Source organism: Christensenella tenuis, from assembly GCF_014287795.1.
Classification (GTDB): Bacteria; Bacillota; Clostridia; order Christensenellales; family Christensenellaceae; genus Christensenella; species Christensenella tenuis.
Map to the genome: position 1 here is coordinate 229,424 of NZ_JACOON010000002.1, position 115,343 is coordinate 344,766.

110 protein-coding genes, 1 other RNA gene and 2 pseudogenes (2 of these 113 running past the window's edge) are annotated in these 115,343 nt (G+C 50.9%); 90 read left to right on the forward strand and 23 right to left on the reverse strand.

The features are described from left to right. From H8S18_RS04810 to H8S18_RS04820, 3 genes are all read right to left on the reverse strand, one after another. A protein-coding gene (locus H8S18_RS04810) for an MFS transporter (RefSeq protein ID WP_186857167.1) crosses the window boundary here: on the reverse strand, window positions 1-740 show its 5' portion. It extends 724 nt beyond the left edge of the window; 740 of the gene's 1,464 nt are visible here — the first part of the coding sequence; the start codon lies at window positions 738-740; the stop codon falls past the left edge of the window. A gap of 76 nt (window positions 741-816) precedes the next feature. After that, window positions 817-1,566, reverse strand: a complete 750-nt coding sequence (locus H8S18_RS04815; protein WP_243165075.1) for a metallophosphoesterase — start codon at window positions 1,564-1,566, stop codon at window positions 817-819. Between the two features lie 130 nt (window positions 1,567-1,696). After that, window positions 1,697-2,527: a metallophosphoesterase gene (locus H8S18_RS04820; RefSeq protein WP_186857169.1), complete on the reverse strand. Its 831-nt coding sequence runs from the start codon at window positions 2,525-2,527 to the stop codon at window positions 1,697-1,699. A gap of 146 nt (window positions 2,528-2,673) precedes the next feature. Between H8S18_RS04820 and rpmE the strand changes: the two genes are divergently transcribed. The 12 genes from rpmE to H8S18_RS04880 all read left to right on the forward strand — a co-directional run bounded on the left by rpmE (window position 2,674) and on the right by H8S18_RS04880 (window position 12,174). Continuing rightward, complete coding sequence (gene rpmE / locus H8S18_RS04825) at window positions 2,674-2,874, forward strand: 50S ribosomal protein L31 (protein ID WP_066523466.1); 201 nt, start codon at window positions 2,674-2,676, stop codon at window positions 2,872-2,874. A gap of 177 nt (window positions 2,875-3,051) precedes the next feature. Continuing rightward, a complete protein-coding gene (locus H8S18_RS04830) occupies window positions 3,052-4,080 on the forward strand; it encodes a DUF1385 domain-containing protein (RefSeq protein WP_186857170.1) in 1,029 nt (342 codons plus the stop codon). Continuing rightward, window positions 4,073-4,915: a peptide chain release factor N(5)-glutamine methyltransferase gene (gene prmC, locus H8S18_RS04835; protein WP_186857171.1), complete on the forward strand. Its 843-nt coding sequence runs from the start codon at window positions 4,073-4,075 to the stop codon at window positions 4,913-4,915. Before H8S18_RS04830 ends, prmC begins: the two co-directional genes overlap by 8 nt. A 110-nt stretch (window positions 4,916-5,025) precedes the next feature. Then, complete coding sequence (gene prfA, locus H8S18_RS04840; RefSeq protein ID WP_186857172.1) at window positions 5,026-6,090, forward strand: peptide chain release factor 1; 1,065 nt, start codon at window positions 5,026-5,028, stop codon at window positions 6,088-6,090. 90 nt (window positions 6,091-6,180) lie between these two features. Continuing rightward, window positions 6,181-6,942 (forward strand): ZIP family metal transporter, encoded by a 762-nt coding sequence (locus H8S18_RS04845; RefSeq protein WP_186857173.1) that lies wholly within the window; start codon window positions 6,181-6,183, stop codon window positions 6,940-6,942. Next, window positions 6,939-7,994 (forward strand): L-threonylcarbamoyladenylate synthase, encoded by a 1,056-nt coding sequence (locus H8S18_RS04850; RefSeq protein ID WP_186857174.1) that lies wholly within the window; start codon window positions 6,939-6,941, stop codon window positions 7,992-7,994. Before H8S18_RS04845 ends, H8S18_RS04850 begins: the two co-directional genes overlap by 4 nt. A gap of 4 nt (window positions 7,995-7,998) precedes the next feature. After that, window positions 7,999-8,493 carry an arsenate reductase/protein-tyrosine-phosphatase family protein gene (locus H8S18_RS04855; protein WP_186857175.1) on the forward strand — a complete coding sequence of 165 codons (495 nt, stop codon included), beginning with the start codon at window positions 7,999-8,001 and terminating at the stop codon, window positions 8,491-8,493. A 118-nt stretch (window positions 8,494-8,611) separates the two neighbouring features. Continuing rightward, a complete protein-coding gene (gene rpiB / locus H8S18_RS04860; RefSeq protein ID WP_186857176.1) occupies window positions 8,612-9,064 on the forward strand; it encodes a ribose 5-phosphate isomerase B in 453 nt (150 codons plus the stop codon). A gap of 16 nt (window positions 9,065-9,080) precedes the next feature. Then, complete coding sequence (upp, locus tag H8S18_RS04865; protein WP_186857177.1) at window positions 9,081-9,710, forward strand: uracil phosphoribosyltransferase; 630 nt, start codon at window positions 9,081-9,083, stop codon at window positions 9,708-9,710. A 157-nt stretch (window positions 9,711-9,867) separates the two neighbouring features. Further along, a complete protein-coding gene (locus tag H8S18_RS04870) occupies window positions 9,868-11,190 on the forward strand; it encodes a hypothetical protein (protein ID WP_207721648.1) in 1,323 nt (440 codons plus the stop codon). Continuing rightward, entirely contained in the window at window positions 11,190-11,858 is a 669-nt protein-coding gene (locus tag H8S18_RS04875) for a DUF6320 domain-containing protein (protein WP_186857179.1), read from the forward strand. Before H8S18_RS04870 ends, H8S18_RS04875 begins: the two co-directional genes overlap by 1 nt. Window positions 11,859-11,877: 19 nt before the next feature. Then, window positions 11,878-12,174 carry a Dabb family protein gene (locus H8S18_RS04880; protein ID WP_186857180.1) on the forward strand — a complete coding sequence of 99 codons (297 nt, stop codon included), beginning with the start codon at window positions 11,878-11,880 and terminating at the stop codon, window positions 12,172-12,174. Window positions 12,175-12,228: 54 nt separating this feature from the next. Here H8S18_RS04880 and H8S18_RS04885 read toward each other — a convergent pair whose 3' ends face one another. Further along, complete coding sequence (locus H8S18_RS04885) at window positions 12,229-12,648, reverse strand: hypothetical protein (RefSeq protein WP_186857181.1); 420 nt, start codon at window positions 12,646-12,648, stop codon at window positions 12,229-12,231. 83 nt (window positions 12,649-12,731) lie between these two features. Here H8S18_RS04885 and H8S18_RS04890 point away from each other — a divergent pair, with 83 nt between their 5' ends. The 4 genes from H8S18_RS04890 to H8S18_RS04905 all read left to right on the forward strand — a co-directional run bounded on the left by H8S18_RS04890 (window position 12,732) and on the right by H8S18_RS04905 (window position 16,021). Next, the gene (locus H8S18_RS04890) at window positions 12,732-13,562 is read left to right on the forward strand and encodes a 4Fe-4S double cluster binding domain-containing protein (RefSeq protein ID WP_186857182.1); all 831 of its coding nucleotides are present in this window, start codon (window positions 12,732-12,734) and stop codon (window positions 13,560-13,562) included. A gap of 137 nt (window positions 13,563-13,699) precedes the next feature. Then, window positions 13,700-14,977 (forward strand): adenylosuccinate synthase, encoded by a 1,278-nt coding sequence (locus H8S18_RS04895; protein ID WP_186857183.1) that lies wholly within the window; start codon window positions 13,700-13,702, stop codon window positions 14,975-14,977. A 25-nt stretch (window positions 14,978-15,002) separates the two neighbouring features. Then, an RNA gene (gene ffs / locus H8S18_RS04900) (signal recognition particle sRNA large type) lies at window positions 15,003-15,270 on the forward strand. Window positions 15,271-15,400: 130 nt separating this feature from the next. Next, window positions 15,401-16,021: a flavodoxin family protein gene (locus H8S18_RS04905; RefSeq protein ID WP_186857184.1), complete on the forward strand. Its 621-nt coding sequence runs from the start codon at window positions 15,401-15,403 to the stop codon at window positions 16,019-16,021. 105 nt (window positions 16,022-16,126) lie between these two features. Here H8S18_RS04905 and H8S18_RS04910 read toward each other — a convergent pair whose 3' ends face one another. The 4 genes from H8S18_RS04910 to H8S18_RS04925 form a co-directional block, all read right to left on the reverse strand. Further along, window positions 16,127-17,107: a hypothetical protein gene (locus tag H8S18_RS04910; RefSeq protein WP_186857185.1), complete on the reverse strand. Its 981-nt coding sequence runs from the start codon at window positions 17,105-17,107 to the stop codon at window positions 16,127-16,129. A gap of 224 nt (window positions 17,108-17,331) precedes the next feature. Beyond that, entirely contained in the window at window positions 17,332-18,063 is a 732-nt protein-coding gene (locus tag H8S18_RS04915) for a class I SAM-dependent methyltransferase (RefSeq protein WP_186857186.1), read from the reverse strand. Between the two features lie 66 nt (window positions 18,064-18,129). Then, complete coding sequence (locus H8S18_RS04920; protein ID WP_186857187.1) at window positions 18,130-18,648, reverse strand: FUSC family protein; 519 nt, start codon at window positions 18,646-18,648, stop codon at window positions 18,130-18,132. 85 nt (window positions 18,649-18,733) lie between these two features. After that, a complete protein-coding gene (locus H8S18_RS04925) occupies window positions 18,734-19,981 on the reverse strand; it encodes an MFS transporter (protein WP_186857188.1) in 1,248 nt (415 codons plus the stop codon). Between the two features lie 203 nt (window positions 19,982-20,184). On the opposite strand from H8S18_RS04925, the gene H8S18_RS04930 reads away from it, so the two are divergent. From H8S18_RS04930 to H8S18_RS04985, 12 genes are all read left to right on the forward strand, one after another. Then, window positions 20,185-20,505: a PadR family transcriptional regulator gene (locus H8S18_RS04930; protein ID WP_186857189.1), complete on the forward strand. Its 321-nt coding sequence runs from the start codon at window positions 20,185-20,187 to the stop codon at window positions 20,503-20,505. A gap of 22 nt (window positions 20,506-20,527) precedes the next feature. After that, complete coding sequence (locus H8S18_RS04935) at window positions 20,528-21,172, forward strand: permease prefix domain 1-containing protein (RefSeq protein WP_186857190.1); 645 nt, start codon at window positions 20,528-20,530, stop codon at window positions 21,170-21,172. Window positions 21,173-21,182: 10 nt separating this feature from the next. Beyond that, on the forward strand, window positions 21,183-21,536 hold the full coding sequence (locus H8S18_RS04940) for a hypothetical protein (RefSeq protein WP_186857191.1): 354 nt from the start codon (window positions 21,183-21,185) through the stop codon (window positions 21,534-21,536). 33 nt (window positions 21,537-21,569) lie between these two features. Further along, on the forward strand, window positions 21,570-22,568 hold the full coding sequence (locus H8S18_RS04945; protein ID WP_186857192.1) for a DUF4097 family beta strand repeat-containing protein: 999 nt from the start codon (window positions 21,570-21,572) through the stop codon (window positions 22,566-22,568). A gap of 88 nt (window positions 22,569-22,656) precedes the next feature. Beyond that, entirely contained in the window at window positions 22,657-23,931 is a 1,275-nt protein-coding gene (locus H8S18_RS04950) for an alcohol acetyltransferase (RefSeq protein WP_186857193.1), read from the forward strand. After that, window positions 23,918-24,586, forward strand: coding sequence for a DUF6320 domain-containing protein (locus H8S18_RS04955; RefSeq protein WP_186857194.1), 669 nt, complete (start codon window positions 23,918-23,920; stop codon window positions 24,584-24,586). Before H8S18_RS04950 ends, H8S18_RS04955 begins: the two co-directional genes overlap by 14 nt. 12 nt (window positions 24,587-24,598) lie before the next feature. Next, window positions 24,599-25,099: an HD domain-containing protein gene (locus H8S18_RS04960; protein ID WP_186857195.1), complete on the forward strand. Its 501-nt coding sequence runs from the start codon at window positions 24,599-24,601 to the stop codon at window positions 25,097-25,099. A 1-nt stretch (window position 25,100) separates the two neighbouring features. Beyond that, window positions 25,101-25,556 carry a GNAT family N-acetyltransferase gene (locus H8S18_RS04965; protein ID WP_186857196.1) on the forward strand — a complete coding sequence of 152 codons (456 nt, stop codon included), beginning with the start codon at window positions 25,101-25,103 and terminating at the stop codon, window positions 25,554-25,556. Then, a complete protein-coding gene (locus tag H8S18_RS04970; protein WP_186857197.1) occupies window positions 25,553-26,281 on the forward strand; it encodes an SDR family oxidoreductase in 729 nt (242 codons plus the stop codon). Before H8S18_RS04965 ends, H8S18_RS04970 begins: the two co-directional genes overlap by 4 nt. 111 nt (window positions 26,282-26,392) lie before the next feature. Beyond that, window positions 26,393-26,623: a hypothetical protein gene (locus H8S18_RS04975; RefSeq protein ID WP_186857198.1), complete on the forward strand. Its 231-nt coding sequence runs from the start codon at window positions 26,393-26,395 to the stop codon at window positions 26,621-26,623. Window positions 26,624-26,826: 203 nt separating this feature from the next. Continuing rightward, window positions 26,827-27,177: a hypothetical protein gene (locus H8S18_RS04980; RefSeq protein ID WP_186857199.1), complete on the forward strand. Its 351-nt coding sequence runs from the start codon at window positions 26,827-26,829 to the stop codon at window positions 27,175-27,177. Between the two features lie 309 nt (window positions 27,178-27,486). Then, window positions 27,487-29,151, forward strand: coding sequence for a sensor histidine kinase (locus H8S18_RS04985; protein ID WP_186857200.1), 1,665 nt, complete (start codon window positions 27,487-27,489; stop codon window positions 29,149-29,151). Here H8S18_RS04985 and H8S18_RS04990 read toward each other — a convergent pair. Next, window positions 29,148-29,858, reverse strand: coding sequence for a LytR/AlgR family response regulator transcription factor (locus tag H8S18_RS04990; RefSeq protein WP_186857201.1), 711 nt, complete (start codon window positions 29,856-29,858; stop codon window positions 29,148-29,150). The genes H8S18_RS04985 and H8S18_RS04990 overlap by 4 nt on opposite strands. 194 nt (window positions 29,859-30,052) lie before the next feature. Between H8S18_RS04990 and H8S18_RS04995 the strand changes: the two genes are divergently transcribed. The 5 genes from H8S18_RS04995 to H8S18_RS05015 all read left to right on the forward strand — a co-directional run bounded on the left by H8S18_RS04995 (window position 30,053) and on the right by H8S18_RS05015 (window position 34,057). Then, window positions 30,053-30,340: a hypothetical protein gene (locus H8S18_RS04995; protein ID WP_186857202.1), complete on the forward strand. Its 288-nt coding sequence runs from the start codon at window positions 30,053-30,055 to the stop codon at window positions 30,338-30,340. A 69-nt stretch (window positions 30,341-30,409) separates the two neighbouring features. Beyond that, window positions 30,410-31,135 carry a nucleotidyltransferase family protein gene (locus tag H8S18_RS05000; RefSeq protein ID WP_186857203.1) on the forward strand — a complete coding sequence of 242 codons (726 nt, stop codon included), beginning with the start codon at window positions 30,410-30,412 and terminating at the stop codon, window positions 31,133-31,135. Then, entirely contained in the window at window positions 31,132-31,899 is a 768-nt protein-coding gene (locus H8S18_RS05005; protein WP_186857204.1) for a nucleotidyltransferase domain-containing protein, read from the forward strand. The genes H8S18_RS05000 and H8S18_RS05005 overlap by 4 nt, the downstream gene beginning before the upstream one ends. Further along, window positions 31,896-33,035 (forward strand): RtcB family protein, encoded by a 1,140-nt coding sequence (locus H8S18_RS05010; RefSeq protein ID WP_186857205.1) that lies wholly within the window; start codon window positions 31,896-31,898, stop codon window positions 33,033-33,035. The genes H8S18_RS05005 and H8S18_RS05010 overlap by 4 nt, the downstream gene beginning before the upstream one ends. A 20-nt stretch (window positions 33,036-33,055) precedes the next feature. Beyond that, entirely contained in the window at window positions 33,056-34,057 is a 1,002-nt protein-coding gene (locus H8S18_RS05015; RefSeq protein ID WP_186857206.1) for a hypothetical protein, read from the forward strand. Between the two features lie 56 nt (window positions 34,058-34,113). Here the strand turns inward: H8S18_RS05015 and H8S18_RS05020 are convergent, their stop codons facing one another. Both H8S18_RS05020 and H8S18_RS05025 read right to left on the reverse strand, forming a co-directional pair. After that, the gene (locus H8S18_RS05020) at window positions 34,114-35,124 is read right to left on the reverse strand and encodes a carboxypeptidase-like regulatory domain-containing protein (RefSeq protein WP_186857207.1); all 1,011 of its coding nucleotides are present in this window, start codon (window positions 35,122-35,124) and stop codon (window positions 34,114-34,116) included. Between the two features lie 96 nt (window positions 35,125-35,220). Continuing rightward, on the reverse strand, window positions 35,221-35,454 hold the full coding sequence (locus tag H8S18_RS05025; RefSeq protein ID WP_186857208.1) for a hypothetical protein: 234 nt from the start codon (window positions 35,452-35,454) through the stop codon (window positions 35,221-35,223). Window positions 35,455-35,679: 225 nt separating this feature from the next. Here H8S18_RS05025 and H8S18_RS05030 point away from each other — a divergent pair, with 225 nt between their 5' ends. The 9 genes from H8S18_RS05030 (at window position 35,680) to nrdG (ending at window position 49,080) form a co-directional block, all read left to right on the forward strand. After that, window positions 35,680-35,868, forward strand: a complete 189-nt coding sequence (locus tag H8S18_RS05030) for a hypothetical protein (RefSeq protein ID WP_186857209.1) — start codon at window positions 35,680-35,682, stop codon at window positions 35,866-35,868. Window positions 35,869-35,898: 30 nt separating this feature from the next. Next, window positions 35,899-36,801, forward strand: a complete 903-nt coding sequence (locus tag H8S18_RS05035; RefSeq protein WP_186857210.1) for an efflux RND transporter periplasmic adaptor subunit — start codon at window positions 35,899-35,901, stop codon at window positions 36,799-36,801. A 13-nt stretch (window positions 36,802-36,814) separates the two neighbouring features. After that, window positions 36,815-38,941 carry an NHLP family bacteriocin export ABC transporter peptidase/permease/ATPase subunit gene (locus H8S18_RS05040; protein ID WP_186857211.1) on the forward strand — a complete coding sequence of 709 codons (2,127 nt, stop codon included), beginning with the start codon at window positions 36,815-36,817 and terminating at the stop codon, window positions 38,939-38,941. Between the two features lie 24 nt (window positions 38,942-38,965). Beyond that, window positions 38,966-41,104 carry an NHLP bacteriocin export ABC transporter permease/ATPase subunit gene (locus H8S18_RS05045; RefSeq protein ID WP_186857212.1) on the forward strand — a complete coding sequence of 713 codons (2,139 nt, stop codon included), beginning with the start codon at window positions 38,966-38,968 and terminating at the stop codon, window positions 41,102-41,104. 33 nt (window positions 41,105-41,137) lie between these two features. Further along, a complete protein-coding gene (locus tag H8S18_RS05050) occupies window positions 41,138-42,271 on the forward strand; it encodes an ABC transporter substrate-binding protein (RefSeq protein ID WP_186857213.1) in 1,134 nt (377 codons plus the stop codon). 112 nt (window positions 42,272-42,383) lie between these two features. Then, the gene (locus H8S18_RS14795) at window positions 42,384-44,138 is read left to right on the forward strand and encodes a hypothetical protein (RefSeq protein WP_186857214.1); all 1,755 of its coding nucleotides are present in this window, start codon (window positions 42,384-42,386) and stop codon (window positions 44,136-44,138) included. A 117-nt stretch (window positions 44,139-44,255) separates the two neighbouring features. Beyond that, window positions 44,256-45,974, forward strand: coding sequence for an autotransporter outer membrane beta-barrel domain-containing protein (locus H8S18_RS05060; RefSeq protein WP_186857215.1), 1,719 nt, complete (start codon window positions 44,256-44,258; stop codon window positions 45,972-45,974). A gap of 327 nt (window positions 45,975-46,301) precedes the next feature. Continuing rightward, entirely contained in the window at window positions 46,302-48,476 is a 2,175-nt protein-coding gene (gene nrdD / locus H8S18_RS05065) for an anaerobic ribonucleoside-triphosphate reductase (protein WP_186857216.1), read from the forward strand. Between the two features lie 76 nt (window positions 48,477-48,552). Next, window positions 48,553-49,080 (forward strand): anaerobic ribonucleoside-triphosphate reductase activating protein, encoded by a 528-nt coding sequence (nrdG, locus tag H8S18_RS05070; RefSeq protein ID WP_186857217.1) that lies wholly within the window; start codon window positions 48,553-48,555, stop codon window positions 49,078-49,080. Window positions 49,081-49,577: 497 nt separating this feature from the next. On the opposite strand, the gene H8S18_RS15030 is transcribed toward nrdG, so the two are convergent. Further along, complete coding sequence (locus H8S18_RS15030) at window positions 49,578-49,967, reverse strand: TetR-like C-terminal domain-containing protein (RefSeq protein ID WP_186857218.1); 390 nt, start codon at window positions 49,965-49,967, stop codon at window positions 49,578-49,580. A gap of 24 nt (window positions 49,968-49,991) precedes the next feature. Here H8S18_RS15030 and H8S18_RS05080 point away from each other — a divergent pair. Then, window positions 49,992-50,327: pseudogene (locus H8S18_RS05080) on the forward strand (ATP-dependent zinc metalloprotease FtsH); the annotation flags it as partial. A 384-nt stretch (window positions 50,328-50,711) separates the two neighbouring features. Next, window positions 50,712-52,772 carry a leucine-rich repeat domain-containing protein gene (locus H8S18_RS05085; RefSeq protein WP_186857220.1) on the forward strand — a complete coding sequence of 687 codons (2,061 nt, stop codon included), beginning with the start codon at window positions 50,712-50,714 and terminating at the stop codon, window positions 52,770-52,772. Between the two features lie 547 nt (window positions 52,773-53,319). Here the strand turns inward: H8S18_RS05085 and H8S18_RS14800 are convergent. Continuing rightward, the gene (locus tag H8S18_RS14800; protein ID WP_186857221.1) at window positions 53,320-54,078 is read right to left on the reverse strand and encodes a 3D domain-containing protein; all 759 of its coding nucleotides are present in this window, start codon (window positions 54,076-54,078) and stop codon (window positions 53,320-53,322) included. Window positions 54,079-54,380: 302 nt separating this feature from the next. Here H8S18_RS14800 and H8S18_RS05095 point away from each other — a divergent pair, with 302 nt between their 5' ends. The 10 genes and pseudogenes from H8S18_RS05095 (at window position 54,381) to H8S18_RS05140 (ending at window position 63,550) form a co-directional block, all read left to right on the forward strand. Continuing rightward, a complete protein-coding gene (locus H8S18_RS05095) occupies window positions 54,381-56,072 on the forward strand; it encodes a D-alanyl-D-alanine carboxypeptidase family protein (protein WP_186857222.1) in 1,692 nt (563 codons plus the stop codon). A gap of 281 nt (window positions 56,073-56,353) precedes the next feature. Further along, on the forward strand, window positions 56,354-57,244 hold the full coding sequence (locus H8S18_RS05100; protein ID WP_186857223.1) for a LysR family transcriptional regulator: 891 nt from the start codon (window positions 56,354-56,356) through the stop codon (window positions 57,242-57,244). A gap of 94 nt (window positions 57,245-57,338) precedes the next feature. Further along, window positions 57,339-57,698, forward strand: coding sequence for a MerR family transcriptional regulator (locus H8S18_RS05105; RefSeq protein ID WP_186857224.1), 360 nt, complete (start codon window positions 57,339-57,341; stop codon window positions 57,696-57,698). Window positions 57,699-57,717: 19 nt separating this feature from the next. After that, complete coding sequence (locus tag H8S18_RS05110; protein WP_186857225.1) at window positions 57,718-58,287, forward strand: flavin reductase family protein; 570 nt, start codon at window positions 57,718-57,720, stop codon at window positions 58,285-58,287. A gap of 5 nt (window positions 58,288-58,292) precedes the next feature. Beyond that, window positions 58,293-58,967: a flavodoxin gene (locus tag H8S18_RS05115; protein ID WP_186857226.1), complete on the forward strand. Its 675-nt coding sequence runs from the start codon at window positions 58,293-58,295 to the stop codon at window positions 58,965-58,967. A 15-nt stretch (window positions 58,968-58,982) separates the two neighbouring features. Next, window positions 58,983-60,449, forward strand: coding sequence for a flavodoxin (locus H8S18_RS05120; RefSeq protein WP_186857227.1), 1,467 nt, complete (start codon window positions 58,983-58,985; stop codon window positions 60,447-60,449). A gap of 40 nt (window positions 60,450-60,489) precedes the next feature. Further along, the gene (locus H8S18_RS05125) at window positions 60,490-61,479 is read left to right on the forward strand and encodes an aldo/keto reductase (RefSeq protein ID WP_186857228.1); all 990 of its coding nucleotides are present in this window, start codon (window positions 60,490-60,492) and stop codon (window positions 61,477-61,479) included. A 15-nt stretch (window positions 61,480-61,494) separates the two neighbouring features. Next, a pseudogene (locus H8S18_RS15035) lies at window positions 61,495-62,238 on the forward strand (cupin domain-containing protein). 26 nt (window positions 62,239-62,264) lie between these two features. Beyond that, window positions 62,265-62,804 carry a flavodoxin family protein gene (locus H8S18_RS05135; RefSeq protein WP_186857229.1) on the forward strand — a complete coding sequence of 180 codons (540 nt, stop codon included), beginning with the start codon at window positions 62,265-62,267 and terminating at the stop codon, window positions 62,802-62,804. A gap of 2 nt (window positions 62,805-62,806) precedes the next feature. After that, on the forward strand, window positions 62,807-63,550 hold the full coding sequence (locus tag H8S18_RS05140; RefSeq protein ID WP_186857230.1) for a DUF4405 domain-containing protein: 744 nt from the start codon (window positions 62,807-62,809) through the stop codon (window positions 63,548-63,550). Here H8S18_RS05140 and H8S18_RS05145 read toward each other — a convergent pair. From H8S18_RS05145 to H8S18_RS05155, 3 genes are all read right to left on the reverse strand, one after another. After that, window positions 63,544-64,965, reverse strand: a complete 1,422-nt coding sequence (locus tag H8S18_RS05145) for a sensor histidine kinase (RefSeq protein ID WP_186857231.1) — start codon at window positions 64,963-64,965, stop codon at window positions 63,544-63,546. The two genes, H8S18_RS05140 and H8S18_RS05145, sit on opposite strands and share 7 nt — an antisense overlap. Continuing rightward, window positions 64,949-65,617, reverse strand: coding sequence for a response regulator transcription factor (locus H8S18_RS05150; protein WP_186857232.1), 669 nt, complete (start codon window positions 65,615-65,617; stop codon window positions 64,949-64,951). Before H8S18_RS05150 ends, H8S18_RS05145 begins: the two co-directional genes overlap by 17 nt. A gap of 193 nt (window positions 65,618-65,810) precedes the next feature. Beyond that, a complete protein-coding gene (locus H8S18_RS05155; RefSeq protein WP_330598708.1) occupies window positions 65,811-66,296 on the reverse strand; it encodes a MerR family transcriptional regulator in 486 nt (161 codons plus the stop codon). A gap of 507 nt (window positions 66,297-66,803) precedes the next feature. Between H8S18_RS05155 and H8S18_RS05160 the strand changes: the two genes are divergently transcribed. From H8S18_RS05160 to H8S18_RS05180, 5 genes are read left to right on the forward strand one after another with little or no spacing between them, the layout of a single operon-like run. Continuing rightward, window positions 66,804-67,766 (forward strand): AAA family ATPase, encoded by a 963-nt coding sequence (locus H8S18_RS05160; protein WP_186857233.1) that lies wholly within the window; start codon window positions 66,804-66,806, stop codon window positions 67,764-67,766. Window position 67,767: 1 nt separating this feature from the next. Further along, on the forward strand, window positions 67,768-68,769 hold the full coding sequence (locus tag H8S18_RS05165) for a DUF58 domain-containing protein (RefSeq protein WP_186857234.1): 1,002 nt from the start codon (window positions 67,768-67,770) through the stop codon (window positions 68,767-68,769). Further along, a complete protein-coding gene (locus H8S18_RS14615; protein WP_186857235.1) occupies window positions 68,769-71,219 on the forward strand; it encodes a transglutaminase-like domain-containing protein in 2,451 nt (816 codons plus the stop codon). The genes H8S18_RS05165 and H8S18_RS14615 overlap by 1 nt, the downstream gene beginning before the upstream one ends. Window positions 71,220-71,252: 33 nt before the next feature. Then, window positions 71,253-71,777: a flavodoxin gene (locus H8S18_RS05175; RefSeq protein ID WP_207721651.1), complete on the forward strand. Its 525-nt coding sequence runs from the start codon at window positions 71,253-71,255 to the stop codon at window positions 71,775-71,777. Between the two features lie 7 nt (window positions 71,778-71,784). Continuing rightward, a complete protein-coding gene (locus tag H8S18_RS05180) occupies window positions 71,785-72,414 on the forward strand; it encodes a class I SAM-dependent methyltransferase (protein ID WP_207721653.1) in 630 nt (209 codons plus the stop codon). 433 nt (window positions 72,415-72,847) lie between these two features. On the opposite strand, the gene H8S18_RS05185 is transcribed toward H8S18_RS05180, so the two are convergent. Next, a complete protein-coding gene (locus tag H8S18_RS05185) occupies window positions 72,848-73,846 on the reverse strand; it encodes a GGGtGRT protein (protein WP_186857237.1) in 999 nt (332 codons plus the stop codon). Between the two features lie 14 nt (window positions 73,847-73,860). Beyond that, window positions 73,861-74,553 carry an iron-sulfur cluster assembly scaffold protein gene (locus tag H8S18_RS05190; RefSeq protein ID WP_186857238.1) on the reverse strand — a complete coding sequence of 231 codons (693 nt, stop codon included), beginning with the start codon at window positions 74,551-74,553 and terminating at the stop codon, window positions 73,861-73,863. 215 nt (window positions 74,554-74,768) lie between these two features. Between H8S18_RS05190 and H8S18_RS05195 the strand changes: the two genes are divergently transcribed. The 7 genes from H8S18_RS05195 (at window position 74,769) to H8S18_RS05225 (ending at window position 82,045) form a co-directional block, all read left to right on the forward strand. After that, the gene (locus H8S18_RS05195) at window positions 74,769-75,722 is read left to right on the forward strand and encodes an alpha/beta hydrolase (RefSeq protein WP_186857239.1); all 954 of its coding nucleotides are present in this window, start codon (window positions 74,769-74,771) and stop codon (window positions 75,720-75,722) included. Between the two features lie 14 nt (window positions 75,723-75,736). Further along, window positions 75,737-75,949, forward strand: a complete 213-nt coding sequence (locus tag H8S18_RS05200; protein WP_186857240.1) for a zinc ribbon domain-containing protein — start codon at window positions 75,737-75,739, stop codon at window positions 75,947-75,949. Between the two features lie 138 nt (window positions 75,950-76,087). Next, on the forward strand, window positions 76,088-77,272 hold the full coding sequence (locus H8S18_RS05205; protein WP_186857241.1) for an aminotransferase-like domain-containing protein: 1,185 nt from the start codon (window positions 76,088-76,090) through the stop codon (window positions 77,270-77,272). Between the two features lie 33 nt (window positions 77,273-77,305). Continuing rightward, window positions 77,306-78,538 carry a tyrosine--tRNA ligase gene (tyrS, locus tag H8S18_RS05210; RefSeq protein WP_186857242.1) on the forward strand — a complete coding sequence of 411 codons (1,233 nt, stop codon included), beginning with the start codon at window positions 77,306-77,308 and terminating at the stop codon, window positions 78,536-78,538. A 2-nt stretch (window positions 78,539-78,540) separates the two neighbouring features. Then, on the forward strand, window positions 78,541-79,173 hold the full coding sequence (locus tag H8S18_RS05215) for a YigZ family protein (protein ID WP_186857243.1): 633 nt from the start codon (window positions 78,541-78,543) through the stop codon (window positions 79,171-79,173). 50 nt (window positions 79,174-79,223) lie between these two features. Next, window positions 79,224-80,288 carry a branched-chain amino acid aminotransferase gene (locus H8S18_RS05220; protein WP_186857244.1) on the forward strand — a complete coding sequence of 355 codons (1,065 nt, stop codon included), beginning with the start codon at window positions 79,224-79,226 and terminating at the stop codon, window positions 80,286-80,288. 29 nt (window positions 80,289-80,317) lie between these two features. Next, the gene (locus H8S18_RS05225; protein ID WP_186857245.1) at window positions 80,318-82,045 is read left to right on the forward strand and encodes a COG1361 family protein; all 1,728 of its coding nucleotides are present in this window, start codon (window positions 80,318-80,320) and stop codon (window positions 82,043-82,045) included. Between the two features lie 473 nt (window positions 82,046-82,518). On the opposite strand, the gene H8S18_RS05230 is transcribed toward H8S18_RS05225, so the two are convergent. Then, complete coding sequence (locus tag H8S18_RS05230) at window positions 82,519-83,115, reverse strand: TetR/AcrR family transcriptional regulator (protein ID WP_186857246.1); 597 nt, start codon at window positions 83,113-83,115, stop codon at window positions 82,519-82,521. A 182-nt stretch (window positions 83,116-83,297) separates the two neighbouring features. On the opposite strand from H8S18_RS05230, the gene H8S18_RS05235 reads away from it, so the two are divergent. Next, window positions 83,298-83,882, forward strand: coding sequence for a hypothetical protein (locus H8S18_RS05235; RefSeq protein ID WP_186857247.1), 585 nt, complete (start codon window positions 83,298-83,300; stop codon window positions 83,880-83,882). 199 nt (window positions 83,883-84,081) lie between these two features. On the opposite strand, the gene H8S18_RS05240 is transcribed toward H8S18_RS05235, so the two are convergent. Beyond that, on the reverse strand, window positions 84,082-84,351 hold the full coding sequence (locus H8S18_RS05240) for a hypothetical protein (RefSeq protein ID WP_186857248.1): 270 nt from the start codon (window positions 84,349-84,351) through the stop codon (window positions 84,082-84,084). Window positions 84,352-84,767: 416 nt separating this feature from the next. Between H8S18_RS05240 and H8S18_RS05245 the strand changes: the two genes are divergently transcribed. The 23 genes from H8S18_RS05245 (at window position 84,768) to H8S18_RS05355 (ending at window position 112,436) form a co-directional block, all read left to right on the forward strand. Continuing rightward, window positions 84,768-86,006, forward strand: coding sequence for a uroporphyrinogen decarboxylase family protein (locus H8S18_RS05245; RefSeq protein WP_186857249.1), 1,239 nt, complete (start codon window positions 84,768-84,770; stop codon window positions 86,004-86,006). Window positions 86,007-86,017: 11 nt separating this feature from the next. Beyond that, a complete protein-coding gene (locus H8S18_RS05250) occupies window positions 86,018-86,902 on the forward strand; it encodes a ribokinase (RefSeq protein ID WP_186857250.1) in 885 nt (294 codons plus the stop codon). Window positions 86,903-86,956: 54 nt separating this feature from the next. Next, complete coding sequence (locus H8S18_RS05255) at window positions 86,957-88,012, forward strand: LacI family DNA-binding transcriptional regulator (RefSeq protein WP_186857251.1); 1,056 nt, start codon at window positions 86,957-86,959, stop codon at window positions 88,010-88,012. A 151-nt stretch (window positions 88,013-88,163) separates the two neighbouring features. Continuing rightward, on the forward strand, window positions 88,164-89,207 hold the full coding sequence (locus tag H8S18_RS05260) for a substrate-binding domain-containing protein (protein WP_186857252.1): 1,044 nt from the start codon (window positions 88,164-88,166) through the stop codon (window positions 89,205-89,207). An 86-nt stretch (window positions 89,208-89,293) separates the two neighbouring features. After that, the gene (locus tag H8S18_RS05265; protein WP_186857253.1) at window positions 89,294-90,274 is read left to right on the forward strand and encodes an ABC transporter permease; all 981 of its coding nucleotides are present in this window, start codon (window positions 89,294-89,296) and stop codon (window positions 90,272-90,274) included. A 10-nt stretch (window positions 90,275-90,284) separates the two neighbouring features. Continuing rightward, window positions 90,285-91,775, forward strand: coding sequence for a sugar ABC transporter ATP-binding protein (locus tag H8S18_RS05270; protein ID WP_186857254.1), 1,491 nt, complete (start codon window positions 90,285-90,287; stop codon window positions 91,773-91,775). Window positions 91,776-91,786: 11 nt separating this feature from the next. Continuing rightward, window positions 91,787-93,064: a hypothetical protein gene (locus H8S18_RS05275; RefSeq protein ID WP_186857255.1), complete on the forward strand. Its 1,278-nt coding sequence runs from the start codon at window positions 91,787-91,789 to the stop codon at window positions 93,062-93,064. A 54-nt stretch (window positions 93,065-93,118) separates the two neighbouring features. Next, window positions 93,119-93,514 carry a D-ribose pyranase gene (rbsD, locus tag H8S18_RS05280; RefSeq protein WP_186857256.1) on the forward strand — a complete coding sequence of 132 codons (396 nt, stop codon included), beginning with the start codon at window positions 93,119-93,121 and terminating at the stop codon, window positions 93,512-93,514. 29 nt (window positions 93,515-93,543) lie between these two features. Next, window positions 93,544-94,623 carry a uroporphyrinogen decarboxylase/cobalamine-independent methonine synthase family protein gene (locus H8S18_RS05285; protein WP_186857257.1) on the forward strand — a complete coding sequence of 360 codons (1,080 nt, stop codon included), beginning with the start codon at window positions 93,544-93,546 and terminating at the stop codon, window positions 94,621-94,623. A gap of 34 nt (window positions 94,624-94,657) precedes the next feature. Next, window positions 94,658-95,962 carry a uroporphyrinogen decarboxylase/cobalamine-independent methonine synthase family protein gene (locus tag H8S18_RS05290; RefSeq protein WP_186857258.1) on the forward strand — a complete coding sequence of 435 codons (1,305 nt, stop codon included), beginning with the start codon at window positions 94,658-94,660 and terminating at the stop codon, window positions 95,960-95,962. Between the two features lie 150 nt (window positions 95,963-96,112). Then, window positions 96,113-98,050: an aconitate hydratase gene (locus tag H8S18_RS05295; RefSeq protein ID WP_186857259.1), complete on the forward strand. Its 1,938-nt coding sequence runs from the start codon at window positions 96,113-96,115 to the stop codon at window positions 98,048-98,050. A gap of 421 nt (window positions 98,051-98,471) precedes the next feature. Beyond that, complete coding sequence (locus H8S18_RS05300; protein WP_186857260.1) at window positions 98,472-99,422, forward strand: 3-oxoacyl-ACP synthase III family protein; 951 nt, start codon at window positions 98,472-98,474, stop codon at window positions 99,420-99,422. A 56-nt stretch (window positions 99,423-99,478) separates the two neighbouring features. Beyond that, complete coding sequence (locus H8S18_RS05305) at window positions 99,479-99,697, forward strand: acyl carrier protein (protein WP_066523299.1); 219 nt, start codon at window positions 99,479-99,481, stop codon at window positions 99,695-99,697. A 77-nt stretch (window positions 99,698-99,774) separates the two neighbouring features. Beyond that, window positions 99,775-100,698 (forward strand): ACP S-malonyltransferase, encoded by a 924-nt coding sequence (locus tag H8S18_RS05310; RefSeq protein ID WP_186857261.1) that lies wholly within the window; start codon window positions 99,775-99,777, stop codon window positions 100,696-100,698. 366 nt (window positions 100,699-101,064) lie between these two features. Next, window positions 101,065-101,796: a 3-oxoacyl-[acyl-carrier-protein] reductase gene (gene fabG, locus H8S18_RS05315; protein ID WP_186857262.1), complete on the forward strand. Its 732-nt coding sequence runs from the start codon at window positions 101,065-101,067 to the stop codon at window positions 101,794-101,796. Between the two features lie 230 nt (window positions 101,797-102,026). Further along, window positions 102,027-103,271 carry a beta-ketoacyl-ACP synthase II gene (fabF, locus tag H8S18_RS05320; protein WP_186857263.1) on the forward strand — a complete coding sequence of 415 codons (1,245 nt, stop codon included), beginning with the start codon at window positions 102,027-102,029 and terminating at the stop codon, window positions 103,269-103,271. A gap of 23 nt (window positions 103,272-103,294) precedes the next feature. Then, window positions 103,295-103,765 (forward strand): acetyl-CoA carboxylase biotin carboxyl carrier protein, encoded by a 471-nt coding sequence (gene accB / locus H8S18_RS05325; protein ID WP_186857264.1) that lies wholly within the window; start codon window positions 103,295-103,297, stop codon window positions 103,763-103,765. A 44-nt stretch (window positions 103,766-103,809) separates the two neighbouring features. Further along, the gene (fabZ, locus tag H8S18_RS05330; RefSeq protein ID WP_186857265.1) at window positions 103,810-104,244 is read left to right on the forward strand and encodes a 3-hydroxyacyl-ACP dehydratase FabZ; all 435 of its coding nucleotides are present in this window, start codon (window positions 103,810-103,812) and stop codon (window positions 104,242-104,244) included. Window positions 104,245-104,379: 135 nt separating this feature from the next. Beyond that, complete coding sequence (gene accC / locus H8S18_RS05335) at window positions 104,380-105,729, forward strand: acetyl-CoA carboxylase biotin carboxylase subunit (protein ID WP_186857266.1); 1,350 nt, start codon at window positions 104,380-104,382, stop codon at window positions 105,727-105,729. Window positions 105,730-105,732: 3 nt separating this feature from the next. Beyond that, window positions 105,733-106,647 carry an acetyl-CoA carboxylase, carboxyltransferase subunit beta gene (gene accD / locus H8S18_RS05340; protein ID WP_186857267.1) on the forward strand — a complete coding sequence of 305 codons (915 nt, stop codon included), beginning with the start codon at window positions 105,733-105,735 and terminating at the stop codon, window positions 106,645-106,647. After that, window positions 106,644-107,462 carry an acetyl-CoA carboxylase carboxyl transferase subunit alpha gene (gene accA / locus H8S18_RS05345; protein ID WP_186857268.1) on the forward strand — a complete coding sequence of 273 codons (819 nt, stop codon included), beginning with the start codon at window positions 106,644-106,646 and terminating at the stop codon, window positions 107,460-107,462. The genes accD and accA overlap by 4 nt, the downstream gene beginning before the upstream one ends. Window positions 107,463-107,931: 469 nt before the next feature. Then, the gene (locus tag H8S18_RS05350) at window positions 107,932-110,121 is read left to right on the forward strand and encodes a DUF4214 domain-containing protein (RefSeq protein WP_186857269.1); all 2,190 of its coding nucleotides are present in this window, start codon (window positions 107,932-107,934) and stop codon (window positions 110,119-110,121) included. Between the two features lie 494 nt (window positions 110,122-110,615). Continuing rightward, entirely contained in the window at window positions 110,616-112,436 is a 1,821-nt protein-coding gene (locus H8S18_RS05355) for a carboxypeptidase regulatory-like domain-containing protein (RefSeq protein ID WP_186857270.1), read from the forward strand. Between the two features lie 80 nt (window positions 112,437-112,516). Here H8S18_RS05355 and H8S18_RS05360 read toward each other — a convergent pair whose 3' ends face one another. The 3 genes from H8S18_RS05360 to H8S18_RS05370 form a co-directional block, all read right to left on the reverse strand. Continuing rightward, entirely contained in the window at window positions 112,517-113,140 is a 624-nt protein-coding gene (locus tag H8S18_RS05360) for a DUF47 domain-containing protein (RefSeq protein WP_186857271.1), read from the reverse strand. 41 nt (window positions 113,141-113,181) lie between these two features. After that, complete coding sequence (locus tag H8S18_RS05365) at window positions 113,182-114,234, reverse strand: inorganic phosphate transporter (protein WP_186857272.1); 1,053 nt, start codon at window positions 114,232-114,234, stop codon at window positions 113,182-113,184. Between the two features lie 334 nt (window positions 114,235-114,568). After that, a protein-coding gene (locus H8S18_RS05370) for a YhgE/Pip domain-containing protein (protein ID WP_186857273.1) crosses the window boundary here: on the reverse strand, window positions 114,569-115,343 show its final stretch. Its footprint extends 1,640 nt past the window's final position; the window shows 775 of its 2,415 coding nt (coding positions 1,641-2,415); its start codon lies beyond the right edge, outside the window; it ends in the stop codon at window positions 114,569-114,571.

Consider the following 115,343-nt stretch of genomic DNA (forward strand, 5'->3'; position numbering starts at 1 on the left):
AAAAGTGCAAACAAAACGGTACAGCCAATGAACGCCAATATAATGTAATATTTGTCATAGCCCGCGCTTTGTCCTGTCAAAAGCGCGTAAAAGAAAAGGACTACCGCCGCGGCAAGCGTGGCGGCGCCGCGGTAGTCCACTTTTTGTTTGGTTTTCATACCGCGCGGCAAAAGCTTTAACGCAAGCAGGAAACCCACGATCCCCACGGGTACGTTAATCAGGAAAATATAATTCCAACTGAGATAGGAAACGATCAGCCCGCCGATAGGCGGCCCGAGCATTGTACCGAGCGCTACAGAAATACCGGAAATGCCGAGCGCGCGCCCGCGTTCGCCGGCAGGGAAAACTTCAGTGATGATTCCCTGGTTGTTGGCCATAGCTGCCGCACCGCCGATTCCTTCGATTGCCCGGGCAATAATCAGCGTATTGAGGTCGTGAGACAGTCCCGCCATCAGTGAACCGGCTGTAAATACTACCGTACCAAACATAAACAGGCGGCCTTTGCCCTTGATATCCCCAAGACGGCCAAAAAGCAGGATAGAGGCGACTACGGCAATCAAGTATACGATTACTACGAGCTGAATCGATTCCATGTCCGTTTTCAGGTCCTTTACCATGACGGGCAGCGCCACGTTTACAATCGTGCCGTCGAGTGTTGCCATAAAGGGCATAAAAATAAGAACGGCAAGAATCGACCATTTATGTTTTGCATAATATTCCGGCGAGGTACGGTTCGGCATTGTCTGATCTTCCTTTTTTCATTAGAATACTAACTATATACCCCATGGAAAAAGGAATAATCTAAAAATTGCCCGGTCAGGCATTTGGGACAAGATGAATAAGCAGCACTTCGCTTGGCGCAAACAGGCGGAAAGGAATGACAGAAACCCCAAGCCCCATGCTGATAATCATTTTGACGGCGCCGCTTGTGTAAAGTCCGTCCGAATACTTGGGAAAAAGCGTATGGCTCCCCGGGGAGACGAGGGCCTTACCGCCCGGAAAACGGATTTGCCCGCCATGCGTATGTCCGCACAGGACAAGATCGGCGCCCGTCCTGTCATACCCGCCGCGAAAGGGCAGCGGATCATGTGCCAATAATAAATTAAAGCGGCCGTCCTGCGGGAACCGCAGGCGGTCTGCGGCGCCTGCATCGATAGTCGGGTCGTCCACCCCGCCAATATAAAGCACCGTATCGCCTACGGCGCATGGAACATAGTTTCCGTCCAGTACGGTTACGCCGTTTTCCATAAAAATTGCCTTGGTGTAGTCCGTCCACACACGCTCATGGTTTCCTGTTACAAAAAAAGACGAAAACATTCCAGCCCACACGGCGACGTTTTCGATATATGCCCGGTTGGGATGCTTGGTATGGGAATGATAGATCATGTCCCCGGTAATTGCCACAAGATCGGGCCGGAGACCCTCCACCGTCTCAAATAAAATCCGGTTGTCCCTGCCAAAGGATTTTTCGTGCAGGTCGGAAACCTGGGCAATCCGCACAGGGGTCTCGATCTTTTCGCTTTTTACGGTATATTCGGTCACGCGGAACATTGGCTTTTCCCTCATCTGTTTCAATTAAACGACTGTTCTACCGCTCCGATGGACAAACATTAATTAGGATGCGATATACTACGTTTGGACAAACATTTTGAAGATATTCGTCATTGATATGTTTGTCCGTCTCCGTAATATCATACTACGATCCGGCCGTTGCAGGCAACAAGCGGGTAACTGTGATTTCCGGCTGCGCGAAAAGACGGAAGGGAATCACCGAGGAACCCAGCCCCATACTGATAATCATTGTGGAGTTATCCCGGGTATAAAGCCCGTCCGAATACTCCGGGAAAAGGCCGCCGTCCGCATAAAAGATGGCTTTCGTCCATGGAAGACGGATTTGCCCGCCGTGCGTATGGCCGGTGAGCACAAGGTCCGCCCCCGCCCGGGCATATTCCTCAAATGCCCCCGGACGGTGCGCAAGCAGGAGACGGAATTGTTCTCCGCCGCCGAAATCAATTTTGGCAAGGCTATCCGGGTCGATATCCGGGTCGTCAATCCCGCTGATGGAAAGCGTCGTATTCCGGACAGAAAGAGAGGTTGCCGTTCCCTCGAGGACTGTAACGCCCTGCCTCGAAAACGCTTCTTTCACCGCCTGTGGATGATACCGGTCATGATTCCCCGTCACAAAAAAAGTCGGTGCGATTTCAACGCAGTTTTTTGCAAGGTTTTCCATGTAAGCAAGGTTTGGGGAATCGGTATAGGAGTTATAGATGATATCGCCCGTTATGGCAATCAAATCCGGCTTTAGGCTGCGTACTGCTGCAAACAGGCTGGCGTTGTCCGGGCCAAAGGATTTTTCATGAAGGTCAGAAAGCTGGACGATCGTCACCGGGTCCGAGATTTTTTTGCTTTGGACCTCAAATTCCGCAATGTTCAGCACCTCATTTTGACCGAGGATGAATACCCAAATATTGACCGCGAAGAAGGCGGCGAACAGGAAAAAGAGGATTCTTCCGCCGTGTTTTTTCATAGACGTCTCCTTTTTTTATATTATATATTCAACGCGTGGGAGAAAGTGTAAAGAAACTATGAATTTTCTTCCGAAAAAGTGTTGCTTTTTGGAAAGCGTGTGATATAATAAATAATGCTACTTTGTGGAAAAAGAGGTGAAACGCAATGAAAGAAGGAATTCATCCGAAGTATGGCGAATGCACAGTGACGTGCGCCTGCGGCGAAACTTTTAAAACGGGCTCTGTAAAGTCTGAGATGAAGGTGGATATCTGCTCGAAATGCCATCCGTTCTTCACGGGAAGACAGAAGCTTGTGGATACAGGCGGTCGTGTGGATAGATTTAAGAAGAGATACGGCATGAAATAATGCCTGTCTTGTTAATGTGTATGAAAAGACTGCAGACCGTTCTTCCATAAGAGGTACGGTCTGTTTTTCTTTTTCTGGCAGCTTGCCAAAAGCTGGCTATAGTTTTTTGGCATTCATTGCATATACAAGCGGTTTATCAGCGGACCGGTAAGCCTGGCCGCTGTAGAAAGGAATCGAATGAAACGTACTAGTATTGGCGGTCAAGGCGTTCTTGAAGGCGTCATGATGCGTTCGCCGGAAACGACAGCGATCGCGGTCCGGAGGGAGTGCGGCGAGATTGTGACGCAAAAGGAAGGGACAAAGTCTCTTTCTGCACGCTATAAAATTCTTGGCGTTCCGGTCATCCGCGGCGTGGTAAATTTTGTGGAGATGCTTGTTTCAGGCGTCAAAACGATTACAGACGCTGCAAAGATGTATGATCCGGAGGACGAAGAACTCGAGCCTTCCAAAACGGAAAAGGCAATCGCGGAAAAAACGGGTAAGAACCCTATGGACGTGGCGATCTTCTTTGCCGTGCTCATTGCCATTGTGATAGCAGTGGGAGTATTCTTCATTCTGCCGAACCTAATCACCGGATGGATTACGCCCTATGTGGATTCCTCGTTCGGAAAAAACCTGATCGACGGCATTATCCGCGTGGCGATGTTCCTGATTTATTTGTTCGCTATATCAAATATGAAGGATATCAAACGCCTGTTCGGCTACCATGGCGCGGAACATAAGGTTATCAATTGTTTCGAGCACGATATGCCTATGGATGTAGAGCATGCGCGGCAGAATACGCGCCTGCACCCGCGCTGCGGGACGAGCTTCCTGCTGATTGTGATGATTATCTCTATCCTGCTGTTTACATTGCTTGGGTGGAGTGACAATTGGCTCATCCGTATTGGCCTGCGCCTTGCGATGCTGCCTGTTGTGGCGGGAGTTTCCTATGAAATATTGAAACTTGTGGCTAAATACGACAATAAATTCACGATGGCGCTCAGGAAACCCGGTATGGCGTTGCAGTACCTTACAACGCGCGAGCCGGATGACGGCATGATTGAAGTTGCCCTCGTCTCTTTCCTTGCGGCGGAAGGAAAAATGACGGACGAAGAAATTGATGCGCTCGCAGAAAAGTATGGGCACAAGATCGACGGATCCCCAGTGGAAAAAGGGGAGTGTGCGGCAGATGTAAAGGAAGCGGTCATGGAGGCCAATGAGTAATTGGGGAGAGGTTTTTAGGCAAACCACTAAAACGCTTGCGGAAGCGGGATTTGCGGAAGCGGAAGCTGAGGCAAGGGTGATTACGGCGCATGTGTACGGCGGGGATTTTTCCTCGCTGTGCCTGCGCTTTTTCGATGTGTGCGGCAAAGAAGCGGAGGTAAAACGGCTTTTAAAGGACCGCCTTGCAGGAAAGCCGCTCGCGTATGTGCTGTGCGAAAAGTATTTTTACGGGCGGCCGTTTTATGTTGACGAACACGTACTGGTTCCGCGATATGATACGGAAAGCGTGGCGGAGCGGGCGCTTCTTCTGGCCCGGGAAAACGGCTATCAAACCGTGCTCGATTTATGCTGCGGAAGCGGCGTGCTCGGGGTGACGCTCGGCGCAGAAGGAAATTTCAGCAGGATTTGTTTTGCAGATATCTCTGGGGAGGCGCTCGCAGTTGCACGGCGGAATGCAGAACATTTGATTCCGAAGCAGGAAATCCGCTTTGTACAGGGGGATTTCCTTGAAAATATCTGTGGACACTACGATCTGGTGGTATGTAATCCGCCGTACATCAGCGCTGCGGACTATGCCGGGCTCGAGCCGCAGGTAAGGGACTACGAACCGCAAACGGCGCTCCTTGCGGGCCATGACGGCTATGCCTTCTACGAAAGGGCGGCAAAGGAAATTCCCACAGTTTTGAATGCGGGCGGAGCACTCGTTCTTGAGGTTGGAGATACGCAGGCAGGGCGTGTGCGATCCTTGCTAAATGAAGGCGGATTTGTTAAAATCAGTTGTGGCTGTGATTTGGGCGGGAGGCCCCGCTGGGTATCGGGCTTTATGCGCGTATAGCCGGGCTTTGGCGGCATGCCTTCTTGTAGAAGGAGAAGCGGAATGAACCCCGCAGCGTCCGTTTCGGGCTCTATCCTGAAAAAATCAGGCCAGAAGATGAGGAGACATTTATGCTGGATAAACTGAAAACGATCAAAGATAGATACGATGCATTGTCAAAGGAGCTTTCCGACCCGGAAGTCACCCGGAACCAGGAAAAATTTCGTACGCTTGCACAGGAACAGTCCTCGCTGACGGAAATTGTAGAGGCATACGATCAATATGCGACGGTCCTCGACCATATCGCGCAAAACAGGGAACTGATCGAAACGGAAAATGACGCGGAACTCATTGCACTGGCAAAAGAAGAACTTGCCCCGCTGGAAAAAGAACGGGAAGAGCTTGAAGATGCACTCAAAGTTTTGCTGATCCCCAAAGACAAAAACGATGAAAAGAATGTAATCCTTGAAATCCGCGCGGGCACCGGCGGCGATGAAGCCGCTCTTTTTGGCGGGGATCTTTTGCGGATGTACCTGCGTTACGCGGAACGCCGCGGATATACGGTCGAGACCATGTCTTCGAATACGACGGAACTGGGCGGAGTCAAGGAAATGGTGGTTTCGATCGCCGGCAAGGGCGCGTATGCGCGGCTGAAATACGAAAGCGGCGTGCACCGCGTGCAGCGTGTACCGGACACGGAGTCATCCGGGCGGATCCACACCTCTGCGGCAACGGTAGCGGTGCTGCCCGAGGCGGAAGAGGTGGAAGTGAATATCGACCCGAACGATCTGCGCGTAGATGTATTCCGCAGCGGCGGACACGGCGGCCAAAGCGTCAATACAACGGACAGTGCCGTACGCATCACACATCTTCCCTCGGGTCTGGTAGTGACCTGCCAAGACGAAAAATCGCAAATTAAAAATAAGGCGAAAGCGATGAAGGTGCTTGCTTCGCGGTTATATGATTTGTATAAAGACGCGGCAGATAGTGAACTGTCGGAAAACCGCAGGAATCAAATCGGCTCGGGAGACCGCAGCGAACGCATCCGCACCTATAATTTTCCACAAGGGCGGGTGACGGACCACCGCATTGGGCTTACGCTTTACAAGCTGGAGGCTTTTCTCGATGGGGACATGGATGAAATGATCGACGCGTTGACCCTCGACGAACGGCAGAAAAAGCTGCAGGAGCAATAAACAGCCCCTGGATGCTTTGGCAGCGCCGGGGGCATCGTTTCCGGCAGGCGAACCGGAACCCGGTGAAGCACAAAAAGGGGGAGCGAATAAATGAATCCGGTTTTATATGCAACGCTTATCGGCGCGGCAGTTGGTGCGCTTGGCACAGGCATCGGCGCAATTGCCGTCTTTTTTATCAAGATTAGGGGAAAGTGCCTTTCCGCCGTGCTGATGGGCCTTTCCGCAGGGATTATGCTTTCCGTGGTGCTTTTTGATATGCTGCCCGAATCGGTCGGGAGTGCCGGTTGGCTCCTTGCGGTCGTATGGTTTGCCGTTGGCGCGGCCGCACTGTTCCTGATCAATAAATTGATGCCGCACCACGATGTTTCCACTTCGAAAGATTCTGAATTGATCCGGAACCTGAAGCAGGACCGTTTGGTGAGGTCGGGGCTTTTGCTTGCCATGGGCATTGCGGTGCATAATCTGCCGGAAGGTCTTGCGCTCGGCAGCGGACTGGTGTCCGCAAGCAGTTTTGGTTTTGGGCTCGCGGTATTGCTGTTTGTACACAACATTCCCGAAGGTATGGGGCTGGCGGTACCCTTGAAGCTCGGAGGAGTGAGCTATGGCCGCATTTTTCTCGTAGCAGTGCTTGCGGCGCTCCCAATGGCTGGGGGCGGGGCAATCGGAGCGCTTGTGGGCAATATTTCCCCTGCGGTGCTTGGAGGAAGTGTTGCTTTCGGCGGGGGTGCGATGCTGTACCTGACATTCAGCGAATTGCTGCCACAGGCAGCCGGACTTTATAAGGGATGGCCAACATGGGCCGGACTTGCGGCAGGCATTGCGCTTGGCGGAGTATTGGTGGCGTTTGTATGATAAAAACAAAGACGATATTTGCATGGAAAGACAAAGAAAGCGCGGTCAGCGAAGGCGCGGAACAGCTGCGAAACGGCGGGCTCGTCGTATTTCCCACAGAGACCGTATACGGCCTTGGAGCAAACGCGTTTGATGCAGAAGCGGTAAAGCATATTTTTGAGGCAAAAGGCAGGCCGCAGGACAATCCTCTGATCGTCCATATTGCCGCCATAGAACAAATCGGGGATATCGCGGCGGAAGTAAGTCCGGTCGCCCGCACACTGATGGAGGCGTTTTGGCCGGGACCGCTTTCCGTAATTATGAAAAAATCGGCCCGCATTCCAGATGAGGTAAGCGCGGGCCTTGAAACAGTCGCGGTGCGCATGCCTGGAAACGACCTCGCGCGGGAGCTCATTGCCCGGGCGGGCATACCTGTGGCTGCGCCAAGCGCGAATACTTCAGGGAAGCCAAGCCCAACGCTTGCGCGGCACGCATATGAGGACCTGTGCGGAAAGGTTCCGTTGATTATTGACGGCGGGCCGTGCCGCGTGGGGGTGGAATCAACTGTGGTAGACGCAACGGGGAAAGTCCCCGTGATCCTTCGGCCGGGCGATATCACACCCGGAATGATCCGGGAAGCAGTTGGCGGAGTACGGGTACACGACGGCGTGATGAGCGAAATGAAAAAAGATGAAGTATGCGCGTCTCCCGGGATGAAATATAAGCATTATGCCCCGCAGGCAGGCGTTACCGTATTCACAGGAGATAAAAAAGAGGTTGCGAAATGCATCAATTTTCGGTATCATATTGATAGTATGCAGGGCAAAAAAGCAGTCGTCCTGTGCCTTGACGAGTGCGCCGGGCTTTATGCGGAGTGCAGCATTCTGCCGCTTGGGAAAAATGCAGGAGATGCAGAAGCAGCATTGTTCCGCGTTTTGCGTGAAATTGATGAGCAAGGGTTTGATGCGGCGTATTTTCATGCACAGGAAGAAAAAATGGGCCTTGCGGTCATGAATAGAATGATAAGGGCGGCGGGACACCACATTGTGGCCGCCGGGGAGGAAAAAGAATAAAGATATGAACGTATTGTTTGTTTGCACAGGCAACACATGCAGAAGTCCTATGGCGGAAACGCTGATGGACGATGCGGTGGACCGAAGTAGAATCCTTCACGGTGAAGTGAAGATTAAATCGGCAGGGACGTTTGCCTGCGAGGACGCCGATCCAACGGAAGAAGCGGTGCGCACGATGGAGGAAATGGGCCTCGAGCTCGAAGGCCACGGCGCAGAGCAATTTACAGCGGAACTTGCGGAGTGGGCCGACATCATCCTTGCAATGGGCAAAGAGCAGCTCGAACATATGGAGGTGCTCGCGCCTGAAGAAACAGGCAAGATGCATACGCTGCTCGGGTATGCGCAGGGCGTTATGGGTGAGCCTGCAACAAATTCTTACGACATTATGGACCCCTTTGACGAGGGTATGGAAGAATACCGCGAGTGTGCGAAGCAGCTCGCGCAGGCGGTGGATCTGCTTGTAAAACGGCTGGAACATGAATATGAAGACAAGGCTTGATGCCTTGTCTTTTTTTTGTGGAAAACGCGGGGAAAATATTGTATAATAAAAAAGTCATTTATAGATATAGAGACTGCGTCTTCCGTTCCGGACAGCGTATATTAAGGAGTGTGGGAGTATGAAAATAGCATTTGGCTGTGATCACGGCGGCTTTGTTTTAAAAGCTGAGATCATTGAGTATTTGAAAAAGAACGGGCATGAAGTCATGGATTTTGGAATTAATGACGGCCATTCGGTAGATTATCCGGATTATAGTCTTCCCGTTGCAGAATGCGTGAGTGCCGGGCAAGCGGATTTTGGAATCGTTGCCTGCGGGACAGGTATCGGCATCTCCATTGCGGCAAATAAAGTTCCGGGAGTGCGCTGCGCGCTTTTGTCAGATACTTTTTCTGCGCACGCAACGCGTGAACATAACAACGCCAACATGATGGCGCTCGGAGGACGGACGATCGGCCCCGGCCTTGCGGTAGACATTGTGGACGTATTCCTGAATACGCCTTTTTCGGGAGACGAACGCCACCAGAGGAGAATCGACAAAATAACGGCAATTGAAAAAAAATATTCTAAATAATTCGGAGGAGAGAAAAATGGCGTCAGCACACGTATTGGATCATCCGCTTTTGCAGCATAAAGTATCGATGATCCGCGACAAGAACACAGGAACAAAGGAATTCCGCGAACTCGTAAAAGAGATCGCTATGCTTATGGTATATGAGGTAACGCGCGATATGCCTTTGAAAGAGGTCGAAGTGGAAACGCCGATTACGATGGCGCGCACCAAGGTAATTGCAGGTAAAATGGTAGGGATCGTCCCGATCCTGCGTGCAGGACTTGGAATGGTGGAGGGTGTACTGAACCTGATCCCCGGTGCGAAGGTCGGCCATATCGGGCTGTACCGCGATCCGGAAACGCTTGAACCCGTGGAATATTACTGCAAGCTGCCTGTGGATGCGCAGGAACGCGAACTGATTGTACTCGATCCAATGCTGGCGACGGGCGGAAGTGCTTCCGATGCAATCACTTTGATTAAAAAGCGCGGTTGCAGCAATATCAAGCTGGTAAACATCATCGCCTCCCCGGAGGGAATCGAGGCGGTTCGCAAGGCACATCCTGATGTGGACGTCTATGTGGCGGCCGTAGATGAAGGCCTAAATGATCATGCCTATATTGTACCGGGGCTCGGAGACGCGGGAGACCGGCTGTTCGGCACAAAATAGTTTTGCCTGGCCGTACGGCGCTTTTTCAATGTTTTAATTGTGTACTTAATTCCGGCATGGGCAAAGGCGCGGTTCCGATCACAGTTGGATTGCGGCCACGTGTTTTTTGCCAAAGAAATGTGTAGTAAATGATGAGCGGATAAAAGGCGGCATCCATATGCCGCCTTTTACAAAACGAAGAGTCAAAGGAGCCAAGATGCCCGATAAACGGGAATGGTACCGCCTTGATACGGCGGCAAAAATCTATCCGTCTATTTCACAGACGCATAACAATACGACGTTCCGCCTGGAGCTGGAGCTTGACGCGCTGGTAGACCGGGAAAAATTGCAGGAGGCACTTGTCAAAATCATGCCGCGCTTCCCGACCTTTGCCGTGACGCTGCGGCGCGGGATGTTCTGGTATTACTTCGAGCCGAATCCGGCAATCCCTGTAGTGAAGGAAGAAAGCGGTTTTCCGTGCAAACGCCTTAAAGATTTCATCAATCACGGCTTCCTGTTCAATATTATGTATTACAGGAAAAACGTCATCATGGAATGTTTCCACGGCCTTGCGGATGGGGCGGGCGCTATTGAATTTTTCAAAACGCTGATGTACGAATATTTTAAGCTGTGCGGCTATGATATGGATGCAGAGGGTATGGTACTGGATGCGGAAGGAAAGGTTCCGGCCGAAGAACTGGAAAACAGCTTTAACGCGTATTACGACGCAAAAGGCGAGGCGAATAAGCTGCGTGTTCCCAAGGCTTTTCACATCATGGGTACGCCCAATCCGGACAATGGCATTTTTCTCACGCACGGCATTATTGACCTAAAGGAATTCCTCAGCCGGGTAAAGGCGCGCGGGGTAACGGTGTCGGCTTATGTTGCGGCTCTGCTCATTGCATGCACGGCAAAGGATCAGGGGCTTGAATACAAGAAAGATAAGAGGCCGATTATTATTTCCGTGCCCATGGATCTGCGGGGAATGTTCCCATCCCATACCCTGCGGAATTTTATTTCCTTTGCAAACGTGGGCACGGTTATCAATGGGGAAATAGACTTTGACCGTATCCTTACGGATGTGTCCGGGCAGCTGAAAGCAGGATTGTCAAAGGAAAGTATTTCTGCCAATATCAATAAAAATGTCGGATTTGAAAAAAATCCGTTTATTCGTATGACTCCGCTGTTTGTTAAAAATCTGGTGGTGTCGAGCAGCTACAAAAACTATGGAGAGGGCGGCTATACGATGGTTCTTTCCAACCTGCGCACGGCGCAGTTTCCCAAAACCATGCAGGCGCATATCAAACAGGTTTACTATGCGCTTGGTGTGAGCGATATGAATCCTATGAATTGCGTCGTCGTATCCTATCAGGATAAGATGGTGATTACTTTTGCGCGCGGTATCAAAGAGACGGGCATTGTCCGCCGCTTTTTCGAACATTTTTCAAAAGACCTCGGCATGCGCGTTGAAATACGCGGAAACGAATGGAGCGGACAGTGATGAATTATTGTGACGATTGCAAGGTATATGTGGATGATTGCCTCAAATACTGTCCCCTGTGCGGCAAACGGCTTACGAACCACCCCACGGAAAACGAACTTTACCCGCATGTGTCCAAGAAGAAGTTTGTAGACAGGCGCAGCCTTACCATGGAATATATGTCTTTTGCAACCTTTGTGGTGATTTGTACGTGTATTGTGGTGAACCTCTTTACATGGGATGGGCATCCATGGTTTTTGGCGGTAGCAGCCCCCGTATTATATGCATGGGTGCTTATTTATATTGTAATCCTGTCCGATGTATCCGCCGGGCTAAAAACATTACTCCAGGTTGTTACGCTTACCGCTATGTTTATGGCCTTTGACTATGTGGGAGGCGGAATCGGCTGGTCCTATCAGGTGATGATGCCGCTGTTCCTTGCAATTGGAATCGCTTATATCGATTTTTATTCGTATTACCATAAATCCTATTGGCGGGATAATCTGCTCTTCGCTTTCCTGTTGCTTTTGCTTGGCTTCATCCCGCTGATTCTGCATTTGGCAGGAATACGGATTGCCCTTGTCCCGCTGGTTTTATCAACTTTCGCAAGCGCGATCACGGTGCTTGGCATCCTGCGCTTTGCATTCCGTCAACTGAAATCGGAAATACAGCGGCGGTTTCATATGTAAAATTTTTATGGAGGAACGTATGGTACGGCATATTATTTTGTGGAAAATCAAAGAAGAGGTAAAAGACCCCGAAGCGGCAAAAGCGGCGATGAAACGCGAATTGGAAGCGCTGATGGGAAAAATTGACGGACTTTTGGAAATGGAGGTCATAACCCGCCCGCTTCCCTCCTGCAATGCGGATGTGATGCTCAAAAGTGCATTCACAGACGCGCAGGCGCTTGCGGATTATATCATCCACCCGGAACACAAACGGGTGGGGCAAACCTTTGTTCGCCCCGTGGTGACGGGCCGGATGTGCATGGATTACGAAGACTGAAACGGACACCCGCATAAAAAGCCCGGCCAAAAACCGCCGGGTTTTTTATGTGGCTTATTTCTTCAGGGCCACAGGAGAGAAGGCGCCTCCGCCGAGGCTGAATTCTTTCCCGCCCGATGACCAGTCGGAGGGGACTTCAAAAAGCAACACGGCCTGCACGTCGCTTCCGTTTGATTCGAATGCAAGCGTAGCGCAGGGGTACTGCTCTCCGCCGTCCGTAACATAGCACGGTTCGCCGTCTACGGGCATAAACGAGTTTTGGGCGTCATCGAGATTCGAGTCGGAAGTTTTGAGCAGAATTGTAAGCAGGGTATTCCCGCTTTCCGCCGTGCGGCTGAGTGCCTGCTCCCCTGTTTCGACCGCAACGACCTCATATCCGGCGCCGGAAGTCTGGAATGTCACCGCAGGCGAACATGCGCACAGAATCAATGTTAATACGAGCAGGGTACATATGATGGAAATTAATTTTTTCATGGATCCTCCGAAATTATTTAAGGAATGATGTATTCAATGTTATACTATTTCTATGATAGTACGAAAGGAAGAGAATTGCAACCTTGATTGAACCGGGAAAAGCGGAACTTGTAAAAGAGCTTGCGTATGAAGCGGGTTTTGCAGACGTGCGGATGTGCGCCCATGAGAGCGGGTCGCTTTTTTTCCTCTTCCTGCCCTACCGGCCGGCAAAACCGGCGGGCTATGGAAAAGTAAACCTTTCCAATTACTATATCACGTCGCAAAAAGGTTATCTTTTTATGAAAAATCTGCTTTTGCGGCTTGCGCAGGAAGGCGTGTATGCGGAAGAGTTTCAGGGGACGGGGGTAAAACAGCTTGCCCTTAAAACAGGAGGCTTTATCGGCCTCAATTCACTGTACTATCATGAACAGTACGGTTCTTTTGTCAGTATCCATGTGGTGAAAACAAATATCGTATGCGGAGATTCGGGCGCACCGGGGCAAAGCGAATGCCCGAAATGCGGAAATTGCATTGCTGCGTGCCCCGCAGGAGCGATTACTGGCCGCGGCCTGTGCGTTTCAAGGTGTGTGCGAGCCCACTCAAACGAACGCAGGATTCCCGCCGGGTATCGCGGATTCATTTACCAGCTCCTTGGCTGTGAACGTTGCCAGGCGGCATGCCCGTTCAACCGGGCAGCGCCGGGGGAAGCATACTCCTTTGACCTTGTGGAATTGCTGGAAGGGAAGCATTTAAAACAGATACGCACCCTTGTCGGGCCAAATTATGGACGGCGGCGTATTATTGTCGGGCAAGCCGTGATCTATGCGGCAAACGCGCATTATGCACCCGCACTTGCGGCTGTAGAAGCGCTTGCCGGGGATGAATTTGTGGGAGAAACTGCACGGTGGGCAAGGGAAATCCTGAAAAAAAGTTGACGGAAAACGAGTGATTTGTTAATATTAGGTAGGATATTGCTGTGGAATGTGCGAATGTTCCATGGCTTTTTTATGTTCCAGTTGGGGAAATCCCGGCTGGCGGCCCAAAATTTTGAAACATGTTAGGAGTGAACGAAATGTCCGGTATCGTGGTGTTCGGCGCCCAGTGGGGCGACGAAGGAAAGGGCAGGTTTGTAGATTATCTGGCGTCCAGGGCAGACGTGGTTGTTCGTTACCAGGGGGGGAACAACGCGGGCCATACCGTCGTTGCGGACGGCGTGACGTATAAGCTTCACCTGATTCCATCAGGCATCCTGTCCAAGGGAAAGGCATGCATCATTGCCAATGGCGTGGTGATTGACCCATCGGCGCTGAAAAAGGAGATTGATTACCTTGCGGAGCGCGGCGTAGCGGTGGATAACCTCTACATCAGTGATAGGGCGCATATGATTATGCCTTATCACAGGGAATTGGATATTCTGAATGAGAAAAAGCTGGGGGACTTTAAGATTGGCACCACGGGCAATGGCATTGGCCCCTGCTATACGGATAAGGTTGGGCGCACGGGGCTTCGTATGTGCGACTTGATGGACGAGGATTCTTTTCCGGCCAAATTGAAAAAGTGTGTGGACGATAAAAACGAAGTTATCACCAAAGTATACGGCGGCGATCCGCTTGATTATGAAGCGATCCTTGAGGAATATAAGGCGCATGCAAAGTATTTCCGGCCGTTTGTGTGCGATACGGTCTCTATGCTCCAGGAATACAGGGAATCAGGAAAAACGATGCTCTTTGAAGGCGCGCAGGGAATGCTCCTCGATATTGATTTCGGCACGTACCCTTATGTTACGTCTTCCCATCCGAATACAGGCGGCGTATGCGCGGGGGCGGGCGTTGGCCCGCAGGTTATTACAGACGTAATCGGAGTGGTAAAAGCCTATACGACGCGTGTAGGCGAAGGGCCGTTTGTGACGGAACTTCTCGATGCGACGGGCGACACGATCCGCGAAAAGGGGCATGAATACGGCACGACAACGGGGCGTCCCCGCCGCTGTGGCTGGCTTGATCTCGTAATCGTCGATTTTGCGGCAAAAACGAGCGGTATCACCGGCTTTGCTGTGTCCCGCATGGATACGCTCGGCGGTCTTGACAAAGTTTATGTTTGCACTGGATACGATATTGATGGTAAAATAATAAATACCTATCCGGCATCGTTGGAGACTCTTGCAAAAGCGAAGCCGGTTTATAAAGAGTTCGAAGGATGGACCTCCGATCTCTCGCAGATCCGCAAATATGAAGATTTGCCGGATGCAGCAAAGACCTATATTGAGTTCATCGAGCAGCAGACCGGTGTCCCGGTAGTGATGATCGGCGTAGGCGCGGGCCGTGAAGAATGTATCTTCCGCGGCCTGTAAAAGTAAATATTGTGTTCAAAGTTTGCCGTACTAGACGGGGAGTTAGCGGTGTCCTGTAACCCGCAAGCCGCTATAGCGGGGTTGAATTCCGCGCGGAGGTTCTTCCCGGCAAGGTATGGAGTACGCCTATCGGTGTTGATGGATGGGTCCTGTGCAATGCTGCGCTGTGAACCCTGTCAGGTCCTGACGGAAGCAGCAGTAAGCAGACTGCAGTGTGTGCCGCAGGTTCGCCTGTTCTGAGCTGGTGGCGTAATTTCCTCTTGTGGGGTTAAGGTTCGATGCGCGGTGTACGGCTTCTAATTTAAAAAAGAAAGACAGCTCGGCTGTCTTTCTTTTTTATGCCGCCCCAAGCGTGATATCCGGGTCAACTGTGGGATTCCATTTGGAAAAATAAGTGTATAATAAATTTAAGAGGTGATTCAAATGAAAGTTTTGTTGATTAACGGAAGCCCGAAAGAACACGGCTGTACCGATACGGCCCTGCGGGAAGTGAAAAAAATACTCGACATCCATAAAATTGAAACGGAAATGCTCTATCTGGGCAAAAAACCTGTTGCAGGCTGCATCGACTGCTCCGCTTGCAGGAAGACGGGGAAATGCGTCTTTGACGATTCGGTGAATGATATTCTTGCGCGGCTTGATTGCTTCGATGCCATTGTAGTCGGGTCGCCCGTTTATTACTCCGGGCCAAGCGGACAAATCACAGCGTTCCTCGACCGGCTGTTCTATGCGTCGAAGGGCAGGATGGCGGGCAAGCTGGGCGCGGCGGTCGTGTCCTGCCGGAGAGGAGGGGCGACAGCGGCCTTTGACCGGCTGAATAAATATTTCAGTATCAGCAACATGCCGATTGTTACCTCGCAATATTGGAATCAGGTACATGGATTTACGCCTGAGGATGTGATGCGCGATGAGGAAGGCCTGCAAACCATGCGCACATTAGGGGAAAATATGGCGTGGCTCCTGGCGTGTATTGAAGCGGGGAGAAAGTTGGGAGTGCCTAAGCCAGAATATGAGCCCCAGGTCATGACCAATTTTATACGCTGACCAAATCGCCGGAGCGGGGAAAGACTGCGTCTGGCGGATAAAAGCAGATGGACAGGAATGAAAAACGCCTACCGTGTTGCCGTAAATGCGGTGCGGCAGGGAGCGTTACTTTTTTTCGCTGAACAATTGCTCAATCATTGTTTTTTGCTCCGGAGAAACGATGGAATCCATCACGCGGATCGTTACGCGGCCATCATTGCCGCGGTAAACCGCAAGCTGGTCCGGCGGGATGGCGGCAATGGGAAAATCAGGATCTTTCCCACGGAAAAAAAGGCGGTCTCCTTCGCCAACGGTATCTGCAAGCGTTTGTTCGGCCATCGGGTAAGCAGGAGTATAAGGCGTCTCCACCTCATAATATCTGCCCGCCAGTCCGTCGATAAAATCGTCCAGGCCTTCTACCTCTATTTGCATTTCCAAATCGATCCGGCTGCCATAAGTCGTCCCGCTTCCTTCGTGGTAAGAGATTTTGGCAATCCGTCCTTCTATAGAGTCTTCGTCAAGCCCCATTGACCGCAAAAGAGGCTGGGCTTCGTCCGGCGCGACATACTGCATCGAAATGCCGTTGCTTAGTGCCTTGCGTTTTTGTAGATCGGAAAAGATAAAGACGGCGGCAAAGCAGAGTGCCGCTGCCGAGAGGATAAAGGCAACCACACGCAGCACGGTGCGCCGCCTGCGCAGTGTTTGTGCTTCTTCAAATCCATCCGCATCCAGAAGGAGGCCATGCCGAAAGGTCAATAAAGCCGTTTGGCCTTCCCGCAAGCCTTTGTAAAGCGTATAAGGCATTTGCAGTTTGAACGCACGGCCCTGTTCATCGAGAAAAATACCGTAAAACAGGGTGAAACGCGGTTGGCCCGAAAGCAGTGAACGGGTATAGTATGCGCGGGTCAGGCAGATATTTTTAAAATAAAGGAGAAGGCGGGATTCGTTTTCCATGAACTGTTTCTCTTTGGCAATCAGCGGAGCCTTTTGTCTCTCCCGTTTGCCGATGAAAAAACGCATATCAGTCACAAGCCGCCAAATGGCAGGCAAAAACAGGATACCAATCAAAATCCAGAAAACAGGAGTTTTTAAAATCGTTTCAGCCATTGCGCCTCCTTCTTGAATGGACGGTATGGAAAAGCTTTCGTATCGAATACCACAAGACAAACGCTGCGCGGCCCACGCCATTTTATACAGGAGGGCGTGGTTCTATTCCCGGTGGATTCTTCGAAAAATTATCTGCAAACAGCTTTGTGTTTTTAAAGAGATATGGGAGAAATAGTTCTCCGGGCATCAGGGACAGGGATTGTGTCCGCCAAAGAAACACATTTTCACCGTTTGACCGCCGACACAAGCAACATCATAGGCCGCCGCAGTTCGTCTTTCATACCGGGAAGACCGAGCATCCCGGCGTCCGGCTCCGGTTCCACAAGCCCGTTCAGCTCGAAGCCTGCCAGAAGAAGCGTATTCACATAAGTTGTAAGCGTCTTGTGATATTTGAGAACCTGCTCGCCGAGAAAGTTTGCATTGCGCCTGCCCTCGGTAAAATAATGGTCCACGGGCCAATGGAGGATGCTGCCGTCCTCATCATAATACCAGTCTTCCGCTCCCTGCGCCGTAAATATGGGATGCTCCACCGAAAATACAAACGTGCCGCCCGGGGAAAGCATGCGGTGAACTCTTGCACAGATATCGCTGAAAGATTCCACATAATGAAGTGCGAGGGAGCTTAAAACTATGTCAAAGGATGCGGCTGGGAACGCCACATCCTCGATAGGCATGCAAAGATATGTGATCTTTTCCAAACCGTTTTCCCTGCGGGCACGTTCCAGCATGTTTGCAGAGATATCCACTCCCACGGCAGATACTGCGCCGTTCTCCACCGCGTATGCGCAGTGCCAGCCGAATCCGCAGCCAAGGTCCAAAAACCGTTTTCCTGCAAAGCAAGGCAGCATTTTTTTGAGCGCATGCCATTCGCCGGCACCTGCAAGCCCCTTTATCGAACGGTCCATTTGGCTATATTTATCAAAAAAAATTTTGTCGTCGTATTTATTTTCCTTCATTGCGAATGTCCTTCCCATTGTAATACAGCTGTTATTGTATGTGCCGGAGCAAAAGAAAGCAATCCTTTATTTTTCTTCCGGCGGTTCCAATTCATTTTTTGTCTTGGCATTAAAAAAGAACCGGTTCACCGGCAGCGCGATCAATACGCCGATAATCGTTTCAGTCATACGCTCAAAAACATAGGGCAGCGTGTCAAGCGTAGATCCTGCGTGCAGGAAAACGATCACAGCAAAAATTACACAGCTTGGCGCGACGGAATCTTTGATGCGCAGTACGTTGCACACAAAGATCAGCGCGAGCATCAGCAAAGGAAAAATAATAATAAACCAGAAATCGCGGTAGTTTGGAATCACTGCTGCAAGCTCGAGCGCGATGAAACTGAAAACAGAGCCCATGATCGTGCCAAGGATGCGGTGCAGGCCAATCTGTTTGGATTTATCATAGGTCGGCTGAATGCATAATATCGCTGCGATCACCGCGTAAAGCGCGGTAGGCCGCTGTGTGATAAAGCCGAGGAGCAGGCAGAAAAACACGGCGATCACTGTCTTGAGCGCGCGTTGGCCGGGCCGGTAGGTCAAATCCATCAGGCAATCACCTCGAATCATAAATGGTTTGAAATATAAGCGTATACGGTTATTACAGCTTACCTATATACTGTAAACGAAGCGATCAGTCTGTAATCAATCCGCTTTTGAAGTGTTTGTTGAAGAATACCGCCACACCGGCAAGCGCACCGCAAATACCGGTAATGAGCATCAGCGTCTCAATGCGGATCTGGTCCGCAATCGGCCCGAAGAAGACCATTCCGAGGGGAACCATGGATGTCATGACGATCTGCGCCAGGCTGAATACGCGGCCCTGCATATTGGGATCTACCTGCTCCTGCAGGAGGACCATCGAGGGCGTGGTGAAAAGCGGCACCGTGCTCCCGGTAAGCACCATCAGCACCAGGAAGGTGATAAAGCCGGGCAGGATGCCAACCAGCGCCGTGAGGATTCCGAACAGGATGCAGCACAGCGCGATGGTATGCATGCGGTTTTTGAATCCGCCCCATAAAGAGATTGCAATCCCCCCGAGTACGCCTCCGGCGGCAAATGAGATTTCCATCGCCGAAAGCCGCCAATATTCATCGCCAAAGGTGCGCGCCACCATCAGCGGCGTTAGCTGTGAAGCCGGAACAATGAGGAAAAAGAACAGTGCATAAAAGAGGAAATAGGAACGGAAAAATCCGCTGCCAAGGACATATTTAAGTCCTGCCCTGAGGTCGTCTAAATAGCCACCCCTCTGTTTCAGCTTTGCTTTTTCGTGCAGCGGGACCTTCAGCAGGATCATAATCACAATGGCAGCCGCTGCCGTGGAAACGTCAATAAAGAATGTATATTCCAGTTCCGTAAACGAAAGCAGGGCTCCTGCCGCCGCAGGCGAAAGAATAAACATGACGGATTGCAGGCTGCCGTTGATTCCGCCGATTCGCGTGAGCTTATCCGTAGGGACGATCTGCGGCAGCATTGCGTTGACTGCCGGGGTCTGGATTCCGGTGCCGAGGGAACGGATGCCGGAAACAAGGAACACCATCCACAGGTCGTCATGACCGGAAAGGAAAAAGAGCGCGAGGATAAACGTCGCCGTGGCTACAAGCGCGTCCGCGCCGATAATCAGCAGCTTGCGGCTCACGCGGTCGGCCCATACGCCCGAAAACAGGGAGATTACAACCTGGGGCGCGAATCCGCAGATGGACGCGATGGTCATAATGCCCCCCGACTGCGTAGACAGCGTAATATACCAGATGATTGCAAATTGGACCAGCGAAGATCCGAACAATGAGATTGTCTGTCCGGATAAAAACAAAACCGTTTTGCGCTTCCAATGCTGAAATGCGCCGGGGGAAAGCCCCTGTGTTCTGGTTGTTTTTTCCATAGTGCCTCCTTCCATGAACCATATTGCCTGCCGCATAGTCGGGGCGGCCGGATTTATCCGCTTGGGCAGCCAGTCTTACTAATATATCATATTTCCCTGTGGAGAAGTCAAGAAATTGTCCAAAAATATACATTGACAGACGAGGTATATGATAATATAATGTAAATTGTTAAACGAGATAAATCGAAAAGGGGAGCTATCTTATGTCATTGACTTCCGACCTGATCCGCGGGCATACGGAGACCATCATACTGGCGCAGCTTTTAAGGAAAGACAGCTATGGATACGAGATCAATAAGTCCATTCAGCAGACGACGCACGGCGAATACGAACTGAAAGAGGCGACGTTATATTCGGCATTCCGCAGATTGGAGAACGCGGAAATGATCGAGTCTTACTGGGGTGACGAAACTACGGGCGCGCGCAGGCGCTATTACCGTATCACGCCGCTTGGGCGGGCCATGTATGAGAAAAACAAAGAAGACTGGGAACGTACGAAAAAACTCATTGATCGTTTGATATGAAATATATTTGGAGGGTATCATAATGGAAGAAAAGTTACGGCAATATGTGGAATCTCTTTTCGCAGACGCCCCGAAAACCAGGAAGATGCTGGAACTGCGTGAAGAAATTTTTACAAATTTAAAGGAAAAATACAACGACCTCAGGGAAAACGGCGCCTCAGAAGAGGAGGCCTATGAAATCGTGAAGGGCAGTATCGGGGATGTGGATGAACTCATCAGCAGCGCGAACGATCCTTACGTGATGCCCGGCCCGTCCGAAAAGGAACGCAGGCAGCGCGCGGGCCTTACGGCAGTCGCGGTAATGCTGTATATCCTCGCCCCCGTGTTCATTATTGTCCTTGGGAGCATGAGCCAGCAGATTCTTGGCCTCACGTTTATGTTTATCCTGATTGCGGTTGCGACGGGGCTGCTCGTGTACCGCAGTTCCCTGCGCCCGGTATATAAGTACGAGAAGGTGGATGACTCGATGGTGGAGGAGTTCAAACAATGGCATGTGGAAAACAAGCAGAAAAAAGAGAAGGAAAACGCATATATCGGCGCGATCTGGCCGATCGTTGTAGCGGTTTATTTTCTCATCAGCTTCACGACGGGTGCGTGGGGAATTACCTGGGTCATTTTTATCATCGGAGCCGCCGTGCAGCAAATCATCAGGGCTGCGCTTAAATAGGGAGGACAAAATGGAACGCTGCGAGAAATTTAAAGAATATAAAAAGGCCATGTGGCTGATTATCGTCGCCTTGTTTTTCCTGATCGGCTTCCTCGCGCACGCATGGAGCATTGCCTGGATTATCTTCCTTATTGGCGCGGCTGTGGAACAACTCGTGCGGGTGATCCTTTCGCAGGACAGCGGCTGTGAACAGCCGGGAACGCATCTTGAGGAACGCAGGAGCGCATCTCTCTCGCTTTTATGGCTGGCGGTTGTGATTTTATACTTCGGACTGAGCTTTATGACAGGGGCGTGGTACATCACTTGGATCATTTTCCTCATTGGTGCGGCAGTGCATCCAATCGTGAAGGTCAATATCCAGTAAAATGCCGATAAAACTTCCGGCAGAGGAGGAAACATGAATAAAACAGGAAAAATTATTTTATGGTCAATCATCGCTGCGGTACTGACCGGCGTTCTCGTATGGGGCATTGCGGGCGGCGCGTCTTTTGGAAACACTTGGGGGAATTTTGTAAACTCGATTAAGAACATTAATGTGAGCGAATTTGTAGATAAATTGCCTGACGATGCGGAAACAAGCGAGCAATTTGAAAAAAATGCCGGCGAAATACACGAAATTTCCATGCGCTTCGTGGATGAAAATATCACCATCATACCGACGGACGGCGATGTAATCCGGGTGGAAGAGGCCAGCGAACACGCAATCAAGAATGAAGATATTATGCACTATGGTGTAAAAAATGGAGAGCTTGTCGTGCAGAGCGGCAGAAACGGACGCGTATTCGGATGGACGGACACCTATCAGATCGATGTGCGCGTGATGATTCCGCGCTCATTTACCGGCTCCATTGACATCAATACGGTATCGGGCAGGCTCACGGCAGGAGAAACGAATGCGGAATCCGCGCTTTACGGCACGACTTCAGGCGATATCGCGATAGACGGCGGAGCGCATAAGGAACTGCGTACGGAAAGTGTCTCCGGGAAGATTACCATTGGGAATGCCCAAGCCTCGAAACTGCGTGCGGATACGATGTCCGGCGATATAAGCGTACAGGGAACCTTTGCCGAAGTAAACGTAGACAGCACTTCGGGCCGCATCCAAATCGAAGCGGCAGGTGCGCGGGAAATCGATACGGATACGACAAGCGGCGGGATTGAAGTGCAATGTACGCAGACGGAATATCTCGAAAAAATTTCCGCGGATTCCGTTTCCGGGGACGTCCAGGTTACGCTGCCGGAAGGGAGCGGTTTCAAACTGAGTTTTGATACGGTTTCCGGTTCGCAAAGCAATGATTTTGCTATGCGCAACGATACGTATGCAGACGGAAGAATTGAAATCAAGGTGGATACGGTCTCGGGGACGCTGCGCATCGTGCAGGATGAACCTTCATAATTAATTAAGAAATAGAGCGCCTGGTTTTTGATATAATAAGGGCGGGGGAATAACACGCCTTTGTTGCAGGAAGATATTTGGGAGGCCTATGCAAAACAGACGCGATACATATCCGATTGATACGGCGGCGAAGCTGTTCCCGCCAACTGCCCGGCCAACGAACACTTCGGTATTCCGGCTGTCGGTACTTTTGAAAGAAAGCGTAAATCCTAAGGCCCTGCAGCAAGCGGCGGAAACAACGCTCAAGCGTTATCCTTATATGGCGGTACGGCTTGGCCGGTATGGCTTTGAACAATCAGACGCTTCGTTTGCCATACAGGAAGAAACGGGAACGCCGTGCGCCCCGTTTGATTCGGCAAAAGAGCCTTTCTTGCTGCGCATCCTGTGGTATAAAAGGCGCATTTCGGTTGAACTGTTTCATGCGCTGGCAGATGGCACGGGAGGGCTTGAGTTTTTAAAGACGCTGTTGTATTCTTACATGGTACTGCTGGGGAGGGACATCGATCCGGAAGGCAAGGTGCTGCTGCCGGAAGGCGCGATGTCGGATGAGGAATACGAAGACAGTTTTCTGAAATATTACGACGGCGCGAAAGCTCCGGTGTATAAGCTGCCTCCGGCCTTTAAGATCAAGGGCGGGCCGCTGCCCGCGGGCGGACGGAACGTACTGCACGGCGTTCTTTCCGTTGACGGGCTGAAAAGGGCGGCGAAGCGGCAGGAGGCAACCATAACGGAATACCTGTGCGCATTGATGGTTTATTCCATCTACAGGGAATGTATCAATGAAAGCCTGGATGACGAGCCGATTGTGCTGTCCGTACCCGTTAACCTGCGCGGCGCATTCCCCACACGTACGATCCGGAATTTTTTCTGCGTTATCAATGTGTCCGTGCCTATCGGGCACGCAAAGACATTCGGCGGCGCGCTTCGGATCGTGAAGGAAGAACTGCGGCAGAAAACGCAGGAGAAAAACCTGCGGGATGCCCTGGCGCAAAGCTGCGCGGTTATGGAACATCCGGTTGTAAAAGCTGTCCCGCGGTTTATGCGGGATGCGGGAACACGGTTTGTATTCGCGTTTTTCAGCGAAGATGTAAAGACGATGACCGTATCCAATGTGGGACGGATAGATCTCCCGTCGGATATGCTGCCGTATGTGGATCATGCGGAAACAGTCATTTATCCCACGGAACGCAGCCCTATTAATTGCTGTATGTGTTCTGTCGATGGGAAATTAACCGTTTCCTTTATCCGAACGGTAAAGGAAACAGGGCTTATGCGTTACTTCTTCGGTTTTCTTGCGCGGGAAACGGGCGAAGAAGTAACGGTTTATACGAACGACTGGGGGACTTTGGATGGGAAAGTGTGAATATTGCGGCGTGACCGTTGAAGGAAGGGCGAAATGCCCGCTTTGCGGCCGCAAACTGCATAAAAGCACGCCGAATACAATGTATCCGGCATGCCGTACAGATAAAAACACGGCGGCGGAAAAAAGAACGCCCTATTGGCCGGCGCTTGTAACGCTTGGAGCCGTGGGAATCTGCGCATGGATCAACTTGATGACCCGCGGAAGCGCGGGCGGCTATTGGTGCCTCGATATCGCCGCGATCTTCGCCTATCTATGGGTGCTCGTGCTCCATACGGTAAAATCGAAAACGCGGGGCAGTCTGAAATTGATGCTGCAAGCTTGCTTCATTATCGCAATGTTGTGCGTGTTTGACTGGAATGCGGGGCGCGGGCTTTGGTCGGTTAATTTTGCCATCCCGTTTGCGTGCATCGGGCTGATCTTCCTGGCTACCTATATTGTGCTGACGAGGAAGATGAGCTGGAATGAATATATTGGCTATATGATTGCGGTACTGCTTTTCGGCCAGGCGCCTGTTATGGGAATTTTTCTCGGGTTTACGCATTTCGTATGGCCGAGCTTCATGGCCGCCGGGTATGCGGTGTTTACATTTCTTATGATGCTGATGTTTGCCAATGGAAGATATAAAGACGAACGGGCGCGCAGGTTCCGGTTCTGAAGGGGGAAGATTATGGGGTTTCGAATGGGGCCGCTTGTAGCGGCTATGATGGAATATGAACGCGGCGCAGCCCAGCGGATCAATCATTTTTTAAAAGTGTACTCCTTCGCCAAGCTGATCGGGGAGCAGGAAAGCCTCGCGGCTCCGGTGCAGGAAACGCTTGAAGCTGCGGCCATTGTGCACGATATCGGCATCCGGCCCAGCCTTGAAAAATATCAATCTTCCGGCGGGAACTTTCAGGAAATAGAAGGCCCGCCCGTGGCGCGGGAGATCCTTACCCGCCTCGGATTCCCGGACGGTATGGTGGAACGCGTATGCTTCCTGGTGGGGCATCACCATACATACCGGGATATCGAAGGGGAAGATTACCGGATTCTGGTGGAAGCGGATTTTCTTGTGAATTTGCATGAAGAAAAAGCGGATAAACAAACGGTTCTCATGGCCAGGAAAAATATTTTCCGGACAAAAGCGGGAACCAAAGCGCTGAATGATCTTTTTGCGCTGCCTGGATAAGATGGAAACAATCAGAAAAATAGAGTGTGGGAAAAAAGAATATTTGGAACTGCTACTCGAAGCGGATCCCTCTGAAGAGATGATAGACAGGTATCTTGAAGACGGAACGCTTTTTGTGTTGGAGGAAAAAGGAGAGCCCGCGGCTGTTGCCGTAGTTCTTCCGCTTGCAGACGGGGAATGCGAGCTGAAGAATCTCGCCGTTGCGCAGGCCCTCCGGGGAAAAGGATACGGCCGCAGGATGGTGGAAGGCTTATTTGAAATTTATGGCGGCGCATACAAAAGAATGCGTGTGGGAACGGCAGATATTCCCTGCGGCTGCAAGGAGTTTTACCAAAAGCTTGGGTTTCGGTATACGCACACGGTAAACGGCTTTTTTTCCGGGAATTACCCGGAGCCGCTCTATGAAAACGGCGCGTTAATCGAAAACATGGCCTGCTTTGCAAAGGAATTAAAATGAAGGAATTATTTGATGTTGAGGGAAAACGCGCGCTCGTGACGGGCGGAAGCAGGGGCATTGGCCTTGCGCTTGCAAAAATGCTGAAGAAAGCCGGAGCCAAAGTTGCGGTGTTTTATCATGGAACGCCGGTGGAAGAGCAAGGGCTTATTCCGGTAAAATGTGATTTGTTGGATGCGGAAAACACGCAGCGTGCCTTTGCGGAAGCGGTAAAAGCCCTCGGCGGGCTGGATATCCTTATCAATGCCGCGGGCCTGCACAAAAAAGACGACGCGGAACATTTTCCGGCGGAAGAATGGGAAGCGATCATGCAGGTCAATGTGGTTGCCGCATTCCGCGTGAGCCAGCTTGCCGGACGGGAAATGATTGTCCAAGGCGGGGGAAAGATCGTCAATATTTGTTCGGTGCGCTCCATACTCGCGGGGGACCGCAGTTCCGCCTATAGCGCAAGCAAGGCGGCGCTTCTCCAAATGACGAAGGCACTTGCAAAGGAATGGGGAAAATATCATATTAACGTCAACGGACTTGCGCCAGGGTATATCCTGACGGATATGACGGCGGCGTCCATGAACGATCCCGAAATCGGCATCCAGCTTCTTTCGCATACTCCTCTCGGCCGTTTTGGGAAAATGGAGGACCTCACGGGAGCACTTTTGTTTTTGTGTTCCCGCGCGTCCGATTACGTCACAGGTATCCTCCTGCCCGTAGACGGTGGGTTTTTGTGCTGAATCGGTTCCAACGGATCATTGCAGGAATGCTTGGAAATTATTTTTTGTTAGACCTATGAGCTGCTTGCAGAACAGGGCCGTATATAATATCAATACAGGAGGTAACTGATTATGGCGAAAATTACAGACGTTAAAGGGATGCCACTTACGGATGAAGAACTGCGGGAGGCAAACGGCGGCGTTGAAATCAACCCTGAACATCATTGGTATGGCAATAAATATGCTGTATGCAATAAATGCAATTGCTCGGATTGGGATATTATTGGATGCCCCTCCGTAAACAGACTCAAGATTCAATGTAAAAAATGCGGAAATATTGAATACCGCGATATGAAGTCTTAACTTTTCGCCGCCCAACAGGGCGGCTTTTTTATCATCTCGGCTTTTGCATAAGGTTTTATGGGCATTCCGTGCCGGGGTCGCCCCGTCTTAAAAAGAGTGCCTCCTTATTTCGTTAAAAAGCAAATCGTGCAAATAGGAGGGCATGGAGCGGGAGGCCGGATGTTTCACGTAACCCGTATGAATCTTTTGCGTACAGGCTGTACGTGACAGCAGGAAGTACAGCGCCGCTAAAACCGTTTGTAATGCCTGCCTGGGTCTTTCCGCAAATCATGGCGTCTGCAATCGTCAAGATGTTTTTTGTCTGCCGCCTTGGAAGGTTAAATTGTCCTTCCGGCATATACGAAGATTTTCCATTTTCCATGGCCCCATATCTTCCTGATGAGCCTAACCCTCAAATCAAAAATTGTTTTAATACGCAAAGTGGCGTTCAAACACCTTATTTCACTGCTTCTTCCGCCACAACCGCAACGGAAGTACCGGATCCCGGAGGGCCAATGAGGGCCATCATCCCCACATCAAAGAAGATGAAATCATTTTTCCGCAAAGTTATCTAAATTGAAAAAACTAAGGAATCAAAGTTTTTTTGGAGATAACTTAAAATATTGCCGGGTGAATCAGTATATTTTGAGGAGAGAAAATGTTTCCAATAACCGGAGTTGAAAGGGAGAAGGAAGATATATGCGGGCATGTTAAGAGCCTATGGAAGCATACGGCCGCATGGGCACAATAAGTGGACCGGACGAATTGCCTGGAAAAAATGATTTATGATATACTAAAAAAAACGCGGCGGGGCGGAAAAAGAACCTTTTTGGCACCAGCCGGTTTCAAACTGCTATTGCGAAAATTTTTAAGGAAATAAAGGAATGAAAAAGAAAAAAATATTTTGGGGAACAGTTGTTTTTATCATCATATGCGCCGGTGTGATGGGGTTCTTGTCGGTCTTTACCCATGCGGAGGCGGAGCAGTCCTATGTTGTGTGGAACGAAGTATATATTCTCGAAGAAGATGGAACGAAACTGCCTCAGCCGGTCGATGAATACGGAAATATAGAAGGCTTGGAAAATGGAAAAACTTATGTAATGTCCGCGCCGCTCGAGGGAGAGATCCGTGACGCAAAGCTGCATCTTTTGACCACGGAAAGCGAAGTTACATTCTGGCTGAACGGAGAACAGATTTACAGCGAGTCCGTTTCGGGCGGGCGTACGGCTGAAATCAAAATTTTGTTGCCGGAAAATTATACCGGGCAAATCCTTACCATGCAATACCGTTTTACCGGGGAAGGAATGGAATATGTAACGCCCGTCCCCTTTATAAATTCAACATGGAACGAAGATGTGCAGACCTACGCATATGGGAATTATTATGGGATACTCGCAGGAGTCTATGGCTGTATCGTTGTTGTTACGAGCGGGTTGTTCCTGTTCAGCCTGTTTATGTCCCGGAAAGATATCACCCCGCTTTTGCTTGCCATAGCGGCGCTGATCCTGCTGTTCCACCGCATGGCGTTCGGAATGGGAGTATTTTTCCTGCCGGAAAACATGGTTTCCGTCCTTACCGAGCCTGTATTTCAATTTCTTCCCGTTATCCTGATTGTGGCATACTTCCTGCTGAACCGCAGGCGCGGATTCTGGAAATATTTTGGCAGGGTAAGCGCCTGCGCAGGCATAGTACTTGCAGTCGCCTACCTGATTTCATTTGCCGGAGGGACGTACCTTGCGAATTTTATCAATAACGAAATCGAGGGTTTTTTAACGGCCGGGGTTTATAGCGGCCTGCTGTATTGGATCACTGCTTACTTGCTTTTCGTAAGCATAGCCATTTCCGCATACAATATCATACGAAGCATAGCCGAGGACCGGTCGGAGCGTGAGGCTCTTATGATGAAAAATGAACTGCTGGCAGGCAGCTACCGGGCAATCAAACAGAATACGCATCAGGTAGCTGCGCTGCGGCATGAAATCAAAAACCACATTGCGGCGATGAATTTTTTGTTGCAGGAAGGAAATATAGCGGAACTAAAGGAATACCTGCAGGACCTGAACCAACAGGAAACGGATATGACGCGTATCCATTTTACAGAGAATTTTATCGTAAATGCGATCCTGCAGAATTACGCGACACGGGCTGCGGAAGAAGCGATCTGCTTTGAAGCCGAGGCTTGCGTACCGGAGAACATGGAAATCGCAAGCAGCGACCTGAGCAGCCTGCTGATGAATATGCTGGATAATGCGGAAGAAAGCTGTATCAAGATGAGCGATAGGAAGCGGAGGTATATCAGGCTGCGTATCGCGAAAAAAGGAGAGTTCCTTACGGTCTGCTGCGAAAATCCATATAATGGGGAGCTCTCACGAAATGAAAAAGGCCGCCTGCTGACAAAAAAGCAAAATTCTGTTGCCCACGGCTACGGGATACGTATTATGGAAGAGATCGCCAAAAAGTATGGCTCCAGCCTTGAGATCGATACGGACGGCGGCGTCTTCCGCGTGCAAACCGCGCTTCAGCTAAAAAGCGCGGAAGAAACACATTAAATACGGTTCAGATACCGCACCAGATTGGATTGAAGCGCGCGGTAATAGCTGCGCCCAACGGGCAGAGTCTGTCCTGTTTTCAAAAGGATCTCCGAATGGGACAAATGCCGGATCCATGCCATATTGACGATAAAACTGTTGTGGCAGCGGCAGAACTGGCTGTCCGGAAGGTATTCCTGAGCCTGGCGCAGGGACATTCGAAAGGAACGGACTTCATCTTTCATCCAAATATAGACATTATGGTTCTGGCTTTCCAGATAAATAATCTGGTCGGTCTCCAGAAAGACAGATTTATTCCCATAGCTCAGGGAAATCGCTTTTGGAATGTGGTTCAACTGCAAATCAACGTTGATGGCCTTGTGCAGCGCTTCCTTTGTGATGGGCTTCAAAAGATACTGGATGGGCTGAACGTCATAACCTTCGCGCAAATATTCCTCATAGCCTGTCGCAAAAATAATGCTCACCCGGTTGCCCTCCGCACGCAGGCGGCGGGCGAGTTCCATACCGCTCAAGGGTTCCATCCTGATATCCAGAATCAGCAGATCAAACGCAAAAGGATTTTCCTCCAATACGCAAAGCAGTTCATCGGCTCCACAGAAAGAAGTAACGCGGAAAGGAAACCCGCTTTCCGATAAAATCTCATTGCAAAGTTTATCTATGTTTTTCCGTTCGTGCCGGTTATTTTCACACACAGCGACTCGGTACATTCACGTCCTCCTTTTTACTTCTAGTTTATTTTTATTTTATCAAATGGCCCGGGCAAGTTCAATGTGGCGGGAGGGCAGCCATGCGTAAACAGCAGGCTTCGCGTCGTAAACGACAAAAAAAGATAAAAACGTCCATAGTATAATAATCTTAAAGAAACGTGCCCGCAGCGGGCCGGCATAAGGAGGGAAACGTTATGGATATCAAAGGTATTTTAGAGAAAATAAAACCGGAAGACCGCCAGACTGTGGTGACCGCCTGCTGGCAGTGCGAAACGGGGGAAGAGCTGAAGCAGACCGCGCTGGCAAACGGGGTGGAGCTGTCCGAAGAAGAGATTTCCTATATCATAGACCTGAAAAAAGATAAGGCCGAGATTCCGGACGATATGCTTGAAGCGGTAGTCGGCGGATATGGCAATGAAGGCAGGCCTTTCAGGATAGAATATTATAACTATATGCAGTATCGTATTATCTATTTAGACTAATTTTCGGGACCGGATTGAGGCAGATTCGGGAGAACGGGATAAAAGTATTCGGTAAAGGACGACGAAGAAATGGAAGACCCTGTTTGCGGTACGGAGATCAAACACAAAGACGCCGTTGTCCGGGAAGCGGCGCGCAGGCTGCTGGAGCTGATGGAAGCAACGGAAGTGGAGGCGCTGATCCTGTTTGGATCGCGCGCGGACGGACGGGCGGGGGAATGGAGTGATGTTGATTTCTACGCGCTCCACCGTGAAGGCGGGAGCCGCGTTTGGAAAACGGAGGCGCTGGGGCGCGAGGTGCGTTGCTTTTCGTACAACGCGGCGGTTTTGAAAACAGAATGTACCCTGCCTGAGTTTGGCGTTGTGAAGATTGGGATTCCGGTCTATGATCCGCATGGCAGGGGCGCGCTTTTCTTGGAGAAAATAAGGAGGGGAAGGGAGAACGCTCCCAAGATGCCCGGGGAAGCGAAGCGGCGGTTGAGGGCATGGATAGAAAGCATGCTCTCAGCCGCTTTTTCAGGTACGCCGGAAGCGAACTACCTCCGTTTACGGGCGACGATACGCTGCCTGGAGGCGTTGTTTTTGCTCAGCGGCCAGATTTATCCCGGAGAAAAAATGGCCTGCCTCATGCTCGAGCGGGACGCGCCGGAGGCGTTCCGGCTCTATATGCGCGCGATTTCAAAAAGCGCGGGGAAAGAGGAGGTACGCGCATGGGCAAACGCGGCGCTGTACCGCAAATGGCCTGTGAATGCCAACGATTTTTGGTTTGGAAAAGCAAAGGAGGCTCAAGAGCCGTGAAGAAAGTGCCTGAAATTTGTCGGCGGGCGGCAGAGCTGATCCAAGAAAAATATGATCCGGAAGCAATCATTCTCTACGGCTCTTATGCCGCGGGGTGTTGGAAAGCGGACAGCGATATGGACTTGCTCTGCTTAGTAAAAGAACCGGATCCGCCGAATCCCTTTCCGGAACTTCGGAGGCTTACGATGTCTCGGCTGAGCCTCTCCGGCGAGGCGCTGGAAGAGGAAATCCGCGGCGTAAAAATTTCAGTCATGAAACGGAGTATACGCTGCCTGAACCTCTCCTACCGCCTCGATCCGTTTCACCTGACGACCTTCAGTGGAAAAGTACTTCGCCAGAAGAATGGAACCGGGGATATTTACCTGAAACGGGTCAACGAGGCGGTGCGCGATTGGCTGCCTCTGCCCGGGCGTGCGAAGGAAGAGGCAAAAGAGCAGATTCAAGCTGATTTACACGCAATCGCTAACGGCGGCAAGCTGCGGGAGCATCTTGCGAAATTTTTTTTGCTGGAAAGCTTTTCTTTGTTGTATATACTGTGCGACGCGCTGCCGGTGGGGGCGAAAATGATGCTCCGCTATCTGAAAAGGGATGCGCCGGAGGCTTACGCGATCGTTGAAAAGGCGCTGCGGCCGGATGCGGATGCGGAGGACATCACGGTATGGGGAAGGTATATGCTTTCCACCCCCATACGGATCAACTTCATGGACGCGGATTTTTCCTGTTTTGGGGAAGGCGCCGGAGGAATTTCAGGGAGAGAAGAATGATACGGATAAAAGGGCTGTATAACGAGGCAGTCGTATATGCGCGGCAGCACGAGGAATCGGCTGAACAGGAGCTGGAACGCCTGTGTGGAATGCCATACAGCAAAAATTGGAAAATACGCGTCATGCCGGACGTGCATTATTGCGGAATATCATGCGTGAACGGCCTGACCGTGCGTTTTGACGAGGAAGGCGGGGGAATACCCTATACGCTTCTTGGGTTTGATATCGGCTGCGGCGTGCATGTCGTCCGCTTAAAAGAGCGGGAGATCGATCTGGACGCGCTTCACCGCGCGGTGCTGAGGCGGATTCCCTGCTTCCCCATGCAGCGCGCGAAACCGCATCCGCTGGCGGAGGCGCTTCCGTGGGACAGGCTGCGCTGCAGGGACGCCGTTTCGAAAGAAGAAGTGATCTGCAAGGTCGGCATGCTCGTTACCGGAGGGAACCATTTTATTGAACTCGACAGGGGGGAAGACGGTGCCCTGTATCTTGTAGTTCATGCCGGGTGCGTCAGCGCTTCCAAACCGATAACACGGTATTACTGCGACCGTCTGGGCGAGGCGATGGGAACGCCTATGGCCGCCGCTTCCTATGAAGAAAGGGAGGCTGTTGCCCGAACGGCGCTTACGGGCCGTCTGCTGGAAGAATACCTGAACGATATAGGAATACTGGCGGAAATTGCAGCTGCCGCCCGGCAGATTATGCTCGGTGACGTGTGCGAAGAAATGGGCCTTACGGTGGAAGAACGGTTCGACACCGCCCATAATACTATAGACCGGGAAAACCGGATACTCCGCAAAGGAGCGGTGAGCGCACGAAAGGGGGAACGCCTCTATATTCCCATGAACATGCGGGACGGAGGTTTTATCTGCGTAGGAAAAGGCAACGGGGAATGGAATTTTTCGGCGCCGCATGGGGCGGGCAGGTTGATGTGGCGCAAACAGGCGCGGGCAATGATCGCCGTGGAGGATTACCGCCGGGAGATCAGGAACGTATATGTTCCCGATACGGGGCTGGACGCGGTAGACGAAGCGCCGCAGGCTTATAAGCCCATGGAGGAGATCGCGCAGGCCATGCGCGAAACGGTGGATATCGTGGAGCATATTGTCCCGCTCTATAATTTCAAACGCGCGTTTTAAGCGGGAAAGGAGTTTTTGGGATGCTGACTTCCAGGGAATTATGCGCTTATTGGCTGGAGCTTCTGTCCCGCGGTGGGCGGAAGGACGTTTTGTTCGGGGAAACCGGACCGATTCTCAAAACGCTGGAGGAGATTGATGTCCGGGCGGAAAGCGCGCAGTTTTATCTGGAATTTCCATTGGCGGGAACGCCGCATACGGATTTTATGCTGCAGCTGAAGCGCGGGGACAGGATATTGGCATACCGGAAAACGGAATATTGCCGGTTTTTTGACTGGTTTGCCGGCAGCAAAGGATTGGGGCAAGCAGCGGGTTTTGAGTTTGATCTGGGCAAAGACGCGCCTCCCTCTTTCTTTTTTACACTGGAAAATGCGCCGGAATATGCCCGGAGGCTCGGGGAAGTCCTCGATCTGCTCGGCTGGAAAGGCAGCGGGCGGAACAGCCTGTTTCGTCTGCTGGAAAAGACGGAAGGTATCGCCGGTTTTTGGCATATTGGCCTGATGACAGGGCGGGAAGCTTCTCCGCTGCGCCTGTGCTGTGTGCTGAAGCGGGAACAGCGCGGCGTTTTGCGCGCCAGAGGGCTGTGCCGGACCTTGAAATGCTTGGGGCTGCCGGAGTTTTTTGAGCCGCTGCCGGAGTTTTTTGCGGACTATACAGAATACGGCTGGATATGGAATCTGGATATTTTGGCAGACGGGTCGACAGGGCCGGTATTTGGCTGGGATTTTTGCCTCCCCGTCATGCTCCCGGGCGTACAGAAAAAATTCCTCGCGTCAGGGGGAAAACGGTTTCCGGCGATGCTCATGGGCAAAGGGGCGGCAGATAAACGGCTTGCGCTTCTCGACGGCTGTATCCGCGCGGAATACGTGCCGTGGATCGCACCGTCCGGCGAACTGGAATTTCTCACTATGGCTTCGCTGCTGAGCCACTTCAAGCTCACATGGCGGGACGGCAGGCTGGAGCGGGCAAAGGCGTACGTCAGGATCGCGCCCGTCCGGCCGATACGGAAACTAAGCAGTCAATAAAAATGCCCCCTATATTCCGGTATAGGGGGCATTTTTATTGGATACGGTTTTATGCTTTACCTGTTGTACGCGCGCCTGTAACGGAGCGCGGCGAACAGAACGGCGGCGCAGGCGACTGCCAGGAGAAGGTAGGGAAATATGTCCGCTTCATCGCCTGTTTTGGGAGCCTTGGAGGAGTCGGAGGACGTCTGGTCTGTCTGGCCGTCTCCGGTCTCGGTCTCTGCGGCAGCCGTTTCCGCGGCCGTCAGCAGGACATGTTTGGTGGAATCCCCGTCTATGGAAAGCGGTTCGGAATACAGCTCAAACCCGTCGGCAGACACCATGAGGTTCGCCGTCCCGGGCTCCACTTCCATGGAATAGAAGCCGGTTGCGTCCGTAAACGTCCCATAATTGTCCCAGTTCACCTCCGCGCCGGAAACCGGATTGCCGCCTGCGTCCGTCACCGTACCGGAGAGGACGGCGGTCTGCGCGGGGGAAAGAACAACATCCTTGTTCATTCCGCCTTCGCTAAGGGAGACCGGTTCGGCATATAACGCGAATCCCTCGGCGGAAACCATGAGGTTCGCCGTTCCGGGCTGCGCTTCCAGGGCATAAAAGCCGCTGTCGTCCGTAAACGTCCCATAGTTGCCCCAGTTTACTTCCGCGCCCGGAATCGGATTGCCGTCCTCATCCGTTACCATACCGAAAAGCTCGCAAATGGAATTTTTATCCACGATTGGCTTTAGTATGAAAGACTCTATAGGGGTTAAATAACTATCACACTGTGCGTCGAGCGTTACAGTTTGATATCCATCCGCCTCGATGGTTATCCGGTTCATTCCATAACCGGCCTTTGCTTCCACGGAATCGGCTCCGACAGGATATTCGGTTACATAGGTATTGCCGTCCTTGTCGACAACGGTAATCGTCGCGGGAACCTTGATTGATTCGGGATTGGGCCCTTCCCATTCAACTAATTCAATATTAAAAGCATATTCTTTGAATGGGCCGTCGGCAAATGCGATGGAAGGAACCAGCAGCACCAACGCGCAAACAATTGTCAGTAGGAAAGCAGTTTTTTTCTTCATAGCGTGAAACCTCCTTTTGATTCATGCGCACGGCTCAGCGAACCGGGCGGGACGCATCCTCTTTCTTTCCACTGGGAAAAGCCAAAGGAAACGGTTTTATATTGGGATTCTTTTTTCGTTGCGGGGCCAGTCCCAACGGTGGGGCATCGGAAGCCCTATCGTATAACCACAGTCCTTGCAGCAGCAATCCAAAAAAACGCCGTTGTCCGGATTCAGCAGAAACTCCCGGCCCCCGCAGCGGGGGCAGCATACGGAAGAACTGGCCTCCCCGGCGCGGCCTGTGCGTTCAGGCGTACCGCCGCCGTATTGTTCTTTTTTGGAAAAATTCATTTTTCCCATCCCCTTCAAACCAGAACGTTCATTCCCAAAGGTAAGAATTTCATCGGTTATATTGTACTTTCCGCCAGCCTCCCCTTCAACCGGTTGGGCGTAAACGGCTGTTTTTGCGGCGTAAACAGCGGGAAGACGGATGCGTTTCTGGTATATAATAAAAATAAGGAAGTATCAATCAATATAAAAAGCAGCACAGTGCGGTTCGCCGGGAAAGGAGCGATTATGATGAAAGAACAGGAAACCATGCAGAAACAGGAATATGAAGCAGAAAAGCAGCTGCTGGCCGACGATGAGCTGGAGTATGCCGCGGGGGGGCGCAGCGCCGTGAACACAGCCGAAATAGAATCGCTGCTTGACTCGGCCGAAACGGCGGATAATTCCGTCAAACTGCCGAGCAGGTTCCTGAAATAACGATTTTGCATCCGAGTAAGACGAGAAGATATGAACCAACCCTTTTTTCGTAAAAAACCGTTGGAGAAAATTAGCTCGCCGGACAAGCTGGACGAGGCAATGAAGGTGACGAATCCGGGTTTGTGGAGCGTCCTTATTGCGTGTCTGGCTCTTGTCGTGGGGGGCGTAGTTTGGTTTGCCCTGGGCACGGTGCCGGAGACGGCGGAAGCCAGGGGGATCATCTTTCCAGACGACGGGACGGTAACTGTCGTTGCGGAGACAAGCGGAAAAATACAGGATATGCGTGTGGCCACGGGAGATGAAGTGGGGCTGCACGATATTGTTGCGGTCATCGCGCAGCCGGAGCTTATCGCGGAACTGCGCACCATGCAGGCGGCGGGCGCGGGACAAACAGAAGTTTCCGAAAAGTGGCAGCTATATGAACAAGGCGTCATACGGTCTCAAGTCTATGGGATCGTGCTGGACGCGAAGAACCAAAACGATGTCGTGGAAAAGAACGAAACGGTCATGAGCATCGCGCGCATGGAGGACGAAACGAGCAAGTATAGGGTGTTGTGCTATGTTTCTGCCGATATGGCAAGGCAGCTCGAGGTCGGGACGGAAGTGCAGGTCTCTCCCTCCTATGCGTCGCGCGAAGAATACGGGTATATGTATGGATATGTAACGGGGATCGACCAATTCCCCTCGTCGGAGGAGGACATCGCTTCCGAAGTAGGCGATATCCATCATGTAGAGAATGTCCTGGATGAAAACGGCGATAACGTCAAAGTCCGTATATCGCTGGAGGTCGATCCGGAGGTAACGGATGCCGCAAATTCCGCCTTATGGTCGAACGGTGTGGGGAACAGCCTCGAAATACCGGTTGGAACGGAATGCGATATCGTCTTTATCTTAAGCGAACAAAGAGCCTATGAATTGGCGCTCGGCGCGTAAGAGGGCGGAAACGATGGTAAAGAAGGTTCCGGTCATTATGCAAATGGAAGCGCAGGAATGCGGCGCGGCCTGCCTGGCGATGATAGCGGCATATTACGGGAAATGGATCCCGCTCGACCAGGTGCGCAGTGACTGCGGCATATCGCGCGACGGAAGCACGGCAAAAAGCATCGTGCAGACGGCGCGGGAGTATGGGCTTACCGCCCAGGGCTACCGGATGGAGCCGGAGCGCCTGAAGACGTGCAAGTTCCCCATGATTTTGCACTGGGGCTTCAACCATTTCGTCGTTCTGAACGGTTTCCGCGGCAATAAGGCGGTCATCAACGATCCGGCACGCGGCAGAATCACCGTTGAAATGAAAGAGCTGGACGAATGCTTCACGGGGATCGCGTTAGAGATGGAACCGGGAAAAGACTTCCGCAGGGAAGGGGAGCCTCCCGGCGTCTTTCGTTTTATCAAAAAACGCCTGTCCGGCAGCGGGAAAATCCTTGCGTTTGTCCTGCTGTGGTCGGTCGTCAATATGGCATTGACGGTGACGATTCCCTTTTTCACCAAAATATTCATGGATCAGATTCTGACCGGAAACAATATGGAATGGCTGAAGCTGCTCATTTGCGTCATGCTGGGGGTGCTTGTATTCCGGTTTGTTGCAACGGCGATACAGGATCATGTGTGGACGCGCATCGAGGGCAGAATGGCGGTGCAGGCAAGCTCGGCGTTTATGTGGCACGTTTTGCGTCTGCCCGTCCGTTTTTTTGCGCAACGGTATATTGGGGATATCGTCGCGCGGCAGGAAAGCAACGAGAGCATCGCCTCCACGCTGATCCGCCAGATCGCCCCTGCTGTGGTAAACGTCTGCCTGATCGTAGTCTATCTTTTCATCATGCTCCGGTACAGCGTCATGCTGTCTCTGGTGGGGCTCGCGGCTGTGGCCGTCAACCTGGTCATGATGCGGCTCGTTTCCGCGAAAAGGGCAAACAACAGGCGCGCGCTCGAGCGGAAGATCGGGCTGGTGTCCGGCACGATGACGGCAGGTTTCGATATGATCGAGAGCATCAAGGCCGCGGGCGCGGAAAACGGCTTTTACGGCAGATGGAGCGGGCAGTACGCGTCCGCAAACACCGACGTGATACAATACCGGCGGCGCAATCAATATTATTCCTCTGTGCCGCAGTTTATCCAGCAGATGGCCAATGCCGCCGTGCTGATGCTCGGCGTGTATCTGATTATTGACGGGCAATTTACAATCGGTATGCTGCTTGCGTTTCAGGGCTTCCTGTCGTCCTTCCTCACACCGGTCGAAAACCTTTCGCAGCTTGGCAGCGCGCTCGTCGAGATGCGCACGCAGATGGAGCGGGTAGACGATGTGTTCTGCTATCCGGCCGACATCGCGGGAGAAATGGAGGATATGACGGACGAAAAGCTGGACGGGTGTCTGGAACTTTCGCATATTACGTTTGGCTACAATCAGCGCGCGATCCCGCTGATCGAGGATTTTTCCCTGCGCCTGGAGAAAGGAAAAAGCGTCGCGTTCGTAGGAGGTTCGGGCAGCGGGAAATCCACGCTGGCAAAATTGGTATTGGGGCTGTATCCGCTGTGGAGCGGAGAAATCCTGTTTGACGGAAAGCCGAGGCGGGAATGGCCGCACATTGTGATGACAAATTCGGTGAGCGCCGTCGATCAGGAGATCGTGCTTTTTGAAGACACGGTGGCAGATAATATCACCATGTGGGACAGCGGAATACCGGAACAGGATATTGTGGAGGCGTGCCGGCTTGCGGAGATACACGAGGATATCATGCAATGGCCGGACGGTTACGCGCATATCATACGGGAAAACGGGAAAAACCTTTCCGGCGGGCAGAGGCAGAGGATCGAGATTGCCCGTGCGCTTGTGACAAAGCCGTCGATCCTGATTCTCGACGAGGCGACTTCGGCGCTCGACGCAGGAACGGAACGGCGCATTATGGAGAATCTGAAGGCGCGGGGGATCACACTGATTATCGTCGCGCACCGCCTGTCCACCATACGGGACTGCGACGAGATCATCGTCCTGCGGGAAGGAACGGCGTGCGAGCGGGGCACGCATGAGGAGCTTATCAAAAAGCATGGGCAGTATGAGCAGATGATCAACCGCTGAGCGGCAAGAATAAAGAGGAGAGGTATGAACGGACAGCGGCAGAAAAAAGACTGGCGGCAGATGGAAGAAGCCTATGAGGCGCTTCTTTCGGTTGTCCGCGCGCATGAAAAAAACAGAGGAGGAGCGGAAACAGACGTCCTTTCCTACATATTGCGCTACCTGAATATACAGGAGCCGGATATCCCCGCGGAAATCACGGACAAACGGGAAAGACTGGAATATGTGCTGCGGCCGTCCGGCGTGATGTACCGCACGGTAAGGCTGGACGGGGACTGGTGGAAAACGGTTACCGGCCCGATGCTCGGAACGCTTGAAGACGGAACGCCCGTTGCCCTGATTCCAACCCTGTTCAATGGCTATGTATATTATGACGCCGAAGGAAACCGCATTGCGGTGAACAGAAAAACGGCGCGGAAAATACAGGCAAAGGCCATCAGCTTCACACGCAGCCTTCCGCTGCGGCCGATCCGCCTGCGGGATTTTCTGAAATTCCTGCTGGAAGAGCTTTCGCCGGGCGATATTTTGTGGGTGCTGTTCGCCTCGCTGTGCGCGGGGCTGCTCGGAATGGTGCTGCCCTACATCAATCAACTGATCTTTGACCGGATTATTCCAATCGGCATGGCGGAGAATATCCTGCCGGCCGCGGCGCTGCTTGCGGGCGCCACGGTGGGCGGACTGCTGTTCGGGATTTCCCGAAGTTTGGTTTTGGCGCGTTTGAGCGACAAGATCATTTTGGCGGCAAGAAGCGCTTCCATGGCGCGCATTATGTCTCTGCCGCCCTCCTTTTTCAAAGAGTATTCCGCGGGGGACCTGGCACAGCGCGTAAACGGAATGGACAGGATCGCGAAAACCTTGTCCGGCACCGTGCTTACAACCGGACTGACGGCAATTTTTTCTTTTGTATATATTTTCCAGATGGTCTCTTTTTCCCCGCAGCTCGTTGCGCCGGGCATGCTGATGATCTGCGCTTCCGTCGCCGTATTAACAGCGGTCATGCTGGTGCAGGCGCGGGTGGAAAAAAAGCGGGTAACGCTGAACGCGAAAACAAACGGCCTTATTTACGGGCTGTATAAGGGGATACAAAAGATCAAAATAGCCGGCGCGGAAAAACGCGCGTTCTCCAAATGGGCAAAGGCCTATGCGGAAATAGGAACGGTACGGTTCCGGCCGCCGCTTTTCCTGATTTTAAGCGGCGCGCTTACCGGGGCGGTCTCGCTCGGCGGCACGATTCTGCTGTATTATGTTGCCGGAACAAGCGGGATATCGCAATCGGATTATATCGCGTTTTCAACTGCCTACGGGGCGATTTCGTCCGCGCTTGTCGCGCTCGCGGGGGTAGCGCCGGAGCTTGCGAAGATCGGTCCGCAGATCGAGATCATTCAGCCGGTCTTTGATGCGCAGCCCGAGGTGGATATGCAAAAAAAGCAGCCCGCCGCGCTGCACGGGGAGATCGATATTTCCAATGTTTCTTTCCGTTATACGGAAGATATGCCGCTCATATTGGATAATTTCAGCCTGCATATCAGGCAGGGGGAATATGTGGGGATCGTCGGGAAAAGCGGCTGCGGGAAATCCACCCTGCTGCGCCTTCTGATCGGCTTTGAACAGCCGGAATCGGGAGCGATCTATTATGACGGAAACGATATGGAAACGCTCGACCTGCGCTGGCTGCGCCAGAAAACGGGTGTGGTACTTCAGGACGGGAAATTGATGAACGGGGATATTTTTTCCAATATTATCGTGACCGCGCCGTGGAGCACGATGGATGACGCATGGGAAGCGGCGCGGCTGGCAGGGATTGCCGAAGATATCGAAAAAATGCCGATGGGAATGATGACAGTAATCGGTGAAGACGGGCACGGCCTTTCGGGCGGACAAAAGCAGCGTTTGCTGATTGCGCGGGCGTTGGTAGGAAAACCGGGGATACTGCTGTTTGACGAGGCGACGAGCGCGCTCGATAATCTGGTGCAGGATATGGTGGCGGAAAATATCGCGCGGATCGGGTGCACGCGGATCGCGGTTGCGCACCGTTTATCCACCGTGAGGCAATGCGACCGCATCATTATGATAGACGGCGGCAGGATCGCGGAGGAAGGCAGCTATGAGGAGCTAATGGAGAAACGCGGATTGTTCTACGAATTCGCGGTGCGGCAAATTGCCTGAATTTTGAGCGGATTGATCTGCAAGGAGAATAATATGCGAACGAAAAACAAAAGATTGATATCGCTGGCCTGCGTTCTTTTAACTGTTCTGATGCTGCTTGCGGGATGCGCGCAGCAAGCGGGGCAGACGGACGGCGTCATTAAGCTCGTACTTCTGTGCGACGACAGCATGGGCTTTGGCGCGCAGAGCTATGAAAGGGGAGTGTGGATGGCCGTTGACGAATATACAGGACCGAATACGGTATCCTTGGATATATATGAAAGCGGCGATACGTTTGAAGACGCGCTCAAGCTGAATAACGAAAAGGCAGCCGATCCGTCCGTTACGGCGATCCTGTCCATACAGGACTACGACGTTGTGGACGCCGCGGCAAAAGCAATGGAAGAAAATGGTAAAACATTTTTTGCCCTGCACGGATATCTGGAGGATACCGTGAAACGCGGATACGAGACATTCTTTCCTTTTTCACTGAACGCGGAGCACCTTGGCTATGCCATGGGGCTGTATGCCGCGCAGTCCGGGGCGAAAAGGATAGGATGTATTCACAGCGATACGTCTTTTGAGCAGCAGGAAGCCACCGCTTTTGAAAGGGCATTGCTGCGCTCCGAAGAGGGGCGCACGGTGTCTTCGCTGTCCGAGCCGTTTACCTCGCAGGAATTTTACAGCGAAATGGAGGCATGGAAAGCGCTCGGCATAGATACGGCGTATGTCCCGTATTATGAACCGGAATGGGCCGCGGATGTGCTGGCGGTAATCAAGGAAGAACTGCCGGACATCACGCTTCTCTCCTGCTTCAGGATCGAGGACCGAGAGGTGATCGAAAGGCTCGGGGAGGCAAACGGGATCATTATGCCCGCTTATTATCCGGTCGACCGGAGCGGCGAATATGAGGAATGGGCGGAGCGGTTTTATGAGCGGTACGGAGCAGAACCGGATAATGAGGCCGTTCAGGGCTATGACGCCGCGAAGCTGATACTCGCCGCCTATACGGGAGACAATACCTCGCTGGCGCGGAATATCCGTGAAAACGCGCCAAATGCCGGAGGAATAGGTGGAAATATCGTATACGACCTTTTAAACGGGCTTCCCGATCCGGAGGACGAGGCAGGCCCCTATGATTACGAATACCTGATGATGAAGGACGGGGTGTTTACGGTGGTGCAATAAGGGTGCGGAAAACCGCCGGCCCGGCGTTTTGATGACCCTGGGCCGGCAAAACCTGAATGATGGAAGAAAACCTGATTTGAAAATAACGGAAGTATGCGGAAAGGGAAAAGCTATGAAAATCAAAAAATGGATGGCATGTTTTTTGGCGGCGGCTTTCGTGCTGGGAATGCTGTGCACGCCTGCCTTTGCGGTGGATGAAACGGGCGGCGGCGATCCGTCTGGTTCGGGCAATGTAACCGGGGACGGCACAGGCGACCCGTCTGGTTTGGGCAGCGCAGCGGGGGACGGCACAGGCGACCCGTCTGGTTCGGGCAATGTAACCGGGGACGGCACAGGCGATCTGTCTGGCTCGGGCAGCGCAGCGGGAGACGGCACGGGCGACCTGTCTGGCTTGGGAAACACAACCGGAGACGGCACGGGTGATCCGTCAGGCTCGGGCAGCGCGGATGGGGACGGTGCAGGCGGCCCGGCGGGCTTGAACAATACGGATGACGAGGATACAGGCGAATCGGGAGAGCTGAGCGGTATGGACGCGGACGGCAATGCCGCGGGAGAAATCAGCCATGACCTTTCTACGGACGGCCCCCTTGTGATTGAAAAAGACGGAACGTACCGCGTAACGCAGAGCAATTCCGCGGCAACGGGCAATAACATTACCATCAACGCGGGCGTGAACGCTACGGTTATTCTGGCGGGCGTGAACATCAGGAGCGGCTGCGCGTTCCAAATTGCAGACAACAGCACGGGCAACGTTACGGTGGAGCTTGCGGCGGGGACGACAAACACGCTGGCGAGTACGGCTTTATGGGTGGCAGGCCTGCAAAAGAACGGCGGCAGCGGTATGCTCACCATCACCGGCGAAGGAAGCCTTTCGGTATCCAGCTACGATAATGGAGCCGCCATCGGCGGCGGGTTCCTCAAGAGCGGAACGAATATCACCATCCTCAGCGGAACCATAACGGCGAAGGGAGGCCATAATGGAGCCGGAATCGGCGGCGGCAGCAGCGGAATTGGAAGCAATATCTATATTAAAGGCGGGACGGTAACGGCGATTGGCGGATATGATGCAGTAGGGATTGGCGGCGGCAGCGGCGCAATGGGAACCAATATCGTTATCAGCGGCGGAACGGTAACGGCGACCGGCGGAAAGAATGGAGCCGGGATCGGTGGTTCAAGGGATGACGGACAGTATATCACCATCAGCGGCGGAACGGTAACGGCGACTGGCGGAGAAGGCGCGGCTGGGATCGGCGGTGGAAGCTACAACAGCGACGGAAAGAATATTACCATCAGCGGCGGAACGGTAACGGCAATTGGAGGAAAGAACGGCGCGGGCATCGGCGGCGGCAACGGTGGAGATGGATATAATATTACGGTTGGCAGCGGCGCGAAGGTGTCGGCGGTCGGCGGAGAATATGGCTCCGGCATCGGCGGCGGATACCAGGGAGACGGACACGATATCACGATAGAGAATATTGCGAACGTGCAGACCGTAGGCATCGGCGGTGGATTTGGAGGAAAAGCGTATAACATCAAGATTGAAGGCTCGTATAATGATCTGCACGACCACGATGCCGTGCAGAACACCCTGCTGACCGAAGACGGCGGCCTGGAATATTGGTACTGCGAGGAATGCGGGAAATATTTTGCGGACGAGGACCTGACGCAGGAGATTACCCTTCCCGTGTCCACGAATGAGGCGGCGTCTTCCGGGGCGGAAGAAAACGCAGTGGAAACGGAGCGGCAGAAAGCCCCGAAGACCGGGGACGAGAGCGGCATCGTCCTTTGGGTGTTCCTGACGCTTGCGGCGGGCGCGGTGCTGGCCGCCGCCGCGGTTTCTGCAAGAAAAAGAACCGGAACCCGGTAGAATCGCCGTCCGCAGGTGCGACGCTATACTTACTGGAGGCAAGCAGGGCGGATTCCCGGATGTCCCGGATATGCCCGGTGATGACGGAAACAATAAAAGGACACGGAGGGGAAGACGATGAAAACGAAAAAATGGATGGCATGCCTTTTGGCGGCGGTTTTCGTGCTGGGGATGTTGTGCACGCCAGCCTTTGCGGCGGAGGAACCGGGAAATTCCGGCGACCCCTCCGGCACAGGCAGTGCAGCCGGGGATGACGCAGGCGACCTGCCGGGCACGGGCAGTACGGATGGAGGCGAAGCGGGCGGTACGGATGAAACAGGCGAACCGGAGGCGCTAGGCGTAGACGATAACGTCGCAGGAGAAATCAGCCACGACCTGTCCACGGGCGGTTCCCTTGTGATTGAAAAAGACGGAACGTACCGCGTAACGCAGAGCGATGTTTCTACGCCCACAGGCAACAACATCACGGTAACTGCGGGAGCGAAGAACGCCACCGTAATTCTCGCGGGCGTCAACATCAAAAGCGGCTGCGCGTTCCGTATCAATTACAGCCCGGGGAACATTACGGTAGAGCTGGAAGGCGGAACTGTAAACACGCTGGTCAGTACGAATACGGGAGCGGCAGGTTTGCAGGCGGGCATGGGTGCGACTGTTTCTGACGCAAACCTTACCATCACCGGGGACGGAAGTCTTTCGGCAACCGGTGGACGCGAGGGAAGCGGGATTGGCGGCGGCTGGCTTGAAGAAGCGAGGAATATTATCATAAAAGGAAATGTGGTGGTAACGGCGGCTAATGGAGATTCCAAGAGCAATGGCGCGGGAATCGGCGCGACCCGCGGCTCTGCAAACCGTATCCTCATTACCGACAATGCAAAGGTAACGGCAACGGGCGGAGGGTCGGAAGTCGGCATTGGCGGAAACGGAATCGACTTTGGCATTACCATCAGCGGAAACGCGCAGGTAACGGCGACTGGCGGCTCAGGTTCGCCGTCACTTGGCTGGGGAGGAGCTGGAATTGGCGGCGGAACCGCAAGAAATATTACAATTACTGATAATGCGCAGGTAACGGCGGTTGGCGGACCGTGCGCAGCCGGGATTGGCGGCGGATATGATGGGAACGCATACAATATCAGTATTGCCGGAAACGCAAAAGTAACAGCGGACGGCGGCTTTGGCGGCGAAGGGTATGGCGTCGGGATTGGCGGCGGCGTGAAAGGCAACGGGGAGAAAATCACGATTGCAAACCTTGAGAATGTCCGGGCAGGCGGAATCGGCGGAGGATATAAAGGGAGGTCGTTAGACATCAGCATTGGCAGTGCGAACAACGACGGGCTGTGCGCCCACGGAAATTTGGAATATTATCCGGCGCAGAAAGCGACGCAGACGGCCGATGGGAATATGGAGTATTGGTACTGCAAGGACTGCGGGGCATGTTTTACAGACGCGGCACTGACGCAGGAGGTCGCGCGGGCGGACGTCGTCCTTGCGGCTACGAATGAACACGTCCATAACGATGTGGAACACTATCCGGCGCAGGAAGCGACGCAGACGGCCGATGGGAATATAGAATACTGGTATTGCAGGGAGTGCGGAAAATATTTTACAGACGCGGCGTTGACGCAGGAAGTTACGAAAGAAGACGTGATTGTTGCAGCTGTGAGAGGGGCAGATGGCGGAGACTCCGGTACGGAAGAAAACGCAGGGGAAACTGCACAGTGGACAAACCCGAATACCGGGGATGGAAGCGGCATTGCCCTCTGGCTTTTCCTGATGCCCGCGGCGGGCGCGGCGTTGGCCGCTGCCGCGGCTTCGGCAAGGAAACGGACTGTCCGGTAAAACGAACGGCCAATCGGCGCCCTGCGGTTTTCCCGCAGGGCGCTTTTCGTTTCATTCCTCTTTGTTTTCCGTATGATTACATGCAAGGCAGCTTCGCGGCAGAAAAAAGCCGTTCCGTCTATTCCATTTGCCGTCTTCCTTTGCCATGCCGTTGAAAATCTTGCTTTGGCTTCAACAATTTGCTGTCTGCAAGAGATACATAAAGCGATGATTACTATAATAAACCGGATGATAGAATGAAAATAAATTTGACACTACACACCATATATGCTATTATCTCTTGTGGAATAATACAATATATTGAGTTCGCGAGGAAGGGAAGAAGTAATGAAAATTATCAAAAGAAACGGCTCGGAAGCCGATTTTGACATTGCAAAAATTGTCAATGCAATCAGCAAAGCAAATCAGGCGGTCGAAGAAAAAGTGCGGATGACGCCTATGCAGATAGAGCGGATTTCAGAAAGCGTGGTTTTATCCTGCGAGCAGTTGGGCCGTTCCCCAATCGTAGAGGAAATACAGGATATGGTGGAGCATCAAATCATGGCGCACGGCGCGTTCGAAGTTGCAAAAGCATATATCACCTACCGGTACACGCGTAATTTAGTGCGCCAGTCCAACACAACGGACGATAAGATCCTGAGCCTGATCGAGCTCAATAATGAGGAAGCAAAGCAGGAAAATTCCAACAAGAACCCAATCGTCAATTCGACGCAGCGGGATTATATGGCGGGGGAAGTATCGCGGGATATTACAAACCGTATCCTGCTGCCGCAGGAGATCGTAGACGCGCACAACGAGGGGATCATCCATTTCCACGATTCGGATTATTTTGCACAGCACATGCATAACTGCGATCTTGTGAATCTGGAAGATATGCTGCAAAACGGTACGGTCATCACAGGAACGCTGATTGAGCGTCCGCATAGTTTTTCCACAGCTTGCAATATCGCTACGCAGATCATTGCGCAGGTGGCGTCCAACCAATATGGCGGACAGTCGATTTCACTCACGCATCTGGCGCCGTTTGTACAAGTGAGCCGTGAAAAGATCCGTCAGCAGGTACTGCGCGAGATCAAGGAAATGGGCGTTGAGGTCTCGATCGACAAGATCAGCAAAATGGTGGAAGCCCGCCTGCGCGAAGAAATACGTCGGGGAGTGCAGACAATCCAGTATCAGGTAGTGACCCTCCTTACGACAAACGGGCAAGCCCCGTTTGTAACGGTATTCATGTATTTGGGGGAGGCAAAAAATGAGCAGGAGAAGCATGACCTTGCGTTGGTAATCGAAGAAATGCTGGAGCAGCGCTGCCAGGGTGTGAAGAACGAAAAAGGCGTATGGGTCACGCCGGCATTTCCCAAGCTCGTCTATGTGCTGGAGGAGGACAATATCCGGCCCAATGCTCCGTATTACTATTTGACGGAGCTGGCCGCGAAATGCACGGCAAAGCGCATGGTGCCCGATTACATCTCCGAAAAAATCATGCGCCGGCTCAAGATAGATAAGAACGGGGACGGGCAGTGCTATACCTGCATGGGCTGCCGCAGCTTCCTGACGCCCTATGTGAACGAAAAAGGGGAGCCCCAATATTACGGGCGGTTTAACCAAGGCGTGGTAACGGTCAACTTAGTGGATATCGGGCTTTCGGCAGACAAGGATATGCAGAAGTTCTGGGAGGTATTTGACGAACGTATGGAACTGTGCCACAAAGCCCTGCAATGCCGGCACGAGCGCCTGAGCGGAACGGTATCGGATGTGGCGCCGATCCTTTGGCAGTACGGGGCGTTGGCCCGGCTGAAGAAAGGCGAAAAAATAGATAAGCTGCTTCACGGCGGTTATTCCACGATCTCCCTTGGCTATGCGGGGCTGTGGGAATGCGTTTACAGCATGATCGGCAAAAAACTGACGGAGCCGGAAGGCGAAGCATTTGGCCTGGAGATCATGAAGAAGCTGAATGAGTATACCGCAAAGTGGAAACAGGCCGAGAATATCGATTACAGCCTTTACGGCACGCCGCTTGAGTCGACGACCTACAAGTTCGCAAAATGCCTCCAGAAGCGTTTCGGCGTAATCAAAGGGGTAACGGACAAGGGGTATATCACCAACAGCTATCATGTGCATGTAACAGAAGACATCAATGCTTTTGACAAGCTGGCGCTGGAATCTAAATTCCAGGCCTTGTCCCCGGGCGGCGCGATCAGCTATGTAGAGGTACCCAATATGCAGAACAACCTTGAGGCAGTGATGCAGGTGATCCGTTTTATTTATGACAACATCATGTATGCGGAGCTGAACACCAAAAGCGATTATTGCCAAGTCTGCGGTTGGGACGGAGAGATCGAAATACAGGAACAGGATGGAAAGCTGGTTTGGACATGCCCGCAATGCGGCAATCAGGATCAGGATAAAATGAATGTAGCACGGCGCACCTGCGGGTATATTGGCACGCAGTATTGGAACCAGGGACGTACGCAGGAGATCAAAGAACGCGTGATGCACTTATAATCAAGGAACAGGTCACGGGGCATCCGGCAGGGTGCCCCTTTCTATCCGCGTGGTCAGGAGGGTATACGTTTTTTTTATGTACTACGGAGAAATAAAAAACTGTGATATTGCAAACGGGACTGGCGTCCGCGTTACCTTATTTGTTTCGGGATGCACCAATCATTGCGAGCATTGTTTTCAGCCGGAGACCTGGGATTTTCAGTATGGGAGCCCGTTCACGCGGGAAACGGAGGATGAGCTGCTTGCCATGTTGGAACCGGACTACATTAACGGACTGACTTTGCTTGGCGGGGAACCTTTCGAACCGGAAAACCAGCACGCGTTGTTGCCCTTCCTGCGCCGTGTAAAGGAGCGGTATCCGGACAAAGACATTTGGGCGTTTACCGGCTTTACGCTGGAGGAACTGCACGGGCAGGGCGCATATCCAAATTGCGGAGAAACTGAAGAAATCCTGGCGCTCATAGATGTACTTGTGGATGGGCGTTATGTGGAAGCGCAAAAAGACCTGTCCCTGCAATTCCGCGGTTCCGCGAACCAAAGGATCATCGATCTGAACCGCACAAAGGAACAGGGGCATATCGTACTATGGCCGGAGCTGGTATAATTGCAGAAGTCAACAGTGCTGGCTGAATATACGTGTTATAGACAAATATCAGCACTTCTTTTCCTGTTTTTCTTTTGCCATAGGAACCTATTCATTGTTTGCTTTTGCAGCAGTTCATTGAAATTCAAACTTCGAACATAAATGCCGGGCAGCTTTGCAAATACCTATTCTCCAAAGATATATCTGAGCGGTCCGTTTCCTCACAAAAATCCATAGCGGTTGGCATAAACATATTCCCAGCACCCTTTCCTTGTAAGAATATACCTGTGCCGAATATTCCCGGCCGCGTTTCTTTATTATGCGAATTGAGCCTTCAATTTTTCCGTTTTTCTCTATAATCCATAGTTTTTATTGATATTGTCAAAAAGTTCCGTCATGGCACGGAAAAATATTGCTCCGCGGCTGGCAAAAAATTAAATTGCCGTTCAAGAATTTCACAATAGAAATGGACTGCTAAACTCACCTCATCGGGTTTTGCTTCACAAATACAAATATTATTATTTTTCTGTTCTCTTAATATTTTTAAGGACCTCGCTCTGCTCCGCGGCCGCTTCGCGTGACAAGAATTCGGACGCAGAAGGTGAAAATATAATTGACATAAGCTGGTAAAGATTAGCCGCAAACTCTTCGACGGAGGTTTTGAAATGGTTTTGGATCCAAATGCCGATCTCTATCGAAATTCCCCCTGCATAAAATGAAGCGATAAATTCCGGAGATGCGGGAAGGCTGAAACCGGTCCGCTCCATTTTTAAGAGAGTCTGTAAAAAGCTGTCCGCGAAAAAATGATGGAGCATCGTAACTGTCTCCCTGCTTGGATCGGACTCCATAATGTGAAAAAAAGGCGCGGAATTATCCTTGATATTTTGCAGGGCAGCATGAAATTGCATTGATGACGGGCGGCAACAACGGGTGTAGCGCAGGATGTGCAGCAGGCAACCAAGCTGGTGCGCAGTATGGTAACGCAATACGGTATGAGTGACCGGTTTGGGATGATGGCGCTGGAAGAAAGCCAAAGCCGTTATCTCGATGGGAGAAATATGGCAATATGCAGCGAATCGACAGGCGCTTTGGCAGATGAAGAGGTGCAGAAGATCATGGAAGAATGTTATGCGAAAGCCGTGAACTTGGTGCAGGAGAATGAGGGCGCGCTGGAGCGCATTGCAAAAGCTTACTGGATAAGGAAACGATATCCGGGGAAAAATTTATGGAGCTTTTACAGGGAGAATGATAAGCAAAGCCCGACATAGAAACAGAAGAATTTGAATTGCAGGAAAAGCAAACGGAAGTGGAAGACAGAATAGGAAAAAGGCGGCGGAAAACCAGGGGTTCCGTTTGGCAATCGGGATACTGTTGCTTGTTTATCCGCTGGAAGGCGGCACTGCGGCCGTATATCTGATGCTGGGCAGGACTTGCGCCGATTGCCGTATTTTGACTGGTGCAACGACAGAATATTTGCCTGCTGTTCAACAAAAACAGGCATATTTCTGTTGGCATGCCTGTTCGTGGGAAATAAATAAGGATTAGGTTTCACCCAAAAGGGGTATCTATACCAGTATAACCGGCTTTCCATATCAATGAAGATTTTTGTTTTCAGGATACATGGCATCGGTGGAACAAGAAGGGGTGAAACCATGATGAAAAAGTCCAGAAAAAGAATGAGGCCGGTACAAGTGCTTTTGGCAGTATTGATTTGTTTGCTGCCGGGAATTCCGGCGTATGCGGCCGCCGCGGACGGCGCGGAACCCACCGCCATACAAACGCAGGAAATACAGGAAACACCAGCGGAAACGCTGGATGCAGGCGGACTGGAAACAACCGGAACCGATGGGGTAGCGGCTGGTCCGGCGGAGATGGAAACGGAACAGGTTGCGAAGGAAACGGATCCGAAAATAGCCGCGGAGCAACCGGAAGCTGATATGGAGCAGACGGAAACCCAGGCCGCGGACGGAGAGATTGCAATCGATGAGGCGAATTTTCCGGACGCCCAGTTCCGGGCATATGTCGGCAGTTCCCTGATTGATAAAGATGCGAACGGATGGCTGACGGAAGCGGAACGGCAGGCAGTGAAGGAAATCAACGTACCGAACAAAGGAATCACAACCCTGGAGGGAATCGCTTATTTCCCGAATCTATTGGTTTTGAGCTGCCGGGTCAACAGCATCGTTTCCCTTGATTTAAGCGGAAATCCGGAATTGACGCAGTTATTGTGCCTGGATAATCCATTGGCCGAATTGAACATAGAGAGCAATACCAAATTACAGAACTTGAATTGTTATGAAACAAAACTCGCTTCCCTGGACTTAAGGAAAGCCCCTGCGCTGCAGGAACTGACATTTGGCAATATGCCGCTCAGGGAGATTGACCTCACGCAAAATACGGAGCTGCGCTATCTCACCTATTTGGGCGGGATGTTAAGCGAACTGGATTTGTCCCACGCGCCCAAGCTCGACCAACTGATTTGCTCGTACAGCATGGTGGGCCGTTTAGATGTTTCCAATAATCCGGAGCTGACTTTCATAGGATGCGAGGGGAATCCAATCGAAACGCTGGATTTTTCCAATAATCCCAAGCTGGTAAGCGCAAACGTAAGGAACAATGAACTGGTCTCTATTCATATGGGGAGCGGAACGGGAATCACGGTCTTGACGGAAGGGCAGCGGGCAAAGACGGTCAAACTTGTTCGGGGCGAGACGTCTTACGACCTGAAAAACCTTGACCCAAAGTTCGACGGGGCAGCGGTCAGCAATTTGCAGAATGCAAGGCTCAGCGGCAGTACGCTCGAAAATTTGACGCCGGGAACGCTTGTTGCCTATGACTATACCAGCAATGGGGTAGTCGTCCATGCCACGCTCGATATTCAGGAAGGAAATGCGTGGACGGTTCCCCTGCATATTGAAAATTGGACATATGGGGAAACGCCCAGCCAGCCGGTTGCGGAAGCGGAATTTGGAACGGTTCATTTCCTGTATGGAAAAGACGGCGTATTTTCCGGGGAAATACCGCAGCAGGCGGGCAGATGGGCCGTCAAGGCGGTTGTAGACGGGACGGACGACTATCCGGGAATGGAAGCGCAGGCGGAGTTTGAAATTTACAGGGCGGTTCCGGAATATACGGTTCCGGTAACGCTTTACGGAACCTATGGGGACGTTTTGCATAATATTTTGCTCAGCAGGGGTTTTGCCTGGATGGACGGGACGTTAAGCGTGGGAAATGTAGGGGACCATACGTTTGAGGCAGCCTACACGCCGGAAGATACGGTGGATTATATGACGGTAGAACACATTCCGATTCATGTAATGATTCAACCCAAAGACGGGACAGGCTTCGATATTTCGCCGATTCGAAATGAAGAAGACGCAGAGCATATTGTCATATGGGACGGAACTACCAAACTGCTGCCGGGCAGGGATTATACCGTAACACAGGAACGCAGGGGGGATACCGTATTGGTTACCATACAATATATCGGAAACTATACGGGGACAGTGCAGAAAAGTTACCTTGCAGTGCAGGAAAACGGTGCGGCGGCAGGAGAGGCGGCGCAGGATGACGCTGGTTCCGGGGGAAATATCCCCAAAACGGGGGACAATACTACTCCTGCGGCCTATGGATTAACGGCAGGAGTTGCCGTCCTGATCCTGGCGGCGGCGCTGGCGTGGAAAAAAGCGGCGCGGAACAGCAGCGGAAAGTAGTGAAGCGAAAAAGCGGAAAAAGCAGCGCGGGCATACGCCGTCTTGGCAAGTAGAAGGATGGCGGAAAAATAAAGAAAGAAAACGGCAGTGCGGTATTGCCGTTTTTTTGTGCGAACGCCGTTTTGTTCTGTATGATATGCATGAAAATAGGGAAAGTGCGGCCGCCAGCCGGAACCGGATGAATGCGGGAGAAAGAGATCTTTTGTGATTGGCCGCGGTATATTAAAATTAAATTCATAATTTTTTAGACAAAACAGCTTTATATTTTACTGAATTTTCAGGAATTTTCAAGTTTGCGTTTTTTACCTTCGTTCGTTTTTGGTACGGCAACCATAGTGGGGAAGAACGCGTTTAGCAGCCCTGCTAAATCGTTGCATAAAAACTGCTGCCCGCCATAGCAGGCAGCAGTTTTTAAGAGTGTTCATAAAATTTTTTAAGTCGCCGTATACCACTTATTGCCCGGTAGGTTTATACTCGATTCATGAATCAAATGGATTTTCTACCCGCATGATAGAGCAGTAGAAAGACATCATGCACATTGAGTATTTTACCATGTTACCTGCGCGTTCCAAGTGCCGGATTCGCTATGGTCTGAAACGGCAAGATCAATTCGATTGCCTTTGATTGCTCCGCCTGTATCTTCGGCAATGCGTGTTCCTATACCCTCAATATAGACGGACGTTCCCAGGGGAATTACCGATGGATCGACAGCGATTGTCCTGCCTGGAGTGATTGGTGTTCCTGAAGCAGTAGGCATCCCGGCCCATTTTCCGTTGCAGGCAGCACAGGGACAATAGGTAGTAATGGTAAACATTCCGCCGTTTGAGCCGGTGCTGCGTTCCTCCGCAGACACAATGCCCCCGGATTTGCGATCATGGGACGCCTCCCCTGTTTCATCCATGTCAGGTTCAGGTAAAATATACCCGCTTCCGACAGCAGATTCCATCTTTGTCTCCTCGAATGGGATATAGTAAATGGAATCCGTCGCATCTACTCTGGTTTCCGCCCACAGGGTTCCGTCTTGCGTTTTTACGACTTTAAATAGATACAAAACAGTATCCGGTTGCAGATTACCAACAACAGCATCTGCTGTGTCGGAGCTTCGACGCAGACTGCCGCCTTCGGCGCCTGCATACCGGATTTCAGTAATTTCGTCTGTGTCCAGCGCAGGAATATAGGAGGAGGAACCGATTGTTTCCCCTTGTATTGCCGCTTTACCGGGCGAAGCTGCCTGGGCGGTAGTGAAACATACGCCCATTATCATGACAGTAGTCAGCACCATAACCAATACTTTATTTTTCTTCATATGACATCCTTTCGTATGTAATTTATATTAGCGGCGAAATACCGCTAATATGTGGATTCTTAAAAGACATTTCGCTCAGGATATGCCTTTTAGAAGATCATAACGGTATTTTGTCAGGAATTTGTGAGAAAATCCGTATAATTTTGTTAGGAATCCCGCGGGCCGTTTCATTTTTTCTCTGGGGTAAATCCGGCTGTTTAAAAAAAATTCACAAAATCCACACAAAATTATCATAGTAATATGGTGTTGTTATTTTGCAAAGAAATTCACTCCAGAGAGGTATTCATCACGTGAGAAAATTTATGATATGGGTTATAATATGTTGCCTTTTGTCCGCGATGCCGTCTGTCGCTTTAGCGGCGCCGGGCGGCGCTGACAGCAGCGCTTCCGAACCGCAGAACAGTGTGACGGTTTCCGGAGAAATCATTTCCGGGGAAGAGCAGGCAGCGGCAACACAATCGCCCGATTATTACGACAGCGCCCCCGAGATGGATCAGTCTCAGGTTACATCCGAGTCCGCCATGCTGATAGAAGCAGATTCGGGGACCGTGCTATTTGAAAAAAGCAGTAATGAAAGGATTTATCCTGCAAGTACAACAAAGCTGATGACGGCCTTACTGACAGCAGAGAATTGTCAGCTTACAGATATGGTAACATTAACAAATGAAATGTTGGCGGCAATCGGTCAACTAAGCGAAAACAGCAGCCTGATGCATCTTGACAGACTGGAAGAGGGCACAGAAATATCGGTAAAAGATTTGCTGTACGGTCTTTTTTTGCGATCCGGAAATGATGCGGCCCAAGTACTGGCGATCCATATTGCGGGCACGGAGGATGAATTTGTAAACAGGATGAACGCAAGGGCACGGGAACTCGGTATGGCAGATACGCATTTTGTCAATTCCCACGGGGTTTATACACCGGATGAAGGCGAAAATCATTACTCCACCGCTGCGGATATGGCAAAATTGGCAATTGCGGCGGCGGAGGTTCCCGTACTTTCCGAAATCATGGGAACAGAAACCTATCAATACGAATCGGTAAGCGGACTGGAAGAAAATGAAACGCTGGGAAACGACGTCATCGAGAATTCGAATTATCTGGTGCATACGCCGGCAGACCATCCAGAATATGCTTCATACATAGACGACCGGGCAACGGGAATGAAGACGGGGCTTTTATTGAATATTCAGCCTCCGGAAGCGGAAGACCTGATTACGTCTTACGGATGTTTGGTCGCTTCCGCATCCGATGGGAATATGGATTTGATTGCCCTGGTGTTTGGCGATATGTCCCTTGCGGACGATGAAAACGGTGTCCCCGCAGCCTATGCGCGTTGGGACATTGCACGGCAACTGTTTGACTATGGTTTTGGAAATTTTGCGAAAGTTGATATTGCGCAGTATGTTACTGCGTTTTCCACACACCGGCAGATTGGGGACGAAACGATCGAAGCCGCTGCCGATTTAAGCGGAGTACAGCCAAATGAACGCTTACTTCTTCTGACGGACGCACAGGGGCTGGAAACGGGGACAACCGTGCTGGAACAGCAAGTGACAATGAATGAACCGATAGATAGTTCTGTTCATACGGGCGATGAAATAGGGAGAGTCGCCTATCTGCTGGATGGCTGGGAACTATACTCCGCCCCGCTTATTGCGGCTGGAATGTTGCAGACAGTTCCCGCCGCAGATCCTGCCGAAGAAGTTGGGGACGGGGAAACGGGCGGTTTATTCGTGTTTCAGTTATGGTATCTGTGGATTATTGTTCCGGCCGGGGTATTTCTTACGCTTTTGATAATACGGATAGTAAACCTCGGACGGCGAAGAAGGCGGCGCGGGCTATATGCCGCACGTAGAAGAACGCTGGCAGATATTCGGCCCGGCGCAAGAAAAAATATACCGCCGGATATCATCCCGACGGTAGTACCGAAAAATATCAGGCCGGTAAAGCCCATAAAAAGGAAAATAAACCATGACAATGAGAAAGAGTGACATATTATAAAACGGGAATAGAACCAAGCAATATGATGCCGACAACCGTGCACATCACGGCAGTGATTAAAATGAAACCAATAGCAACCTGTTTCAAAGCAATATCCTTTCCGGGTATGGATTTGTTTCAGCAATTTTCTGAAACATCTTTAGAATCACTTTAACCGCAAGTTGTGAAAAAATTGTGAGGGTATTTTCAATAATTTGCAAAAAGGGCGTTCAAACCTGTCTAAAATAGATATAGAAATTCCCGTATGTTTGAAATGAAGGGAGGGATCCACATGGAGATTCGCGTATTAAAATATTTTCTTGCGGTTGCAAGGGAAGAAAATATAACCAGAGCCGCGCAGCTTTTGCATGTGACGCAGCCTACGCTTTCGCGGCAGATCATGCAGATGGAAGAAGAACTTGGCGTAAAACTGTTTACCCGCAGTAAGCATAATATTGTCCTCACAGAGGACGGAATGCTTTTAAAACGCCGGGCACAAGAGCTTATTGCTCTTGCGGATAAAACGAAAAGGGATTTCATCCGGGAAGAGGAGAAGTTGTCGGGGGAAATCACGATTGGCAGCGGCGAATTTCGCAGCACCCGGATATTTTCACAAATTATGGCGGCATTCCAAGAAAAGCATCCTCTGGTCAGTTACCGGATTTACAGCGGCAATGCTGATAATATCAAGGACCAAATAGAGAGGGGACTGCTTGACATTGGGGTGATGGGAGGCCCAACGGATATTCAAAAATATAATTTTGTGCCGATGCCGGTGAAAGAAAGATGGGGCGTTTTGACAAGGCTGGATTCCGGTTTGGCAGAAAAGGAGAAGATAACGCCGGAAGATTTGGAGGGAATCCCGCTGATTACGACATCAAGGGAATATGTACAAAACGATTTAGCGAATTGGCTTGGCGGCGCATACGGGCAGATGCATATTGCAGCCAGTGGAAATTTACTTTATAACGAGGCAATGATGGCAGAAAGCGGAATCGGAACCGTTATTTGTATCAAGCTCGATTGTATCTACGAAAATCTCCGTTTTATTCCTTTGTACCCGCCGGTTGAGACTGTTACCGCCCTGGTATGGAAGAAAGACCAAGTGTTTTCCCCAACTACTGCGGCATTTATTGAATACGCATCGCAATACCTAAAAGGCATTTCAAACGATAAAATATAAGCATTAGACATAAAGCGAATAAGAATTTAAGATAAAGATGTTCCGAAGGAGCATCTTTATTTATTTTGTGAAGCGGGAAAGGCGGGGCAGGAAAATGACGATCGATGAAGCAAGCAAACAGTATAACATTCCCATTGAGGTTCTGGAAGAATACGAAAGCTGGGGGTTGTGCGGCGAGGTGAAAAAGGTTATGGGCGCGTGGCAGTATGACGGGCAGGACCTGGAACGGTTGAGCATGATTATGACGCTGCATGACGTAGGATTTGAAAACGGCGAAATAGAGGAGTATATGAAATTGCTGCTGGAAGGCGAATCGACAGGGAAAGAACGGCTGCATATGCTGAATAAAAAACGTGGAAGCACCCTTGACGAACTGCATTTGCGGCAAAAGCAGTTGGACCGTCTGGATTACCTCAGATACAAAATACAAAATGCCGAAAAAAGGAATCAATAGAAATCAGGAGGATAAAACAATGAAGAAAGATTTAGGCCCGGTATTGGGGCTATATCCAACACCGCTTGTAGTGGTAGGCGCACTGATAGGAGACAAACCGAATTGGGTCTTGGCGGGCCATACCGGCATCATGGGGCATGACCGAATCATGGTAAGCCTTGCGAAAACCCATTATACAAACAGGGGAATCCGGAAGACAAAGACACTTTCCGTTAATATCGTAGATGAAGCGATGCTGGAGAAAGCGGATTATGTCGGATGCGTCAGCGGAAACGAGACGGATAAATCCGAAGTATTCGACTTCAGCATCGGGCAAAACACGGCGCCGTTGGTGAACGAAGCAAAAATCAGTATGGAATGCAGTGTTGTGGATAATTATGAAACGGAAGCGTTCGATAATTTCATCCTGGAAATCGAGCATACCTACGCGGAAGAAAAAATCCTCAGCGAAACGGGGAAAATCGATTATGAAAAATTTAAACCAGTCCTGTTCGAGATGCCCGGATACGCTTATCTGCAAACGGGAAAAACCATCGCCAAATGCATGACGCTTGGCAGAAATAAATCAAATAAAGGCCGGAAGGAGTAAAACAAATGAAAAAAGTAATATCATTCATCATATCAACCGCATTGGGGCTTACCCTCGCGGCGTGCAGCGCAACAACGCCCGAGCCCGATCCTGCAGCTTCATCTTTGCAGCCTGCGCAGGCAACCGCAACGCAGGCGGAGGAAGTGCAGAGCCAACCCGCGGCGGAGACAAGTGCAGCCATAGAGCCTCAGGGAAGCGCCGCGAACTCCCTGATCGTATATTTTTCGTGGTCCGGCAATACGCAGGCAGTTGCAAACGAGATACAGACCCAGACGGGAGCGGACGTCTTTGAAATCGTACCGGAAGAACCCTATACGGACGATTATGACGCCCTGCTCGATATCGCACAGGAGGAACAGCAAAATGATGCGCGTCCAGCCATTGCCGGCAATATTGAAAACATCGAAAACTATGAGGTTATTTATCTGGGCTTTCCCAACTGGTGGGGCGATATGCCAATGATCCTTTACAGCTTCCTGGACGATTATGACCTTTCCGGGAAGACCATTGCTCCCTTTGTAACCAGCGGCGGCAGCGGATTTTCGGGAACGATCAGTGTAATTGAAAACATGGAACCGGGCGCCACCGTATTAGAAGGCCTTTCATTAGGCAGCTCGGAAGCGGCGGACTCGGGAAATGCGGTTGCACAATGGCTAAGCAGCATCGGCACGGAAGGCTAAAGGAGAGGATCGAAAATGAAACGGATCACCGCGTTTTTACTTTGCCTAATGCTGGTTTCATTCTTCGCCGCCTGCGGCCCCGGCAGCGGAGTGCAGGGCAGTGGAACTGCAACAGGGCAGGCGGCTGCCGCCGCAACTGAACCCAAGGAGAATGTGCAGAGCGGAAGTACAGACGGGTTCATTCTTGTCGAAGGAGGGACATTCCGGATGGGCAGCCCGGATTCAGAAGCATGGAGGAGCGACGACGAAACACAGCATACGGTTACGGTCAGCAATTTCTATATGGATCCGTTTGAATTGACACAAGCCGAGTACGGGGAAATCATGGGGAGTAATCCCAGCAGCTTTTCAGGAGAAGACCTGCCGGTAGAAAATGTTTCGTGGCTGGATGCAATCGTTTATTGCAATGCCCGCAGTGAAAAGGAAGGGCTTACGCCTGCCTATACTGTGGATGGACAACATATCGCTTGGAATAAAGAAGCGGATGGATACCGGCTTCCCACTGAAGCAGAATGGGAATATGCCTGTCGGGCAGGGACGCAAACTCCGTTTAATACGCAAACATCTATTAGCGCGGAGGAAGCAAATTACTACGGGCATTACCCGTACCAGATTGAAGACAACTATTTTTCGCAGGGGAACCTCGACACGCAGCCAGGAGAATACCGCGAGACCACTGTGGCGGTGGGCAGCTTTGCGCCCAATAGTTTTGGCCTTTACGATATGCACGGCAACGTGGGAGAATGGGTCTGGGACTATTACGGCGCTTATGACAACGGAGACCAGACAGATCCGGAAGGGCCTGCTTCAGGGACGCTTCGCGTTTACCGGGGCGGCGGATGGAATGATTTTGCCAAAAATATACGTTCTGCCTACCGTGCGGCATTGGCGGCGGATAAGGGAAGCTTTAATCTTGGCATCCGGTTGGTGCGCAGCGCCGCTCCCGGGACGGGCAGCGTCGAGGGAACGGCAGTGCGGAGCACGGGAAATACGGCCGGAGGAAACGTTTTGATCGCTTATTTCTCATGGGGCGGCAACACGCAAGGGATCGCGGAAGAAATCGGACGGCAAACCGGAGCGGATGTATTTGAAATTACCCTGGCGACGCCGTATTCAGATGATTATAATACTGTGCTTGAAGAAGCCCAGCGCGACCAGAACGAGCAGGCGCGCCCGGAATTGGCGGCACATGTGGGGAATATGGAGCAATATGATACGATCCTTTTGGGGTATCCCAATTGGTGGGCGTCTATTCCGATGCCGGTCGCTTCTTTTCTTGAAGAATATGATTTTTCAGGGAAAACGATTATCCCCTTTTGCAGCCACGGAGGCGGGCGGTTTGGACAAAGCCTAACGGCAATTGCGAAGTTGGCCCCGGATGCGGCGATGGGGGAGGCGTTGTCCGTACACTATTCGGGAGGAGATTCCTTGCCCGACGACATAAGCGGGTGGCTGGCTGTCAACGGAATTTCCCGGCAGTAAGCGGAAAGATATACTAAATTCGGCAAGGAGGCACTATACGATGGAATATACAAGGTTGGGAAAATCTGATTTAAATGTATCGCGCGTTTGCATGGGCTGTATGGGATTTGGCAATGCGGCAACCGGGCAGCACAGTTGGACGATAAGCGAGGAGGAGTCGCGTGAAATAATAAAGCGTGCACTGGAACTTGGAATAAATTTTTATGATACCGCGATTGCGTACCAAAACGGGACGAGCGAACAATATACCGGCCGGGCGCTGCGGGATTTTGCAAAACGCGATGAAGTAATCGTAGCAACGAAATTTTTACCGCGCACAAAGCAGGAAATAAATGAAGGCGTCGATGGGAAACGGCATATTGAAACTATGCTGGACCGAAGCCTGAAGAACCTTGGAATGGATTATGTAGATTTATATATCTATCATATGTGGGACTATAATACTCCGCTTCCGGAAATCATGGAAGGGCTGAATCATGCTGTTCAGGCGGGGAAAGCGCGTTATATTGGAATTTCAAATTGTTATGCGTATCAACTCGCCAAAGCCAATTCTTTTGCTGAAAAAGAGGGCCTCGCAAAGTTTATTTCTATCCAAGGACACTACAACCTCATTTTCAGGGAGGAGGAACGGGAAATGGCGCGGCTGTGCAGGGAAGACCATATCGCTATGACGCCGTATAGCCCGTTGGCGGGCGGAAGGCTTTCAAAGCGCCCGGGGGAAACATCCAAACGGTTCCGGGAAGATAATTACGCCAGGTTTAAATATGACACCACGGCAAGCCAGGACGGCGTTATCATCGGACGTGTGGCTGAAATAGCTGAACGGCGGAGCATATCCATGACAGAAGTTGCGCTTGCGTGGCTGCTGAAGAAAGACGCGGTACCCGTAGTAGGCGTTACGAAACTTACGCAAGTCGAAGGAACGGCGCGGGCAGCCGATGCTGTTTTAACCGAAGACGAAACCAAATATCTGGAGGCGCCGTATGTGCCGCACAGGCTTGCTGGCGTGATGGCGGAAAACAACCGCTAAAAAATGGAGGATAGCATGGCGTCAAATAAAAAAGTAACGGAAGGAAAGGAAGCGCCGGGAGCATTTGCACCTAAGTTTGCGCAACTCAACGACGATGTGTTGGAGAGGTATGGTTGCGGGAGGAATGGCTTTCCCCGCGCGGCCGCCGCTTGATTACCGTAACGGCGCGAGCGACCGGTGCATCCCCCTCGATTTCCATCTTGGAAAGACAACAGCGTTACAAAAACAGAGAGCGCCGAGGGCCTTGCCCAATTGGCCTTTTACAGCGGCTGGCCAAACGCATGGGCCGCTTTCGGATCGCGAAGGAAATCTGGAGAGATTAAAAACAGGAGGAAAAAACGTATGAAAGAAGCGGTATATAAGGAAACAGTTTTTCCAATCGGAGGGCCAAACGATGCCTTTGCCCAGTATTTTACAGGGCAAAGTTATTTGAACATGCTTACCACCGAAGGCGTGGCTATTGCGAACGTCACCTTTGAACCCGGCTGCCGGAATAACTGGCATGTCCATAAGGCGGAAGAAGGCGGCGGGCAGATATTGCTTTGTACAGACGGCAGAGGGTGGTATCAGGAATGGGGCAAAACGGCGCAAGAACTGTACCCCGGTGATGTGGTGGTCATCCCGGCCGGTGTAAAACACTGGCACGGCGCGGCGCGGGACGGGTGGTTTTCGCATTTGGCAGTCGAGATTCCCGGCGAAAATACGGCGAATGAATGGCTGGAACCTGTCAGCGAGGAAGATTACGGCAAACTTGAGTAAAAAAGATATGAGAGAAAAAATCTAAAATGAAGATACTTGTAATTAAAAGCAGTCCGCACGAGCACAGTTCATCGAACCTGCTGGCAGGCCATTTTATACGGGGCGCGAAAGAAAAAGGACACGATATTACAGAATTTGATGCGGCGCATGGAAACCTGCATCCGTGTATTGGGTGCGATGCTTGCAGGATGTCCGGACCATGTTGCCAAAAAGACGATATGGAAGGGGTGCGTGAAGCCGTACTTACCTCAGATATGATGGTTTTTGTGACGCCGCTCTATTATTTTGGCATGTCTGCACAGCTTAAAATATTAATCGACCGGTTTTACAGTTTTAATGGGGAACTGATGGCAAAACAGATGAAAACAGCTTTGATTGTTGCGGCATGGGACAGCGGGGAGTGGACAATGAAAGAGATCGAAGGACATTACATGACTCTATGCCGTTATTTGAGGTTCAGTAACCAGGGGATGATTTTGGGAACGGGCTGCGGAACGCCGGCTATGACAAGCAAAACCCGCTTTCCGCAGCAGGCATATGAATTTGGAAAAAGGATCGGTATGTAACTATGAAGCCCAAGGCAACAATGAAGACGCTGATTGATGTGCTATTGACACTGACGCTTCTTTTCCTGATGGGATATCAGTTCTGGGGAGACGAAGCGCATGAATGGGCAGGCGCGGGTATGCTGGCCTTGTTTGTCATACACCATATCCTGAACGTGGGCTGGTATAAAAACCTGTTCAGGGGACGTTATACTCCGGCGCGCATTCTCGGGTTATGTGTGAATATCCTGCTGCTCGCCGCGGTCGTTATCCAGATGTATAGCGGAATTATGATGTCACGCCATGTATTCGCATTTCTCCCGGTGGAAGGAGGTATGGCGGTTGCAAGACGGCTGCATATTATCGGGGCATACTGGGGGTTTGTACTCATGAGCCTGCACCTTGGATTACATTGGAATATGGTCATTGGCATGATGGAAAAACGAACAAAAACAAAGCCCTCAAAAGCGCGTTTCGCATCGCTTTTTGCGGCGGGAGCCTTAGTTGCGGGATATGGCGCGTTTGTTTTTATCAAACGAAATCTGGCGAGCTACCTGTTTCTGCAAACGGAATTCGTGTTCCTTGATTACGGTGAGCCACAGGTATTGTTTTATCTTGACTATCTGGCATTGATGGGCCTGTTCATTTTTCTGGCACATTACTTCTCGAAATTTTTCCGGAAAAAGGAGACAGGAAAAATCAAAGGAGACAGGAAAAATCAAAGGAGAGGCTTCGAGAATCTTAACAAGGAAGAAATCATTCATTGATTGATTTCAAACCAAAAAGTATTCGTCCCATTTGCAGACTCAACACCGTACTTTATGCCATGCGCCTCCAGAATCGTGCTGACGATGGAAAGGCCAATGCCCGTGCCCTCCCTCCGGCTGCCCTGATGCTGGCTCTTACGGTAACGCTCCCAAATAATTTCCTGTTCCTCCGGCGGGATCGCCGGCCCGGGATTTTTCACCTCGGCCCGTACAACGCTATTTTGCCTGGCAATAGAAACTGTAATAGTTTCCCCATCTTTTGTGTTGTTGATTGCGTTGTTCAATAAATTGCGCAGCACCTGGCTCATTTTGATGGGATCAAGATACAGGGAGACAGCCCCGATGCCATTTTCCAATAAAATAGAGATACGGTAAGGTGCAGCGACCTTTCTTGCATAGATCACTTCGGATTCCACAAGGGCATATAAATCGGTTTCAGATTTTTTCAGCACAATATATCCCGATTGGAATTGGGAATAATCCATAATATCGCTGACCATACGGCTCAGCCGTTCTGCTTCCTGAATGATGAGATCCATGTGCTCGGTGCGCTTTGTTTCATCTTTGCCGGAAATATCGCGCACCATTTCGCTGTAACCAATGATAACGGAGAGGGGAGCGCGCAATTCGTGGGACACATTTGCAATGACCTCCTTGCGCAGCACATCCACCCGCTGGAGGGATATGCCGAGCTTTTCGACGGAATCGGATAACTGCCCCAATTCATCACTGCGCGTAAGGCCGGGCTTTGCAGTCAGATCCCCTTCTGTCATCCGGTTGACTGCTTTTTCAATGGTTTTCAGCGGCTTTACTAAATGCCTTGCCAGCAGAAATGCAAGGAAACCGGCGGCAACTGCGAGAGCGACGGACAGCACGAAGAGCTGCTGCAAATTGACGACCTGCATCGCACTGATTTCATCCATATAGGTAAACGTAAATATTGCATAATTCTGACCCTTGTAGTTAGCGGGAATTCCCTGTGCGAGCTTTAAATCCTGCCGGTCGTCACGGATCAGCTGTTCGTAATCCTGGCCCGCGAGAACCTGCTCCAGGTTCTCGCTGAAATAATGCATCATACTTTCATCAACTTCATCCAGAACTGCAGGAAGACCGATACCGTAGGCATATAACAAATCACCGTCTCCATCGAGCAGGAACACTTTACCGTGCACTGCGGCGCTGATATAGCTGACCGCTTCTTCCATGCCATAGCTATCGATATCTTCGATGATTGGTTCCACACGGTTTTCCATTTCGTTCACAGCGGCATCGATATAGCTGCGCTCGAAAAGGCCAAGCTGGATCGTCCATAAAAAAGCGATGCTGACAGCCACAAGGAGCATGATTGCGAGCCATACGCGGATGGTGAATTTGCTTTTTAAAAAAGAAATGAAATTTCTACGCTTCGTATTCAAATTTGTATCCGACTCCCCATACCGTTTTTATCATTTTACGACAATTTCCAAGCCTGTCACGCAATGATTTGATGTGCGTGTCAACAGTTCTGGAATCGCCAAAATAATCATACCCCCATACTTTTTTCAGGAGCGTATCCCGGTCCATAACGATATTTGGATTTTCGGCAAGAAAAATAAGCAGGTCGAATTCTTTTGGCGTCAAGATAACCGTTTCTTCATTTACCGTTACGAGGTGGGAGCGTTTTCCTATTTTGAGCAAACCAAATTCAAGACTCTCATCCTGGATAGCGCGCCCGCGCTTCAAAACGGCTTTAACGCGGGCCATAAGTTCTTTAGGACTGAATGGCTTTGGCACATAGTCATCAGCCCCGAGATTAAAACCGTATAACTTGTCATATTCTTCGGATCGGGCAGTCAGGAGAATCACAGGAACGTCGCTTGATTCCCGCAGTTTGGCGAGGGCCTCGTATCCGCCCATTTCAGGCATCATAATATCAAGCACGATAATATCGATAGGCTCCAGGCCCGCGATATCGAGCGCGACACGGCCATTTTCCGCTTCAAGGCATTCAAATTCTTCGTTTTCAGCATATGTTCTGACAAGAGAACGCAGGTATGGATCGTCGTCGACGATTAAAAGTTTCTGCATAAATTTACCCTCATTTTTCTTGGTAAATGAATTATATCATATATTTTTAAGGCAAGGATAAACTTCACAAAATCCTCAGAATTTTCCTGCACTGCAATATTAGAAAAAACCAAAGGACACAGGCTCATGGCAAGTGTCCCCTGGTTTTACCGGCAGGAAATGCTCACGCGCGGCAAAGCATCAAACAGGAATTTTACAGGAATCTTCCACGATTCTGTAAAGCATCAATGTTTCTCCGGCGTGTGTCTTCCGTCCAATTTTCCGGGTTCGTATCGTCTGGAATAACCCCGGCTAAGATTTTTTCGTAATGCTTTACCTTTTCGTCCATATAAGCGGCGGTTGCCTTTGCTTCCTCAACCCGTTGGTACGCCTGTTCCCGCTGGCGAAGTATGATCTGATAACGGGCTGAAAGCGTTTCTTTGGATTCTGGCAAGCGGCACAATTCACAATATTCTTTAATATCCTCAATCGACGCGCCGCAGCCTTTCAGACAAACAATTCCCTGCATCCAGTTTATAGATTCTTCATTGAAAATGCGGCGGTTGCCCTTGTCGCGCTCACGAGGCAATAAATTTATATCAGTGTAGTAACGAATTGTGTGTTCTGTCGTTTGAAACATTTTTGCGAATTGTTTCAGTGTATAAATAGCAAAAACCGTGCAAGCAGTTAACGGTAAAATTGTGGAATGTCAACACGATTGACCTGCCTGAAGTCTAAAGGCCCATCCATCCTACGGCGTAATCGTGGAACGCCGGATAGGACGGGCCTTTTTCGTGTCTCTATTATCTCTTTATCATATCAGCAAGGCAAACGGAGATGTTCGGAATCCTTTCCCGGGGGAAAGATGTATAGCTGTTTTTATATGCCGTTGCCCGAATTTCCTGCCGGCAGTATTGTTCTGCCGGTATTTGTTTTCTGCTAAGAGTGTTGACCCTGCGAATCCCCTCCTTTCCGTTCCGCAGAACTGTATCTATTAAGAAAAATCAAGAGGGAACATGGAAACGTTGGTTTCCATATAGTTTCCTTGTGATTTGCGTTCATATTATGTGTAAATTGTGAGAGCTTTTTGCGAAAATTTTGAACAAAATGTAAAGACTGCAGAGACTGCATTATCTAACAAAAATCTGCGGATTTTCTCACAAAATCTTCACATAAATTCCATACGCTGGTAAAAGAGGTGAACAGTATGAATACGATTCCAGCCGTTCAACATACATCAGGATGTGAACAAATAATTATGGAAGTGGAGAAGGCATTCCTTGGAAACGGGGAAACGGTGCGCAGGGTCCTGATGGCGCTGCTCGCGGGTGGGCACGTGCTCCTGGAGGATATTCCCGGCGTAGGGAAAACAACGCTGGCCACAGCTTTCTCTAAGGTGCTTGACCTGCATTGCAACAGGATACAGTTTACGCCGGACATTATGCCGTCCGATATCACGGGATTCACGATGTTGAGGCAGGACTCCCATACACTGGAATACAAGCCGGGCGCGGCGATGTGTAATTTGCTTTTAGCGGACGAAATAAACCGCGCATCCGCGAGAAGCCAATCGGCGTTGCTGGAAGCAATGGAGGAAAACGCCGTTACGGTGGATGGGATCACGCATCCGCTGCCACAGCCGTTTATGGTAATCGCAACCCAGAATCCCTTCGGTTCATCGGGAACACAGCTCCTGCCGGATTCGCAGACGGACAGGTTTATGATGTGCCTGTCCATAGGCTATCCAGAGGAACAGGAGGAGCTTGAATTGCTGCGGCGAAAACATGGAAATTATGAAATGGAACCAATTGCACGGGTTACAGATGCAGCGGGACTGGCAAATATGCGGCGGGACGTTTCCGGGATATATATCCATAGAAATATTTACGCATATCTGATACGGCTTGTGCGGGCAACGAGGACACATGAAATGATCGCGCGCGGTGCCAGCCCAAGGTGCAGCGTTGCACTTGCTGCGCTGGCGCAGGCATCGGCTTATATATCGGGCCGGGATTTTGTAATTCCCGAAGATATTCAAGACGTATTTATTGAATGTACGGCGCACCGCCTGGTTCTATCGCCACGGGCAAAACAACAGAAGAAACCGGCAAAAAATATTCTGATGGAGATATTACGCTCCATAAAAGCACCTGTCTTGAGGGAACGGTAATATGGCATGGCGTAGGTTTTTGTATATTGCCTTTCTCTCAGCTTCGTTTTTGTACTATGTATTTTATACGTGGTATGTATCGTGGATTATTTTTATCTTTGCGTTGCTGCTGCCGCTTTTGAGCGTGGCCCTTACGCTTATCTCGATGCGCGGATGCCGCGTAGGAATGAAATGCGGAGGTTGCCAAACGGAAAAAGGGGAAGGTTTCGATCTTGTTTTTTATGTGGAATCTTCCGGTATTCCTATGACTGCGGCGAGAATAAAGCTGGTGGCTGAAAATCTGTTCAGTGGGATAATGGACAAATATGAAATATATCTTGCACCGGGAGAAGCTTATTCCCTGCACATCGACGAAGAGGTTTGCGGAGTAATTCGCAGCTCGATTTCCCGTGCGCATATCATGGATTTATTAGGGATTTTTTGGCTTCCTGTTTCAACAGTCCAGCCAATAGAGACGTTGCTTTTGCCGGAGGCAATTCCTTTCGAAGGCGATATATGGCCATTTGCGGAATATACCGGTCAAAATTTTTCCCATATAAGCGAAAACGGCAGTGAATGGCTGGGGGTACGGGATTATAGGGAAGGGGACTCTTTGCGGGCAATTCATTGGAAACTGACTGCAAGAAAGGGGGAAACGGTTGTACGGGAATATGCAAAGATAAACGAAACACGCTGCGCATGCGCGGGCCTTATCTGGAATGGAAAGCCCCGTGAACTTCACCGTTCTCTCGGCCGTTTGTTTGGCGTGCTGGACGCGTTCGAGAAGGAGGGATACCGTTTCCGTATATTTTGGATAGAGCAAGGGGAAGTGCGGATCATCACGGGGAAAAAAGAGCTTGATGCAGAGTTGTGGCCGGCTCTGAAGGATATGCCCGGCGAGGATCGCCTTTTATCGAAAAGATTCCTGGCGGCAGGGCCCGGTTATGGCGATAAAGCCGTCATGCTTGTTTCTCCGGATGCAGTTTTACCGATTGATCTTTCAGCACTGTTGGAGGAATTTTAATGAGGAAAGAAAAATTTGGCGCGAACAAACTACTGTCCCTGGTATTCTGTCTCGCGGGCCTTATCTCCGTCACAGGAATTTTCCATATATCCTTTTCCCTTCCGGAGTTTCCGATTGTTTTGTTTTCGGCAACCCTTTCATGCTGCGCTTTTTTCGTTTTACTCACTGTATTTGCAGGGAGGAAGAGACGTTTTATCCTGTTTTGCTTCCTGTGCTTTTGGATCGTTTTCGGGTTTATATTTTGGGAACAAATTGCCTACGGGGCGATTGCTTTTTCGCGGATACTTTCACCATATTTTATAGAGGCGATGCATTATGAATCACCGGTCATCCAACCATTCATGGGAAATGCCGAAACGGCCTGCCTTTGGTTTGAAATCTATACGCTGGTGCCTTATGCCCTGTGGATGGCCTGGATAGTCGTGGTACGAAGAAATACCCCGGTTGCCCTCTTAATTACAATCCCGCCGGTTGCCTTCGCATATATGCTTACGAATACACTGCCAGGTATCTTTATGGCAATTTTGCTCGCTTTTTGGGCAGCGCTGCTTTTACAAGCCCGCCTGCCCAAGCCGGAAAAGAAAGGGATTGCAAAAAGCAGGGCGATGTGCCTTGCGCTATGCACGGCGGTTTCCCTGGCAATTTTTGCAATATTTCCACAGGAAAGCTATACGCCGTCATCCACGACGATTGCTTTCCGGGAGCAAATAAAAGACGCGGCAGCGGACGTTAGCTATACGCTCGCCGGCGCTTCAGGCGGTCCGATCGGGAACCGCGAAGGAAGCACGAATCTTGACGCAACAGGCAGCGTCCTGCTTTCGGACAGTACGGTATTGAACATATACGCAAGTGAACCACAGGATATCTATCTGCGTGGGTATGCGGCTTCCGAATATACGGGACACGAATGGATACAGACTGGCGGAACTTCGTTTGAAAGGAGTGAAATTGAGGTGCAGCCAATGGCATATCTTACGGGAAACGGAACGGACTACTTTGGGGGAAACCGTTCCCAAATAAGGATTGAGCCGGCAAGGGTGGATTCGCCGTGGCTGTTTACACCCTACCGCTTTGCGCAAATACAAAATACTGCCATTCAGCCCGGCTGGATCGGCGATAACTATCTTCCTTCCGAAGGGGAAGATACTTATACCTATGAAATCTATGGCGCCGCGGAACAAACGGTCGTAATTTCGGGAAGCGGCCATTCGGTACCGCAATGGCTGGTAAGCAATATGGATAAAAACGGGAACAGAAAAACTGGAAGCATATCATTTGAAGGATATAATATCGGGTTCACCAGTACTGCGGCAGGAGTATTGCTGAATGAGGGCGGGGATGCTATTACAAAGGATGCCATGGAAAGGGCATACGAATATTTCCATAACCCGCCCGAAGACGTGGATACCCTTTCCTTGTTCTACCCGCAGGAAAATACTGACGCCAATTACCTGCGTTATATTACGGAAGAATATACGCAGCTTCCGGACGGATTGCGCGAACAACTCCTCGCGTGGTGGGCGGAAAAAACAGGAACTATTGCCAATGGAAATGCACCATATTATAGCTGGAACGGGCTTGCCGGATCAGTGGCAGAAGCGGTTCGCGGTTCTGGCGTTTATACAACCACTCCGGGGCAGCAACCCCAAAACCGGGATTTTGTGGAATATTTCTTAACGGAAAGCAACAAGGGATATTGCGTACACTTTGCAAGTGCAACAACGGCAATGCTGCGTGCGTTGGGCATTCCTGCGCGGTATGTAGAGGGATATGTTGTCCAAAAAAGCGATTTTGACAGCAATGGACAGGCACAGGTATCGGCTAAAACGGCACATGCGTGGGCGGAAATATGGATTCCTGATTTAGGCTGGACTCCTGTCGAATCAACCCCCGGCGGAGATGCCGTTCCACAGGAGCTATTATCTGCAAATATAGAAAAAGGCAAGGGCGGCGAAAACGATGCTGGAATGCAGGAGGGTATAGAGATGCGGCGGACAGAAGAAACGTCTGCTCCGGCGGAAACTCCTTTTCCGGTTCAAATTTCGGAACCGGAAAAGGGCGGCGCGTCTTCCACAATAGAAACAGATACCCCGGCTTCATCCGGAAAGGAAAATACAGCATGGCTGTCATGCGTGATTGCCGTAGTTGGCGGGGTGCTGCTCCTTCTGCCTGTTTGCCGCCGCATCAAATGGATGCGTTCTTTCCGGCAGCCCGACAGCAATAGAGCGGTGCTGTGTATGTACGCTTATCTTTGCGAATTTTCCGCTTATGGGCGGGATGTTGTATCGCGGGAGGCCACTGGAGTAGCGCGGGAAGCGCGTTTTGGCGCCCGTTCCGTGTCTGCCGAAAAAGTACGTTTCATGGAAAATGAAGCACAGGCAAAAAGACGGCAGGCATTATCCACTTTGAAATGGTGGAAGAGGCTGCTGCTGTTTTGGAAAGGATTATAACACTCTTATGAATAAAATCAGGAGGTAACGATTATGTCGTTTGCGGAAAATAATGAGCTAAAAAAAGACCTGCATTCTATATTGGTGGCATATTTTTCTGTTTCAGGAAATACGTACCGGCTGGCGGAATCAATACAGCGGGAAGCAGGCGGCGACACATTCCGAATACGTACGGAACAGGCTTACCCACAAAAATATGAACAGCTTGTGGCACGGGCAAGGGATGAAATCAGGTCCGGGTATTTTCCTGTTTTGCAGGCTTCCCCCACGCATTTGGAAGGCTATTATGCTGTTTTCGTCGGGTCGCCAAACTGGTGGGGCACCATTGCGCCGCCGGTTGCAGCGTTTTTGGCAACGCATGATTTTTCGGGAAAAGTCATCGTTCCTTTTTGCACCCATGGAGGAAGCGGGGGAGAACAAATAAAGGAGGACATTATGAAATTATGTCCGGAGGCTACGGTCATGAGCCTTTTGGAAGTTTATGGGCCGGACGCAAGTAAGGAAACAACAAGGAAAACGGTAGCCGAATGGCTGCGCAATACCGGTATGACGAGGTAAAAACTATATGGAGGAAATTGTGAAGCGAAAGGCGTTAAAACAAACAAAATTATACAGAACGTTATGCAATTTGTGGGTAAAGAAAGCGTGTGCGGAGGATAGGAAACTTGGCGTGGATTTTGCCGCATGGGAAGAAAACCCGGCGCCGTTGCACGGGAATAAATACCAACCATCTACAGACGGGTTAAAAGAAGTTTTGGATAAGCTTCCCATTAAAGATACAGATGTGATCGTAGATATTGGATGCGGGAAAGGAAAGGCAATGTATTTGATGAGCCGTTTTCCCTTTGCGTATATTGATGGGATCGAATTTTCAAAGGAGCTGTGCCAAACGGCGCGGGAAAATTTTAAGAAACTCCATTTGCCGCAATGCACAGTGATACAGGCGGACGCGGCGGAGTTTGAATGCTATGACGATTACAACTATTTTTATATTTTCAACTCTTTCCCGCGCGCTGTTTTCCGGAAGATGCTCAATCATATCCTGTATAGCTTGGCAAAAAATCCACGCAAAATTTATTTTATCTATTTGAATCCGGTTTGCCATGATATGCTCATAGAAACGGGAGTATTCAAATTACTATTTCGCAAGCGGCATTTAATCCGGTGGTTCCAGTACTACTGTTATACCAATTAACATGCGTTTAATATTCGGTGAGGGAAATATGCCGGATATTAAACGCGCCGGAATTCAATGCCCGCCCGGCCAGGAAAGCATTATAAGGCTGCAGATTATCGGGACCTGCGGAGGCTGCCTTGTGCGGCCGGATCCTTTTGGAGAGGCTGGATGCACCATGCTTCGTGCCATATAGTTTTTTTCGCTTCCGGTCACTCCCGTCAAGGGAATATGATTCGCAAAAAAAGTGAGACACATCATTGCGCTGTTTCCGCAAATGATGTGTCTCAGTTAAATCGTACCTAAAGAATCTTTTGACGATGAACCCGGCAGAACCGAAGATTGAACCGCTGGGACACCGTATGCAAGGCTTTCCCCAGCACCAAGCGCAGTGGCATGAGGGTGATGGGCTGAAAGCCGCTGATTTCGCACTGAAACCATAACTTTAAAATACTTATTTCATCGCTTCCTCGACCGCAACCGCGACCGCAACCGAAGCGCCAACCATCGGGTTGTTACCCATGCCGATGAGGCCCATCATTTCCACATGAGCCGGAACGGAAGAGCTGCCCGCGAACTGCGCGTCGCCGTGCATGCGGCCCATGGTGTCGGTCATGCCGTACGAAGCCGGACCAGCCGCCATGTTGTCGGGATGCAGTGTCCTGCCCGTGCCGCCGCCCGAAGCAACGGAGAAGTATTTTTTGCCGTTTTCAATCGCCCATTTCTTATAGGTGCCCGCAACCGGATGCTGGAAGCGTGTGGGGTTGGTGGAGTTTCCGGTGATGGAAACATCTACGCTCTCGTGGCGCATGATCGCAACGCCTTCGTTTACGTCGTCCGCACCGTAGCAGCGAACCTTTGAGCGGTCGCCTTCCGAATATTTGGTTTCGGAAACGATGTTCAGCTTGCCCGTCGCATAATCATAATCCGTTTCAACATAGGTGAAGCCGTTGATGCGGGAAATGATCTGCGCCGCGTCCTTGCCAAGGCCGTTCAGGATAACCTGCAGGTTTTCTTTCCGTACTTTGTTTGCCGTTTTGGCAATACCGATCGCTCCTTCCGCCGCGGCGAAGGATTCATGCCCCGCGAGGAAGCAGAAGCATTTCGTTTTTTCCTCGAGCAGCATCGCGGCGAGGTTCCCGTGGCCAAGGCCGACAAGCCGCTGCTCCGCAACAGAACCGGGAATGCAGAACGCCTGCAAGCCGATGCCGATTGCTTCCGCCGCTTCGGAAGCCTTCTTGCAGCCCTTTTTGAGGGCGACGGCCGCGCCCAGCGTGTACGCCCAGATTGCGTTTTCAAAAGCGATGGGCTGGATGCCGCGTACGATGCCGTCCACGTCGAGGCCCTTATCCACGGTATACTGTTTCACTTCCTCAAGGGAACCGAAGCCGTATTCTTTCATGCACTTTTCAATTTGGGCAATTCTTCTTTCATAACCTTCAAATGTAACCATGTTAATCGCCCTCCTTATTCTTTGCGCGGATCAATGTATTTGACCGCGTCGTCGTATCTGCCGTACGTGCCGATGTTTTTCTCATACGCTTCCCTCGGTTCAACGCCGTTCCGGATATCTTCCATCATCTTGCCGAGACGTACGAATTTATAACCAATCACCTCGTCGTTTGCGTCAAGCCCCATCTCGAGGATATAGCCTTCTGCCAGCTCGAGGTAACGGACGCCCTTTTTGTTGGTAGAGAAAATCGTACCGACCTGCGAACGGAGTCCCTTTCCGAGATCTTCAAGGCCCGCGCCAATTGGCAGGCCGCCTTCAGAGAATGCGGTTTGCGTCCTGCCGTAAGCGATTTGCAGGAACAGCTCGCGCATTGCGGTGTTGATCGCGTCGCACACAAGGTCCGTGTTGAGCGCTTCGAGAAGCGTCTTACCGACGATCGCTTCGCCCGCCATTGCAGCCGAGTGCGTCATGCCCGAGCAGCCGCTCGTCTCGATGAGGGCTTCCTCAATGATGCCGTCCTTCACGTTCAGCGTCAGCTTGCACATACCCTGCTGGGGAGCGCACCAGCCTACGCCGTGCGTGAGGCCGGAGATGTCTGTGATCTGTTTGGATTTTACCCATTTGCCTTCTTCAGGTATCGGAGCCGGGCCGTGGTGCGGTCCCTTTTTCACGCATACCATTTCTTCTACTTCTTTTGAGTATTGCATGGGATTTTTTGACCTCCTTGAAAATTTATTGCTTTCATATAAAATATTAAGCCATACATAAAATATTATAGCATATCAGGCGAGAAGTCGTCATTATATTTTTAAGATTATTTCCCGTTGCCTGCCGCCCGCGCCAAAGCATTCTTTTTCCGGTTGAACAAAAAGAAAATGGGTGATATTCTTAAGCGGGGGAAAAGGAAAATGGAGGAAGTACGATGCTGTGGATCCCAATTGTGGCCGCTGCCGTTCTCATTTTATTTCTGATTGTGGTCCTTGCCGCCGCCAGTAAGATATTTGACGTGGCTGTGAATGCAAAAAGGACCAAGGAAAAGGTGTTCAAAACAAACGCAAATAAAAGCGCGGACGGTATGGCAAACAAAAAGACGGAAAAAGAGCTCGCAAACGAATGGCTGAATACACAGGAATTCACCATGCACAGCCAATGCTCGCAGGACGGGCTTCGCCTTGTCGCGCGGGAGCTCGCTTCCGAACGGCCGTCGCACCTGTGGGCCGTCTGCATCCACGGTTTCTCAGGCAATGGCCTGAAGCTCGGCCTTGCGGCAAAGCATTGGCATGAACAAGGCTGGAATGTGCTTTTGCCCGACCTGCGCGGCAGCGGAGGCAGCGAGGGGGATTATTATGGTATGGGCTGGCTTGACCGCCACGATATCATCGGATGGATCAGGGGAACGATCCTTGGCAAGGATCCTGAGGCGCAAATCGTCCTGCATGGAGTTTCCATGGGCGCGGCAACGGTCATGATGGCCACAGGCGAGCCGCTTCCCGAGAATGTCCGCGCGGCTGTGGAAGATTGCGGTTATACGGATGTATGGGAAGAATTCACCATCCAACTGAAGAAGGTGTTCGGGCTTCCGCAGTTTCCCATTATGCATATTGCAAATGGGATGGCGAAACGCCGTGCAGGCTATTCTTTTCAGGAAGCCTCATCGGTTCGGCAGGTAAAAAAATCCAAAACGCCCACGCTTTTTATCCACGGCGACGCGGATACCTTCGTACCGTTTTTCATGCTGGACGAAGTATATGAAGCCGCGGCGTGCGAGAAGGAAAAACTGGTGGTGCATGGCGCGCAGCACGGCGAATCGGTGCAGCTTGAACCGCAGCGCTACTGGGATGCGGTTCATGCGTTCGTTGGGAAATATCTTGATTGAAGAGGAGAAACACAATGGAAAAAGTACAGTATATTTGCCCTAAATGCGGCTGCACGCAATATGAAAGCGATCAGTTCCAGGCAACCGGAGGAAACTTTTCAAAGCTGTTTGATGTACAGAACAAAAAATTCATCACGGTCAGCTGCGTGAAATGCGGGTATACGGAGTTATATAAAGGAAAGACTTCGGACGGCTGGAACATTCTCGATTTTCTGGTTGGGCGTTAATGAAAAATGAATAAATTGTAAAAAATGAAATCCGCGTCCCCAAAACTTGCAGGGAAAGCGGATTTTTGCTTGTATTTGCACTTCATTGAAAGTATAATATAATGCGTATAATTATTTTCAGGGGAAGGGCAGATGGAAATGATGTATCGATTTGCAGAACGTTTTGATGGTGTGGGTGGAAGCGAGATCCGTAAAATTTTCGGGCTTCTCGGCGTCCCGGGAATGATTTCATTTGCGGGAGGGAATCCTTCTCCCGATCTTTTTCCTGCGGATATGCTTGCAGATATCAGCGAACAGGTCATCGTAGATGACGGCAAGTCCGTACTCCAATACGGAGGCACCATGGGCATTGCACATTTTATTGATGTACTGAAGGAAAAAAACAAAGAAATCATGAAAGAGGACGATGATCTCATTGTGCTTTCAGGTTCTTCGCAGGGGATTGATTTTTTCGCTCGTACAATGATTGAAAAAGGCGATGTCATGCTTGCGGAATCCCCGTCGTTTCTTGGTGCCCTGCAGACATTCCGGCTTGCGGACGCCGATATCAAAACGGTAGACCTGCAGGAAGACGGGCCGGATACGGATATGCTCGAGGCGAAAATTAAGGAATATAATCCTAAATTCTTCTATACGATCCCAACGTTCCAGAATCCGTCGGGCATCACGATGAGCGCGGAAAAACGGCAGAAAGTCTACGATATTTGCAAACAGTACGGCGTGCTGATTCTGGAAGATGATCCATATGCGGAACTGCGTTATGAAGGAACGCCGCTTCCCAGCATCAAATCGCTGGATGACTGCGGGCTTGTGTGCAAGCTCTCCAGTTTTTCCAAAACGGTCTCTCCCGGCCTGCGCGTCGGGTACGCAATCGCCAATAAAGAGGTCATAGCAAAGTTTAACCTCTTAAAACAGGGGGCGGATGTGCATACGTCCAATCTTTCGCAGACGCTCGTTATGAAGTTTATCGAGCGGGGAATCTATGACGACCATGTCAGGATGCTGTGTGAAACGTATAAAGAGCACCGCGACGCGATGTTGCGGGCGATTGATATCTATTTTCCGGATGGGGTGAGCCATACCAGCCCTCAGGGCGGCCTTTTTGTATGGGTGACGCTTCCCGAATGGATGGATGCGCGCAAACTGTTCGATGCGTGCGTAATGGAAAAGGTAGCGTTTGTGGCGGGAAGTCCGTTTTTCGCGGATGGCGGCCATGAAAATACGCTGCGCATGAATTTTTCAATGCCGACCGTAAACCAGATCGAGACGGGTGTGGAGCGCATGAGCAGGGTGATCCGCCAGTATGAATTTTTGACAAAATAAACCAGACGGATAGAAAGAGGAGTTTTTGAATCGATGGCAGGAAACGTTTTTGATACATTACAGGAAAGAGGTTTTGTCAAGCAGACGACCCATGAAGGCCTGAAGGAAATGCTCGGCCGGGAAAAGGTGAAATTCTACGTTGGGTTCGATGCGACGGCAGACAGCCTTCACGTCGGCCACTTTGTTCAGCTGATGGCCATGGCGCATATGCAGCGCGCGGGCCATACCCCGATCATCCTCGTGGGCGGCGGAACAACGATGATCGGCGATCCAAGCGGAAAATCCGATATGCGTAAGATGATGACCCGCGAGGTGATCGCGCATAATGCAGAGATTTTTAAAAAACAAATCGGCAGTTTCCTTGATGTTTCCGAGGGAAAAGCCATCATGGTAGACAATGCCGACTGGCTCCTTGACCTCAATTATGTGGAGTTCCTGCGGGAGATCGGCACCTGTTTTTCTGTAAACAGGATGCTGACGGCGGAATGCTATAAACAGCGCCTTGAAAAAGGCCTCACATTTTTTGAGTTTAACTATATGCTGATGCAGGCGTATGACTTCCTGGTCTTAAACCGCAAATACGGATGTACGCTTGAGATGGGCGGGGACGACCAATGGTCGAATATCCTTGCGGGAGCGGACCTTATACGCCGGAAAGAGGAAGGCAAAAAGGCGTACGGCCTTACGATTACCCTGCTTTTAAAGAGCGATGGCAAAAAGATGGGGAAAACGGAGTCGGGCGCCGTGTGGCTTGATCCGGAGAAGACTTCCCCTTATGATTTTTACCAGTATTGGAGGAACGTTGCGGATGCGGACGTGCGGACATGCCTGTCTCTGCTTACCTTCCTGCCGATGGACGAGGTAGAGCGCCTCTCGGCCCTCAAAGATAATGAGATCAACGATGCAAAAAAGATACTTGCATTTGAGATAACAAAACAGGTGCACGGCGAGCAGGCCGCGTGCGAAGCGCAAAAAGCGGCGGAAGCGCTTTTTTCCGGCGGCGGGGAAGGAGGCAGTATTCCCACGACGGAGCTTACGGCGGCTCAGTGGAAAGAAAAACCGCAGCTCATTGACATCATGATTGCATGCGGGATTACGGCATCGCGCGGGGAAGGACGGCGGCTCATTGTCCAGGGCAGCGTGCGCCTGAACGGGGAAAAAGTTACGGATGAATTCCGTGCGCTGGAAGAAGCGGACCTTGTGGACGGCGAAGCGATGATCAAAAAAGGCAAAAAGGTGTTTCACAGGGTTCTGGTTCGCGGATAAATATGGAAAAACCGTATGTTTGCCTTGCCGGGGAGGCCGCGAGCGAGCTTGTAATCAAAAAATCAAAATTTTTGTGCAGGCTTGTTCCCGTAGAGACGGAGCAGCAGGCGGCAGAAGTCCTCGGGGAGGTTAGGAAGGAACATTATAACGCACGGCACAATTGTTTTGCCATGATCCTCGGTGCAAACCGGAATTTCGAGAAAAGCTCGGATGACGGGGAACCGCAGGGAACGGCGGGCGTGCCCATGCTGGAGGTGCTGCGCAAAAGCGGGCTCACCAATATCCTCGCGGTAGTCACCCGGTATTTCGGCGGAACGCTCCTCGGGGCGGGCGGCCTTGTACGCGCCTATAGCGGAGCGGTGTCGGAGGCGCTGCGCACCGCGAAAAAGGAAATGCACATTCCGGCCGTAGCGTTGCGGCTGCGTATCGATTATGCGGACTATGGGAAGCTTCAAAGTATCGCTTCGGACTATGGAGCGAAAGTGGAAGCGGATTTCGGTGAAAAAGTCGAGGCGCGCGCGGTGTTCCGGCAGGCAGATTACGATGCTGTGGTAAAAAAAATCACGGAAGCGTTTCTCGGCGCGGATGTATATGAGAAAGACGGCGAATGCTATCTGACGGAAGCGGTTGTTTAGCATGAGCCGACGGAATAAATATTTTTTATACGATTAGGGGAATTTTGGGTATGGAAATCAAATTTTTAGAGACGAATGAGCTTAAGAAAAAACCTGAGGATGAAAGTAAGCTTGGCTTTGGTACGATTTTTTCGGATTATATGTTCCTTATGCGGTATACCGAAGGACAGGGCTGGCATGATGCGGAAATCAAAAAATACGAAGATTTCAAAGTGTCGCCCGCTGCCACTGTTTTCCACTATGGGCAGGAGGTATTCGAGGGCCTGAAGGCCTACCGCCAGGTAAACGGCGATATCGCGCTGTTCCGGGCAAAAGATAATTTTGGCAGGATGAACCGCTCGGCAAAACGCCTTGCAATGCCGCAGATCGACGAAGAGTTTGCGCACCGGGCGTTGCGTGAACTTGTAAAAGTCGAGCAGGATTGGGTTCCGCATGAAAAAGGAACGGCGCTCTATATTCGTCCGAATTATATGGGGATGGATCCATTTATCGGCGTTTCTGCCGCGAAAGAATATGTATTCTATATTATGACGGGCCCGGTTGGCGCATATTATGCGCACGGCCTCGCGCCAGTCAAAATTTTAATTGAAAAAGAATATGTGCGCGCCGCCAAAGGCGGTATGGGCTTTGCAAAAACAGCGGGCAATTATGCCGCCAGCCTCATTGCGGGAGTGGAAGCGCATGAAAAAGGCTGCGACCAGGTTTTGTGGCTGGATGCAGAAGAACGGAAGTATGTGGAAGAAGTCGGTTCCATGAACATGATGTTCGTGATCGACGGCAAACTGGTAACACCCGATCTTGACGGAAGTATCCTGCCCGGCATCACGCGGGACAGCGTCATCACCATCGCGCGCGATATGGGCATGACCGTGGAAGAACGCAGAATTTCGATTGACGAGGTCGTTGAAACGGCGAAATCCGGTGCAATGAGTGAAGCGTTCGGCACGGGAACGGCGGCAGTGGTAAGCCCTGTCGGAGAATTTGTATACGGGGATGAAACGGTTACGGTTTCGGGCGGTCAGATGGGGAAACTCGCTCTCGAGTTTTATGATATTCTGACCGGCATCCAATATGGAGAAATCAAAGACCAGTTCGGGTGGACGGAAAAAATTTGAATCCCCGTTCATTTTGGAGGTAAATTGGTTTGAAGAAAATAGTATCGATTCTGCTCACCGCCATTTTGGCAGTCACCCTATGTATTTCCATGAGCGCTACGGCGTTTGCGGAAGGGAAGGTAACGATTACGGCCAGCGTCAGCCCAAGCTCTCTTACCGGGGCGGGCACGGTGTCCGTCAAGGTGACGGTACAAAACGACACGGATTCCGAAATCAACGATGTCACGGTCATTTTCCCGGGGGATGATTCCGAAAATATCGGCAGCATTTCAGCCGGGGATGCGGGGACGCGTTCGGATAACGAATGGTACGTGTCCGAGGACATGCTGGATACGGACTTGACTTTCTCGGCAACTTTTACAGATGTGAACGGAAACAGCCAAACGGTTAAGACGAAGTCGCTCACAATTGCCAAAAAGGAATCAACCGTTGCGGCAACCGCAACTGCGAGCGTCTCCAAGGACACGATCGAAAAAGGCGAAAAAGTAAAGTTTACCTTCAAGCTGAAAAACGAAGGGAACGTGACACTCGAAGAAGCGTCGCTCAAAGCTCCCCCGCTCTCCGACGGAGATCAGCTTGGAAAAACGTTTTCGCTTGAACCGGGCGAGACCAAAATCATGACATGGGAAACCCCGCTCAACGAAAGCATTGATGTAAAACCTGTATTTAGCTATACGGCGGATGGAGAAAAAGGAACCGCCAAGGCAGGCACGGTATCCGTCACGATTGACGGGGAAGCGCAGGCAAGCGCAACTCCGGAAGCGGATTCACTCGAAGTTGTTGCCACAGCGAACAATACGCAGGTAAAGGCAGGCGAACAGGTCTCATTTGAAGTAACGGTGCGCAACCACGGATCAGAAGACCTCAAAAACCTGAAAGTAACCGATGCGGACGGCAACAAAGTTACCTTTACGGGCACGCAGCTTGAAGCGGGCAGCGCAGCCAAAGGAACTTTGGAAGTCGCCTTGCAGGAAACAACGAATTTTGTTTTCACGGCGACGGCAGAGGATGCGGACGGCAACAGCGTCAAAGCTGCTTCCGATCCCGTTGAAATTACGGTAGATACTATAGACCTTACGAGTGCCCTTACAATGGACGTTGCGTTTATTCCCGAGGTCAGCAAGGCCGGCCCGGTGGATTTCACATTCAAGGTCAAGAACAGCACGGGACAGGAGATTAAAAATATCGTCATATCAGAGGCGACTCTCGGCCAGATCGCTGCGATTCCTTCGATGACGGAGGCGGAACAGGATATCACGCAGTCAATTCAGGTGGATCAAACGACAAGCTTTGTATTTACGATTTCCGGGGAGCTGCCTGATGGAACAAAGCTTGAATCGCAGACGCAGCAGCCTGCCACGGTCACTGTAAAGCAGGCGTTCGGCGGGATGAGCACGATGTTGATCCTGCTGCTGATTGTGGTGATCGCCATTGCGGTAGTCGCGATTACGCTCGGCGTATTTATCCACAAGAATAAGAAGGCCGGCTATACCGCGTTTGGCAAACGCAGGGATGGCGGCCCAAGCCCGCAGCAGCGTCCGCGGCAGGGAAATGGCGGAAATCGTCCTGGCGCCCAGCAGCATTATCAGGAACGCCCGCCGCAGGTGCGCCAGCAACAGCAGCGTTCCCGGGCTCAAATGCCGCGTGAGGAGATTGAGCCGCGCCAGCAGCGTCCGCAGGCGCCGAGACAGAAGCAGCAAAGACCGCCTATTCCTAAAAAAGGCGGAAAAGGCTACAGTGACAGGAATAAATTCTGATATCAGTCCGGATTGGATGCAGCCCCTCATGGAGGCTTCGTAAGACGGATAGATTTTGAAACGGTATGGCGGATAACGCCATACCGTTTTTTCGTTTCAACCGAACTGCTTGCAGGCAATATCCCTAAAATGGCAGCGGCCCGGTATCCTGTATACACGCTCCCGGTATATTCCACGATACGCGATATGTTCGGCAATTCGTTTGAGAGTGTCAGGAGGCCGTTTTATTTCATGGGTACGCGTGGCCAAGCCAGTTTAACTGCGGCAGGATCATGCCTGCCGAAAAAGCAGCCCTCCATAGCGGTTCCTTTAGAACGGTATAGCCAGATCCCAGATCAAATCCTATAAAAAAGGACTCTTTCCAAAGAAATTTATTTTCCTGCGCCGTGCAGGCGGATATATCGGGCAAGTGAAAGTTCAGGTTCTGCTATGTGAATAGTATGAGCTTGTATGCGCGGCGGAATAAAATCCGGTTAATATGATCCGCCATTCTGGTGAAAAAGGGGAGAAACCAAAATATCGTGAAACATAGACCGGATATCCCTTCGCATATCTGTCCGCGATGTTCCGCTCGCGTAGCATTCGTTGATTACGCCCCACAGGCCATTGCACAGCAAGGCGGCGGTTTGCCGCGAAGGATATTTGGCTGTCATCTGGCGGCTGTGCCTGCGAATATATTCATCGACATTGCAAAAAATGTGATGGTAAAAAGCGGAATATAAATACGGGTTCCTCTCCGGGGACGTCCGGGAGAAAAACGCCAGGTTATTATAATAGAGGTTTAAAATACAGTCCAGCATATTGTAGTATCCCTGAAGGGCTGTATGGGATGGATTATTCTCTGCCTGCAGCCTGTGGTAGTCCCGCACGGCTTCGTCGATATAATCACGGAACATATCCTCGACCAGCGCATATTTATCGTCGTAGTGTGTATAAAATGTGATGCGGCTGGTCATTCCGGTACGGCACAGCTCGCAGACTGTTACCTTCTCAAAGGGAACGCGGGAAAGAAGCTGGATCATGGTGCGTTTCAAGTTCTGTTTTGTTTTAATAATTCGTTTGTCTTCCATAAAAATTTTTATACACTTTCTGTTTTTTGTAATAATAAATGACATACATTTTAGAAGTGTGATTGCTACTTTATGTCCTGGATATTAATATAACACATGTATAAATATAAGACAATTCGTCAGAAAAAATGAGGCAGGGATTTCGCCGCAGCCCGGATGTTGTGTGCGGAAAGGAAAAGTGGATGAAAAAAAGACCGGTAGAAAAAATTGTCCGCGTGCTTACGCTCGCACCCATCATGGCGCTTCTGGCTCTTAGTATTTTGTTTGGGATACAACCGGAATTATTCGGGGGAACCGGCAATTATGGTGCGGCAGTTTTTTTTCTGACTGTTCTACCGCTGCTGGCGTATCCGCTACAGCGAGTCCTGCCGGGATGGAAGGATAAGGGACGGGATGGGCAGCGCAGGCTCGCTATATGGATGGCGGTCATCGGATATGTGGCGGGCATTTTGTACGCCCTTGCGGCTGCAGTGCCGGAACGTTTGATGCTTATCTACCTCGCCTACCTGTTTTCCGGCTGCCTGATCCTGCTGTTCAATAAGGGAATTAAAATCAAAGCAAGCGGGCATGCGTGCGGCGTGGCAGGACCGCTTGCCTTGCTGGTCTATTTATTGGGATCCGCCGCCTTGCTTGGGCTGCCTATCTTAGCGCTGGTTTATTGGGCGTCGCTCCGCATGGGGAGGCATACATGGCCGGAGCTTCTCCTTGGGAGCGTCCTGCCGCTCATTGCATTGCTTTCATCGATCGCTATTTTGATTCCATTCTAAATCTGCTGCGGGAGGTTATAAAGACAAAAAGGCTGGGCTTCCAGCACAGACCCGATGGGGGAAGAGTAGAAAAAAGCGCCTAAACTTCGAGGGGGTGAATGGAAGTGCGGCATGCCAGGATAAGAGAAACTGCAGGACGGAGGCAGATGCTTCCGTTTTCATGTAAAAAAATGGAGCAAAGTTTTTTTACTCCGGTACGTTACGGTTCATCGGAATCGATTATCTGAATTTCGAACTTCTCATACGGGAACTGATCTACAAAGTCATCCGGCCTGAAAGTTGCCTTGCGGAAGAGACCCAACTGCTTAGTGTGGTTTGTGTGCCACATAGGCACTTCGATATCGAATTCCTTGGCAAAATGTTCGATGCATTCCAGAATTGCCGCGGACATATCGCTCTTCTTACTTGTAAAAGTGTCTGCCTTGACCGTCTTACCATTCTGATAAAGTTTACCCCATAATGTCAGCATATTGTCCATCCTTTGCTTGCTTCTGCATATTTTCCAGCCCATCCGGCTGGGGAAATCCGAACTGTCCTCAAGGCCGGTGTTATTTTTCCATTATATCGAAAGAAAGAAAAAAATGAAAGTGCGAAGGGAAAAAAGAATATAGTTTCAGGTTTAACGTTTGACTGAATTTGGGTTTCTCACCATGCTTTTTTGGTGCCGGATTCATTCCGAAAATAAATAAAAGAGTGGGAAATATTGAAATAGCTCTTGACAACTCCGCCAGGGCGATACTATAATAAAGTCACATTCAAAAGCCAATGATTTGTGCATAAAAAGCCAATATTTCGAACAATTATAATTTGGAACTGCGAACTCTGTAATGCCGTTGATGCCGATATATTGAACGAATAAGCATTTGTGAAAGCGAGGAATCAGAAATGAATTCGAAAGAACGAATTAGTCAAACGTTAAACCACAAACAACCCGATAGAGTTCCCATTGACTGCGGCGGACATCGGTCAAGCAATTTTTCAGTCCATGCATATAAAAATCTGCGGGAATATTTGGGCCTTGAACCCGGAACGCTCTATGTATATGACGTCATCCAGCAGCTTGTGATCCCGGGAGAAGATATCATTGAGTTGTTTGGGATCGACGTGATTGACTTAGGAAGGGATTTCTCACTCGATACCAGCTATTGGAAGGACTGGGTTCTGGAAGACGGCACCGAAGTCAAAATACCGGCCTTTGTCGATCTGCGCAAACAGGGAGCCGATACGCTGATGTATAACGCCAAAGGAAAGCCCATTGCGATCCAGAAGGAAGGATGCCTCTATTTCGAACAAACGGCTTTCCCACGGGAAAACGATGCGGGCGATGATTTTTCCGATTTAGAAGACCAGATGCACGATGTGATGTGGTTCGAAGTCGGCGCTCCGCCCGCCCCCTTTGGCTACAACGGAACGGATCTGGAGAAGAGGAAGAAAAGTGCGAAAGATTTGGCGCATAAATGGGATAAAGCGGTATACGGCCTGTTCGGAGCTAATTTTTATGAAGCCGCACAGTTTGTTTTCAAAATGGATCAGGCGCTCTATAATCTTGCGGCTGAACCCAAAATGATGCATAATTTCCTGGATAAAATGCTTGAAATCCATATGAAAAACCTGGAACAATATCTTGCGGCCTGCGGCGATGAGCTTGATGTGCTTGGCGTGGGGGACGATCTCGGCATGCAGGTTGGCCCGCAAATTTCGCCTGCAATGTATCGTGAGTTTTTCAAACCGCGCCACGCGGCTTTGTGGGAATACGCGAAAAAATTGAAGCCACACCTTAAACTTTGCCTGCACTCGTGCGGCGGAATTGAACCGCTTCTCGCCGATATTATTGATGCGGGAATGGATGCGGTAAACCCTGTGCAGATCAGTTGCGAGGGGATGGACCTCAAAACGCTGAAACAAAAATATGGAAAAGATATTACTTTCTGGGGCGGCGGATGCGACACGCGGGACGTCCTCCCGAATGGTACTCCGCAAGAGGTACGCGAACATGTCCTCAGGAACCTGGATATCATGTTCCGGGATGGCGGTTTTGTATTCCAGCAAGTACATAATATTATGGCAAATGTTCCGCCGCAGAATATCGTAGCAATGTTCCGGGCGGTACGTGAATATGCATGAGGATAAAAAAGATGAAAGTATTGAATTTTGGTTCGCTTAATGTTGATTATGTTTATGATGTGCCGCATTTCGTATGTGCCGGCGAGACGATCGCCAGCAGCGGCCGCGGGATTTATAGCGGCGGAAAGGGGCTGAATCAATCGGTTGCGGCAGCGCGTGCGGGGCTTCCCGTATACCATGCGGGCAGTGTCGGGCCGGATGGTGGGATTCTGGTGGATACCCTCCGCCAAAACGGCGTCAATACGGATTTTATAAAGCTTCAGGATGCGCCGAGCGGGCATACGGTGATTCAGGTGGACCCGAATGGGCAAAACTGTATTATTGTATTTGGCGGGACAAACCGTATGATTGGGAAGGATCATATTGACGGTGTATTTGGCGGCTGCGCATGCGGCGACATTCTTTTGTTGCAAAATGAGGTCAATAACGGGGCATATATCATCCAAAAAGCGCATGAAACCGGAATGACGGTGATGCTGAATCCTTCGCCGTTTGATGAAGAGATACGAAATCTCCCGCTGGACTTGGTCGATTATTTCGTCTTGAATGAAATTGAAGGAGCGGGGATCGCGGGGACAGAAGACCCGGAAAAAATCCTTGAAACTATTTTTTCCCGCTATCCGTCCGCGCAGATACTTCTTACGCTTGGAATGCTCGGTTCCGTATATTATGACGGAAACTGCGTATACCGCCAGGCTGCATTTCCGGTGGAAGCGGTAGATACGACTGGCGCGGGGGACACTTTTCTGGGCTACTTTACCTATGGGATTGTAAAAGGACTGGAACCGCAGGAAATCCTGCGGCTTGCCTCGCGGGCTTCCGCAATTACGGTGACACGAAAAGGGGCTGCCGGATCGATTCCGAATTTGGAAGAAGTCTTGCGTGAAACTTTTTAGCAAGATGGAAAAGAAAAATGAATCAAACGATTGATTCATGAAAAGAAATATGGTATGGTAAGGGTAACTTCAATAGGATTTCCCAATGGCAGGATCGAAACAACGAAAGCAAACAATGAAATGATAACACTAAAAGACGTTGCAAAAAGGGCGGGCGTTTCTCCAAGCACCGTGTCATACGTATTGAGCGGAAAGAAAAAAGTCAAGGAAGAAACACGCTCCAAAATTTATGAGGCGGTAAAAACGCTGAACTATTCACCGAATAAAGTTGCCCGGAGCTTGAAGACGAATTCCACCAATACAATCGGCGTGATGGTAAATAATCTCAGCGATATGTTTTTTATCGACATACTGAAAGCCATCGAAAGTACGGCGTACGAATATAAATACAATGTCATTTTGTGCGACGCCGTTAACTCGGAAGAACGGGAAATCAGCAATCTAAGAAGCTTGCTTGGCCAGAGGATCGACGGCCTGATCTTCGCGGGAACAGGCAAAAACAAAAAATTAAACCTGGATCGCTTGGGAATACCGGTCGTAACGCTGGACCGCTCTGCGGGCAGCGGCAGCGGTTCAATCTATGTGGATAACGTAAAAGGAGGGGAACTGGCGACGGAGCACCTGATTCAAGCGGGAAAGCTGCCCATTGCGCTGATCACCTATTCTACCCTGATCAGTACGTTCTTTGACAGGATGTACGGATACCGGAAAACGCTTGAAAAATACGGACTTCCGTATAACGAAGACCTTGTTGTCGTAACGGACTTTGGTACCTATAACGAGGGTTACAATGCAGTCCGGGAGCTTCTAAAACGAAAGGTTGAGTTCCAGTCGCTTTTTGCGGTCAATGACATGCTTGCCCTTGGCGCCATGCGCGCTTTGGTGGAGGAACACTATAAAATTCCGGAGGATATAAGTGTGGTCGGTTATGACGATATCCCGATTGCCAAGCTGTTTCTTCCCGCTCTTACCACAGTATCCCAGCCGCAGTACCAAATTGGCCGGAAAGCAACGGAATTATTGATTAGAACCATCAACAAAGAACCCATTGAAGAGGCGGAGAAATCCATTGTGATAACGCCTGAATTGATTGTACGGGAAACTGCCTAAAAAATTTACCATTTTAGTCAAACGTTTGACTATATCTGTTCACTGTTTTTTGTATGCGGCAGACACGCGGCTCCGCACAAATAAATTTAAAAATCAATTTGGATATGATTATCCAGAAAACCAATCTATCTCAAACGAGGAGGAAAAAGAAATGAAAAAAGTATTGGCTATGGTTCTGTGCATCGTAATGGCAGCGGCATTTATGGTGTCCTGCACAAGCGCGCCGGCTCCGAATACGGATCCTGCGGCGCCGGCGGATGGCACGACAGAAACGGCGGCTCCCGCCGCGGATGCTTCGGCAGCCGGAGATGCGTCTGGCGAAACGGGGACGGCAGGGGCAAAAGATGTAAAACTGGCATTGGTGCTGCATGCGCTCAACAGTTCCTTCTTTGCAAAGATTCAGGAAGGCGCCATTCAGGCGGGAAAAGACCTTGGGATTACGGTGGATGTTATGGCTCCGCCAACGCCGGATAACCTGACGGATCAGGTCAACATGATCGAATCTTGTATCGCTGCAGACTATGATGGGATCGCAACGGTCACATGGGATCCGGACGGTTTTAACGATGTTATAAAAAAAGCGCAGGATGCTGGAATAACGGTTGTCGGGACCAATCAAGATTCCCCGGATTGCGGACGTGAAGCATTTGTGGGGCAGGACTCAGAAGATGCTGGTTATCAGCTTGGAAAATATATGTTTGAAAATGTCATGAAAGGCGAAGGGAAATTTATTATTACGACTTGCGCGCCTACAAATACTTCGCTGATCGACCGGACGAACGGAATTCTTCGGGCGAAAGAGGAATATCCCAACATTGAATATGTCGATATAGTTGACATTGGTTCAGACCTTACAGAGGCGGTTGGTGTTATTGAGAACGCGTATCTTGCACATCCCGACGTAACGGCTTTTATAGGAGTCGACGTATACAGCGAAGCAATCGGCACTTTTGTAGAATCCCAGGGCTTGCAGGGCAAGGTGTACGGCGGCGGATTTGACCTCACGGAAGGTACGCTCGCCCACATCAAAAACAACGCCATGCAGGCCACGGTGGGGCAGAACCCATTCCTTCAGGGATATTACCCGATAGTTGAAATGTACCTGAATGAAGTATACGGTTCTCAGCTTCTGGATATCAATACGGGTGCGTTCATGGTAACGGCTGAAAATGTAGACAGCGTTGAGCCGGAATAAGAAAAGCGGCATAGATAAAGCGTGAGTGTTCCGGGCCGGCCCCATTTGCGGCCGGCCCGGAAAATAAAAAACCATGAGGTAGCGATATGGAAAAAAGTGTGGAATTGCAGGAAAGAAAAAAAAGAAAAACATTCAGGGAATTCGGCGTGTTAATGGTGCTTGCGGCAATTGTCGTTGTTTTGTCGATTGCGTCGCCTTCCTTCTTAAATCCAATTAACTTGATTAACGTGGTCCGCCAGACGGTTGAAATCGGCGTCATGGCAATCGGCATGACATTTGTCATCGTGTCCGCGGAAATCGACCTTTCTGTCGGTTCAATCTTCGGCGCGTCTGCTATGCTTGCGGCGCTCATCATCAAATCAGGCGCAGACCCGACTTTGGCCTTCTTAGCATCCATTGGCATGGGTTGCGGCATTGGCTTTGCGAACGGGTTCCTTTCCACCAAAGCGCGCATGCCCGCATTCATTGTTACGCTCGGAACAATGCAGCTTTTCAGGAGCGTGGCCTACGGAATTTCAGGCGGACAGAGCATCAGTGCGTTTCCGGAACAGAGCCTCAATAGCTGGGTATTCCAGATGGGCGGCAATATCGGGCCGATTCCGGTTCAGGTCATCATCATGGGCGTTATGTTCGTGATCGCGCACGTCGTCATGACGAAAACAAAGTTTGGTTTTGACACCTATGCGACAGGCGGGAATAAAAGAGGGGCCATGCTGGGTGGAATCAATACAGACCGCGTAAAAATCGTATCCTTCATGTTGTGCGGCGCGCTGTGCGCTTTTGCAGGCATAATCAGCATCGCCTATCTGAAATCCGTGCCGACAACGGCAGGAACGGGACGTGAAATGGATGTAATCGCTGCCGTAATCCTTGGCGGGGCGGCGCTTACCGGCGGACGCGGTACTATTCTCGGGACGCTGATCGGCGCGATTATCATGAGCGTGATCAAAAACGGCATGGTACTCCTAAGCGTACCGGCATTTTGGCAGACAGGGTTCATCGGCGTCGTCATCATTTTGGCAGTGCTGCTGGACACATGGATCACACAGTCAGGCAAAAACAAGTGAGGAGGCCGCCATGGAACCCTATATTGAATTCAAAAACATAACGAAAAAGTTTGGCGGCACAACTGCCCTTAGCAATGTTTCCTTTACCATCCATAAAGGCGAGGTACACTGCCTCTGCGGGGAAAATGGATCGGGAAAATCTACGCTGATCAATATCTGCGGCGGCGTCATTACGCCAACCGCCGGAGAGATATGGATGGAAGGAAAACCACAGAAAATAAATACGATTCAAAAATCCGGGCACCTTGGCTTTGCGGTTGTTCATCAGGAAGTGCCGCTGTGCATGAATATGAGCGTCGCCCATAATATCTTCATGGGTTCCCCGGAGAGCATGAAGGGGCTTTTCATCAATGAAAGCTATATGAACGAAAAGACGCAGGAACTGCTCGATATGTTCAAGCTTAAGTTGCGCCCAACGCAGCTCGTCGAAACGCTCAGCATTGCGGAGCAATCCATTATACAAATTGCAAAAGCAGTTTATTTTAAACCGAAAATCCTGATTCTCGATGAGCCGACCGCCGCCCTCACGAACGACCAGCGGGATATTATGTTCAAAGTCGTCAAAAAGCTGAAAGAAGAACAGGGAACGACCATTATTTATGTCAGCCACAGGCTGGAAGAAGTTATGGAACTGGGGGATCGGGTAACGATCCTGCGGGACGGCCATTATATCAAAACAGATGATGTTTCGAATGTAACGATGGACCAGTTGGTTACGTTGATGGTCGGCCGGGATATTGATAATACGCTGCCCGTGGAAAGCTATGCGACGGACGAAGTGTTGTTGAAGGTCGAAAACTTATGTCAAGGACGAAATTTCCAAAATGTCTCCTTTGAATTGAAACGGGGAGAGATACTGGGGCTCGGAGGTTTTGTCGGCGCGGGGCGTACCGAAGTACTCATGGCGCTTTTCGGAGATACGAAGCTGGACTCTGGGGAAATCAGTATCATGGGCAACCCGGTGCACATCAAAAATCCGGCGGACGCGATTCGGCATGGAATCGGCCTGATCCCGGAAAACAGGCGGGATGACGCGCTGATCGCGGAAATGTCAATCAAGCAAAATGCGCAATTGGTGGTTTTAAAAGATGTAATCCGCGGCGGATTGATTCAGAAAAAAGCCTCGGACGGCCTGATGAACGAAATGATTCAAAAATATGCCATCAAGGCGGGAGATGTAAACAATTCCGTTATGTCCCTTTCCGGCGGTAATCAGCAGAAAGTCGTTATCGCCAGGTGGATCAGCAACAACCCGACGATCCTTTTGTGCGACGAGCCGACACGCGGTATTGACGTCGGCGCAAAAGCAGAGGTATATGCGATCCTGCGCAGCATCGCGGCACAAGGAATCGGAGTTATTATGGTGAGCTCAGAACTTCCGGAGCTTTTGGCGCTTTGCGACAGGATCATCGTCATGCACGAAGGAAAAGTGACGGGAGAACTCAGGCGGGAAGAAGCAACGGAAGAAGCCGTTATGAGATATGCCGCCGCAATTGGTTGAGGAGGACAAGTATGACAGGGAGCACAAAAGAATATCTCAGGACGCTTGCAAAAAAATTGCGGGATGTAACGGAAGACGGCAAGTGGGGAGAAAAGAGGGAACTATGGAAAAAAAAGAACGCGCTCAAAAAGACACGCCCCCTGATTTTATGTACGTTGCCTACGGAAGCGTGGGAGGAACTGGTTTCGTATGAGGATTGCAAGGTAGAGGAACCGTTTCTCCGGGAATATGAGCTGTTCCTGCTCAGGCAGCTCTACCGCGCGCGGCATCTGCGGGACGACGAAATAATAGAGCCGGTGCTCTATGCTCCGCTGAACTACCGTTTTTCGGATTGGTATGAAGGCCGCAAGCGCCCTTATTCCGGTGACAGGCACCGGTCAGAATGCTTTCATCCGGTGATCGTAGAGTACAGCGACCTGAAGAAAATCCGCAAACCGGAGCTTATATCGGTGGATGAAAAAAAGGCGAACGAGCAGTACGAACTGCTCAGTGAAATTTTTGCGGGAATCCTGCGCGTAGAGCAGGGCGCTCCCACCACTTCCGATACGGACAGTTATGTAAAAGGATGGGGCTACAGCGCCATTGATGTCTTGTGCGAGCTGCGTGGAATGGAAAATATTTATATGGATATGGTGCTTGCGCCGGAGTTTGTCCATGAAGCGATGGAATTGATCACGCAAGGGATTATCGGGTACAAACATACGGTAGCGGAGCACGGCTGGCTCAGGCTCAACAATATGAGCTATGTCATGGCTGCAAATACGCCGCTCGGCTCCAACGGCCTCTCCATTTCAGGAGAGCTTCCACAGGCCGGTTTTGATGGCCGGAATGTCCGCTACCGGGACTTATGGGGATACTCCATGGCACAGGAATTCTCCGAGGTCTCGCCGGAAATGCATGCTGAGTTTGTCCTTCCCTATCAAAAGCGCATGACGGAAGATTTTGGCTTGCTTTCTTACGGATGCTGTGAACCGAATGATAAAAAATGGGACAATATTTTCCAAACTTTTGAGAACCTGCGCGAAGTATCGGTGAGCCACTGTGCGGATCTTGAGGTTGCGGCGGAAAAAATCAAAGGGAATTATGTATTTTCATGGAAGCCGAATTGTTCTGTTATCGCAGTTTATGACGAAGGAATCATCCGCAGCAGATTGCGGGAAGGCTTTGAAAAGACAAAGGATTGCCATGTGGTGTGCTGCCTGAGGGATACCATCACGCTGTTCGGGCATCCCGAACGTGTCGAGCGCTGGACAGATATTGCCGTCGAAACAGCAGAGGAATTTGGATAATTCCATATAGGGATGCAAGAACCTACATTATATAAGAATGGAATGTGATGTGAAATGAAAAAAACAGAATTGTTAAACTCCATGCTGTCGAGTGTGGTTTCGGAAATGGGACACACAGATATGCTTTGCATCGGAGATGCGGGGTTGCCCGTTCCCAAAGGAGTACAGCGGATTGACCTTGCCGTGTCGAAGGGAATCCCCAGCTTTCTGGAAGTGCTCGACGCGGTGCTCACGGAACTGAAGGTGGAAAAAATCACCATCGCCTCTGAAATGAAGGATCATAACGCAGTGATGTATCGGGAAATAACCAAAAGGTTTCCCGGCCTTGTAATCCACGAGGTGCCACACGTTCAATTTAAGGAAAAGACACAAGACTGCCGTGCCGTCGTACGGACCGGCGAATGCACCGGATTTTCAAATGTCATATTACAGTCCGGAGTTACATTTTAATGGAATAACCCGGGGGGAAGGAGACGAGCATGAGCCTGCTTCAGAAATACCAAAAGGCACGGGAAAATTACGACGGCTGGTGGCGCGGTGAAAAAAGCGTAGTCAATGTAAGCGTCGCCACAGATATAGACGCGGATGAGTATGATAATGCCAACTGGAAAGCCGTATCGGACGAAACGGGCTATTACGAGAGATTTCATACGGACGAAGCCTTTAATGCCGGGGAGAATCTCCGGAAAGTCAAAAATTCTATTTTTTTAGGGGACACAATACCTGTTGCTATGTCCGACTACGGCACGGCGGCGCTTGCCGCTTATCTCGGCTGCGGGGAAGGCTTTGGAAAGGATACTGTCTGGTATCATCCCTTTATGGACGATTCCCAAAAAGACAGGCCCCTTGTGTTCAATGAAAAAAATATTTGGTGGCAGCACAATTTGGCCATTATGCGGGAACTCAAAAAATATGAAGAATACTTTTTCGCCGGGGCGGCTGCGTTGTCTCCGGGGCTTGATTGCCTTTACCAGATCCGCGGCGCCGAACCGCTGATGATGGATCTGGTTTTGGAGCCAAAGTGGGTACACGAAAAACTGGAACAAATTCATACGGCCTATCTGGAAGCGTTCGATCTCATCTATGAACAGGTGAAGCGGGAAGACGGGAGTATGGTATTCGGATATTTTTCGCTGTGGGGCGCGGGGAAAACGACGCAAGTACAATGCGATGTATCGGCGCTTATTTCCCGGGCAATGTTCGATGAATTCGAACTGCCCTACCTTACGGATATATGCAACAAAATGGAAAATACGCTGTATCATTTGGATGGCACGCAGGCTGTGAAGCATCTGGACTCGCTGCTTGCTATAAATAGCCTGAACGCTGTGGAATGGTCTCCGCAGGCAGGGCTGCCGGGCGGGGGAGACCCATGCTGGTATGGGATTTACGAAAAAATACTATCGGCGGGAAAAGCGCTCCAGCTCGTTGAAGTAGGAGCGGAAGAAGTACCGCAGGTGATGGAACGCTTTGGCTCTGCAGGAATTAATATCATGACTGCGCCCATGACGCGGACAGAAGCCCAAACGATGTTGGAGAAAATAGAAAAATTTCGCTGATGACTAAGATTGAACGGGTATGTGGAGGAATACGATGGAATTGCTGAACAGGATTGACCCTGCGACTCAACAGACCGCGGCAGGCTTTCCCGATATAAAAACAATGCAGTCGGCGCTTTGTTTCACCGCGGCGGAAAAAGAGCGGCTGCGTTCGCTTGCGGGGAAAGTGGCTGAAATTGCCGCGTTGCCCGTGCAGCGGGAAAAGGCGGAACTATGGACGCGCCACAACGACCTTGAAACGTCGCAGCCGCTTGTTTTTATTGATCCGGAAAACGGGTGGAACGAATGCATTCCCGCATCCGGCCTTTCATGCGCCGATCCGCTGGCGCGCGTATGGGAAATGTACTTCCTGAAACAAATTTACTGGTTTGAAGTTATGCGCGACGATAAGGTGATCGATCATTTTTTTGACGTCCCCTATTCGTATGAAACGACAGGTTGGGGTGTAGATCTGAAAAAAGAAGGCGGCGAACAGGGCGGAGCCTATAAAGTGGTTCAGGTGGTAGGCAGCTACGAAACCGATTTTCCCAAGCTGCATTTTCCAGAGGTCATCATTGATGAAAAGGAATCGGAAAAGCTCCTAGCGCTGGCGGAAAGTACATTTGGCGACCTCCTGCATGTGCGCCGGAAGGCGACCTGGTGGTGGACGCTTGGCATGACATGGGATTATATTAATTTGCGCGGCCTTGAAGATTTCATGTGCGATTTTCTGCTTGAACCTGAATGGGTGCATCGGATGATGGAATTTTTATGCAGCGGGCTGCTTTCCAGGCTGGAAGGGTTGCAGGAAAAAAATTTGCTGCCGCTCAATACCGAAAATACTTACGTAGGATCGGGAGGGTTCGGTTTTACCAAAGAATTGCCTGCCGAACGGAAGCATGTTACGGCAAGGGATATGTGGGGCTTCGTGGAAAGCCAGGAAACCACGGCAATCTCGCCCGAATTGTATGGAGAATTTATTTTCCCCTACCATAAAAAAATTGCCGAGCGTTTCGGGCTCATGTGTTACGGGTGCTGCGAACCCTTCGACCCGCGCTGGGAGTATGTGAAACAGCTCCCGCGCCTGCGGAGGGTGTCTTGTTCCCCGTGGGCGGATTGGGAAAAGATTCCTGAGCTGCTGGGAAAACGGTACGTCGCGTCGGTAAAGCCGAATCCAAACGTACTCGCTTTTCCTGTGATGGAAGAAGAGGCGGCCCGGCGCGATGTCCGCCGCGCCCTACACGCAACCAAAGGCTGCATCCCCGAAATCATCATGAAGGACAATAACACGCTGGGAGGAAATCCCGGCAATGCGGCGCGATGGGTACAGATTGTGCGCGAAGAGATCGGGCGCCTGTAGACGAAAAAACAACCTGCGGCGGAGTGCAGGACCGCTCCGCCGTATTTTTTATGCCGGGGATATCGGCCGTTCCACTTGAAAAAACCACGCCGAACGTATAAAATAAACACCGTATCATATCATTCGTATTAAAGTATGGAGGAACAGAGAATGGGAAAACCACTGGCATATAAGATTTTGAACGATCACCTGGTTTCAGGGGAAATGATCCCTGGAAGTGAAATTTCCATCCGCATCGATTATACGCTCACGCAGGATTCCACGGGTACGATGGCCTACCTGCAATTCGAAGCGATGGGCATCGACCGCGTGAAGACGAAACGCTCGGTTGCGTATATCGACCACAATACCCTGCAAAGCGGCTTTGAAAACGCGGACGACCATAACTATATTATGAGCGTGGCAAAGAAGCATGGCATTTACGCTTCCCGCCCGGGGAACGGTATCTGCCACCAGGTCAATCTGGAGCGCTTTGGCGTGCCGGGAGCAACGCTTCTTGGCTCGGACAGCCATACGCCTACGGGCGGCGGCATCGGCATGATCGCGATCGGTGCGGGCGGCCTCGACGTCGCGGTCGCGATGGGCGGCGGCGCGTACTATTTGAATTGCCCGAAATTCGTCAATGTGGAGCTCAAAGGGCAGCTTCGTCCCGGCGTATCCGCAAAAGATGTGATTCTCGAAGTCCTGCGCGTGATGAGCGTGAAGGGCGGCGTGGGCAAGATCATCGAATATACCGGTGAAGGCGTCAAAACCCTTTCCGTTCCGGAACGTGCGACAATTACCAATATGGGGGCTGAACTCGGCGCGACCACCTCTATTTTCCCGAGCGACGAAGTGACAAAGGAATTCCTCGCGGCACAAGGGCGTGAAGCGGATTTTACGCCCCTGGCGGCAGATGCGGACGCGGAATACGACGAGCATATCGTGATCGATCTTTCAGCGCTTACGCCGATGGCGGCAATGCCGCACAGCCCGGATAACGTAAAGACCATCGAGGAGATCGGCAAGATCAAAGTAGACCAGGTGTGCATCGGCAGCTGCACCAACGCCTCCTACCGCGATCTGATGCGCGTAGCGGCGATCCTGAAAGGTAAAACGGTGAACCCGCATACCAGCCTCACGATTTCGCCCGGCTCCAAGCAGGTCATGAATATGCTTGCGAAGAACGGTGCGCTGGCCGATATGATAGACGCGGGCGCGCGTATCCTCGAATGCGCGTGCGGGCCGTGCATCGGTATGGGGCAGTCTCCGGCAACGGACGCCGTATCCGTGCGGACGTTCAACCGTAATTTCTTCGGACGCAGCGGAACGAAGAGCGCGAGCGTCTACCTCGTCAGCCCGGAAACGGCGGCGGTCACAGCGATCAACGGCTATCTGTCCGATGCGCTGGAGCTTCCGGATCTTTCCATTCTCGATGTGGAGATGCCGGAGAAATTTGATGTGAACGATAATATGATCATTCCGCCGGCGGAGTGCGCGGCCGATGTAGAGGTCATTCGCGGACCAAATATCAAGCCTTTCCCGAAGCACGAGCCCCTCGCGGACGAAATCGAAGCGGAAGTGATGCTGAAAATGGAGGACAATATCACCACAGACCATATCATGCCCTCCAACGCCAAGCTGCTTCCTTACCGTTCCAATATCCCGTATCTTGCGGACCATTGCCTTACGCCGGTCGATGAAACGTTCCCGGCGCGCGCGAAGGAGGCGGGAAAATCGATCCTCGTTGCAGGGCAGAACTACGGGCAGGGCTCCTCGCGTGAGCATGCCGCGCTTGCGCCGCTGTACCTCGGGGTCAAGGCGGTTATTGCCAAGAGCTTTGCGCGTATCCATATGGCAAACCTTATTAATAACGGGATTCTTCCGCTCACGTTTGCCGATGAAGCGGATTACGACCAGATCAGCCAGGGCGACGTACTGAAGCTTACATGCGTCCGTGAAAATGTGGAAGGAAAAGACCGGTTCCGTGTGAAGGACGAGACAAAGGGCATAGATTTTGAAGTCGTGCTCGACGCGTCACCGCGCCTGCGCGATATGTTGCTTGCAGGCGGGCTCCTCAACTACACGAAAAATGCCAGTCAGTCATAAAGGCGGCAGCAGGGGCGCGCGGGGCGCCCCGCCGTCCTTTCGTTTTTATTGACATTTACTAAAGATTAGAATATCATTATACTGTCTTAATTTTGCTTGATATAGGAATTGTAGTTCTATTCAGCAAAGACCGTCAGAAATAGATCCGTTTCATGGGCGGGAACGCGCAAGGTGAATTTCGCCGCAGGCGAAAGGTTGCGAAGTATACCGGACGCAGCGAGTGTAGAAGGCGCGCCGGGGCGATATGAAACAACCTCTGGCAGGGGATCGCCGGGAAGGTACATGAAATGCCCGGTTTGGCCGAGCCATAGGCGACAGGCAAATTGTGGCAGTCCAGTGGCTCTTTTTCCCGGAGGGAAATAAGAACTTCAGTGTAGCTTTCCCAAAGCACCGGAAGGCGCGTTATGAGGTAGGAGGAATTATGAGTATACACATCATGGGCACGGGCAGTTATTTGCCCGAAAAAGTGATGACCAATGAGGACTTTGAAAAGATCATAGATACGTCGGACGAATGGATCACCAAACGGACGGGGATCAAGCGCCGGCATTATGTAGAAAACGGCATGTGGAACAAGGACATGTGCGTCATTGCGGCAAATACCGCGATGGAGGAAGCGGGGATCACGAAAGACGATATCGGCGGCATCATCGTCGCATCCGTTACAAATGAAATGGGTGTTCCTTCCGTTGCCAGCCAAATCGAGCGGGAGCTTGGGATTCAGGAAGCCGTCTGCTTTGACGTCAATTCCGCGTGCACAGGCTTTATGTTTGCGCTCAAGGCGGCGTCGGGGCTTGTGAAACCGGGCGGCAAGCCGTTTCTTGTGTGCGGCAGCGAGACTCTTTCGCGTTTCATGAATATGGAAGACCGCGCGAGCTGTATCCTGTTTGGGGACGGCGCGGGAGCGGTTGTCATCGAGAGCGGCGACAATATGAAATATTTTGAAGTGTATTCCAAGCCGGATACGGAAGGGCTCATCACGATCAACGGTATGAACACGCTCAAAGACGGAGTGGTGCAGCCGTCCTATGCGGCGCTCAAAGGACGCGAGGTCTATGTATTCGCGACGCGCGAAGCCGAACGGGTGATCCGTCTGGCACTGGAAGAGACGGGCAGAACCTCGGAGGACGTCGATTGGTTCCTGATGCACCAGTCGAATTACCGCATCACGAAAACGATCGCGCAGCGGCTCGGCGTATCGATGGATAAATTTTATTCCAATATCGACGATACGTCCAATACGTCGGCGGCCAGCATTCCGGTCGCGCTCGACCAGATGAACAAAAAGGGCATGCTCAAAAAGGGCGATACGCTTGTGATCGCAGGCTTTGGCGGAGGGCTTTCCTCCGGATGCGCGGTCTATGAATGGTAACAGCGCGAAAGCGTAATAAATAAAAAATAAATTGTTTTCTTATGGAGGAAAATGAAATGATCTACGAAAAGATTGCCGAAATTATCAGCGACAAAATGGACATCGACGCAGACGAAATCACGATGGATTCCACGTTCGAGAGCCTTAAAATCGATTCGCTCGACATGGTCGAGATCGTGATGGATATTGAAGAAGAATTCGATGTTTCCGTTGAGGATGCGGAGAACCTGAAAAGCGTTGCAGACCTTGTGAAATACATTGAGGACAATAAATAAGAATGCGATAAACGGATAAAGGGCGGACGCAAAATTTAATTTTGCGTCTGTCTGCTATCTTTTGGAGGAATGTGACTTTGGGTAAATTAGCGGTGCTCTTTGCGGGGCAGGGAGCGCAGAAAACCGGAATGGGCAAGAGCCTGTACGATAATGTTCCGGCCGCGCGTGATATCTTCGACCGGGCCGAAACGGTATGTCCGGGAATTGCGGAGCTGTGCTTCGTGGGCGAACAGGCTGAGCTCAACCAGACGATCAATACGCAGCCTGCTGTGTTCACAGTAGATTTTGCCGCATGGGCGGCGCTTGCTTCCGCCGGGATCCGGCCGGATATGGGGGCGGGCTTCTCTTTGGGGGAATATGCTGCGGTTGCGGCGGCGGGCGTGCTTTCGTTCGAGGAAGCACTCGGCCTTGTGCTCCTGCGTGCGGAATGGATGCAGGAAGCGGCGGAAAACCATGGCGGCGCGATGGCGGCTGTTCTCGGTAAGACCGCAGGCGAGGTAGAGCAGCTTGCGGAACAGTTCCGGGAAGACGGCGTACTCCTGCCTGTAAATTATAACTGTCCCGGGCAGACAGTCGTGGCGGGCGATGCAGGCCGTATCGAAGCCATGATGGCATACTGCAAAGGGAACAAAATAAAATGTATGAAACTCCCAGTGAATGGGGCGTTCCATTCGCCGCACATGCAGCAGGCGGCACAGAATATCTATAAAAAGATTGAAGGGATGGACTTCGCCGCACCGCAGTTCACGCTGTATGCGAACCGGACGGGCAAACCATATAGCCCCGCCGGTATGAAAACAGTCATGGCGGAGCAGACCGCGAATCCGGTGCTGTTTGAGCAGTCTATCCGTGCGATGCTTGAAGCGGGCGCGGATACGTTCGTGGAGGTAGGCCCGGGCAAGACGCTTGCGGGCTTTGTATCACGCATCAGCAAGGAAGCGGCGACTTATAATATCAATGATTTTGAATCTTACGAAAAAACGGTGGATGCGCTGAAATGATCCTGCCGTTTACAAAACGAAAAAATAGAATACCTGGGGAATAAGCCTTTCTAATCTAAAAGGCGTCGTCAGGAACTGGTCTATTTCATGGACGGGAACGCGCAGGGTGAATTTCGCCATAAAAGAAAGATAGCGGAGCATACCGGGCACAGCGAGTGCGTAGGACGCGCGTCCTGGGGTGAAATGAAATAGAATATAGCAGAAAATTGCCGGGAAAACATATGAAACGTCCGGTTTTGCCGGGCCGAAGGCGGCAGGTAAATTATGATAATTCGGCGGTTCTTTTGCCCGGAAGAAAAATCGGAACTGCAGCATAGTTTTCCCGGAGCACCGGAAGGTGCGTTATGGAAAGAGAGGAATAAAAATATGGGCACAGCACTCATTACAGGCGCTTCGCGCGGCATCGGCAGGGAACTTGCCCTGCGTCTCGCGGAAGAAGGATATGATATCGTGGTCAACTACCTGTTCGAGGAGGAAGACTACGCGGGCACGGTAGCGGAGATCGAAAAAAAGGGCGTAAAAGCCGTTGCAATTAAGGCCGACGTGAGCAAATTCAGCGAAGTGGAAGCGATGATGAAAGAGACGGTGGCAACCTTCGGTACCATCGACGTACTCGTCAATAATGCGGGGATCACGCGTGACGGACTTCTTGCGCGCATGAAGGAAGAGGATTTTGACGCGGTCATAAATGTCAATCTTAAAAGCGTATTCAACTGTTGCCGCCATGCGGTGCCTTATATGATGAAGCAAAAGCACGGCAGGATCATCAGCATGGCCTCCGTGGTCGGGCTTTCCGGACAGGGGGGGCAGACGAACTATTCCGCCTCTAAGGCAGGGATCATCGGCTTTACGAAATCCCTCGCCAAGGAGATTGGCTCGCGGAATATCACCGTCAATGCAGTCGCTCCCGGCTTCGTAGAAACGCCCATGACAGACGCGATGCCCGAAAAGGCGCGCGCGGAGGTTCTGGGAAGTATTCCGCTCCGGCGCGGCGGCACGGTAAAGGATATTGCAGACGCGGTCGCGTTTCTCGCGAGCGACCAGGCGTCCTATATTACGGGGCATGTGCTGTCGGTGAACGGCGGCATGTATATGTGACATATCTGCACGGCGGATTTTGGATTTTTTGGTGCCGCGCTGATCTCGGCGTACCGGGATGTACGCTTTCGTCCGGCGCGTTCCCGGTGAAATACCAAACTTCAGCCACGCATTCTGCGTCACACGAGGGATGGTTTTTCACGCATCGTCCCGAATACGCTCAGATAGAGGCGGCACTTTTGCTTGATAAGCCGCGTTTGTGAAACAATAGACTTGAAAGGGAACCTTTTATGGCAAGACGGGTAGTTGTAACGGGCCTCGGCATCCTTTCCCCGAATGGGAATTCGGTCAAAGAGGCATGGGAAAATACGAAAAACGGCGTAAACGGCATCGGGCCGCTCACCAAAGCGGGAGCGGAAGGCCTGCCCGTTCATTTTGCGGGCGAGTTGAAAAACCTCGATGTGCTCGACCATTTGGAAAAGAAAGAGGCGCGCCGCCTCGATGAGTATGCGCAGTTTGGTGTGATCGCGGGTGATCAGGCTATGGCGGATGCGGGTTTTGAAATTGGAAAAGAAATTCCCTACGATCCCTACCGCTTCGGCGTTTTGGTTGGCAGCGGGATCGGCGGCCTCGACACAATGGAAAAGGAAGTGACCAAGCTCAACGAAAAGGGCTTTAAGCGTGTCAACCCGCTTCTCATCCCCATGATGATCGGCAATATGGCATCCGGGCAGCTTGCCATTAAGCATAAACTGCATGGATATAATACGACGATCACAACAGCCTGCGCGTCGGGAACCCATTCTATCGGCGATGCATACAGGCTGATCCGGGATGGTTACATGGATGCGATGCTTGCGGGCGGAAGCGAATCGCCCATCAAGATGCTGGCGATCTCGGGTTTCCTCGGCCTGCATGCGGTCACGACGACAGACCGGCTCGACCGCGCCTCTATTCCGTTCGATGCGGAACGCAGCGGCTTTGTTATTGCGGAAGGAGCGGGCGTGATCGTATTGGAAGAATATGAAGCGGCGAAGAAACGCGGCGCCCGTATTTACGCCGAAATCGGCGGGTACGGCGCAACGAGCGATGCGTACCATATGACGGCCCCGGAGCCATCCGGCGCAGCGCTTGCAAAGGCAATGCAGTTTGCTCTCGACGAGGCCCATCTGAAACCGTCGGAGGTTTCCTATATTAATGCGCATGGGACATCCACAGAACTTAACGATAAGACTGAAACAATGTCAATTAAGAGCGTGTTCGGAGAGGAAGCGTATAAGGTGGCGATTTCCTCGACAAAATCCATGACAGGCCATGCGCTTGGGGCAGTTGGCGGCATGGAAGCAGTATATACGGTCAAAGCGGTCGAAGAGGGTTTTATCCCTCCAACCATCAACTATAAGGTGCCCGATCCGGAGTGCGATCTTGACTGTACGCCAAACACGGGGAAGAAGGCAAATATTCAGGTTGCGCTTTCCAATTCGCTTGGTTTTGGTGGGCACAACGCAGTGCTTTTGTTCAAAAAAGCGGAATAAAAGTTAGATAGGAGATAAAAACAGTGGATTTAAAATCAATACTGGAATTGCTGAAGGCCGTGGATGAAACGAGCCTCAATAAATTTGAGCTTGAAGACGGCGATTTTGCTGTAAAAATGGAACGCGGGACGGGCGAGTCCAAAACAGTATACGTAACGGCGCCCCCACAGATTTCCGCGCAAATCGGTTCTGCCCCGGTGGCAGCGCCTGCAGAGGCTCCGGCAGCTCCCGCCGCGCCTGTAGAGGAAGCGGCGCCTGCGGCAAGCAAGGGTAAGGAGATCACTTCGCCCCTTGTGGGGGTCTTCCACAACCTTTCCGAGGGGAAGGCCGTAAAGATCGGCGATAAGCTCAAAAAGGGCGATATCGTGTGTATGGTGGAAGCGATGAAGCTGATGAACGAGATTACCATGCCCGAGGACGGCGAGATTACATGGGTCGCCTGTGAAGACGGCGACAGCGTAGAATACGGGCAGTTGCTGTATAATTACGTGTAATAGTTGATATAGTACAGTGGCTTTTTGTACGAAAAGGAGCTTATATGGTTTTAAATCAGGAAGCAATCAAACAAATTATTCCGCACCGCGATCCGTTCTTGTTTTTGGACGAGGTGCTCGAATGCGAAGTGGCAAAACGCACCAAAGCGGTGTGGCATATCCGGGAAGATCTGTTTTGCTTTAAGGGGCATTTTCCCGGCAACCCGATCCTTCCTGGCGTACTCATCACGGAAGCGCTCGCACAAGCAGGTGCGGTGGCGATTTTGCAGGATGAAAAATACAAAGGACGTCTCGCGGTGTTCGGCGGGATCGACGGCGTACGGTTCCGCGGTATGGTGAAACCGGGCGATGACCTTGTTCTGGAAACGGAAATCCTTCGTTTGTCCTCGATGGGCGGTAAGGGTAAGGTAAGGGCGACGGTGGATGGGAAGACGGTGTGTGAGGGTGAAATACTGTTCGTGCTCGTAAAGCAGGATTAAGCGGACCCGGATACCACAAGCGGCAGGGTTCCGTGTGGCCTTTGCTGTATGCAGGCAGCGGCCGCTTTGCCGGATTGTCTGGAAGCGGCCCTGGATCGGTTCCTGCAAGCACCGTATATAAAGGAGAAACATTCGATGATAAACAAGGTTTTAATTGCTAATCGCGGCGAGATCGCCGTGCGTATCATACGCGCATGCCGCGAGATGGGGATAGAAACCGTTGCGGTATATTCGACAGCGGACGCAAACGCGCTCCATACGCAGCTTGCGGATGAAGCGTTGTGTATCGGTCCGCCCGCGCCCAAAGACAGCTATCTGAGCGCATACAACATCTTATCCGCTGCAAGCATATCCGGCGCGGACGCCATCCATCCCGGTTATGGTTTCCTGTCAGAAAATTCAAAATTCGTGCGCATGTGCAACAAGAGCAACGTTGTCTTTATCGGCCCGGATGCGGAAGCGATGGAAAAAATGGGAGATAAGCTGATGGCGCGGCGAATCATGACCGAGGCAAAAGTCCCGATCATTCCCGGCTCGCTCGAAGCGCTCAAGAGTGCGAAGGATGCGAAAAAAATTGCAAAAAAGGTCGGTTATCCCGTGATGATAAAAGCTGCAAGCGGCGGCGGCGGGCGCGGTATCCGTAAGGTAGACCGCGAAGAAGAAATTGAGGAAGCGTTTAGCGCAGCCTATAAGGAAGCGCTTGGCGCGTTCGGCGATGGCACGCTGTATATGGAAAAGTGCATTATGGATGCGCGCCACATTGAGGTGCAGATCCTGTGCGACAATTACGGCGGGGCGGTCTATCTATATGAACGCGAATGTTCCCTGCAAAGAAGAAACCAGAAGGTTATGGAGGAAGCGCCCAGCGTAGCATTCGGTGCGGAGAAACGGGCTGAAATCGGGCAGGCAGCAGTGCGTGCGGCAAAAGCATCCGGTTATAAAAACGCGGGCACAATCGAATTTTTATATGACGAAACTTCCGGAAATTATTATTTTATGGAGCTCAACGCGCGTGTGCAGGTCGAGCATCCGGTTACTGAGATGATTACGGGCATCGATATTGTGCGCGAACAGATTTTGATTGCAAACGGGGGCAAGCTCTCCTGCACACAGGAGGATATCCCGTTGATGGGCCACGCGATCGAGTGCCGCATCAACGCGGAAGACCCGATGAAAAATTTCATGCCGTCCATCGGCACTATTGAAGCGCTGCACCTTCCGGGAGGCCCAGGTGTGCGTTTTGATACGGCAATGTATACGGGGTACAAAATCCCGCCGACTTATGATAGTATGATAGGAAAGCTCATCGTCCACGCGCCGACGCGCGCGCGGGCCATGGCGAAAATGCGCGCCGCCCTGACGGAGCTCGTTGTAGACGGGGTGGAAACCAATGCGGATTTCCAGCTCGACCTCCTGAACAATGAGGACGTGATGGAAGGAAGGCTCGATACGGGCCTTGTCGGGCGCATCATGGAGGAAAAATAACAGATGGGTCTATTTTCTAAAAAGCGCAAGGACATCACCCTGCGCGTATACCGTACCAACCAGCAGGCCCAGATGCCTGCAGAGGAACCGGAAAAGATACCGGAACCGCTGGTTGCACATGATGAAGAACAAGTCGAGGGCATGTGGGAAAAATGCCCGGAATGCGGCAGTGTGATTTATACGGACGACCTCATTGCCAACCTTAACGTGTGTACAAGCTGCAACTACCATTTCCGCCTGTCTGCCCGACAGCGGATTATGTATACGGTGGATGAGGGAACGTTTGAAGAAAGCAATGAAAACCTGATTGGGACAAATCCGCTGGATTTTCCGGGGTATGACAGCAAGATCCGCAAGATCCGCGGTTATACCAATGAAAAGGAAGCGGTCATCACCGGGAAATGCCGGATTGGCGGCGAACCGGCGGTCATTGCTGTCATGGACGGCTTTTTCATGATGGGCTCCATGGGCGCTGCAGTCGGCGAAAAGATCACCCTTGCCATTGAACAGGCTGTCAATGAAAAACTGCCGTTCATCGCATTCACGGTATCCGGCGGCGCGCGTATGCAGGAAGGACTCATATCCCTCATGCAAATGAGCAAGACGAGCGCGGCGCTCGCCAAGCTCGATGAAGCGGGGCTGCCCTATTTTGCCGTCATTACCGATCCGACTACAGGAGGCGTGACCGCAAGCTTTGCGATGCTTGGCGACGTGACGCTCGCTGAACCGAACGCGACCATTGGTTTCGCAGGACGGCGCGTGATTGAGCAGACGGTAAAGCAAACGCTTCCCCCCACGTTCCAGACAGCGGAATTCCAGCTCGAAAAGGGTTTTGTGGATATGATTGTCCCGCGCGGGGAACTGAAAGATACGCTTACAAAGCTTTTAAAACTGCATAAAGGAGGCGGCGCGAAATGAGTGAAAAACGTTCGGCATGGGACATCGTACAGATAGCGCGCGATCCCAAAAGGATCACCTCCCAATACATCATCAACAATATTTTTACGGATTTTCTGGAAATGCACGGAGATAAGCTGTTTGCGGATGACGCGGCGGTCATCGGAGGAGTCGGGTTCCTGGAAGGAATCCCGGTCACGGTCATCGGGCAGGAAAAGGGCGTAGACCTGCGCGATAAGGTCAACCGTAATTTTGGCTGCTCAAACCCGGAAGGATACCGCAAATCCCTGCGGCTGATGCGGCAGGCGGAAAAATTCCACCGCCCAGTCGTCTGTATTGTAGACACGCAGGGAGCGTTCTGCGGAATCGGTGCAGAAGAGCGGGGTGTGGCGGAATCCATTGCCCGCAACCTGATGGAGCTTTCGCGGCTCAAAACGCCGGTATTAAGCCTGTTTATCGGCGAAGGAGGAAGCGGCGGGGCGATCGCCCTGGCCGTGGCAGATAAGCGCGTGATGCTTGAAAACGCGCTCTATTCCATTCTTTCACCCGAGGGCTTTTCCAGTATTCTGTGGAAAGATTCGTCCCGTGCGGCGGAGGCGGCTGAGCTGATGCGCATGACAGCCTCGGAGATCAGGGAAATGGGCCTCATAGACGATGTGCTCCCAGAACCGGAAGGCGGCGCACAGGCGGGCGATGGCGGCGCGTTTGCAGGAGAAATCAAAAAATACCTTGTACAGAGCGTGAAAGAGCTGCTGGCAGAACCGCTTGAAAACCTGCTCGAAAAACGTTATGCAAAACTTCGATCCTTCGGACAGAATGCGGTTGTCGAAAAATAGGCGGACTTAAAAACAGGAAGCGCACGCTTCCTGTTTTTTCATGCCTGCAAAAAATTGCAGACATTAGAATGCTCCTCACTGCGCGGGGAAGTTCAAAAAAGATGAAATATCCCTCCTGAAAAATGCATCAAATTTAATAGGATAGAAGTTAGCCGATTTTTGGTTCTATCTAAAAAAAGCTCAAATAAATAGACAAATTTGTTAGAGGATACTTCCGGATACAGATTAAAAAAAGGCGGGGAAAATTAGGGGAAGGCCCCAAAGCCGGACCCACGCAGGCATGTGAAAAGCAATGGATTTAAGGGATCAACCGCTGTTTCTTATTTTCTCAAACCATTTGCGTTAGCCAAGATCCGAATGTAAAATTATGCTGCTCCTGCTGCATCTTCCGGTAGACGAAACAGCAATTATATGCAATAATAAGTACTGAAATTCAAGCAGCCTTGTGCAGTAAAAGGAGAGGCGTTTTATGACAATGTTAAAATTCCACAAAATTTTATCGGCTGTGCTTGCAGCCTGTTTATTCTCGTGTTGCATTATAAGTGGTTCTACGACCGCATTTGCCGAAGAAAATGTTGCCATCGCAGATGGCCTTGCGGATACATATAAAATCTCAGGCGCCGAAGAAAATGAAAATTTTAAGGAGAATGGTACTGCATCTGACTCCTTTGGAACAATAAATGGAACAGAATCTGGTACTGAAGAAGATACGGGCAAATTTGAAGAAAAAGACAGCGAAAAGAATGAGCCGGCAGAAAATTTCGAAAAAGGAACCGCGGAAATCGGGCATGGGAATAGTTTTACGGTGGGAACTTCTGACGAAAGTTTAAATGAAGCTGTGAACAAGGCTAACGCCTCCAATATTTCAGGTATGGCTTCTGATGAGGATTCTGAAAATGCGGCAAGGCAGGCGTCGGGATTAAGCCTCTCTGTTACATATCCGGATCAAATTCAATGTGGAACGCCGGTTACATTTACCATGACGGCAACAGGCGGATCCGGCAATTATAAATATCGAATTCACAGCTTAGTTGTATATGAAGGTTCAGAGCGGGTACCGGTCTATGACATCAGTTATGGATCTAATAGTATCTATAGTGAAAAAAATACGTTTGAGTTCACTTTTTGGGCGTCAGGTACATACTATATTCGTTTTAGCGCTATAGATATGGAGACATACCAAAGTGTGAATACAGGCATTTTTGAGTATGTATTGAATATACAGGATGCCAACTATCCGTCAGTGGAACAAATTGTCGATGATACTGCAGCAAAATGCCTGAAAGAATGTACCACAGATTTTGAGAAAGCGGTATGGCTGCATGATTGGATTTTAGAGAATGCTGATTATGACTATTCGTATAGTTATTCTTCAGCAGAAGGAGTTCTTGCAAGAGGGAAGGGAACCTGTGAAGCATATCATAGGGCCTATGTAATGCTCCTGGATAAGGTTGGCATTGCAACAGGACGGATTACCGGAAATGGCCATGTCTGGACGGCTGTAAAGATGGATGGGGACTGGTACCAGGTTGACAGTACATGGGATGATATGGGTGCGGCGTATCAAGGAACTTATTATGAGCACATGTATTTTGGATTAACAGACAGCATTATGGGACTCGTGCATTCGGATCATAAATCTTCCGTGCCCGGTTATGAATCAACAGCTTTGGAAAACAATTATTTTATAAAAACAGGGGAAATAGCCCGATGGTCAGAGCCGTTCGCCGAGTTGGCAAAAGAAAATATTGAAAGCGGCAAAATGAATTTTTCTCTTCCTGTAACAGATACTATGCCGGATAGCTATAAAAATGTTATTTATAATCTTGTAGCCTATCAACTGTCAAAACAGAGTTGGAACGGGATGGATATATCGGCTTCCTATGAAGATTCCACGATTACAATAAAAGCAGAGGCAGGGCTGACTTCTTTTGTAGAGCGCCTGTATCAAAAAACATTGGGCCGAACAGCGGACGCGGCTGGATTGAACTATTGGGTGGACGGCCTCAAGGCGAAGAAATTAACGGGCGTAGCAGCGGCGGGCAACTTCATCTTCAGTAAAGAGTTCACAAACAAGAACCTGAGCGACAGCGCGTATCTTGATGTGATGTACGAGGCGATGCTCGGACGGAATGCGGATGCAGGAGGTAAGGCGTACTGGCAGAACTATTTAAACGATGGGTGCAGCCGGAAGTATATCTTCGCAAATTTTGCAGCATCGAAGGAATTCAAGGAAATCTGTGCGGAGTATGGGATTGCAGCGGGAAGTTATACGAGCAATGAAGCGCGTGACAAAAATCCGCAGATAACGGCGTTTGTGAACCGAATGTATATGAAATGCATGGGACGGAAGGGCGATGCAGACGGCCTTAATTACTGGGCGCAGGGACTTTTGAATAAGCGCCTGACGGGGGCGTCGCTTGCAAGCAGCTTCATAGGAAGCAAAGAGTTTACAAATAAGAACCTGAGTGGCAGCGCGTATCTTGATGTGATGTACGAGGCGATGTTCGGACGGAAAGCAGATGCAGGCGGCAAGGCATACTGGCAGAACCAAATGAGCAAAGGAATAAGCAGACAGAAGGTACTGGCGTCGTTTATAAATTCGCTGGAGTACAGTAAGATCTGCACAACGTATGGGATCGTAAGAGGAAGTATATAAAAAAGAAAAAAATCACGCCAAAAGAACGGGGCTGCCCTTATTGCCGGAGCGGCCCCTTTTTCGCATAGGTAGATAAAAAATTTATAAGGCGTGCGAATATTTTGAGAATGCAGAATCTGGTGCCGGCCCGCTGGCCAGCTAACTCCTTCTGCCATCCCTGTTTTTGAATTTGGGAAGGGCTATTGCCGGCACCCGTTACAGGAGCGGCCCATGTGGCCTGGCTGGCCGAAGAAGATTTTCCATTTGGAAGGGAGCCGGGCAAAATTGATCCATAATACGCCGGCTGGAAACCTTTTTTGCAGGGCGCAGGATCTTCATCAGCATTCTTTATCCGTTGGCGGACAGTTTAAGCTTTTCTATTCTAAGAGCGTGCCTTTTTGTGCGGGAGGATGCGCCTTAGGAGAAAACCCGAGTTGAGCGGGGGAAATCCGTATGTTATGATAAAATAGAAACCAAAATATCTGCCAAATACGCGGTGCTGTTGGAGGATAACGATGAAACGGAAAACTTACGTGTGTATTGCTCTCGTGATTTTGCTTATAGCGGTGTTGGCGTTGCCCGCCTTCGCACAGACTTCCGCCGGGGAGAGCGGCGGGAAAGAGGCTCCCTCGGTTCCCGCGATTGGAATGAATATGATCTTTACCGATACAGGCGGCAAGCCGCTTGCGGAAACGGAAGTGTTTCTGCAGGAGGATGTCGATACGGAATATGTATATAATGGAGTCACGGATAAAGACGGGAGGTTTTCCCTGCCCTCTGTTCCAATTTCGGATTTTCAACTGATTACCAAAGATAAAGAAGATAACCTGACCGGAGCGGTAAAAGTGCATCTTTATCCTGCGGACCAAACGGAAATCATTGGCAGGCCGGAAAATGTGGTCGAACCGATTAACCTGGCCCGTTCAAAAAATGCGGCGCTGCTGACCGGGAAAACCGCGTCTGCGGCAACCAATGGGCCACTTGTGCCTGAAAGCCTGGAGGCGTATACCTATGAAGTGAATGTTAACCAGAAAGCGATGGCAGTCGATTTTGTATTTCAAGTCCCGGCAGACGGAAAAATCCTGATGACAGGCGCGGCAGACGGCGTATTGCCCGAACCCACGCCAGAGCCGACGGGAGAGCCGGCCCCCACAATGGAACCCACACCCACGCTGGAGCCGACAATAGAGCCAACAAAGGAACCTGCGCCGACAGAGGAGCCTGCGCCGCAGCCAACTGAACAGCCGACGGCTGCCCCAACCCCGACGGCGCCCATGCCGACCGCGACTGCAATGCCGACGGCTGCGCCTACAACAGCACCCACGCCAGTTCCCACTGCCGCGCCAACCACTCCGCCCGAGCGCGTGAACCTGAAGCTCTACCTGATGGATGCAAAAGGAAATGCCCTTCCCGGCTATTTCGCAAGTATCGGCGATCATCATCAGGGGATGGCGAATGCAACGGGAACGGTCTATTTCTCCAATATTGATCCGGATGCGGTGGAAACCATGCAGGTGTACGACCATGATACGGATGTGCGCGGACGCTGCAAGGTAATGTTTGTGGAGGGAGAGACAACTGCAGTCAGCCAAAAAGATCATGTATATGTTGTTACCTATCAGCAGGGGACGCAAGATATTTATATGTCCACAGACGTCAATACGGATGGAAATGAAAATACGGAGCTTATCCTTCTAAAAGCATCAGCCAGGCCGATGGCACATGGCGGAACAGCCAATGACGATAAAAAGGATCAGCCTGCGGAACTTGCCGGGGAGCCGGGCATGAGCGGATATCTCGTCGATGCCAAAGGCCTTCCGGCTATAGGCGCAACGGTAGAAAGCCTCAATACGGAAAACCATGGCATGCTCAGCGGCGTAACGGATGACAGCGGTTACTTTGAAATCAGCGCGCTTTCAAATGGAAACCATAAGATTACCGCAACGGCGGAAGATGGAACGTATATCGGCCAGGTGAAGTTTACCGTGCAGGAAGCGGATGCCACGGGTATCGTGTCCCGTAACGGCAAATTGATCCTCAGCATCGCAAAGGGCGCAAAGGAAGTTTATCTGAACCTCGTAGCTGATGGAGCCGGCACTCTCACAATTTCGGACGTATCCGATACTGCCGCCATAAAGCCGGCGCAGGAGACCGCATCGCCGTCGCCCACAACCAGCCCCGCCCCCCTGCCGGCGGATGCGCAGGGCGGGGGAATCGCCCCTCTTGTTGTCATCGTCGTGATAATTGCTGCCGCTGCGGCTGCATTGCTGGCGGTATTCATGGTAAAACGCAGCAAAGGCCGCCGAGGGGCTAGCGATGACCGTAATCGGTTGTAAACGCAAACGAAAATAGAAGAGAACACAAAAGGGCTGCCCTGATAAGAAAAGGCAGCCCCATGGATTCAAAACAGATGGAATCAACTGTTTTTCATAACGATGATCTCGAGTATGTTCGCGACTTCCTCGCATGCGTCGCAGCAGCCTTCCAGATAATTATAGGTCTTAGACCACACCATAATTTCAATGGGGTCGCTTGACTGCACATGCAAATTACGCATCGCGCGGGTATAGAGCAAATCTCCCTCGCCTTCAAGATCGTTGACTTCAATAATACAGTCCCCAAGAAGCTCCGATTTTTTGAAATTGCGGAATTCCTGTATCGCTTTTTTCAGGGAACAACAGCACGCAACGATAATATCCATAAATTCCAGCGCTTCAGGGCGGATTGTGCGGATGTTGAATGTATAAATTTTAACCAGTACATCTTCGAGCGCGTCCGTAACGTCGTCGATTTTTTGCGTAAGCTCGGTCACATCCTCGCGCTCGATAGGCGGCAGGAACTCACGGATCAGCACTTTCATCATCTGGTGCTTGTCGCCGTCCGCGGCATGCTCTATTTCATGCATTGCCGTCATTGCCTCTTCGAGCCGGTCCGGGTCGAAGTTCCTAAGCGTTTCATTCAAAAGGGATGCTGCGGCGCAGGAAGAATCCACCGCTTTTACGAATGCTTCAAAATAATCAAAAGAATGCTTTTTCGCCATGATAAATCCTCCGGAGTTTGCTTGATATTATTTCAAATAGATCAGAATACAGCCATGAACAAAAGCGCCATAAAAAAGCCGATGATGCCGCAGCCGGGGAAGGTTAGGATCCATGCCATAAACATCTCTTTTACTACGCCCCAATTGACGGAAGAGACGCGCCGCGCTGCGCCCACACCCATAATCGCCGTCGTTTTGGTATGCGTCGTGCTGACTGGAAGCCCGGTAAGGGACGAAGCAAGAAGGCACACGGTCGCGGACATATCCGCGTCAAATCCCTGGTATCCTTTGAGGTGCACCATATCCATGCCTACCGCTTTGATAATACGGTATCCGCCGATCGAAGTTCCAAGCGCCATCACCGCCGAACACAGGATCATCAACCAGATCGGGATTTCAAAAGTCGTGACATTCGCCTGCCCCCTGGCAAGGAAAATACCGAGCAGGAATACGCCCATGAACTTCTGGCCATCCTGCGCGCCGTGCATAAAAGACATTGCTGCAGCTCCGCCGATCTGTCCATAGTGGAAGAAGCGGTCGGTCCGGCGCCGGTCTTTATATTTGCAAAGATGGGTGGTGAGCTTGGCGGATAGCCATCCCAGCCCAAATCCAAGCCCGGTAGAAAGCGCAAGGCCGTATAAGACTTTGACCCATTCCGCGCCATTGATGCCTCCAAGTCCTCCGTGCATGGCAATCGCCGCACCCGAAAGTCCGGCGATGAGCGCGTGGCTTTCACTGGTAGGGATGCCGAACCGCCACGCAACGGTGGCCCATGTTACAATGGCGACCATCGCCGCGCACAGGGCAACCAGCGCCTCGTGCGAATCCCCGCCGAAATCCACCATACTGTAGATCGTATAGGCGACGGTAGCGTTCACCATGGTCATCACCAGCACGCCGAGAAAATTAAAAACAGCCGCCATCAAAATGGCCGGCTTTGGTTTTAACGCGCGAGTGGAAACACACGTTGCAATTGCATTCGGTGCGTCCGTCCATCCATTTACAAGAATTACGCCCAACGTCAGTAATACGGTAATCAAAAGGGCGGGATTGGAACCAAGCTGGGAAATAAACTCTGAAAGCGAAATTGTCATATCGGTTTCCTCTGCTACGGGCAAAATGATTGCTATTACAATAATTACTATACCCGCAAATCATAAAAAAATTCTAAATTGCGTAAAATTATTTTTACATTAAATTTGCTTCGACAAATCTGGGGGAATGCACCGCGGCATTTCCCATGGATAACGCCCTATGTGAAAGGACAATTCCTGTGAATTCCGTAAAACGGCAGGATGTTTCCGTTGCCGTGCTCTACCGGAAAAATAGTGCAGATAAAAGGCTCCGGCGCCACAGCAAGGGGCCGAAGCCTTTTATCCTCTCTACAAACCTTATATGTTCCGTAGACATCCCGGGAAGTTTTGGTGGCTATGCGATCCGCATTTGTTCCATTTTGTCCTGGAGTTTTTCCGCGCGGCTCTTAAACGCAATGGAGAGCCCAAGGAATACGCCGAGGAAGGCCGCAAGGATGCCGATGCACTGCCAGATCAGCGTAAGATCGCTTCCCGAAATCGCTTCCCGCAGTGCGGTGACACAATACGTGAACGGCATGAACGGGTTCAGGATGCGGAAGAAATTCGGTACCAGTTCGAGAGGAAAAGTGCCCGCATCCGATGTCAGTTGCAGGATCAGCAGCACAATGGCGACCAATCGCCCCGCATCGCCAAGCAGGGAAATCAGCGTCTGCACAATGGCAATGGAGACAAGCGACATCACTACGATCGTAAAGAAATACATCCCAATATTGTTCGGCACAAGCCCAAGCGTCAGCACCACTGCACCCACCAGTACAGCCTGTAATATCCCGATAAACGCATACGAGAGGAACTTGCCGGCCACAGCCTGCGCGCTGCCCGCCGCAAAGCGTGGATCAGCCTTAGGCGAAATGATGAAGAACATCAGGATCGCGCCTACCCACAGGGAGAGCGGGATAAAATACGGTGCAAATCCGGTGCCGTAATCGGGTACAGGATTGATTGGCTGGCTTAATATTGTCACAGGTTTGCTGATGTAATCGCCCATGGCTTCGCTGGAATTTACCAAATTGCCGTCAATATAGGAAACGCCGTCCGCCAGTTTGCCGGAAAGCTCCTGCGCTCCGTCCGTCAGCTGCGAAACGCCATCCGTCAGCACGGGGATCTGG

What these genes read in the sequence shown, in the direction of transcription:
- H8S18_RS05180 (WP_207721653.1), top strand. Translation starts at nt 71,785, where the DNA reads ATGGAGGAAATTGTGAAGCGAAAGGCGTTAAAACAAACAAAATTATAC.
- H8S18_RS05230 (WP_186857246.1), bottom strand. Translation starts at nt 83,115, where the DNA reads ATGGAAGACAAACGAATTATTAAAACAAAACAGAACTTGAAACGCACC.
- H8S18_RS04925 (WP_186857188.1), bottom strand. Translation starts at nt 19,981, where the DNA reads ATGGAAAAAACAACCAGAACACAGGGGCTTTCCCCCGGCGCATTTCAG.
- rpmE (WP_066523466.1), top strand. Translation starts at nt 2,674, where the DNA reads ATGAAAGAAGGAATTCATCCGAAGTATGGCGAATGCACAGTGACGTGC.
- H8S18_RS05285 (WP_186857257.1), top strand. Translation starts at nt 93,544, where the DNA reads ATGAGCCTGCTTCAGAAATACCAAAAGGCACGGGAAAATTACGACGGC.
- accD (WP_186857267.1), top strand. Translation starts at nt 105,733, where the DNA reads ATGGGTCTATTTTCTAAAAAGCGCAAGGACATCACCCTGCGCGTATAC.
- H8S18_RS04950 (WP_186857193.1), top strand. Translation starts at nt 22,657, where the DNA reads ATGCAAAACAGACGCGATACATATCCGATTGATACGGCGGCGAAGCTG.
- H8S18_RS05105 (WP_186857224.1), top strand. Translation starts at nt 57,339, where the DNA reads ATGACGATCGATGAAGCAAGCAAACAGTATAACATTCCCATTGAGGTT.
- H8S18_RS04975 (WP_186857198.1), top strand. Translation starts at nt 26,393, where the DNA reads ATGGCGAAAATTACAGACGTTAAAGGGATGCCACTTACGGATGAAGAA.
- H8S18_RS04910 (WP_186857185.1), bottom strand. Translation starts at nt 17,107, where the DNA reads ATGGCTGAAACGATTTTAAAAACTCCTGTTTTCTGGATTTTGATTGGT.
- H8S18_RS05235 (WP_186857247.1), top strand. Translation starts at nt 83,298, where the DNA reads ATGAAAAAAAGACCGGTAGAAAAAATTGTCCGCGTGCTTACGCTCGCA.
- fabZ (WP_186857265.1), top strand. Translation starts at nt 103,810, where the DNA reads ATGGTTTTAAATCAGGAAGCAATCAAACAAATTATTCCGCACCGCGAT.
- H8S18_RS05305 (WP_066523299.1), top strand. Translation starts at nt 99,479, where the DNA reads ATGATCTACGAAAAGATTGCCGAAATTATCAGCGACAAAATGGACATC.
- H8S18_RS04870 (WP_207721648.1), top strand. Translation starts at nt 9,868, where the DNA reads ATGCCGCCTTTTACAAAACGAAGAGTCAAAGGAGCCAAGATGCCCGAT.
- H8S18_RS05135 (WP_186857229.1), top strand. Translation starts at nt 62,265, where the DNA reads ATGAAGATACTTGTAATTAAAAGCAGTCCGCACGAGCACAGTTCATCG.
- H8S18_RS04820 (WP_186857169.1), bottom strand. Translation starts at nt 2,527, where the DNA reads ATGAAAAAACACGGCGGAAGAATCCTCTTTTTCCTGTTCGCCGCCTTC.
- fabG (WP_186857262.1), top strand. Translation starts at nt 101,065, where the DNA reads ATGGGCACAGCACTCATTACAGGCGCTTCGCGCGGCATCGGCAGGGAA.
- H8S18_RS05085 (WP_186857220.1), top strand. Translation starts at nt 50,712, where the DNA reads ATGATGAAAAAGTCCAGAAAAAGAATGAGGCCGGTACAAGTGCTTTTG.
- rbsD (WP_186857256.1), top strand. Translation starts at nt 93,119, where the DNA reads ATGAAAAAAACAGAATTGTTAAACTCCATGCTGTCGAGTGTGGTTTCG.
- accA (WP_186857268.1), top strand. Translation starts at nt 106,644, where the DNA reads ATGAGTGAAAAACGTTCGGCATGGGACATCGTACAGATAGCGCGCGAT.
- H8S18_RS05100 (WP_186857223.1), top strand. Translation starts at nt 56,354, where the DNA reads ATGGAGATTCGCGTATTAAAATATTTTCTTGCGGTTGCAAGGGAAGAA.
- H8S18_RS14795 (WP_186857214.1), top strand. Translation starts at nt 42,384, where the DNA reads ATGAAAATCAAAAAATGGATGGCATGTTTTTTGGCGGCGGCTTTCGTG.
- H8S18_RS14800 (WP_186857221.1), bottom strand. Translation starts at nt 54,078, where the DNA reads ATGAAGAAAAATAAAGTATTGGTTATGGTGCTGACTACTGTCATGATA.
- H8S18_RS05000 (WP_186857203.1), top strand. Translation starts at nt 30,410, where the DNA reads ATGGAAGACCCTGTTTGCGGTACGGAGATCAAACACAAAGACGCCGTT.
- H8S18_RS05295 (WP_186857259.1), top strand. Translation starts at nt 96,113, where the DNA reads ATGGGAAAACCACTGGCATATAAGATTTTGAACGATCACCTGGTTTCA.
- H8S18_RS05270 (WP_186857254.1), top strand. Translation starts at nt 90,285, where the DNA reads ATGGAACCCTATATTGAATTCAAAAACATAACGAAAAAGTTTGGCGGC.
- H8S18_RS05360 (WP_186857271.1), bottom strand. Translation starts at nt 113,140, where the DNA reads ATGGCGAAAAAGCATTCTTTTGATTATTTTGAAGCATTCGTAAAAGCG.
- H8S18_RS04915 (WP_186857186.1), bottom strand. Translation starts at nt 18,063, where the DNA reads ATGAAGGAAAATAAATACGACGACAAAATTTTTTTTGATAAATATAGC.
- accC (WP_186857266.1), top strand. Translation starts at nt 104,380, where the DNA reads ATGATAAACAAGGTTTTAATTGCTAATCGCGGCGAGATCGCCGTGCGT.
- H8S18_RS05275 (WP_186857255.1), top strand. Translation starts at nt 91,787, where the DNA reads ATGACAGGGAGCACAAAAGAATATCTCAGGACGCTTGCAAAAAAATTG.
- H8S18_RS04850 (WP_186857174.1), top strand. Translation starts at nt 6,939, where the DNA reads ATGATAAAAACAAAGACGATATTTGCATGGAAAGACAAAGAAAGCGCG.
- H8S18_RS05050 (WP_186857213.1), top strand. Translation starts at nt 41,138, where the DNA reads ATGCGAACGAAAAACAAAAGATTGATATCGCTGGCCTGCGTTCTTTTA.
- H8S18_RS05110 (WP_186857225.1), top strand. Translation starts at nt 57,718, where the DNA reads ATGAAGAAAGATTTAGGCCCGGTATTGGGGCTATATCCAACACCGCTT.
- H8S18_RS04990 (WP_186857201.1), bottom strand. Translation starts at nt 29,858, where the DNA reads ATGTACCGAGTCGCTGTGTGTGAAAATAACCGGCACGAACGGAAAAAC.
- H8S18_RS04880 (WP_186857180.1), top strand. Translation starts at nt 11,878, where the DNA reads ATGGTACGGCATATTATTTTGTGGAAAATCAAAGAAGAGGTAAAAGAC.
- H8S18_RS04905 (WP_186857184.1), top strand. Translation starts at nt 15,401, where the DNA reads ATGAAAGTTTTGTTGATTAACGGAAGCCCGAAAGAACACGGCTGTACC.
- H8S18_RS05200 (WP_186857240.1), top strand. Translation starts at nt 75,737, where the DNA reads ATGGAAAAAGTACAGTATATTTGCCCTAAATGCGGCTGCACGCAATAT.
- H8S18_RS05355 (WP_186857270.1), top strand. Translation starts at nt 110,616, where the DNA reads ATGAAACGGAAAACTTACGTGTGTATTGCTCTCGTGATTTTGCTTATA.
- H8S18_RS04895 (WP_186857183.1), top strand. Translation starts at nt 13,700, where the DNA reads ATGTCCGGTATCGTGGTGTTCGGCGCCCAGTGGGGCGACGAAGGAAAG.
- H8S18_RS05220 (WP_186857244.1), top strand. Translation starts at nt 79,224, where the DNA reads ATGGAAATCAAATTTTTAGAGACGAATGAGCTTAAGAAAAAACCTGAG.
- H8S18_RS05260 (WP_186857252.1), top strand. Translation starts at nt 88,164, where the DNA reads ATGAAAAAAGTATTGGCTATGGTTCTGTGCATCGTAATGGCAGCGGCA.
- H8S18_RS05015 (WP_186857206.1), top strand. Translation starts at nt 33,056, where the DNA reads ATGCTGACTTCCAGGGAATTATGCGCTTATTGGCTGGAGCTTCTGTCC.
- rpiB (WP_186857176.1), top strand. Translation starts at nt 8,612, where the DNA reads ATGAAAATAGCATTTGGCTGTGATCACGGCGGCTTTGTTTTAAAAGCT.
- H8S18_RS04985 (WP_186857200.1), top strand. Translation starts at nt 27,487, where the DNA reads ATGAAAAAGAAAAAAATATTTTGGGGAACAGTTGTTTTTATCATCATA.
- H8S18_RS05250 (WP_186857250.1), top strand. Translation starts at nt 86,018, where the DNA reads ATGAAAGTATTGAATTTTGGTTCGCTTAATGTTGATTATGTTTATGAT.
- H8S18_RS04930 (WP_186857189.1), top strand. Translation starts at nt 20,185, where the DNA reads ATGTCATTGACTTCCGACCTGATCCGCGGGCATACGGAGACCATCATA.
- H8S18_RS05240 (WP_186857248.1), bottom strand. Translation starts at nt 84,351, where the DNA reads ATGCTGACATTATGGGGTAAACTTTATCAGAATGGTAAGACGGTCAAG.
- H8S18_RS04995 (WP_186857202.1), top strand. Translation starts at nt 30,053, where the DNA reads ATGGATATCAAAGGTATTTTAGAGAAAATAAAACCGGAAGACCGCCAG.
- H8S18_RS05010 (WP_186857205.1), top strand. Translation starts at nt 31,896, where the DNA reads ATGATACGGATAAAAGGGCTGTATAACGAGGCAGTCGTATATGCGCGG.
- H8S18_RS14615 (WP_186857235.1), top strand. Translation starts at nt 68,769, where the DNA reads ATGAGGAAAGAAAAATTTGGCGCGAACAAACTACTGTCCCTGGTATTC.
- prmC (WP_186857171.1), top strand. Translation starts at nt 4,073, where the DNA reads ATGAGTAATTGGGGAGAGGTTTTTAGGCAAACCACTAAAACGCTTGCG.
- H8S18_RS05030 (WP_186857209.1), top strand. Translation starts at nt 35,680, where the DNA reads ATGATGAAAGAACAGGAAACCATGCAGAAACAGGAATATGAAGCAGAA.
- H8S18_RS05120 (WP_186857227.1), top strand. Translation starts at nt 58,983, where the DNA reads ATGAAACGGATCACCGCGTTTTTACTTTGCCTAATGCTGGTTTCATTC.
- H8S18_RS05125 (WP_186857228.1), top strand. Translation starts at nt 60,490, where the DNA reads ATGGAATATACAAGGTTGGGAAAATCTGATTTAAATGTATCGCGCGTT.
- H8S18_RS15030 (WP_186857218.1), bottom strand. Translation starts at nt 49,967, where the DNA reads ATGCAATTTCATGCTGCCCTGCAAAATATCAAGGATAATTCCGCGCCT.
- H8S18_RS05150 (WP_186857232.1), bottom strand. Translation starts at nt 65,617, where the DNA reads ATGCAGAAACTTTTAATCGTCGACGACGATCCATACCTGCGTTCTCTT.
- H8S18_RS04875 (WP_186857179.1), top strand. Translation starts at nt 11,190, where the DNA reads ATGAATTATTGTGACGATTGCAAGGTATATGTGGATGATTGCCTCAAA.
- H8S18_RS05350 (WP_186857269.1), top strand. Translation starts at nt 107,932, where the DNA reads ATGACAATGTTAAAATTCCACAAAATTTTATCGGCTGTGCTTGCAGCC.
- prfA (WP_186857172.1), top strand. Translation starts at nt 5,026, where the DNA reads ATGCTGGATAAACTGAAAACGATCAAAGATAGATACGATGCATTGTCA.
- H8S18_RS04965 (WP_186857196.1), top strand. Translation starts at nt 25,101, where the DNA reads ATGGAAACAATCAGAAAAATAGAGTGTGGGAAAAAAGAATATTTGGAA.
- H8S18_RS05025 (WP_186857208.1), bottom strand. Translation starts at nt 35,454, where the DNA reads ATGAATTTTTCCAAAAAAGAACAATACGGCGGCGGTACGCCTGAACGC.
- H8S18_RS05160 (WP_186857233.1), top strand. Translation starts at nt 66,804, where the DNA reads ATGAATACGATTCCAGCCGTTCAACATACATCAGGATGTGAACAAATA.
- H8S18_RS05020 (WP_186857207.1), bottom strand. Translation starts at nt 35,124, where the DNA reads ATGAAGAAAAAAACTGCTTTCCTACTGACAATTGTTTGCGCGTTGGTG.
- H8S18_RS05215 (WP_186857243.1), top strand. Translation starts at nt 78,541, where the DNA reads ATGGAAAAACCGTATGTTTGCCTTGCCGGGGAGGCCGCGAGCGAGCTT.
- H8S18_RS04830 (WP_186857170.1), top strand. Translation starts at nt 3,052, where the DNA reads ATGAAACGTACTAGTATTGGCGGTCAAGGCGTTCTTGAAGGCGTCATG.
- H8S18_RS05185 (WP_186857237.1), bottom strand. Translation starts at nt 73,846, where the DNA reads ATGGTTACATTTGAAGGTTATGAAAGAAGAATTGCCCAAATTGAAAAG.
- H8S18_RS04885 (WP_186857181.1), bottom strand. Translation starts at nt 12,648, where the DNA reads ATGAAAAAATTAATTTCCATCATATGTACCCTGCTCGTATTAACATTG.
- nrdG (WP_186857217.1), top strand. Translation starts at nt 48,553, where the DNA reads ATGTACTACGGAGAAATAAAAAACTGTGATATTGCAAACGGGACTGGC.
- H8S18_RS05195 (WP_186857239.1), top strand. Translation starts at nt 74,769, where the DNA reads ATGCTGTGGATCCCAATTGTGGCCGCTGCCGTTCTCATTTTATTTCTG.
- H8S18_RS05040 (WP_186857211.1), top strand. Translation starts at nt 36,815, where the DNA reads ATGGTAAAGAAGGTTCCGGTCATTATGCAAATGGAAGCGCAGGAATGC.
- upp (WP_186857177.1), top strand. Translation starts at nt 9,081, where the DNA reads ATGGCGTCAGCACACGTATTGGATCATCCGCTTTTGCAGCATAAAGTA.
- H8S18_RS04955 (WP_186857194.1), top strand. Translation starts at nt 23,918, where the DNA reads ATGGGAAAGTGTGAATATTGCGGCGTGACCGTTGAAGGAAGGGCGAAA.
- H8S18_RS04940 (WP_186857191.1), top strand. Translation starts at nt 21,183, where the DNA reads ATGGAACGCTGCGAGAAATTTAAAGAATATAAAAAGGCCATGTGGCTG.
- H8S18_RS05190 (WP_186857238.1), bottom strand. Translation starts at nt 74,553, where the DNA reads ATGCAATACTCAAAAGAAGTAGAAGAAATGGTATGCGTGAAAAAGGGA.
- H8S18_RS05045 (WP_186857212.1), top strand. Translation starts at nt 38,966, where the DNA reads ATGAACGGACAGCGGCAGAAAAAAGACTGGCGGCAGATGGAAGAAGCC.
- H8S18_RS05205 (WP_186857241.1), top strand. Translation starts at nt 76,088, where the DNA reads ATGATGTATCGATTTGCAGAACGTTTTGATGGTGTGGGTGGAAGCGAG.
- H8S18_RS05035 (WP_186857210.1), top strand. Translation starts at nt 35,899, where the DNA reads ATGAACCAACCCTTTTTTCGTAAAAAACCGTTGGAGAAAATTAGCTCG.
- H8S18_RS04845 (WP_186857173.1), top strand. Translation starts at nt 6,181, where the DNA reads ATGAATCCGGTTTTATATGCAACGCTTATCGGCGCGGCAGTTGGTGCG.
- H8S18_RS05265 (WP_186857253.1), top strand. Translation starts at nt 89,294, where the DNA reads ATGGAAAAAAGTGTGGAATTGCAGGAAAGAAAAAAAAGAAAAACATTC.
- H8S18_RS04960 (WP_186857195.1), top strand. Translation starts at nt 24,599, where the DNA reads ATGGGGTTTCGAATGGGGCCGCTTGTAGCGGCTATGATGGAATATGAA.
- H8S18_RS05115 (WP_186857226.1), top strand. Translation starts at nt 58,293, where the DNA reads ATGAAAAAAGTAATATCATTCATCATATCAACCGCATTGGGGCTTACC.
- H8S18_RS04920 (WP_186857187.1), bottom strand. Translation starts at nt 18,648, where the DNA reads ATGGATTTGACCTACCGGCCCGGCCAACGCGCGCTCAAGACAGTGATC.
- H8S18_RS05095 (WP_186857222.1), top strand. Translation starts at nt 54,381, where the DNA reads ATGATATGGGTTATAATATGTTGCCTTTTGTCCGCGATGCCGTCTGTC.
- H8S18_RS04945 (WP_186857192.1), top strand. Translation starts at nt 21,570, where the DNA reads ATGAATAAAACAGGAAAAATTATTTTATGGTCAATCATCGCTGCGGTA.
- H8S18_RS05300 (WP_186857260.1), top strand. Translation starts at nt 98,472, where the DNA reads ATGAGTATACACATCATGGGCACGGGCAGTTATTTGCCCGAAAAAGTG.
- H8S18_RS04970 (WP_186857197.1), top strand. Translation starts at nt 25,553, where the DNA reads ATGAAGGAATTATTTGATGTTGAGGGAAAACGCGCGCTCGTGACGGGC.
- H8S18_RS05255 (WP_186857251.1), top strand. Translation starts at nt 86,957, where the DNA reads ATGGTAAGGGTAACTTCAATAGGATTTCCCAATGGCAGGATCGAAACA.
- H8S18_RS05365 (WP_186857272.1), bottom strand. Translation starts at nt 114,234, where the DNA reads ATGACAATTTCGCTTTCAGAGTTTATTTCCCAGCTTGGTTCCAATCCC.
- nrdD (WP_186857216.1), top strand. Translation starts at nt 46,302, where the DNA reads ATGAAAATTATCAAAAGAAACGGCTCGGAAGCCGATTTTGACATTGCA.
- H8S18_RS04855 (WP_186857175.1), top strand. Translation starts at nt 7,999, where the DNA reads ATGAACGTATTGTTTGTTTGCACAGGCAACACATGCAGAAGTCCTATG.
- H8S18_RS05060 (WP_186857215.1), top strand. Translation starts at nt 44,256, where the DNA reads ATGAAAACGAAAAAATGGATGGCATGCCTTTTGGCGGCGGTTTTCGTG.
- tyrS (WP_186857242.1), top strand. Translation starts at nt 77,306, where the DNA reads ATGGCAGGAAACGTTTTTGATACATTACAGGAAAGAGGTTTTGTCAAG.
- H8S18_RS05165 (WP_186857234.1), top strand. Translation starts at nt 67,768, where the DNA reads ATGGCATGGCGTAGGTTTTTGTATATTGCCTTTCTCTCAGCTTCGTTT.
- H8S18_RS05140 (WP_186857230.1), top strand. Translation starts at nt 62,807, where the DNA reads ATGAAGCCCAAGGCAACAATGAAGACGCTGATTGATGTGCTATTGACA.
- H8S18_RS04815 (WP_243165075.1), bottom strand. Translation starts at nt 1,566, where the DNA reads ATGAGGGAAAAGCCAATGTTCCGCGTGACCGAATATACCGTAAAAAGC.
- fabF (WP_186857263.1), top strand. Translation starts at nt 102,027, where the DNA reads ATGGCAAGACGGGTAGTTGTAACGGGCCTCGGCATCCTTTCCCCGAAT.
- H8S18_RS05245 (WP_186857249.1), top strand. Translation starts at nt 84,768, where the DNA reads ATGAATTCGAAAGAACGAATTAGTCAAACGTTAAACCACAAACAACCC.
- H8S18_RS04935 (WP_186857190.1), top strand. Translation starts at nt 20,528, where the DNA reads ATGGAAGAAAAGTTACGGCAATATGTGGAATCTCTTTTCGCAGACGCC.
- H8S18_RS05175 (WP_207721651.1), top strand. Translation starts at nt 71,253, where the DNA reads ATGTCGTTTGCGGAAAATAATGAGCTAAAAAAAGACCTGCATTCTATA.
- H8S18_RS05290 (WP_186857258.1), top strand. Translation starts at nt 94,658, where the DNA reads ATGGAATTGCTGAACAGGATTGACCCTGCGACTCAACAGACCGCGGCA.